Origin of the sequence: Pseudidiomarina terrestris, assembly GCF_030466375.1 — a bacterium.
Taxonomy (GTDB): domain Bacteria; phylum Pseudomonadota; class Gammaproteobacteria; order Enterobacterales; family Alteromonadaceae; genus Pseudidiomarina; species Pseudidiomarina terrestris.
On sequence record NZ_JAGGJE010000005.1, the window covers coordinates 115344 to 228969 of the forward strand.

Below are 113626 nucleotides of genomic sequence, written 5' to 3' on the forward strand. Positions count from 1 at the left end.
CAAAGCCTTTAATGAAGCACTCCCCCTGACCGGTGTCATACTGACCAAAACCGATGGTGATGCGCGTGGTGGTGCGGCGTTATCAATCCGTCATATTACCGGGAAGCCGATTAAATTCCTGGGGGTGGGCGAGAAGAACACAGCACTTGAGCCGTTCCATCCGGAACGTGTTGCGTCGCGCATACTGGGTATGGGCGATGTGATGTCGTTGATCGACGAACTGGAACAGAAAGTCGATCGTACCAAAGCTGAAAAAGTCGCGAAAAAAGTCATGAAAGAAGGGAAGTTTTCCCTCGAAGACTTTCGCGAACAGCTGGCGCAGATGCGCGACATGGGCGGCATGATGGGCTTAATGGATAAACTGCCTGGAATGGGCAAGATGAGCTCTCAGGTCAAAGGTCAGCTCGACGACAAAATGACGGTGCGCATGGAAGCTATTATCAGCTCGATGACGCCAAAAGAAAGAGAATTCCCAGACTTGATCAAGGGTTCACGGAAACGCCGCATCGCCGCCGGTTCGGGAACCCAGGTGCAGGATGTCAATAAGCTGCTCAAACAGTTTATGCAAATGCAGAAAATGATGAAGAAAATGAAAGGCGGCGGCATGGCTAAGATGATGCGTAGCATGGGCGGAATGGGTGGCAAAATGCCACCAGGCATGTTCCCTAAACGCTAGAGAATACTTGCATTCGACGGAAAAATCGGTAGAATTGCCGGGCTCTTCGACCCCGGTCGGAGGTTTTTCTATTTACTTAACATTATAAAACTGTATCGAGGAACGTAATGGTAACCATTCGTTTACAACGCGGCGGCGCTAAAAAGCGTCCATTCTACCAGATGGTAGTAACCGACAGTCGCAATGCCCGCGACGGTCGTTTCATTGAAAATGTAGGCTTCTTCAACCCGCTAGCGCGTGGTCAGGAAGAGAAATTACGTGTCGATTTAGAGCGTGTTGACCACTGGGTTGGTAACGGCGCAACTTTATCTGAGCGTGTTTCTAAGCTTTTAAAAGATGCGCGTAGCGCAGCTTAATTTGACGGTTTGAAGGGTAGCTATGAATCATCCTGCTGAATACGTTGTCGTTGGCCAGTTAGGCGCGGTGTACGGGGTAAAAGGCTGGATTAAAGTTCAAAGTTACACGGACGACGTTGAAGCCATATTTGATTATCACCCTTGGCAAATTCGTCAACAAGGGCAAGTGCGGGACGTTACTGTCGATGAATGGCGTCGACATAATAAAGGACTGATCGCCAAATTAGCCGGTGTCGATGATCGCGATGCTGCGCACTTGTTTACAGGTGCCGACATAGTGATTAGCGCCGAGCAATTGCCCGAATTGCCAGCGGATGAGTTTTACTGGCGCGATTTGATTGGTATGACGGTCGTAAACACCGACGGTTATAACATGGGAGTCGTTGACCAGTTGATGGCCACAGCATCGAATGATGTGATGGTGGTGAAAGCGAATAGTAACGATGCGTTTGGTCGCTCTGAGCGTTTGATTCCGTTTATTCAGAGTCAATACATTCAGAACGTCGACAAAGAAAACAAACGTATTGTTGTGGACTGGCCGTCGGACTTTTAATGGCTGCGAAACTACAGGTTGGCGTAATTACGCTATTTCCTGAAATGTTTCAGGCGATTTCCGACAACGGTGTTACGGGTAGAGCAGTTCGCGATGGTTTGTTAGACATAACGTTGACCAATCCCCGCGATTTTACTCAGGATAAGCATCGCACCGTAGATGACCGCCCTTATGGCGGTGGGCCTGGCATGTTGATGATGGTACAACCGCTCACTGATGCGATTGCTGCTGTCAAACAACAGTTAGGAGCCAGTACCAAGGTGATTTATTTATCACCTCAGGGTCGCAAACTTGATCATGAAGGTGTGCGTGAGCTTGCTGAGAATGACAAGTTGATCCTAATCGCCGGTCGCTATGAAGGCATTGATGAGCGCGTCATTATGCGCCACGTCGATGAAGAATGGTCGATTGGAGATTACGTGTTAAGTGGTGGCGAGTTGCCCGCAATGGTCATGATTGACAGTGTGGCGCGCTTGATTCCGGGGGTTCTCGGTCATCAGGACTCAGCAACAGAAGATTCTTTTGCGGCTGGATTACTCGATTGTCCACACTTTACACGGCCTGAAGTTTTAGATGGTGAGGCGGTGCCACCGGTATTACTGAGTGGTAACCACGAACAAATTAGACGCTGGCGTCTGCAGCAGGCTCTCGGTAGAACCTGGCTAAGACGTCCAGAATTATTAAATAACCTAGCTCTGACTGACGAGCAGCAGGCGTTACTGGAGGAATTTATTCACCAGTATCAAGCTGAATCTGATTCGGGTAGTTAATCTAGGCAAGTGAGGCTAACATGGCAAAAGTAAGTCACAATTTGATCAAAGCGATCGAAGACGAACAAATGAAATCAGACCTTCCGGACTACGCTCCGGGTGATACAGTGGTCGTTAATGTTAAGGTTGTTGAAGGTAACCGTGAGCGTGTTCAGGCATTTGAAGGCGTGGTTATCGCAAAGCGTAACCGTGGTTTGCACTCTGCATTCACGGTTCGTAAAGTGTCTAACGGTGAAGGCGTTGAGCGTACTTTCCAGGTACACAGCCCGATCATCGACAGCATTGTTGTGAAGCGTAAAGGTGCGGTACGTCGTGCTAAGCTTTACTATCTACGTGAGCGTTCAGGTAAATCTGCGCGTATCCGCGAGAAGCTGTCTTAAGCTCCGGCTTAACGAAAGCACTGAAAAAACCCGCCACTGGCGGGTTTTTTTATGCCCAGAATCAGGCACAATGTGAGCATGCGCTTAATTTAGGAGTCATTATCGTGTCTGAACCTTCCACAGCAACCCCTGAGGTACGTTTACAGCAGTTACGTGAAGCTATTGATGAGACCGATAATGCTTTGTTGAATCTGCTTTATCAGCGTAAACAGCTGGCTGCTGAAGTGGGTGTGGTCAAGCGTGCCATGGGCCAGCCTCTTTATGTGCCTGAGCGCGAGGCGAAATTGCTTGAAGCGAGACGCGAAGAAGCCGAAAAAATAGGGCTGTCACCGGATTTAATCGAAGATGTGCTGCGACGGATTATCCGCGAATCCTATCACCAGCAACAGGCGGCTGACGTACACCTGGAACAAAGAACCATTGTGGTGGTCGGTGGTGACGGTGCTTTAGGTAGGTTGTTTGTCGAGCGCTTCCGTGAAGCCGGGGCGACAGTCTATAGTCTGGATCAAGGCGATTGGCACCGCGCAGAAGAGTACTGCCATGCCGCAGATTTAGTGCTGGTAAGCGTTCCCATAGCGGCAACAGAGGAGGTGATTGCTAACCTGCCAACATTACCAGAGCAGTGTATTCTCGCCGATGTCACCAGTGTCAAACAAAAGCCTTTGCAGGCCATGCTGGCGCAGCATAACGGCCCCGTTGTTGGCTTGCACCCGATGTTTGGACCACAGGTGGCAACACTCGCCAAACAACTTATCGTAATTGCTGAAGGCCGCCAACCTGAAGCCTATCAGTGGTTGCTGGACACGCTTGCCCGTTGGGGGGCGCAACTCTATACGACCACCGCTGCGCGTCATGACGAAGCCATGGGCTTTATTCAGGTGATGCGACACCTCTCAACTTTTGTTTACGGCGCTCATCTGGCAGAGGAGCGCGCTGACTTGCAGCAGTTACTTGATTTGAGCTCTCCGATTTACCGGCTTGAACTGATGATGGTAGGGCGCTTGTTTGCCCAAAATGCAGATTTGTATGCTGATATTATTCTGGCTCATCCTGAGAATTTCGCCATGCTACGGCGTTACCTCAAAACCTTTGATGAGTACTTAGCTGCACTGGAAGCTGGAGATAAATCGAGGTTTGTCGAAAAATTTGCCGAAGTAAGCTCCTACTTCGGCGAGTTCTCGCAAAAATTTCTGGAAGATAGTCAGCGATTACTTGCCAGTGCCGGCGATGCGCATCAGCTCAGTCAAGTCGCTGGGCGCTAACGGCTTTTGTAGCAGCTTATTAATGCCTGCCGCTTCGCATTCGGCCTGAAATTGTTCGGGTTTGTGACCCGATACCATGGCGGCGACAGGTGTCGCATCACCCAGCTGGTCATGAACTTTGCAATACAGCTCGACCCCGTTAAAATCGGGTAGCTCGTGATCCAGCAAGACTAAGTCGGGGCGCTGCTCGATAATTAAATCGAAAGCTTCCTGACCGGTTAGAGCTGTTTTAACCTTAGCGTCCGGAAAGTGCGCGAGCATTGCTTTCATCACTTCGAGTGAAATAATATCGTCATCAACAATGACTACATTAACTTGGCTGGTCGTCATGGCTACCTCCTTAATGACTAGGTCTCTTACAGTAGCAAACTAACAGCAAAAACGGTATTCGCAAACGGAGCTTTGGGATGGTTAAGGTCTGGGATAGTTTTATACGTGGTTATCACTGGTTACTGGTCGTAGCTATAGGCGGCTTGTGGTGGACTGCTGAAAATGCCTACATGGAGTGGCACTTGCGTATTGCTATTGGTGTCGGCGCTTTAATGCTGGCGCGAATGATGTGGGGCGTGGCCGGAAGCCCTAACGCCCGCATCGCCACCTTTGTCAAAGGCCCCCGTGCATTTTGGCAACACCTGAAAGAGCTGCGCAGTGGCAACTATCAAGCGGGCAAAACCCATAACCCTGTCGGTGGTTGGGCCGTGCTGCTTTTATGGTCGTTGATTTTTGTGCAATTGGGAACCGGACTGTTCGCCACCGACGAAATCTTTTTCTCCGGTCCGTTGGCGAGTCTTGTCAGCAGTGAGACCCAGAGCCAGTTGACGGATATTCATAAGTTGAACTTCAACGTACTGCTCACTTTTATTGGCGTACATGTTGTCGCTATTCTGGTCTACCGTCTGCGCGGTGAGAATCTGCTTGGGTCTATGGTGCATGGCAGACGCAAGCTGGAGCAGGCGCCGCGCTTGTATGCCAGTGGTTGGGCCTGGCTAATGGCAGCCGTGCTGGCCACCATTGCCTGGTATTATTGGGGTTAGTCTTAGTCTTTGTACTGATCGTGACAACCTTTGCAGCTTTTCGCCGTGGTCATAAAGGCATCGCGCATCTGTTGTTGATCGCCAGTTCTTGCCGCGGCAAGCAGATTATCGGCGTCGGTTTGCAGTTGTTGGGCGCGCTCCTGAAAATCTTCCCAGTTGTCCCAGATGGCCGGCAGCGCATCAGTATTAGCGCCTGGCATGGCTCCTTCTTGCGCAAATCCCACCCAAGGTACCGAGGCCATTTTTGCGACCACTTCAGCGCGCTCGTTAAAAATGCTGAGATCAAATGGCATGTCGCCTTTGAGCATATCGCCCATATAGGCAAAGTTATTCTGCATCACTGAGAGTGCTTTTTGACGGTACTCTACGGCTTTATCGGCGTCGTTAAACGCGTGCTGTGCAACGACCGTGGCACTGGCCAGGGTGGCTGCGACGATTAATGAAGTGCGGATGGCTTTCGAGAACATCTGTGTTTTCCTTATTGTTGCTGTTCGAAGTGACTTCTTAACAGATACTACAACGCTTTACCGACTTAACTAAGCTGTTTATCCTTTAAAGGATTGCTTTCAGCTTATCCCTGCCGTTAATGTAAGCTAAGTAAGATGTCAGTAAAAACCATAACACAAACACAGACCAACCTTATAAAGGGGACGCCGATGATTAGCAGTAACCGCCTCAGCAAGTTGGCGGTTGCGATGTGTGCAGCGCTTCCAGCGCTGGTATCAGCATCGCAAACCACCACTGTGCAAGGGTTGCACGACAACTCATCTAGCTATGTCGCACTGCAAAATGCGACGATCGTGACCGAGCCCGGAACAACCATTGAAAACGCAACACTGGTTATTCGCAACGGCAAAATCGAACGCATCAATACTAACAACCGTGCACCCGAAGGTGCTCGTGTGGTCGATTTGTCAGGACATACAGTGTATCCAGGCTTTATCGACGCCTACAGTAATTACGGCGTTCCTCAACCGGAAAAACAGCAGCGCGGGCCGTGGTTCTCGACGCGACCTGAATATAACAATAAGCGTGAAGGTGGCAATGCCGCGAATGACGCTATTCACGCCCAGGTGCAGTGGGTCGATAACGCTGCGAGCGATAGTAAGAGCGCTCAAGATTACATTCAGCAAGGCTTCACCGCTGTCCAGAGTGCCCGTTTAGACGGTATCTTCCAGGGGCAGGCGGTCACCTTGTCGTTGGCAGATAAAATCGTCAACAACGTGGTGTATCAAGCCCAGGGACGTCACTTTGGTTCCTTCGATAAAGGCACATCACAACAGCAGTATCCGAACTCGCTGATGGGGTCGATTGCCTTGATTCGCCAAACGCTCTCTGACGCCAACTGGTACGAGCAAGCCTATGGCAAAGATGCCTACAACGGTCCTGTCGAATACAACGCGGCGTTAGCTGAGTTAGGGCCGGTCGAGCAAGAGGGCTTCGTTTTTACCGTTTCTGACGATAAGTCGCTATTGCGTGCGCACACTGTATTCAGTGAGTTCGACGTACCTGTAACCTATGTCGGCTCGAACTTTGAGTACGCGCGTCTGGACGCGATTAAAGCGACTAATTCGACGCTGATCCTGCCACTAAACTTTCCGGCTGCACCCGATGTATCGGGGGTTAACGATCACCTGGATGTTGAGTTGGCAGACTTACGTCACTGGGAGCGGGCACCAGGTAACGCGGCAGCCCTGTCGGCGGCCGATATCGACTTCTCTTTTACTTTACATCAGTTGAAAAAAGCGGATGAGTTCTGGCCCAATCTGCGCAAAGCCGTGCAGCATGGGCTAAGCAAAGATCGCGCTCTGGCCGCGCTGACAACAGTTCCGGCACGTATTGCTGGGGTTGCCGATAAGGCCGGTAAAATTGCCCCCGGCTACATGGCTGACTTCGTGGTTGCCGAAGGCGACTTGTTCACCTCGGGGACTATCAAGTCTGTTTGGTTGCAAGGTGAAGAGAAAGAACTGGCGCCATTACGTAAAGCCGACTTTAACGGTTCGATTGCAGCAACTATCGCCAATCAAGCGGTGACCTTTGAACTCAAAGGCGACGACAAAGTCGGTGGCGAGCTGGTGATCGGTGACACCCGTAGTAAGTTACGTTCCAGCCGCCGTGACGAAAGCAAGCTGTCCTTTGTTGTGGATACAGAGTTCGCTGGCGTTGCCGGCACCTGGCGCATGCAGTTGGAACAAACAGCTGAGCAAAACTACGCTGGCGTCGCAGTAGGCCCTGATGGCCGTGAGTTAACTTTCAGCGGTAGCCGTGACACTGCGGAGCAGATGACTGCCGAGAGTGAAAAGAGCGCTGATCAGGCCCATACCGACTATGTCAGCCGTTTGACCTATCCAAACGTTGCCTACGGACTCGATGGCCTGCCTGAGCGGCAAAACCTGCATATCAAAAACGCAACAGTATGGACTGCAGACGAGCAGGGCATTCTCGAGCAAGCTGATATTCTGGTTCGCGACGGTCAGTTCTACCGCGTCGGCAAAGATCTGCGTACGCCATCGGGCTATACCGTCATCGACGCAACTGGCATGCACGTCACGCCCGGTATCATTGATGAACACTCTCATATCGCCATTGATCGTGGCGTTAACGAAGCGTCTGAAGCTATCACTTCAGAAGTTCGCATCGGTGATGTTGTCAATCCTGATGATATTCACATCTACCGGTCCTTAGCTGGCGGTACTACTATGGCGCAGCTTTTGCACGGCTCGGCAAACCCTATCGGCGGTCAGGCACAAGTCATTAAACTGCGCTGGGGTGCAACCGCAGACCAGATGAAATTTGACGCCGCACCACCGTCGATTAAGTTCGCATTGGGTGAGAACGTCAAACAAAGCCGTTATCCATCGTGGTTGAGCACACGTTATCCGCAAACTCGCATGGGTGTTGAAACGCTGATGCGTGATGGCTTTACCGCCGCGCTGGATTATCGTGAGCGGATGCAGGCCTATGAAAAGTTAAGCCGCAGTGAGCGTGCCAAAACAGCACCACCTCGCCCGGATTATCGTCTGCAGACCTTGCTGGAAATCCTCGATCGCGAGCGCTTTGTGCATGCACATAGCTACGTGCAATCAGAAATCCTGATGTTACTGCGCCTGGCGGAAGACTTTAACTTTACCCTGACCACCTTCACGCACATTCTGGAAGGCTACAAAGTAGCGTCAGAAATGGCGAAACACGGTGCCGGTGGTTCCTCTTTCGCAGATTGGTGGGCGTATAAATTCGAGGTTTATGATGCGATTCCGCAAAATGCCTGCCTGATGTCTGAAAAAGGTGTCTTAACCAGTATCAACTCAGACAGCAACGACTTGCAGCGTCGTCTTAACACTGAAGCTGCCAAGTCAGTTACCTACTGTGGTATGTCTGAGCATGAAGCCTTAAAAATGGTCACTTTAAATCCAGCGAAGCAGCTCAAAGTCGACCAATATGTGGGTAGTATCACTGAAGGTAAGCATGCTGACTTCGTCATTTGGAACAACCATCCATTGAGTTCTTATGCACGGGTTGAACAGACCTGGATCAATGCGCGTAATTTCTTTGATCGTGAGCGTGACCAGGTATTGCGTGCCGAGTTGCAAGATGAGAAGCAAGCATTGATGCAGAAAGTATTGGCTGATCCTGCGGCAAGCAATGGCGCGGAAAATGGCTACAAGCGTGAGCAACCTAGCTGGCATTGCGATACTGAGCATGACACATGGCTACAAACCTTTACTGCGCATAGCCACGGAGGACACTAATAATGAAAAAACTAATGACAGCAGTTGCTGCTGCTAGCCTTACCCTGAGTGCTGCAGCGCATGACATTGTTCCTGGTGAGCCGCAGCAGCAACCGATTTTGTTGCAAGGTGGAACTCTTTACACCATTACCAATGGTATTAAGCAAGACACTGATTTATTGCTGGTTGACGGCAAAATTAGTGCCATGGGCAAAAACCTTGCGACTCCGGAAGGCGCGCAGGTGATCGATGTCACAGGGAAACATTTGTATCCTGGCGTCATTGCCATGGATACCACCCTGGGTCTGAAGGAAATTGAAGCAGTTCGTGCGACTGAAGACTCCGACGAAACCGGCGCCGTCACCCCTGAGGTGAGCGGTCATGTGGCTTACAATCCGGACTCCGAAGTTATACCGACCATTCGTTATAACGGTATTTCGCACGCGCAGATCGTTCCTCAGGGCGAGCTCATCACGGGTCGTTCAAGCCTGTTGCAGTTGGATGGCTGGACGTATGAGGATGCGGGCGAGCGCCTGGATATCGGTGTTCATGTGAACTGGCCACGAGTGGGTGTGAGTAACTCCTGGTGGGAGACGCGTTCACCCGAGGAGCAACGTAAAGCAAATGCGGAAGCGCGTAAGAACCTTAAACGTGCCTTTATCGAAGCAAAAGCCTATTACGATGCCAAGCAGGCCGGTGAGTTAAAAGGTACCGATTTGCGCTGGGAAGCTATGCTCGGACTGTTCGATGGCAGTGGCATGCTTTTCGTACACGCGGACGACCAACGTCAGATCCAGGAAGCTATGGAACTGACCAAAGAGTTTGGCTTTGACTGGGTACTTATGGGGGCTCGTGACGCCTGGCGTATGGCTGATGAGTTAGCTGCCGCCGAGATTCGTGTCGTGTATGGCGCGCCATTTGGCTTGCCAACGCGGCATGACGAAGCCTTCGATCAGGCCTTTTCGACGCCAGCAACACTGGCACAAGCAGGCGTAGACTTTGCCATCAGCTATCCGGGCTACTGGGATGTGCGTAACCTGGCGTTTGCCGCGGGCAATGCAGTTGCCTATGGTCTTGATAAAGAAGCTGCACTGCGGGCAATTACTTTGACGCCAGCTGAGTTTATGGGCGTTGCTGATCGTGTCGGCTCACTGGATGTGGGTAAACAAGCCACTGTGGTTATTTCTGATGGCGACTTGTTAGACCCGATCGGACAAAAGGTCGATATGTTATTTATTGAAGGGCGGCTGGTCGATTTAAACAATCGTCACTTGCAACTCTATAATAAATATCAGCAAAAACCTTAAGCAGAAAGTTAAGAAAAAAGCCGGTTCAGCGAAACCGGCTTTTTTTATGAATTTCTCCGTATAATTGGCGGCTGAGGCTTGTGTTTGCCGCTTCGTGTTGGCACTATTCACAACTGTCTAATCTAATAATAACAAGGTAAGTAGGTGACTAATGTCGATCACTCGTCATGTTTCAAATGATGGCAAAGAGCTCACTATTGCAGTGCACGGCAAATTCGACTTTGGCCTGGTCCAGGAGTTTCGTCGCGCTTACAGCTCAGTTGGCGACGAAAAGCCTACGGTCTACATCGACTTACGTGAAACGGAATACCTGGATAGCTCAGCTTTAGGGATGCTGCTTAATATGCGCAAAGCCTTGAGTGATGGGGTCAAAGGTATCCACATCATTAATAGCCGTCCCGAAGTAAAAAACATTCTCGATATTTCACGCTTCGACAAATTGTTTACCATCGAATAACAATCACCTTGCAGAGGCAACGCCGATGCTGAAGCCGTCCCAGCAAATTGTTATTGACATCTTTCAGGATGGTTCAGAATTTGCCATCTCAGTTGTTGAAAAACTTCAGCGTCTTCGCGTCGCTCGGCGCGTTCGAGTTAAAAACCTCTCTGACTGGCGCTCAGATCTTAACCACGTGCATCCCACGCTCGTGGTGACCAGTGAACTGGTACCACAACTTTTATCGCCCCTGCGCTGTCCTCAGCAATTGCTCATCCTTCCTCGTGCAAGTGATCTAGAGTCCAGCTTGAGGTGGCACGGCGACGTACTGTCATGGCCGGAAAAAACCGGCGTTCTATTGCAGCGTATCGACCTGATGGCAAATAGCTTTAATACCGCCCGGCAATTAAACGCTGTGCGTGAGAGTTTGATTTGGCACACGCAACGGGTCGAACGTGAACATGAGTTGATAGAACACATCTTTCGTAATGCTTTAAGTCGTAATTTTACGCACTACGAACATATTCGAACCTTGCTAACGCCGGCATCTAAGTTTAATGGCGACCTATGCTTAATCACCCCAGGTCCATTAGGTAACTTATATATTTTGATGGCCGATTTCACGGGTCATGGTCTAGCCCCTGCCACCGGGGCATTGCCTCTGTCACAAGCATTTTTTGCCATGGCCGATCGTGGCGTTTCTGTCTCAGAAATGGTGGTCGAGTTTAATTATCGGCTGCATCGGCTGTTACCCAGTGATATGTTCTGTGCCTGCTTTTTAATGGAACTGTCGGCGAGTGGCAAGCGCCTGACCTACTGGAACGGGGGGATGCCGCCGGCGTTAGTTTTTGGTCCCGATGGCATGGTGAAGCACCGACTGCGAGCTCAACATATGGCGCTTGGCGTATTAAGTGTTGATGACTTTGATAGCCAGGTGGCGACCATCAGTACTCGCACCGATGATACGATAGCGATGTATACCGATGGCGTCATCGAAATGCTCAGCCAGCGGGATGAGTTTCTGGGCATGGATGCATTTGAAGAAATTATCCAGACCTATCCCGGGACCGCTAATTTTGACAGATTAGTGGCTGAGCTTGAAAATTTTCGCGGTAGCCAACCGCTTCAGGATGACGTGTCGCTGGCCATACTTGAATGTTGCCCTACTGGCCTGGAACCGCCCGAAATTGGGCCTGAACTTCAGGCGTTGCCCTTTGTTTTTTCCACCGTTCTGGACGCTGAAGACCTGCAACAAATCGATGTGGTGGCCTCGATACTGGGAATTTTAGGTCGTTTGCCGGCACTGCATGCCCACCGTACCACTATCTACTTGCTGTTAGCCGAAGTTTTTAATAATGCACTGGAGCATGGTTTACTTGGCCTGGACTCACGCATGAAAAATGATCCCGAGGGCTTCGCGTATTACTATCAATTACGAGCAGATCGTCTGCAGGCGCTGACATCAGGCTCCATCAGTATTGAGGTGTGTTTTGAGCAGCGCCGGAACTACCTTAAGTTTACTGTCCGCAACACCGGCTTGCCCTGGGCCAGGGCTGAGTTAGCGAGTCTCGACAAAACCAGCCTGCCTTACGGACGTGGTCTGGATTTGTTGCAACAGCTGGCTTGTGACCTTAACTGGAGTGATGAAGGCCGGGAAGTTTCGTTCGGCTACTACTTAACCTCCAGCTAGTTTGACTTTAAAGCCTTGTTGTTCGAGAAAAGCCTTACTTGCCTCGCGCTGGTCACCCTGAAGCTCTATGGTTTCGTTTTTGACACTGCCACCTACGCCGCACTGTTTCCGTAGCTGTTTGGCATAATCGCTTAGGAGCTGAGGGTCTGTGGGTAGATCCATGATGACAGTCACCCCTTTTCCTTTACGGCCTTTAGTTTGTCGTTGAATCCGAACCGGGATACTGGTATCAATACTCGCTGCAGTGTTACTCTGCTCCTGAGGTGCTTCAGCGGAGGCCTCAAAGCCTAAATTTTTGAGTTGTTCAGACAAGCTAGACACAAAACCTCCTATATAAATCTTGGAATAAATAGCCAACGTGTTATATATTTTTAGAATAAGCAACGACACTGGGTCTTTCTATGAAATTACAGCAGCTGCGCTACATCGTCGAAGTATTAAATCATAACCTGAATGTTTCAGCGACCGCAGAAAGTCTGTTTACCTCACAACCCGGTATCAGTAAACAAGTCAGAATGCTGGAAGATGAGTTGGGCATTCAGATCTTTGAGCGTAGTGGCAAACACCTGACCCATGTCACCGCAGCCGGGCAGGAAGTTATCGAAATTGCTCGCTGCATACTTGCACAAGTCGATAGTATCAAAGCTGTAGCCAGCGAGCATACGTTACCCGACCAGGGCAAGCTCAATATTGCCACAACTCACACCCAGGCACGTTATGCTCTTCCGGCAAAAATAAAGCAATTCATGGAACGCTATCCGCGGGTATCCCTGCATATGCATCAGGGCTCCCCTGAGCAAATCAGCGAGGCAGCAGCGAAAGGCAAGGCCGACTTTGCGATAGCCACGGAAGCGCTGCATTTGTATCAGGATTTAATGATGTTGCCTTGCTACCACTGGAATCGTTCTATCATTGTACCCACGGATCATCCGCTGACCAGCGTCGGAAAGGTCTCCATCGAGCAACTTGGCGAACATCCAATCGTGACTTATGTGCACGGTTTTACCGGTCGCTCGGAATTAGACAGAGCCTTTAATGAGGCTGGCATTGAGCCCAATGTGGTCTTTACCGCAACGGATGCAGATGTAATTAAAACTTATGTGAGAGCGGGCTTAGGTGTCGGGGTAGTGGCGACCATGGCTTTTGATGAAAGCAATGATAAAGGATTGGTCGCGCTGCCTGCGGAGCATATTTTTGAGCCCAGCACGACGAAGATTGGTTTTCGGAAAGGCACGTTTTTACGCGGCTACATGTACGATTTTATTGAAACCTTCGCGCCGCACCTGACCAAGAGTGTGGTGGAAGAGGCGATGCAACAACGTACTCAAGAAGCTGTTGATCGCCTGTTTAATTCAGTGCAACTACCTACATTGTAATAGCATAGGTGGTGCCACCTAAGGTTCGTTAGCACTCGATAATATTCACCGCGAGACCACCGCGAGCGGTCTCTTTATATTTGGTTTTCATATCGTTGCCGGTGTCCCACATGGTTTTAATGACTTTATCCAGCGATACTTTGTGATCACCGCTACCACGCAGGGCAAGCCGGGCCGCATTGATGGCCTTAATAGCGCCCATGGCATTACGTTCAATGCAAGGAACCTGTACCAATCCACCAACTGGATCACAGGTCAAACCTAAATTATGCTCCATGCCAATTTCGGCGGCATTTTCAACGTTACTCACGCTCCCCCCCATAAGTTCGGCAAGGGCACCTGCTGCCATTGAGCAGGCCACGCCTACTTCACCCTGACAGCCAACTTCTGCGCCGGAAATCGAGGCATTTTTCTTGTACAGGATACCAATCGCAGCAGAGGTTAGCAGGAAGCGGACGACGGTCTCTTCATCTAATTCACCAATGAACTTATCGGCGTACTTCATCACCGCCGGAATAATGCCAGCGGCACCGTTGGTTGGCGCAGTAACGACACGGCCGCCAGCAGCGTTTTCTTCATTGACGGCAAGGGCGAATAAATCTACCCAGTCCATTGTTTGCATGGGATCAGCTGAGCGCTCATTGCGCAACCGCTGATACAGCCCAGGTGCACGGCGACGAACTTTGAGGCCTCCGGGTAAAATACCCTCGGTTTTAATGCCAGTGTCGATGCACTGGTCCATGGTTTTCCAGACATGCATTAAACCTTTACGGATATCAGCTTCACTGCGGAACACTTTTTCGTTAGCTAACATCAAAGAGCTGATGCGCAAGCCGTGCTCCTGGCATTGAGCAAGCAATTCGGCTGCTGAATCAAAAGGATAGGGGATGGGTTGACTGGACTGTTCAATTGCTTCTTCGAGCGTCTCGTCAAAGTCGGCATCACGAACAATAAAACCACCACCGATGGAATAGTAGAGGTCTTTGTAGATCACTTCATCGCCTTTATACAGGCGCAGCTCCATAGCGTTAGCATGGCGCGGCATGGTCTTGCGGCGGTGGAAAGTAATGGCGCCTTCGCGAGGGAACTTGATCTCATGTTCGCCCAATAGCTTAAGCTTTTGAGTTTTCTCGGTGTTAGCCAGAAACTCATCGACAGACGTGGTATCTACGGTCTCAGGTTCTTCGCCAGCCAAGCCAAGGATGACTGCTTTACCCGTGCCATGGCCTTTACCGGTTTGACCTAAAGAGCCGAATAATTCGACTTTTATAGTGGTTGCCTGATCAAGTCCGACAGCCTCGTCGGCCGCGCGCAGGAACTCTAACGCCGCTCGCATCGGGCCGACGGTATGGGAACTTGATGGGCCGATGCCCACTTTGTAGATATCAAAAACACTTATCATAACTGTTATCGTTAACCTATTAGTTGAGAGAACGAAAAAATGAATGCCTTTCAGGATACACGTGATCGGCCAATTCGCGCAAAATTCCGGCCGTCGCTCCCCAAATGTTTCTATGCTGATATGGAATAAAGTATACCTGATCGTACAAAAAACGCCTTAGGCGGTAGGCAAAATGTTCCTGTTGATGCAAAACATGCTTGAGCGGCACGGTAAAGATTTCGGCGACTTCACGGGGATCGGCCTGCAAGGGATGCTGCGGGTCAATGAAGGCAACGTAAGGGCGGATCAGAAAGTTACTGATGACCGGGTAGTCTTGTAATTGACCGACTAAGGTGACCGCGCTCGGCTCCAGTGCGATTTCTTCGTGGGCTTCACGTAACGCAGTTTCATAGAGCGAGCGGTCAGCAGGTTCCTGCCGACCACCGGGGAAACTGATTTGTCCGGCGTGATGACGTAAATTTGCTGCGCGCTGAGTTAGCACTAACTGTAGTTCCCCGTCGCGCTCCCATAGCGGAATTAAGACCGCTGCCGGACGTAACCGCTTACGCACAGGACGCTTTCCCTGGCGCGTTGGATGTAACTGAAAGCGATGCAGAAATTCGTCTTTGGTCATGCTGAGTCTGCCTCGAGCGTGCTGCTCAGAACCGGGAGGATTTTTGCCACTTTATCGAGGGTCTCCTGGTACTCCGCCGCGCCATCGGAGTCCACCACCAGGCCGCCTCCGGCCCAGCAGTAAATAGTATGATTGCAAGCGACCAGAGTGCGGATTGCGATATTGGTATCGGTCTCACCATGCTGCGAAATATAGCCAAGACTGCCACAGTAGAAGCTGCGGCGATGAGGCTCAAGCTCGTCAATGATCTCCATCGCCCGTATTTTTGGTGCGCCGGTAATCGACCCGCCCGGGAAGCAGGCGGCAACAAGCTCCAGTGCCTGTTGCGGGCTTTCCAGTTGCCCTTCAACGGTACTGACCAAATGGTGGACCGCAGGGTAACTCTCAATGGCAAATAATTTCGGTACCTGCACCGAGCCTGGCTGACAAACGCGGCTTAAATCATTACGTAACAGATCAACAATCATCACGTTTTCAGCTCGGTCTTTAGCGGCGTGCTGCAGTTCATGAGCAAGCGCTGAATCGGTTTGCGAGTCTTTACCACGAGGGCGCGTGCCCTTAATAGGTTTGGTTTGTACCAGCCCTGTTGCGGACACATGCAGGAAACGCTCGGGGGAGTGGCTGAGGATAGCCCCATCAGATAGGCGCATGAAACCAGAAAAGGGCGCCTGGTTAGCTGCGCGAAGTTGCAGGTACGCTGCCCAGGGGTCACCTGAAAAAGGTGCTGAGAAGCGCTGTGCGAGGTTAATCTGATAACAGTCCCCGGCATGCAGATAGTCCTGCACGCGGACAAACTTCTGCAGATAATCGGCGCGACTCATGTTGCTCTGCCAATCGGCGGTAAGTTGAAAGAGCTTGCTGCCCGGCGTGTTCTGCTCCAGTTGCTTACGCCAAAAGGCGCTCAGTTCTGTAATCTCGTCGCTGCGCCCGACCAGCCAGGTTGCGCCGCTTTTACGGCAGCGGATCAGCGCCTGGGAATACAGCCCTACAGCCACCTCAGGCAGCGCGATATCGCGTTCAGCCTGACTGGGCAAATGCTCAAGCGCGCGCCCTGCATCGTAACTGAAAGCACCGGCAAGCCCGCCTCGAAATGGCACCGTTGCAGGTCCATCATAAGCGGGCAACTGCGCTTGCAGCTGGCGCAGCTGTTCCGGCCAGTTATCATTGACCGTAAGGGTTTGCTCGGGCTGGCGGAAAATAAAATCGTATTCACTTTGTGGATGCTCACAGCTATCCAGCAAAAGCGCCCAGGGCTCGTCTGCAATGGCAGCAAAAAGCTCGGCAAATTCTACTTTCAAGTCAATAGAAACAGCAGTAATCGACACAGTGTAACGACTCCAGAACGATTTACGGATAGCTTAACATAAGCCAGGTGAAAACTGGTCAGCGTGCCATGAAAACGCTATGATAGCCGCCAATTATAACCCGATGATGTAGAGGTAGTCATGGCCACCATTCGGCAAGCCGATTTCGTAGCAAGCATTGCGGACGCGCTGCAGTATATTTCCTATTATCACCCGCTGGACTTTGTACAAGCGCTGGAAAAGGCGTATCACAAAGAAGAAAGCGAGGCAGCAAAGAATGCCATCGCGCAGGTACTGACCAATTCACGTATGGCAGCCCAGGGACATCGGCCGATTTGTCAGGATACAGGTATCGTGACCTGTTTTGTGAAAGTCGGCATGGGAGTGCAATGGGATAAGACGGATATGACGGTGCAGCAGATGGTGGACGAGGGCACTCGCCAAGCGTACACCAATCCCGAGAATCCGCTGCGTGCGTCTATTGTCGCTGACCCTGCTGGAAAGCGTAAGAATACCGGTGACAACACTCCTGCAGTGGTTCATATTGACATGGTCCCGGGCGCAAATGTTGAGGTCATGATTGCTGCGAAAGGGGGCGGTTCAGAAAACAAATCTAAGATGGTCATGCTCAACCCAAGCGATTCGATTGCCGATTGGGTGGTGGAGACGATGCCGAAACTGGGTGCCGGCTGGTGTCCGCCGGGCATGATTGGACTTGGTATTGGCGGTACCGCCGAAAAGTCGGCAGTGCTGGCCAAAGAGGCCTTGATGGATCCTGTGGATATTCAGGAATTACTGGAGCGCGGACCACAAAGTGCAGAAGAAGAGTTGCGCCTGGAAATTTACGAGCGGGTCAACAAACTAGGTATCGGCGCGCAGGGTCTTGGCGGCGTCACTACGGTCATGGATGTGAAAATCAAAACTGCGCCGACACACGCGGCGTCAAAGCCTGTGACTTTGATTCCGAACTGCGCAGCCACCCGCCATGCTCATTTCACCCTGGACGGGTCCGGCCCTGCTGACCTTCAGCCACCGAAGCTGGAAGACTGGCCGGATATCACCTTTGAGCTGGGTGATGACGCGCGTCGTGTCAATCTGGATGAGCTGACACAGGCTGACATTGAGACCTGGAAAACCGGTGAGACAGTATTGCTGTCGGGTAAAATGTTGACCGGTCGCGATGCTGCCCATAAACGTATCAAAGATATGCTCGATAATGGTGAGAGCCTGCCGGTGGACTTCACCAACAAGTTTATTTATTACGTAGGTCCCGTGGATCCGGTGGGTGATGAAGTTGTCGGCCCAGCGGGTCCAACGACGGCGACTCGAATGGATAAATTTACTGACCTTATGCTCGACAAAACCGGCATTCTTGGCATGATTGGTAAAGCGGAACGCGGACCGGCCACGGTTGAGAGCATTAAGCAACATAAAGCGGTGTACCTGATGGCAGTCGGCGGGGCTGCGTATCTGGTTGCGAAAGCCATTAAGCAGGCCAAAGTAGTTGCCTTCGAAGATTTAGGTATGGAAGCCATCTATGAGTTTGACGTGGAAGATATGCCTGTGACGGTAGCCGTTGACAGTACTGGCGAAAATGCCCACGAAACTGGCCCGGCCATCTGGCGGGTGAAATTGGAAGGTGCAAATGCTTAGTCTTTTGACATGGCAATGGTTAGCTGCCGGCGCGGTTGCGCTGGCAGTAGGCGCGGGTTTGAGCTGGTTGCTGCAACGACCAAAGCTGGCGCGGCTGGCGCAGGATAAGGCGCATCAGCACGAGGTCGCCTTGCAACGAGAGCAACAACTTCAACTTGAGGCAGAGCGGACGGAGCAGCGCAACCAGCAACAGCTACAACAGGCTCAGCAGCGTCAGCAGCAGCTTGAGCAGCAGGTGCAGCAGGCGCAGCAGCAGCTTGAGCAGCAGGTGCAGCAGGCGCAGCAGCAACGTAGTCAGTTGCAAGCTGATTTAGCTGCATCGCAGAGCAAACTGGAAAGTACGCTAAAACATGCCGAAGAAAAGCAAAAATTACTGGAAGCCAGCGAAGAGCGCATGAAAAAAGAGTTCGAACGTTTGGCCCAACAGATTTTTGAGCAAAAGTCAGAACGCTTACAGCAGCATAGCAAACTAACTCTGGAAACTACGCTGGCGCCTTTCAAACAACAGCTGGAAGCCTTTAAAAAGCAAGTTGAATCGCAGTACACTGAAGAGCTCAAGCAGCGAGCCTCATTGACTCAACAGATCACGTCACTGCAGGATCTGAACAAGCAAATGGCATCAGAGGCTGAGGCGTTAACTAAAGCCCTCAAAGGTGACACCAAAACTCAAGGCAATTGGGGTGAGGTGGTACTTGAGCGCATTCTGAACCAGTCAGGGTTGCGTGAAGGCAACGAATACGAAACCCAGAGTCATCACCGCGATGAAGACGGTCGTTCCTTTAAGCCTGACGTCGTGGTGCATTTACCGAACGACAAAGACGTGGTGATTGACTCAAAAGTATCCTTGGTTGCCTACGAGCGCTATTTCAACAGTGATGATGAGCAAGCCCGTGAAGCGGCTTTGAATGAACATGTGAATTCTTTGCGCGCGCATATTAAGGGGCTGGGTAAGAAGAATTATCAGCAACTTGAAAGTGTGCGAACGCTGGATTACGTGCTTATGTTCATCCCTATTGAGCCCGCATTTCTGCTGGCGGTTGACCGCGATCCTGAACTGATCCGGTTGGCGCTGGACAATAACATCATGTTAGTGAGCCCAACCAATTTGTTAGTTGCATTGCGGACAGTGAACAACATCTGGCAGTACGAGTATCAAAACCGTAACGCACAACAAATCGCGACGGACGCAGGTAAACTCTACGATAAGTTTGTCGGCTTCATTGAAGACATGCAAAAGATCGGCAACAGTCTGGATTCGGCGCGCCGGAACTACGACGGCGCCATGAATAAGCTCTCGACCGGACGCGGCAACTTAATTGGCCGCGTCGAGAAGTTTAAAGATATGGGCGTCCAGACCTCGAAGAAACTTGATAATAAGTTACTCGACGACGAAAGCGAGTCATGAGGCGGTGAGTCTGGTTACTGCTGCGTGGTTGCTTTTTGATAGTAGCCACGTGGTAACGCTAACAGGAATAATACGACTAAACCGCCAAAAGGCACCAAAGCAAGCAACTGCCACCAACCACTGACTCCCACATCACGTAAGCGGCGGGATCCAAACGCAATAAGTGGAACCACTACCAGTAGCCCTAGTGCTTCCGCAAGTATGGGATGCACCAGAGTCGCTAATCCCAAGCTTACCGCAGAAATTAAGAAAAATCGCCAATAGTCTGCCCGGTTAAGCGTACCTGAAAAATCAATGAGTTGAATCAAACGGTCTCGCCAGTCGGGTTTTTGTTGCGAAACTGCCTGCGGTATTGCCTCTGAGGTCTGCGCCTTACGTTCGTCGGCCAGTTCACTAATGGGAACCTCAAAGGCTGCAGCCAGAGCTTGTATTGATTCGAGTGATGCTGCACCTGACGCCTCTATGCGTTGGACGGTGCGTAAGGTTATCCCAGCGATATCGGCAAGTTGCTGTTGCGACCAACCGCGGAATTGGCGAAGTTGTAAGATCTTTGCTGTGTCGATTTTCATTAGTATTCCTCGCTGAACAATGACCTGAGCTTAGGCGAAATTTTCAGCGAGGACGACGTCAGTTTTACGACAGCAATACGTCATTTCAAGCTTACGCGAAACGCTTAACTGATTCTGGTTCCCCAGAGGTCGTATTCATCTGCGTGTTCGATACGCACGGCAACAATGTCACCAGGTTTGACGTCATATTCGCCATTGAGGAAGACCAGACCGTCGATTTCAGGGGCATCGGCGTAACTGCGGCCGACAGCGCCTTCGGCATCGACATCATCAATCAGCACCTGCAAGGTGCGGCCAATCTTCTGTTGCAAACGCGCGGCACTGATCTCTTGCTGCACTTCCATGAAACGCGCATAGCGCTCCTGCTTTACTGCTTCTGGCACTGGGTCAGGCAAATCATTGGCTTTTGCGCCTTCCACGTCAGAGTAGGTGAAGCAACCGACCCGATCGAGCTGAGCTTCGCGTAAAAATTGCAGCAACTCCTCGAACTCTTCCTCTGTTTCACCGGGGAAGCCGACGATAAAAGTACTGCGGATGGTCAATTCGGGACAAATCTTGCGCCAGTTTTGAATACGTTCAAGAGTACGGTCCGCAGAGCCGGGGCGTTTCATCAGACGCAGGATGCGTTTATTGGCATGCTGCAGAGGAATATCCAGATAAGGCAGCAGTTTACCTTCTGCCATCAGTGGAATAACCTCATCCACCGAGGGGTAAGGATAAACGTAATGCAAACGCACCCAGATACCGAGTTTGCCGAGGGCTTCACACAGTTCTAGCATGCGGGTTTTGACCGGTTGTCCGTCCCAGAAACCAGTTTTGTGTTTCACATCGACCCCATAAGCGCTGGTATCCTGAGAAATAACCAGTAACTCCTTTACGCCAGCATTCGCCAGCCGCTGCGCTTCAGCAAGTACATCCCCCACCGGGCGGCTGATCAGGTCGCCGCGCATGGATGGAATAATGCAGAATGTGCATCTGTGGTTGCAGCCTTCAGAGATTTTCAGGTAGGCGAAATGGCGCGGGGTCAGTTTCACACCAGTTTCAGGAACCAGATTTTCAAACGGAATGCGCTCCGGTTTGGGTACATAAGTATGGACATGCCCCATGACTTCTTCGTAGGCATGAGGACCTGTTATGGCCAGTACATTTGGGTGCACTTCACGGATTTCATCGTCTTTGGCACCTAAACACCCAGTGACAATAACTTTACCGTTTTCATGCAGTGCCTCGCCGATAGCATCCAGCGACTCCTGCACCGCGCTGTCGATAAAGCCACAGGTATTAACAATGACCATATCCGCACCGTCATAGGTATTGACGATGTTATAACCTTCGGTGCGAAGCTGGGTAAGAATTCGCTCTGAATCGACCAGGTTTTTCGGGCAGCCGAGGCTAACAAAGCCAATTTTGGGTTGCACGGCAGTCGGCGCTGTTTCCGGCACAAATGACTCGACACTCATATTAACTCTGACCTTTGGCAAAAACGTGATTCAGGTAAGCCGCAATGCGCACTCCACCTTGCTGCAGGCAGGTTTTCATTACTGGGGTGTAGTTGTAAACGTAATCCCAGCCCAGGTAGGGCTCATCGGTCTCCGGATAAACCTCATCACGAAGCTTTGAACTCTCGCTAATCCAGGTGTAGGGATCGGGTGTGGCCCAGGATGCGGCTTGCTGCACACTGATTTTCCGTTGCAGCCAGTGCGAGAATTCACTATAGGAAAGTTGCTGATGATCCACCAGGCCAGAGTCCCATACGCGGTGGAGATTACTCTGCTCGCCAAAAAAGACCACTTTGACATCATTGCCGCCGCGATCAGCAAGCGCGGCTGAACCCACGTGCAGGGGTTGATGTAAATCGCCAATGATATGCACAATAAAGCGTAAGGCCAGCTGTTTCTCGTCGCGGCTCGCCTGCGGATCCTGCAAGGTTGCTGTGAATTCAGTTAAAGCGCTCATAGCGTCGCCTTGCGGAGGACAGTCCTCAGCATGGTAATTATGGGGCTCATTCAGGGTGACGTAATGGAACGGGTTCGCCGTTTCCTGCCAGAATTCACTCGGGTTGGAGCGCATTTCGTCGGCATAAGTGGACGCCTCCGCCAGCGACTCAGGGCCTAACAATGCGGTTATGGCCGCCCGCGCATCCTCGCTAAGGTAGGATTCGGCAATTTTTCCGGTGATGCGGTGACCCGTTTTGCCCCATGCCTGAGCATCCGTGGCATACAAAGAGCTGGCACACGCCAGCGTTAGCGCGGTAACTGTCGCTAGAGAAGAAGAAAAAGGATTCATTGTATTAGACAAACCATAGTGTTGAGAGATACAAGTTTAGAGAGGTGCCAGATGCACAGTAATCCGTCTATTTTACGGGTTCTGCGGCAGAAGCCAACGATCTTTTGCACGAACAAACTTGGGATCTTGTATCACCTCAGGAATCGCGCTGTTAATCAACTCAATGGCGCGCTTACCCCAAGGCGTTGCAGGGCAGCCCACGGCGCCTTCAACTATCTCGCCATAGTTCTCTTTAATCGGCAGAAAAACCAATTCGATAGGAAGTATTTGGTTGTGATAGTTCAGCAGCATTGGGTAGTCGACGACGAAATCAATTCGCGATGCATTCACCATCGCCAGCATGTTGGCGTTTGCATCAGCGCCAGAGATCTCGCTAAAGCGCGAGGTATTATGCAAAAACCGTTCAATATAAGGTTGCAAGGTGCCGTAACGGCGTCCTAAGGGCTGCCCGAAACGATAGTCGCCAGTCTTAAGCAATTCGACAAAATCGACAGGATTGCCAAACCTTTCGGTGAAGGTTTGTGCCAGTTCGGGGCGAGTGATAATGCCATGCGCTGGATATTCCAAAATTGTGTCGGAGAAGTATGCTACGTCGGTATCCTGCTCGAGCCGAATCACGCAGGGATAGCAAATATCTCCCCCTTGCCGGATCAACGCGGCGATACGTCCGGCTGGATAACGGCTGATGCGCTGATCGGTATCAGGCAGAGCGCGCTGAAAAGCTTCGACCATGGCATCACAAACACCTTGTTTGGCGAAATACCCTTCAACGACGTGAAACGGAGGCGCACTGTTTACGCCCCAGATGATATCAGCATCACTGGCGTGAAGGCTTGGTCCGAGACCGCAAACCAAGAGCAATGTAACTGCGTAATGGCGAAGTTTACCCACCTTGAATAACCTGAGTAGCTAACAGAATGTTAACCATCATAACCATTGCCAGGCGGTTGCGCTAGGGTAAATTTTGGCCACGCATATGATCTACCCACATCGCGGTAGAGCCACAAACAGCAACCGGAATCATAATAAGGTTAACCACTGGAATGGAGGCCAGGAATGCGACAACAACACCAAAAGTCAGGCTCTTGCCCTGATGGGTGTGCAAGCTGGAGCGCATGGTCCGGAACGGAATTTTGTGGTTATCAAAAGCATAGTCTGCATATTGAATGGTCATCATCCATCCCCCCCAGAGCAGCCAGAGAATCTGGCCGATCACCGGCAAGAACAATAGCAACAGCAGGAAACCCAGCGTACGCGGAATAAAATAAACTAACTTTTGCATTTCGCGGCCAAAGGTACGTGGGATATCTTTTATCATGCCCGCCACACCGCCGCCTGGCGCGCGAATACCGGTAAGTCGTTCTTCCACCTTTTCAGCGAGCAGGCTGTTAAAAGGCGAAGCGATGATATTGGCGACACTGGTAAAGGTCAGTGCGAACAGTAGTAGTACGCCAATAATAATCAACGGCCAGACCACAACTTCTAGCCAGCGCAGCCACTCCGGCAACCAGGCGACTAAATCAGCAACCCAAATCGCGGTATAGTGAAAGATGAAATAAATCGCGATGCTAAAAAGTACAATATTAATACTCAACGGAATGATTGCATAGCGCCGCACGCCTTTTTGAAATGCGAGCTCAAAACCACGTGCAACGTAGCTTGCGCCAATGTCACTGTAGGCTGGTTGGGGCATTCTTTACTCCTCTGGATGTTGAGCAAGTCTGTATTTGCTAAAGCTTTACTTAGTATACGTGCTTATACTAGTTAACCTACCCTTGAAAATGTTACAAAATCTAGCATTATGAACGGACAACGATAACAATGCAGCTGCAGACCGAATGCGCCTAAAACACATCAAACTTGCTGGTTTTAAATCCTTTGTCGATGCGACCAAAGTGCCTTTCCCCCACCAGATGACCTGCGTGGTCGGGCCGAACGGCTGTGGCAAATCAAACGTGATAGATGCGGTGCGCTGGGTGCTTGGAGAAAGCTCGGCGAAAAACCTGCGTGGCGATGCCATGACTGACGTCATTTTTAACGGTTCTGGTGCCAGAAAGCCGGTTTCGCAAGCCAGCGTGGAACTGGTGTTTGATAATTCCGATGGTCGCATTCAGGGAGAGTACGCGAATTACGCTGAGATCTCCGTGAAACGCTTGGTCACCCGCGATGGCCGCTCGGACTACTTCCTGAATTCTAGTAAATGTCGTCGCCGCGACATTACGGATTTATTTTTGGGGACGGGGCTGGGTCCGCGCAGCTATGCCATCATCGAGCAAGGCATGATCTCACGCCTGATAGAGTCTAAGCCACAAGAGCTACGGGTGTTCATTGAGGAAGCTGCAGGTATTTCAAAATACAAAGAACGGCGCCGGGAAACCGAAAATCGTATGCAACATACGCGGGATAACCTTGAGCGCCTGAGCGATGTGCGTGATGAGCTCGGTTCGCAACTTGAAAAACTACAACGTCAGGCGGCCGCCGCGCGGCGTTACAAAGACCTCAAGCAGCAAGAGCGGAAGTATAAAGGCGAGCTGCAGGCTTTGAAATGGCTTGCGCATGAACAGCAGGCCGAGCGCCTGCGCCAGACTGTTCGCGAGCACGAAGCAGAGCTGGAACGCTGGATCGCTGAACAACGCGGCAGTGAGCGCGGCTCTCTGGAGTTACGTGAACAGGCTGCGGAAACCAAAGCTAAACTCGATGAGATTCAGCACCAGTTCTACCAGTTAGGTAACGAGATCACCCGCACCGAACACCAGCTACAGAGCGCCCGTCAGCAACTGCAGCAACGTCAGCAACGTCAGCAGCAATTACAGGTCGAGCTGGAGCAACTCAACGACACCTGCCAGCGTGACCTGGCTCAGCAGGAGGAGCTGCAATTGCAGCTTGAGCAGTTACAGCCGGAGCTCGACGAAGCGGCGGTTACGGCGGAGCAAGCACAGCAGCAATTTGATGCTCACGAAGAGGCTTGGCTGCAGTTACAAAATGATTATCAGGCGCATATCACGGCGCAACAGCATCAGCGGGAACGAGGGCAACAACTGCAACTGCAACAGGAGCGTGTGGCCGACCAGGTGCAGCGTAATCAGCAGCAGCAACAGGAGCTGCAGCAACAACAGACACAACTGCAGCAGGAACTGACTACGATTCAAGCTGATGCAGCTGAGAGCGGGCTGGAAGATGCTGCCGCCGCTCTGGCAAGCAGCGAACAGCACTTGCAGGAGCTCGCTCAACAGCAGCAGCAGTTGCGCGAAGAACGTCAGCAGACAGAACAGGATTTAACGCAGCAGCGACAACAGCAGCAGCAATTGATGGGACGTCAGAGCTCGCTGCAAACCCTGTTAGAGGCTTCTCAGGCGAGTGACTGGCCGCAGGCAGTAGGTGGCTGGCTCGCCGAGCAGCGGATCGAGCACCATGGCCAGGTTCGCGAGGCGATGATACTCGATGACACTTGGCGTTTTGCCGCAGAACAGTTGCTGGGAGCCTGGCTGGATGCTTATGTGGTGGCGACCAAGCCCTCGTCCTGGCCAGAGCAGCTAGGCACGAGATTGGTAGTATTAACGGCTGACGATGCTCCGGCAAGAAGCCTGGCGAGCTTGATGCAGGGACCTTTACGACACTGGCCGTGGTTGCAGCAGGTGGCCTTGGTCAAAGATGCCGCTGAGGCCCAACTCAAGCTCGCTGAACCGGGCTGGCAATGCGCTTTAACGGCGGCCGGGGAGATGTGGTCTGCAGCGGGATATCAAGCTTCTCAGATTGATGCGGCGGACAGTCAGCTGTTGCAGCAACAGGAACTGATGCAGCTTGATGAGACGCTGGCGCGAGTTGCGACAGAGTTAACGCAACTGGAACAAGCTTTAACCCTACAGAAAGGACAGCGGCAGGAACTGGAAGCTTCGTTGCAACAGCAGCGCGAGCATCATGGCCAATGTCAGGCAGAACTTTCCACCTGGCGCGAAAAACAGCAGTGGCAAGCGCGGCAGCAGCAGGAGCTCGAACAAAAACTTGGCGCACTGAAACAGCGCCAGTCTGAGCTGGCCGAACAGAGCGAAGAGTTGGCACTGCAGCAGGAAGAAATTGCTATGCAGGTGGTCGCTTTCGAAGCGCAGCAGCACGACACACAGGGTGACGTGCAGTGGCAGGAAAAGCGTGAACAATTGCAAGCTGAGCGGGGCCTGTTGCGAGATGCTCTGCAGCAGCAACAACAACGATTGCAGGATAAGAAACTGCAGTTCGAGCAAGTGCGCAGCCAGTTGCAGCATACGCAGACACTGTTGCAACGGCTGCAGCAACAACAGCATCAGGCACAGGAGCAGTTGCAGCTGCTGGCTGATCCCGATACTGAGCAACAGGAAGAGTTGGAAGTTCAGGCTTTGCAGCTTGAAGAGCTCCTGCTGCAACGTGAACGCGTGGATGAACAACGCCGCGAGTGGGCCAATAAACTTGCTGAGGTTGAACAGCAATTGCATGAGGTCAGCAGGGGCGCCAAAGGTGTTGAAAGCCGGATTGAAAAAGCCCGACAGCAACTGCAAAGTACGCAGATGGAGTTGGCTGCACTGCAAGAGCGCAGCCGCAACGTTCTTAATGTGCTAGACGAGATGCAGCAGCCCCTGAAACCGGTATTGGAGCAGTTGCCAGAAGATGCCAACGAACGCGCCTGGCAAGCGGAAGTTGACCGCCTGCAAAGTGCTATTTCACGTCTGGGCGCAATTAACCTGGCGGCTATCGAAGAGGCTGATACCTTAGGCGAGAGAAAAGCCTATTTAGATCAGCAGCATGAGGATTTAAGTTCGAGTCTGGAGACGTTAGATTCAGCCATACGCAAGATTGACCGGGAAACCCGGCAGCGCTTCAAAACCACCTTTGATGCAGTGAATAATGGTTTACAGGAGTTATTTCCAAAAGTATTTGGTGGTGGCAGTGCCTATTTGGAACTTACTGAAGATGACCTGCTCGAAACAGGTGTAGCCATTATGGCGCGCCCACCGGGCAAGAAAAATAGTACAATTCACTTGTTATCGGGTGGTGAAAAAGCGCTGACGGCTTTATCATTAGTCTTTGCGATCTTCAGGCTCAATCCAGCGCCATTTTGTTTGCTGGATGAGGTTGATGCGCCACTTGATGATGCCAACGTTGGACGATTTTGCCGATTGGTGGAAGAGATGTCACAAACGGTTCAGTTCATCTACATCAGTCATAATAAAGTAGCGATGGAAATGGCCTCTCACCTGGCGGGGGTAACCATGCAAGAGCCGGGCGTCTCGCGTTTGGTAGCGGTTGATGTTGACGAAGCCGTCGCACTAACAGAAGCCTCTTAAAAACAAGAACTATAGGGTAATCACAGATCATGGAAAGCCGGCAATGAGTACCATGCAAATTGTTTTTAGCGTAATCGGTCTGCTACTGATTGGCCTGATTATTGGCCACGGTATGTGGAATATACGTCGTAATGAACGTCGTGCCCAGGCACGCGAACTTGAGCTTGAGCGTAAACGCCAACAGCAGTCGCAGCCAGGTCAGGGCTTTGATGACGATGGCATCGGTGAAGTGCGCGTGATTAAGCGCGCCTCTGAGCGCGCGCAGGAGCGTCCGGCAGGAGCAGCAGCGCGTCGTTCGGCTGACGGTAGTCACGTTGCTCGAACCCAGCAATCAACAGAACCGCGAGAAGTGGTTGGACGCACGCAAAATGAAGCTGGTGCGCAAGCAGCGCAACAGCCCACGCAAGTGGACGCTGAAGAGTTAACACCACGGAGTAAGCCGATTCGGGCGATGGACGATGAAGGTGAACTTGATTTGCCATCGCTGGCGGCAGAGCCCGATGAGCTGAAACAGGCTGAACAGCAACAGCCCGCAAAACAAAAAGCTAAGCCAAAAGCGGCCTCAGTGCGGAATAAGCCGGAACCATCCCAGCCCGCGCAGCAAAGTATGGAACTCGAGTTAGAGCCAGGAGATGAACCCGCGTTGACACAAGCACCCGATCTGGTGATTGCTTTACATGTCATGGGTCATATCACCGGACCAGTGTTATTGCAGCAAATGACTGAACTTGGCTTTAAATACGGTGAGTTCGATATTTTTCATCGTCACGTTGATACCGCAGGTCAGGGACCTGTGCTGTTTAGTTTGGCGAACATGTTTAATCCTGGCACTTTTGATATTGATGCGATGGAGCAATTTGAAACCAAAGGGGTCGCATTATTTCTGGCATTACCCATAAAAAGTAATTCAACAAAAGCCTTTACCATGATGCAAAACGCGGCAGAGAAGCTCGCCGCAGCAGTTGATGGCGGCCAGGTGTTGGATGAGAATCGCAATCCGTTGACCCGTCAGGCAGTGCAACATATTCATCAGAACATTCGTGAATACGAACGTAAACGACTTATTCGGCAGTAACAAAACGCTATGACAGACACAGATGTTAGCCAGCGCGTAGAACGTCTACGCACGCTCATTACCCGTTATAATCAGGAATACTACGAACTCGATGAGCCTTCAGTGCCCGATGCTGAATACGATCGACTCTTTCGCGAATTGCAGGAACTGGAACGGCAACATCCCGAGCTCCAAAGTGAGTATTCGCCTACCCAAAAAGTCGGCAGCCGGCCGGTTTCAGCTTTTTCACAAGTGCGTCACGAAATGCCGATGTTGTCGCTGGACAACGCGTTTGAACAAAGTGAGTTTGAAGCATTTGCCAGCCGAGTGGAAGAGCGCCTGGACAGTGGCTCAGAGATTGCGTATTGCTGTGAGCCAAAGCTAGACGGTGCCGCTGTCAGCTTGTTGTACGAGAATGGTCAGTTGGTACAGGGGGCGACCCGGGGCGATGGGCAAACAGGCGAAGCCATTACTGCTAACGTGCGAACGATTCGCAACTTACCGCTGCAGCTACACGGTAATTTTCCCGAGCGTATGGAGGTGCGTGGCGAAGTTTTTATGCCCCTGCAAGCGTTTGCGGAGTTTAACGAAAAAGCGCTGGCTCGAGGCGAGAAAACCTTTGCCAATCCGCGCAATGCTGCGGCTGGCAGTCTGCGTCAACTGGATTCACGGATCACAGCGCAGCGGCCTTTACATTTTTATGCCTATAGCATGGGCGTGGTGAGCGCTGATGCAGAACTGGCGGACTCTCATTATGAGCGGTTGCAGCAATTGGCGGACTGGGGCTTGCCGGTCAGTGCAGAGGTTAAACAAGTTGAGAGCTCCGCAGGTTGTCTGACGTATTACGCTGACATCCTCGAACGCCGTCATGATTTGCGCTACGAAATCGACGGTATCGTATTAAAAGTGGATGCTATCAAGCAGCAACAGGATCTGGGATTTGTCTCCCGTGCGCCACGTTGGGCGATCGCCTGGAAATTTCCTGCACAAGAGGAAATGACGGTGATTCATGGTGTCGACTTCCAGGTCGGCAGAACCGGTGCTATTACACCAGTGGCGCGGCTTGAGCCGGTAGCAGTCGCTGGTGTGACCGTTTCCAATGCTACCTTGCATAATGCCGATGAGATTGCGCGACTGGATATTAAACTGGGCGACACGGTGATTATCCGCCGCGCCGGAGATGTCATCCCACAAGTCGTTAATGTCGTCACCGAGCGCCGTCCGGAAGATGCCCAAGCTATCGAATTTCCGAGCTGTTGCCCGGTGTGTGGGTCAAACATTGAACGGGCTGAAGGCGAGGCGGTGGCCCGTTGCACAGGCGGCCTTATCTGCGGCGCTCAACGTAAAGAAGCTCTCAAGCACTTTGCCTCACGTAAAGCCATGGATATTGATGGTCTCGGCGATAAATTGCTTGAATTACTGGTTGAGCGTGAATGGTTAAAATCACCGGCCGACCTTTATCGACTAAAGGCGCGCGAGCTAGCAATGTTACCGCGCATGGGTGAGAAGTCAGCCGAGAACATTGTTGCGGCGATCACTGCCAGCAAGGAAACAACCTTGCCTAAATTTCTCTACGCGCTGGGCATACGTGAAGTTGGCGAGGCGACAGCTGCGAATCTGGCCAGTCATTTCGGTTCTTTAGACGCGCTACAGGAGGCTTCTCAGGACCAGCTTGAGGAAGTTGATGACGTGGGTAAAGTTGTCGCCAGTCATATCTATCAGTTCTTTCGCGAAGCTCACAACCAGGACGTCGTGCGGGAGTTGCTCGAATTAGGTATTCATTGGCCGGCGATAGAAAAACTGGCTGCCAGTGAAGCAACGCTGGCCGGCAATACCTACGTGCTGACAGGTACACTCACGCAAATGACGCGTGATGAAGCCAAACAAGCACTGCAAGCACGGGGCGCTAAGGTCAGTGGCAGCGTATCGAAGAAGACCACAGCTGTCATCGCCGGTGAAAATGCCGGCTCTAAGCTTAGTAAAGCTGAGCAACTGGGTGTTCCAGTGCTCAGCGAAGACGATCTGCAAGCGCTGATTACAAGTTAAGAGTCAGCACCTAACCTGGTCACGTCGACAATAAGTTTGAGGCGCTGACCAGGTTGCAAGTACTTGGTTCTGGTAATCTGGTTCCACTTCTCAATGTCACCGATTCGCACGTTAAACTTCTGTGCAATTCGTGCTAGCGAATCTCCTGAGCGAACCCGATAGTGAATACTCCGGGTAACACCGCTTGGCTGACTGTCATCGGTCAGCCATACCACCAGCTCCCGGCCTGGTCGCAAAGGGTCTGTAGGAGCCATGCCATTCCATTTGGCAAGTTGGCGTAAGTTGACGTTATATTTGCGACTTAAATCCCAGAAGGTATCGCCTGTGGCGATTTCGTGCGTGATTTTGTAAGACCCACGTTGTTGCGATTGGGTCGCCGACAAGCGCTGATCTGCGGAGAGATTATACTCCTTCAGATCGCGTGAGGCAGCTGGAATTAATAAGTAATCCCCCGCACGGATCAGGTGGCCACGTATCGAATTGGCTTGCTGAATAGCTTGTGTGGTCGTCTGGTACTGCTTGGCGATGACAATCAGGCTCTCTCCTGACTGCACTTTGTGCCGGGTCCACCGGACCAGGTCTTTGCTGTCGGCAGTTGCTAACCAGTGCTTAAGTTGTTGCGCATTTTCCCGTGGCAGTAACAGGCGATGTGGCCCCTCGGGGTCAGTAGCCCAGCGATTGTAGCCAGAGTTGTAGTGGTGCAATTGATCAAGCTTAAGCCCGGATTTCTCTGCAGCCAGCGCTAAATCAATTTGGGCTTCGGTTTCAATCACTTCCAGGTAGGGTTGGTTTGGGATCGGTAACCAACTGACCTGATAGGTGTCCTGATTTTTCAGAATGTCCGCCAAAGCGAGAAGTTTTGGTACATAAGCACGGGTTTCCCGCGGCAAATCAAGGGACCAGAAGTCTGTGGCTTTACCTTGACGTTTATTTTTACGAATAGCTGAGTTGACCCGGCCACCGCCTGAGTTATAAGCAGCGAGCGCGTGCAACCAGTCATCAAAGCGACTATTTAAGTCGGTGAGATAGTCTAATGCAGCATGGGTTGAGGCATAAACATCGCGCCGACCGTCGTACCACCAGTTAATATCAAGGCCATACTGTCGCGCAGTTCCCGGAATAAACTGCCACACCCCTGCGGCTTGCCCATGGGAGTAAGCAAATGGGTCAAATGCGCTTTCAACGATGGGCAACAGAGCCAGCTCTAAAGGCAATCCACGGCGTTCTATCTCGGCCACGATGAGGTGCATAAAAGGTGCAGCACGCTCGGCCACCCGATTCATATAAGCGGGATGCTTGAGGTAATAATTCCGCTGCGCCGTAATCCGGGCTTCATCAGGAACGGGCATGCTCAGCTGGCGCCGGATACGTTCCCAGACGTCAGCTTCCTGCTGTGGTGTCAGCTCCTCGATAACAGGCTCGGCAGCGATCAGTTGTGGACTTAACAAAACTCGCTCGGGCGTGGTATCAATCTGGGGTGCTGGCGAGATTTTATCTTCCTGTTTTGTTTCTATTTTTGTTGTCTGCTGCTCGGTCGGTGTCGACTGACAGCCAGCCAGAGCCAACGCACTCATGGTCAGCACTACCCAATTCTTCATGTGAACCTGTTCCTATATATACAATCTCTGCGACGTTCTGCACAGCAGTGTACGGGTTTAAAACTTATCTTTCCACTGCCTTAATCGTGCGAACTCGTCAGGATCCCGGGCATGTAAAAAGGGGTTAATTTCGAGCTCCCGCGCTATGCTCGACGGCAAAGAGGGCTGGTCGTCCTCACGCCGGGCGGCGACGTCCCGTTGAGCTTGCTCGATAGCCTTGTTATCAGGTTCGGCAGCGGCTGCGAAACGCAAGTTGGCGGCAGTATACTCATGGGTACAGTAGACGGCGGTTGTTGCCGGAAGTTCTGCCAGTTTGCGTAAAGACGTGTAAAATTGTGGTGCTGTGCCCTCAAACATACGTCCGCAGCCAGCGCTGAACAGGGTATCGCCGCAAAACAGCAGGCCCGGGGTGTAAAAGCTGATATGGTCGAGGGTATGACCGGGCGTTTCAATCACCTCAAAGCGGCTTTGAAGACCCTCAGGTACGAAGGTATTGCCTTCGGCAACGGGATGAGTGATACCTTCTATTTTCGGATTCGCAGGGCCGTATACCGGCACCTGGTAGTGCTCCAGCAACGGCATCAGACCGTCGGTATGATCCCAATGATGGTGGGTGATCAGGATACTTGCCAGTTGCACATTGTGCTTTTCCAGCCACGCCAGCACAGGTTTTTCATCACCGGGGTCTACAATAACAGCAGGCTTCCCCTTGGCTGGCTGAATCGCCCAAATGTAGTTATCATCAAAGGCTCTGATCGGGGATATAAGCATAATTTACTCATTCATTTTGCATTCGCGTGCGAACAGTATACAGGTCAACGGAGCACATGTTAAAACCCGCATTTCGTGAACAGGCAGTGAAAGCGCCGAAGCATTGGCAGCAGTTAGCTTGCGGCCAATGGCTGAAGACGCAGACTGAGCAGGAGCTAGCGCCCCACTGTGAGCGGTTGTATGGGTACCATTTTGCCAGGGTGGGCTGTCTGACAGCTGAACTGGAACTGCCTAAATTTGCCGTTGCCCATCAGTTCAGCGTCGCGGAGCAACTGCATGAGCAAGTACAGGTACAAGCGAAAAGCACCGACTGGCCGTTCGCGGAGGACGCGCTGGATTCGATTTTGATGGTGGGGCAGCTTGAATTTGAAAGCGATCCCCATCAAGTATTAAGGGATGTAAGCCGCAGTTTGATTGCCGATGGTAAATTAATCTACGTGGGCTTTAATCCTTTTAGCCCAAACCTGTTAACGGGATTATGGCCGGGCAATATGAAGCGTTACCCTTGGTCGGGCCGTTACTTTAGTAAAGCCCGGTTGTTAGACTGGCTGTCATTACTGAATTTTGAGGTCACGGTACAGCAGTATTTCGCGCCGAGCCTGTTGCAGCAGCGCTGGGGAATCCTGCAAGCAGGGATGGAACGCATTTATAAATTTATTCCGCAAAGTGGGGCGCTTTATTTAGTTGTTGCTAAAAAACGAGAATTTCCGTTAACGTTAGTAAGCGAGCGCCATAAACACCGCCAGGTACGGCCAAATTTGCAGACTGCACCCCTGGCGAACCAAACACAACCGAAGGAGTACTGATGCTAACACCACAACAATTATGCGCAAAAGCCAAGAGCAATGTCGACGAGGTCGATGTCGATACCCTGCAACAACGAATCGCCGAGGGAGCCCGGGTGATAGATGTGCGGGAGCCCGGTGAGTATGCAGCAGGTCATATTCGCGGAGCGGTCAATATGCCCCGGGGCGTGCTGGAAATGCAGCTGAACCAACATCCGGATGTCGCTGGCTACGATGACGCACTGCAGCGTATTGCAGCGCAGCCATTGTATTTGATTTGTCGTTCAGGTGGGCGCTCAGCGCTGGCTGCCGAGTCACTGCAACGCATGGGATTTGATAAAGTGATCTCAGTTGATGGTGGCATGCAGGCATGGGACGAACGCAAATACCCGCAAGTGACCGGCGAATAATCGAGTATCCGCACTCAGCTAAGGCTGGTAGCCAGTGTCCTCGCTCAGCTTGGATCCGCTGGCTGCCTGTCGCGCTAATTCATCACAGCGTTCGTTCTGGGGGTGGCCGGCATGGCCTTTCACCCACTCCCAACTGACCTTGTGACGCTGGACCGCTTGGTCCAAGGCCTGCCAAAGATCCGCATTTTTCACCGGCTTACGATTGGATGTACGCCAGCCGTTACGTTTCCAGTTATGAATCCAGCTTTCGATGCCCTGTTTAAGGTACTGACTGTCTGAAGTAAGGGTGACCTGACAAGGATGCTTCAAGGCTTCAAGTGCCTTAATTGCGGCCAGCATCTCCATCCGGTTATTGGTCGTCAGACGATACCCCGCGGCAAGCTCCTTACGATGCTCACCATATTCAATGACCGCACCATAGCCGCCAGGCCCCGGGTTTCCCAGACAAGAACCATCGGTATAGATATGTACGTGCTTCATGAGGGCTGCTGCCAGAGTGGGGCGTCGATAAGCTGAAGTCGCTCCTGGTGCGCTTGTTCTTCCTCCGCCGAGGCCTTGATAACCCGCAGTGAGGGTTTATCCTGCACTGGCCGCCAGTCCACTTGCTGACCGTTTTGTTGATGGGACTGTTTTTGCGTGGCAAGCTCCAGTTTGGTCTGGCCACCTGTCATCATCAGGTAAACATCGGCCAGTAGTTCCGCATCGAGCAGCGCGCCGTGAAAGGTGCGATTAGAATTATCGATGCCAAAGGCCCGACAAAGCGCATCCAGATTGTTTTTCTGCCCTGGGCGCATTTCCCGCGCCAGCAACAGGGTATCCAGCACACCACAGTAATCGCGGGTGGCGCCGGTGCCATTGCGCAGGAGGGCGAACTCATGGTCCATAAAGCCGACATCGAAAGGCGCGTTGTGAATGACTAATTCAGCACCCTTAATAAACTCCAGAAACTCGTCTGCGATTTGAGCAAACACCGGTTTATCTTGCAGGAACTCATTGGTGATACCATGCACGCCAATGGCTTCCTGCTCGACCACGCGCTGCGGATTGATGTAGACATGGAAGGTATTGCCGGTAAGCTTACGACCAATAAGCTCAACCGCACCAATCTCGATGATGCGGTGTCCGCGCGCAGGGTCAAGGCCGGTGGTTTCAGTATCTAGTACGATTTGTCGCATGCCGCTGATAAAACCTTGTAGTGATTCGCTGTAGTGTTGAAGGAGATTACCTCAAGTCGTACCTAATTGCGATCGGTCTACAGGGGGAAAAGTAAGGAAAACAAGCCGATTTGATTGTTTTTCAGGCAAACAAAACAAAACTTCAAAAAAAAGGTTGACGAGGGGCGACCGCCCTCGTAATATTCGCTCCGCATTCAGGGGGACCCAGCCGGGGAGCCCAGAATCAGGAAGCTGGAGCGGTAGTTCAGTTGGTTAGAATACCGGCCTGTCACGCCGGGGGTCGCGGGTTCGAGTCCCGTCCGCTCCGCCACTTTCCTGAAAGCATTGACCGCTGCGGAGCGGTAGTTCAGTTGGTTAGAATACCGGCCTGTCACGCCGGGGGTCGCGGGTTCGAGTCCCGTCCGCTCCGCCATTTCAATAAGACTTTTCTTCTGGAGTGTTGCGCGATGAGTAAGGTTTCCGCCTGCTTGACGTGTGGGGCTTGCTGCGCGTTCTATCGCGTGTCTTTCTATTGGGGTGAAGCCACTGGCGCACCTGCCGGTTACGTTCCTTCAGAATTAACCGAAATTTTCCATCCTCATCTACTCTGCATGCAGGGCACGAATCAGGCTCAACCGCGTTGTGTCGCGCTGGAAGGCGAGATCGGCAAACACGTCGGATGTCGCATTTATCAAAATCGTCCTTCACCCTGTCGCGAGTTTGTGGCCGGTGATGAAATTGCTAATCCTTACTGTGACAAAGCTCGGGCAAATTATGGTCTGGCGGCGCTGATCCCTGTCAAAGAAGTCGCTTAAGCTCGTCAGAATAGGTTCAAACGCATGTTTGACGCTACGAAAAGCTCTTGAGTGCCCGGTAACCAAGGGTTACATTATTGTGCGTTAATAACCAACCCTATCTGTTAAGGTAGTAGGTCAACGAACCCACAGGGAGATTCTCCAATGCGTAAGAGCATCATTGCCGTAGCTATCGGCGCAGCACTCACAGTTGCTGCGTGTGGCGATAAAGAAGCAGCACAGACTGCGACAGAACAAGCCGCCGAGCAAACTCAACAAACAACCGAACAAGGCGCAGCCGCTGAGTTCAACCAAAGCAACCCATTCTATGCTGAGAGCAGCTTGCCGTTTCAGGCTCCAGATTTCACCAAAATTGAATTCGCTCATTACGAGCCAGCCTTACTTGCCGGTATTGAAGAGCATGCTAAGGAAATCGAAGCCATTGCTGCAAATTCTGAGCCAGCGACTTTTGAAAATACTATCGTAGCGATGGAAAAATCGGGTCAGTTACTGGGCCGTGTTGCGGCGGTATTTGGCAACGTTGCGGGTTCAGCGGGTAACGATGAGTTCCGTGCCTTACAAGTGAAGATGGCGCCTAAGTTTGCCGCGCATAGCGATAACATCAATCTGAACGCTGATTTGTTCGCACGGGTAAAAACCGTTTATGAAAATCGCGACCAGCTGGAAGGCGAAGCCTTGCGCTTAGTAGAAGATACCTATAAAGGCTTTGTTCGCGCTGGTGCTGAGCTGTCCGATGATCAGCAGGCGCGTATCCGCGAAATCAACTCTGAGATGTCTTCAGTTACCACCGAATTCCGTAACAACCTCATGAACTTAGTCGATGAGAACATGGTCGTGGTGGAAGATAAAGCGGAATTAGCAGGTTTGACTGAATCTCAAATTGCTCGCCTTGCCAGTACTGCAGAAAGCAAAGATATGCCAGGTAAGTACGTTATTACAGTAACCAACACAACTCGCCAGCCTATTTTGTCGTCACTGGAGAATCGTGAACTGCGCGAGAAAGTCTGGAAAGCGTCTGCGCTTCGTGGTTCTGGTAATACCGCGACGGATAACCGTCCACTGGTGAAAAAACTTGCTGAATTACGCGCTGAAAAAGCCGAATTATTAGGCTATGAAAACTGGGGTGCCTATGTGCTTGAGCGCAGCATGGCCTCAGCTCCGGAAGCTGCGCAAAGCATGCTCCGTGACCTCGTACCTGCAGTGGTGAGCAACGTTAAAGGCGAAATGGTCGCTATTCAGGATGTGATTAACGCTGAAGGCGGCGAGTTTGAAGTCGAGCCGTGGGACTGGGCATTTTATGCTGAAAAAGTCCGTGCAGAAAAATACGCAATGGACTCCAATGAAGTGAAGCAATACTTCGAGTTCAACCGCGTTGTTGAAGATGGCGTATTCTATGCCATGAACCAGCTCTTCGGTATCAGCTTTGAAAAGCGTGACGACATCCCGACTTACGCGGACGATATTGTCGTTTATGAAGTTAAAGATGTTGATGGTGAGAGCCTGGGATTGTTTTACGGTGACTGGTTCACCCGTGACGGTAAACGTGGCGGTGCCTGGATGAGCTCGTTCGTTTCACAGTCACACTTAATGGACACCAAGCCGGTTATCCTGAACAACATGAACATCACTAAAGCCGCTGACGGTGAGCCAACGCTGTTAAGCTTTGACGAAGTGAGCACAATGTTCCATGAGATGGGCCACGCTTTGCATGGTATGTTCTCTGACGTTATGTACCCGTCACTGGCTGGCACCTCAGTGTCACGTGACTATGTTGAGTTCCCATCGACGTTCCAGGAAGATTGGACGCTGAACCCGAAAGTTCTTGCGAACATGGCCAAACACCATGAAACAGGTGAGCAAATTCCACAGGAATTGCTGGACAAAGTCATGGCTGCGAAAAACTTCAACATGGGTTATGACACGCTCGAGTACATTGCCGCAGCATTACTTGATCTTGAGTATCACACTCTGACCAAGGAAGCTGCAGCAAGCATCGAAGATGTGAATCAGTTTGAAGAAGGCGCACTGGTACGTAACGGTGTTGACGTTGATGCGGTACCACCACGTTATCGCTCGAACTTCTTCGCCCACGTGTTCGCTGGCGGTTACTCAGCGGGTTACTACGCGTATATGTGGTCAGAAGTACTTGCTGCTGATGCGTTTAAGTACGTGCAGGAGAACGGTGGTCTTACCCTTGAAAACGGTCAGGCATTCCGTGATGCCATTCTGTCCAAAGGTAACAGTAAAGATCCGATGCAACAGTACATCGACTTCCGTGGCCAAAAGCCAACGGTTGACGCCTTGCTGGAACGTCGTGGTCTGACTGCGCCAAAAATTGACTAAAACTAAAACGCCAAGCGTTTAGGTTCACAAAGCAGGCACTTGGTGCCTGCTTTTTTTTTTAGTCTTCGTGCAGATTGACGAAAAAGGTGATCAGCAATATTGAAGCGAAATAAGTAAAGGAGCCTTTAAAGGCACTATCGCCGAGAGGTGTTTGCCACATTTGGAAGAAGGCACCGCCGAGCACATGAAACAAGCCAAACCAGACTAAGGTCGCAACACCCGCTGCGATAAAGGTCATGGATTTGGTTTTTTGAAAGACAATGGCGGGGGAGTTGATTTGCTTGATCAGTAGCCAGGCCGCGAACAGAAACAATAAGCCGGCCAGCGCCTCGAGTAAAATAATAATCCAGGAAGCGACCTGGATGAGCCCATTCCCCTCAACAGCAAAAGCGAACGTATTGGGATAGTATTCGTGATCAGCCATGGTAAGCACTGAGCCGACAAAATAGTAGACTGCATCCAGATTTGCTATGTTTTGCAAAGCATAGAACAGGCACATCAGCCCCATGCTGAGTACCAGAAGAACTTTGATCCATCGCAATGTCATTTCTCATTCCTTAATTATTATGCGCCTTCACGCGGTTACTTATTCCTAGTTTGCAAACGGGTAACTGTCAATTTACAAGAAGAGTAATAAACGCCATGAATAGTGGAATTTAAGTTAGGCTGACTGGTCTATATTGCCCATCCTTGCTATACTTCGCGCCACTTTTCTAATCCTTTCCGAACCTAGTAAGGAACGACTATGGCGATTGATAGTTCAAAGATTATTTATACGGAAACTGATGAAGCGCCGCGCTTGGCAACCTACTCCTTCTTGCCGATTATCCGCGCATTTACCGAAGCTGCAGGCGTCTCAGTTGAAACTCGTGATATCTCGCTGGCGGGTCGTGTGATCGCCCTGTTCCCTGAGTACCTGAGCGAAGACCAACGCATCAATGATGCCCTGGCTGAGCTGGGTGAACTGGCCAAAACACCAGAAGCGAACATCATCAAGCTACCTAATATCAGTGCCTCGATCCCGCAGCTGGTCGCTTGTATTAAGGAACTGCAAAGTCAGGGATATAAACTTCCGGATTACCCGTTTGAGCCGGCATCGGATGAAGAGCGTGAGATCAAGTCGCGCTATGACAAAGTGAAAGGCTCTGCCGTAAATCCGGTCTTGCGTGAAGGTAACTCAGACCGCCGGGCTCCTGCATCAGTGAAAAACTATGCGAAGAAGCACCCGCACCGCATGGGTAAGTGGAGCAAAGACTCGCAAACCCGCGTCGCACACATGGACGAAGGTGATTTTTACGGTAGTGAGCAGTCCACCACCTTTGCCGCTGCCGATGACCTGAAAATTGTTTTAAACACGCCTGCTGGCCAGACTGTACTGAAAGACTCGGTCAAAGTACTGGCGGGTGAAGTGGTTGACGCTGCACGTATGGACGTCGCTAAACTGCAGGACTTCTTCGCTCGTGAAACCGCAAAAGCGAAAGAAGAGGGCGTACTGCTGTCGTTACATTTAAAAGCGACCATGATGAAGGTTTCAGACCCCATCATGTTTGGTCATGCGGTGAAGGTTTACTTCAAAGACCTATTCAATAAGCATGCTGACCTGTTCGATGATTTAGGTGTTGACCCGACCAATGGATTCGGTGACGTGCTGGCTAAAATCGCAGAACTGCCTGCCGACAAACGTGCTGAAGTTGAAGCGGACATTCAGGCGGTTTACGACGATCAGCCAGACCTGGCGATGGTCAACTCGCACAAAGGTATTACTAACCTGCATGTACCTAGTGATGTCATCATCGATGCTTCTATGCCAGCGATGATTCGTGACTCAGGTAAAATGTGGAATCGTAACGACGAACGTCAGGATACCCGTGCAATGATTCCTGATCGTTCTTACGCCGGTGTTTATGATGAAACTATTACCTTTTGTCGTGAGAACGGTGCGTTCGATCCGGCGACCATGGGGACCTGCCCGAACGTTGGCCTGATGGCGCAAAAAGCCGAAGAATATGGTTCACATGATAAGACCTTTGAAATTCCAGCTGACGGTATGGTCAAAGTACTGAACCAAGCTGGCGAGGAAGTATTCTCGCACGAGGTTACTAAAGGTGATATCTGGCGCATGTGTCAGGTCAAAGACGAGCCTATCCGTGATTGGGTCAAATTGGCTGTTAACCGCTCACGCCTGAGTGGTATGCCTGCGGTATTCTGGCTGGATGCCAACCGTGCCCATGACGCTGAATTGATCAAAAAGGTGAACACTTATCTGCAGGATCACGATACCGATGGTCTTGATCTGCAAATCATGTCACCGGTTGACGCGACCCGTCATACCTTGCAGCGACTGAAAGCAGGTGAAGACACGATTTCGGTCACCGGTAACGTACTGCGTGATTACCTGACTGATTTGTTCCCGATTCTTGAACTGGGTACCTCAGCAAAAATGCTGTCTATCGTGCCGCTGATGAACGGTGGTGGTTTATTCGAAACGGGTGCTGGTGGTTCTGCACCGAAACACGTGCAACAGTTTGTCGAAGAGAACTACCTGCGTTGGGATTCATTAGGTGAATTCCTGGCCCTGGCGGCATCGTTAGAGCACCTGGCGCAACGTACAGACAATCAGCGTGCTCAGATCCTTGCTGATGCACTGGACAAGGCCACAGCCAAATTCCTGGAAAACGATAAGTCACCCGCACGTAAATTAGGTGAAATTGACAACCGCGGCAGCCACTTTTATTTGGGGCTGTACTGGGCAGAAGCGCTAGCTGAGCAGACCAAAGACAAAGACCTGGCAGCTCGTATGAACAAGCTGGCAACCTTTATGAGCGAAAATGAAGGTACTATTGTTAATGAGCTGAACGCAGTGCAGGGCAACAGTGTCGAGATTGGTGGTTACTATCAGCCAGATGGTAAATTAGTTTCGGCAGCCATGCGTCCATCAGCAACCCTGAACGCAGCTTTAGAAAACCTTTAAAAATAGGTCGATGAAACCTTATAAAAAACCGCGCCGAGGTAACTCGCGCGGTTTTTTTTATGGGCGCAAATAAATAGTTTCACGGGGGCCGGAATCAGGTTGATAGCGGATTCGATTACGCCCTTCATTCTTGGCTTGATAAAGCAGCTCGTCAACGAGTCGAACCGTGTCATCCCAGTTCGGAGGCATCTGCTCTTTGGCACTGGTCATGACGGTGCAGCCACCACTTAGCGTGATATGCAGCCGCCCGGCGCTGGTATGGAATGGTTTTTCACCGATCTCAGTCAATAGCTTACGCGCCACCTGCATCACCTGCTCGGTTTGCACATTTTCGAGGATAAGCAGGAATTCTTCGCCGCCCCAGCGAATTGCCATATCACTGCTACGTGTCGCCTGTTTGAGTCGACGCCCAAACTCTATTAACACTTCGTCACCGATCGAATGTCCGTATTTATCGTTAATGGTTTTAAAGTGATCGATATCAAGGATAAACACTGCGTGGTTTCCCGTATAGATACGTTGCTCGTCCCGTAACAGGCGATCGTAAATAGCACGCCGGTTATGTAAACCTGTCAAAGGATCACGTAATGATTGCTCTTGCAGCTCCGCGTTGGCTTCGTTAAGCAGTAAGTTTAGCTTTCTGGTCTTACGATAAACACCGGCGAAAACTATCAGCAAAACCAACATAAAAGCCCCGGCAAGGACAACGAAATCCTGCTTGCGTTCCTGGCTGGCGAGCTCCTGACGTTGCAGCTCGGCCTGTTGTTCCAGTAACTTGATCTCGTAGGACTTTTCGGCAGCTTCGTAACGAACTTGTAACTCATTAATCTGCTGTTCACGCTGAGTTTCGGCGACTTCTTGACGAAGTGCCGCTTGTTTTTTCAGCGTTTCCGCCTGTTCCTGATAGCGCCCGGCCAGTTCGTAGGCTCTGGCTATATGGGTGAGCAGTATCGCTTGCTCACGCTTTAACGCGAATCCATTAAACACTTCAGCGGCAGCCAACATCTCAGTAATGCCTGCATCATACTGTTCCTGCAAGACCTTGATGTAGCCTAAATTAAACTCGGTTACTGAGCGCTCATTGATATTGCCAATGCGCCTTGCGATGACCAGGCCTTGCTGCAGATACTGTGTTGCATCGTTGAGTTCATTCAGATGCAGCTTGGTGGCACCCGCATTGTTGTACGACAGCATCTCGACCCGGGCATTACCCATGTCACGGGCTACCTGCGCGGCTTCCAGAAAAGCGTCGACAATACTTTGGGATGGACCGTTCTGATATTGTTTCGAGTACGCCCGGACCAGGTAAAGGTCAGGCAGGTGGGTGCGGATACCGGTACGTCTGGTGTCTTCAATCGCGTTCTCAGCAGTTGCCATAGAAGCCGCCCAGCGGCCGAGATTGGCCTGTATACGCGCAAGGTGGAGGCTAAGGAAGTGGCGCCGGCGTTGTTGTCCCTGAGCTTCAGTTAATGGCAAAAGGGCCTGTGCAGCGAGCAAATATTCGAGAGCATCAGAGGTGTCATTGTTGTTTTGTAAAATACGAGCAACTAAATGATTGGCATGAAACCTTATCCGGACATTGCTGACCCTGGGCAGCAACTCAAGAATGCGCTCGACGCGAGTCGATGCTTTATCGAACTTCTCGTTTGCGACATGAGCCTCGGCGATGATCACATTAATTTCGGCGATCGCGTTAAGATTGTCAGCGGCCGTGGCCAGTTGTTCAACTTCTTCGGCAACAACCAACGCGGCCGTTAAATTGTCTTGCATGGCAAGCCGAAGAATCTGATAGCCCTGAGCACGGACAAAGGTTTCAATGGGCGTGTTTACATCTACGTCGCGTAGCAGCTCATCTAGCGCCTGAGTGTCTGAGGGCACGAAATCAGTGTCCATTAACGCATCCAATTGGACTTCTAATGCCAGATCACGGGCCGGCGTCTGTGCGCGCGCATTTTTTTCACTAAAATCGAAAAAGCTAGGCAGGTTCGAGGCCGACAATGGCAACGAAAAGGCGACCATTAGCAGGCTGGAAATGGCAATACTGGACTTTGCGTAAATCGAACGGCGATTCATAAGGGCTTACTGTCTAAGGCTTTAGTCTGAACAATAACGGGAAAAACTGAGGGTGTCTAGAATTTGCACAGCTCAGGTAGATGTAATTGCGTACCTGAAAAAAGATACGATTTCAGGGATGTGACTGGCAAAGCCCTGGAAGCCATGGTCGCCACCGGGCTCAATCGTATGTTTTGCTTGTGGGAGAGCTTGTACTGCTTCACGGTAATCGAGTAGCTCATCGCCGGTTTGCGCCAGTAACCAGCATTGCTCTTTGCTGAAAGACAAAGGATAGGAAGGTTCAAGTTTATCCAGCATGTCGACATAACTTTCCCGCCACTGGTAAGGGCTGTCATCATAATAATTGATGGCTGTTCCCAGTGCCCGTCGCAACGAGCGACCGGCATGCATAGATGGATTGATAAGTACCACCGGTAATGCATACTCAAGCGCCAGCACCTGAGCATAAAAGCCACCCAGTGATGAGCCCATCAGGCACAGGCTCCGTTCACCGGAGACCCGCTGCAATTGCTCGATAAGCTCACGCAAGGTTTGTAACGCCAGGTCGGGAATATGCGAGAGCGATGGCGCACTGTAAGGGATAGAGTGCTGCTGGCAGTACTCGCGCATCGCCTGTGCTTTACTACCGTAGCCATTGGACCCAAAGCCGTGAATAAATATAATGACCGGTGTTGTCATGATTGCTGGTCCATGAAATAGGCAGCATCGCCCCATAGGTCATTACCATTAAACATCATCAACTGAATAATCATGGGCAGCAAATGAGCTAAAATGCCGCAGCCATCACGCAACTGATCCCGGTTCAGCTGCCCATTCCAGGTCGCTCCCCCATGCACGAGCTGATTGCGCAAGGTGTACAGGCGATCCATGATAATACTTAGACTAGTGACCACATCACGTTCCGCTAAGGCCTTGTGTCCAGCACGCTTGGCAGAATCAAATGAAGCTTTCCAGGCATCGGGCTCATTACGGCCGGTGGCGCTGTCCCAGAACGGCTGGAACACATAGGGATTGTTCATCAGGGTACGAATTTTATTGGGATAGTGTTCCCAAATCATGGCATACAGCTGCTGGCTTTGATCATAGGTAAGGATGCGTTCGAAAAAAGCGGCGTAGGCATCACGCTGATTGAGCCGGCTGTCCTGGCTGTACTCACTGGCGTAAGCTGCATTAAAACCAATCCAAAGAAACAAAAACTCCGCGTCTAAATCCTTGCTGTGGCGCTCCTGCTCGGCGCGGTCCAACCAGCTTAAGGCACGATGCACTCGCAAGGAGAGACCTTTAGACCAGGTCTCCCTTTGTTTGCGTTGAAATGCTTTAAGCATCGTGTGAGTCAGCTGGTTCGGAACCTTCCACTCATCCATGCTGAACTCCTTGTTACTGAGCCGTTTTAGTTGCTAATGCACGAAGTACGTCGCGGGTGAAATCGTGTTCGTTAAATCCAGCTTGTCCTGCGAAATCGTAACCACGGCGAACCACAATCAGATTCCGACTTGGGATAATGACCAGAAACTGGCCGCGATTCCCGCGCGCTGCAATAGTATCATCAGGCAGCTCGGGAAAACGTTCGTTGTATAACCACCACTGCGCGCCATAGCCTGGGCTTCCTGTGGGCGGTTGTGCTGGAGCTTCACTACTGATGTAAGCCAGCCAGTCTTCCGGTAGCAATTGCTCACCATGCCAGACACCGTTATTCAGATGAAGTACACCAAGACGAGCTAAATCACGCGCCGTGGTCCAGACTTGCGAGGAGAGAATAAAGTCACCTTGCCAATCCGTTTCAAGGTAGGTGTGCTGCATACCGATTTTGTCCAGCAGCGCAACAAATGGAAAGCGCAGATAATCGTCAAGGGTTGCAAAGCGTTCGCGCAGGGTACGCAGTGCTAGCATAGTGTCGTTATTGGCGTATTTCCAGCGCTCTCCGGGGGTGACCTCAAGCGCGGTCTCAGTGGCGGTATCACTGACCAGACCGCCGCCCATATAGACTCGGTCGGTGCGATTTCCCGCTTGATTGCTATCCAGGCCCGAGGCCATATGCAGTAAATTCTCTAGTGTAATTGCAGCGCGTGGATCGGCTGGATGAGACCAGTTCGCTAATGCTGCGGGCTCGCTAACTTCCAGTAAGCGTTGATAGGCCGCGGCACCGATAACACTGGCGCCAATACTTTTGGCAACGGACCAGGTTCGCTGTGCTGTCTCTGGTGTAAACCCTTCTAAATAGCGCTCCGCGAGCAGATGTTCAGGAGTGGCAACAATGACTGCTGAGGTGCGGGCGCCGGCGCCGTAATACTTGCTAAAAGCTTGCTCAACCACAGCGGCAAGAGCTTGCTGCTGCGCTTCCGTTAATGGAGTTTCATCCAGCTGCCAGGGCGCGCCGCTATCCGGTGCTGGCGTAGGCGATGTGGCAAACGGGTTCGCCAAATGGCGCTCTGCCTCAAGAGTTGCGCCGACGGGAAGGTCAACACAACCCAGCTTAGGCCGCCACACTGAAATGCGTTCACGGGCGCCATTATCGTATTTAACCCGGACCCATTTATGTTGCTGGTTTACCTCAGCCGTCAACTGTTCTACCCGCTCTGCAATCAGTGGATATATGCCACCTAACTCATGTTCCCGGATTTGCTCAGCATTCTTATTGCCATTAAAGGTCGCGCTACAGGTAAAGCCTGCAACGTAGCCAGCAGCATAGGCATTGAGGGTGGCTTCTGTTTCTTCCGCGGCCTGCGCAAAAACACTGATCAATGCCAGTGGCAGCACGGCAAGACGATTGAATAAAGCTGACTTTCGCATAGACTTTCCTGTTAGGTTACTGAACCTTGGTTGTTTACTTGTTGAGTTTAATTCTAAGCACCTCAGTCTGATTGGTCACGTAGAGAACACGGCTGTCGGTCTCAACCACAGCAACGTTCGACGTAAAATCAGGTAACTCAATGATTTCCAATAGTTCACCGTCGGCTGCGTAGGTGTAAATTCCCTCTGGGCCGGCAACATAGAGCGTACCGTCGCTGGCCACGCTGATGCCATCCATACCCTGATCATACGTGCCTTCAAGCCGGGCAAAAGTGCGTTTGTTGGATACTCCGTTGGGCCCCAGGTCGTAGGCATAAATTATCCATTGATAGGCATCGTTAACATAGAGCGTGGTTTGATCGGGGCTTAAGGCAATCCCATTGGGCAATTCCAGCGCATCATCTAACAAGCTGAGTTCGCCTGTTGCGGAGATTTTGAAGACGCCAGCGAAGCCAAGCTCGTTGTCTTCTTCGGCAATGGCAAAGGGCGGATCGGTAAAGTAAATACTGCCATCGGCGGCAACGGTAAGATCATTGGGACTATTCAGCCGATTGCCCTGATAGGAGCTGGCTAATGCAGTTTGGCTGCCATCGTCATTCAGCCGTGCGATGCGCCGAGTGCTATGTTGCGCCATGAGTAAACGCTGGTCGTTATCTAAAGCCAGACCGTTGGCTTGGCCTGAGGGGCGGACGGCAACTTCTGTAGTGCCGTCGGGACTCCATGTATAAACGGTAGTATTTGGAATATCGGAGAACCAGAGTTGGTTATTATACCAAAGCGGGCCCTCGGTAAAGCGGTGGCCAGTACTGATGGTTTCGATTTCATGCGCATCATCTGCCGCAACAGAAACCCCGGGAATAAGCAGACTGAACACCAACAAAGACGAGTAAATCGGGCGTTTTAACATGACGTTTGCTCCAATTGAGACCTTCAACAGGTAAATTTCATGTTTCCTATAAGCTCATTTTTCCAGCAATAAATCAAGGCTTGGAGGTTTTTCCGGGGAATCAGAATCTGAAGAATGACATAGCGCAACGCATACGGCACAATAGGAGTTGATGTTCGACTTTCCGACAATGATAAAGGCGCATGACAGAACCAGTGCAAACTTCAGCTCCCCAGTTTATTCATTTACGCGTTCACAGCGACTTCTCGATGATCGATGGCCTGGCAAAAGTCGGACCGATTTGCGAGGCCACAGCTGCAAAAGGCATGCCAGCACTGGCGGTGACGGACCAAATGAATATGTGTGGTCTGGTCCGGTTTTACCGAACCACCCACAGTAAAGGACTCAAGCCCATCGTCGGCTGTGATCTCTGGGTGCTACCCGAAGGGTGGACTGCCGACAGTCAGGAGCAGCCTTTTCGGCTGACGGCATTAGCCATGAACAATGCCGGTTATCAGCAACTGACCCAGTTGATTAGCCGCGGTTATCTGGCGGGGCATCGGCAGGGCCGTCCCTGTGTGAACAAAGAATGGTTAGCGGAACACGCGGAAGGCTTACTGTTATTAAGTGGCGGCAGGGAAGGGGATGTCGGTCGTAAGTTACTGCAGAACCGCTTTGCTGAAGCTGAAACCGAGCTGGCTTTTTATCAACAGCATTTTCCTGATCGCTTTTATCTTGAGCTACTACGTACTGGCCGTCCCCAGGAAGATGATTACCTGCATGCTGCAGTAGCCTTGGCCGCCGCGCAGAACGTGCCCGTTGTCGCCACTAATGAAGTGGTCTTTTTAAAGCAGGAAGATTTTCACGCGCACGAAGTCAGGGTCGCTGTGGCCGATGGCTATACCCTTGATGACAAGCGCCGCCCTAAAAAATACACTCAGGAACAATACCTTAAGAGCCCGGAAGAAATGGCCGAGTTGTTCGCCGATCTGCCGGAGGCGCTTGCCAATACTGTCGAAATTGCTAAGCGCTGCAATGTCACCATTACTCTGGACGAATATGTGCTGCCGGAATTTCCGACCGGCGGTATGACGCCGGAAGACTTCCTGGTGAAGAAATCACAAGAGGGTCTTGAGCAGCGCTTAGTGCAGCTGTTTCCCGACGAAAGCGAACGTCTGGAACAGCGCAAATCTTATGATGAACGCTTAAAAATAGAACTCGACGTGATTAATCAGATGGGCTTTCCCGGCTACTTCCTGATTGTCATGGAGTTTATTCAGTGGTCGAAAGACAATAATATTCCGGTCGGGCCGGGGCGCGGTTCAGGTGCGGGCTCGTTGGTCGCTTACGCGCTGAAGATCACGGACCTGGATCCGTTAGAGCTCGATTTGCTCTTCGAACGTTTCCTTAACCCGGAACGGGTCTCAATGCCCGACTTTGACATCGACTTTTGTATGGACCGTCGCGATGAGGTGATCGATCACGTCGCCGATTTGTATGGGCGCGAGGCCGTATCGCAAATCATTACCTTCGGTACCATGGCGGCGAAAGCTTCGATCCGGGACGTGGGGCGGGTGCTGGGTCATCCTTATGGCTTCGTCGATAAAATTACCAAGCTGGTTCCCGGCGATCCGGGCATGACGCTGGCCAAGGCCTTTGACGTCGAGCCGCGCCTGGTCGAGGTTTACGATCAGGACGAAGATGTCCGCGATCTCATCGATATGGCCCGCATTCTGGAAGGCGTCACCCGTAACGCTGGCAAGCACGCTGGTGGCGTGGTGATTGCACCAAAGAAAATTACTGATTTCTCGCCTTTGTATTGCGACGAAGAGGGCAAGCAACCGGTCACGCAGTTTGATAAGAACGACGTTGAAGCTGCGGGGCTGGTGAAATTCGACTTTCTTGGCTTGCGTACGCTGACCATCATTCAGTGGGCACTCGACATGGTCAATGCTCAGCGTGCGAAGCGTGGCGAGCACGCCATCGTCATCGATAAGATACCGCTTGACGATCCGGCCTGCTTTAAGCTGCTGAAAAAGGCCCAGACCACAGCAGTGTTTCAGCTTGAATCAAGCGGCATGAAACAGTTGATCAAGAAAATGCTGCCCGACAGCTTTGAAGACATTATCGCATTAGTGGCGCTGTTTCGCCCGGGACCACTGCAGTCCGGAATGGTCGACAACTTCATCGACCGCAAGCACGGTCGCGAGCCAATTTCCTACCCGGACAAAGATTATCAGCACGAGTGGCTGGAACCGATCCTGGAGCCTACTTACGGGGTTATTCTCTACCAGGAGCAGGTCATGCAGATTGCGCAGGTTCTGGCTGGTTACTCCCTCGGTGGCGCTGATTTGTTGCGGCGCGCCATGGGTAAGAAAAAACCGGAAGAAATGGCCAAGCAACGGGCGGTATTTGCCGAAGGTGCCAAGAACACCGGCATCGACCCTGATCTGGCGATGAAGATCTTTGACCTGGTAGAGAAGTTTGCGGGCTACGGCTTTAACAAGTCACACTCTGCGGCCTATGCCCTGGTGTCCTATCAGACCCTGTGGATGAAAACCCATTACCCGGCAGAATTCATGGCGGCAGTGATGTCCGCGGATATGGACAACACTGACAAAATTGTGACTCTGGTCGATGAGTGCGAGCAGCTGGGGCTGAAGTTGTTGCCGCCAGATGTGAATGTTGGTCAATATAAATTTACCGTCGATGAGCAAGGTCATGTGGTTTATGGCATTGGCGCCATTAAAGGTGTCGGGGAAGCGCCGATCGAAGCTATTCTGGCAGCTCGTAACGAGGGTGGCGCTTTTACCGACTTATTTGATTTCTGCTGTCGGGTCGATCTGAAGCGTCTGAATCGCCGGGTTATGGAGAAACTTATCCGTGCTGGCGCAATGGATTCATTGGGACCGCATCGCGCAGCTTTGATGGCAACTCTGGAAAAGGCCATGCGCCAGGCCGAGCAGCACGCCCGTGCCGAAGCCATTGGCCAGTCCGACCTGTTCGGTGTGTTAACCACCGCTGCTGAAACGGATGCCATCGAGCATGAGTTTGAACAAGTGGCCGAATGGCCGGAAGCGATATGGCTTGACGGCGAACGGGAGACGCTTGGACTATACTTAACCGGACACCCGATCAACAGATTTCGTAAAGAGCTGCGTAATTATGTGCCCTGCAATCTGGCCGATGTAAGACCTACGGGCCGCGATCAGATGACCACCATCGCGGGGCTGGTGATAGATATGCGGGTGATGGTGAATAAAAAAGGCGCGCGCTGGGCTATTGTGACCTTAGATGACAAAACAGCACGTTTTGATGTACGCTTTTTCGCACAAGATTACGAATCCTATGAAGAATTTCTGGCCAAAGACAGAATTTTGGTCATAAAAGGAGAGGTCAGCTTTGATGATTACTCTGGTGGCAATACAATGACCGCCAGAGAAGTTATGACAATTACCGGCATGCGCGAACAGTACGCTAAGGGATTGCGCTTAAGGTTACGCCCAGAGCACCTGGAAGGGCCCGGGTTTAAGCGCCTGGTTGCAACTCTGGAAGCGTATCGCGGCGGCGCTTGCCCATTGGTATTTGATTATCAGCGCCCAGACGTAAGTGCGAGCTATCAGGCCGCGACAGAATGGTATATTACACCGGAAGACGAGCTGTTATACGAACTGGAACAGCAGCTAGGTGCGAAACATATTGCGCTAGAATTTTGATTTGCAACACGCATCGAGGCGATGTTGCTCACGGGAGTCCAAATGAATTTGCAATTTTTAGAGTTCGAAAAACCCATTGCAGAACTGCAAGCACAAATCGAAGAACTAAAAGCCGTTGGTGCAAAGGGTGACTTTGATATTTCTATTGAAGAAGAGATTGCCAAGCTACAGGAAAAGCGCGAGCAATTAATCGAGAAAATTTTCGGCGATCTCGGCGCCTGGCAGGTTGCCCAGATGGCGCGTCATCCGATGCGCCCTTACACGCTTGATTATATCCAGTCCATCTTTACGGACTTTGATGAGCTGGCCGGTGACCGCGCGTTTGCGAACGACCGCGCCATTGTCGGCGGGACTGCCCGCCTTGATGGTCAGCCGGTAATGATTATCGGCCATCAGAAAGGTCGTGAGACGAAAGAAAAGATTCGTCGTAACTTTGGTATGCCCAAGCCTGAAGGTTATCGCAAAGCCATGCGCCTGATGGAAATGGCTGAACGCTTCAAAATGCCTATCATCACCTTTATCGACACCCCCGGGGCCTATCCGGGAATTGGTGCAGAAGAGCGTGGGCAATCTGAAGCTATTGCACGAAACTTGAAAGTGATGGCGCGTTTGAATGTGCCGATCGTCTGTACCGTTATTGGTGAAGGTGGTTCAGGTGGAGCTCTGGCCATTGGCGTTGGCGACCGGGTGAACATGTTGCAGTACTCAACGTACTCAGTGATCTCGCCAGAAGGCTGCGCCTCTATTCTCTGGAAAAGCGCGGACAAAGCCCCGATTGCTGCTGAAGCTATGGGGGTGACTGCTGGTCGCAGCCTCGAGCTGGGCCTGATCGATGCGATCATCGAAGAGCCTCTGGGTGGCGCGCATCGCGACGCTGAGGAAATGGCGCAACGGCTGAAACAACGCTTGCTCAAAGATTTAGGTGAACTGAAAGGCCTGGATCGCACTGCTTTACTTGAGCAACGCTATCAGAAGCTCATGTCATTTGGTTATTGTTAGTCCCTTGTGAGTGCTGAGGCAAACGACTTATATCGGCAATTTTGTGCAGCTCTGCAAGAGGTAGAGCTGCACCCTCAGCAACAGCTGATCGCTTGCTTAGGCGGTGGCGCAGATTCGCAGACCATTCTCGATTTACTTGATCGCTGGCGCACTGAACACCCTGAGTTCAGTTATTTAGCCATTCATCTTGATCATCAATTTCACCCTTCATCAGGGGCCTGGGCGCAAAGTCTGGTGGAGGATTGCCAGCGGCGAAATTTCCCCATGTATTGTGAACAGCTTCGGGTCAGCCAGGGCTCACGTATCAGTAAAGAGGCTGCAGGGCGGGACGCTCGCTACCAGCGTCTGAGCGAGCTGGCCAGTGATGATGCGGTATTTCTGCTGGGTCAGCATCGCAATGATCAAATTGAGACGTTTTTACTCCAGCTTAAACGAGGCGCTGGTCCAAAAGGTCTGGCAGCAATGGCACAGCTGAGCTCGCGGCCAGGAACGCAGCAAAAAGCTCAGCAACGCTGGCTAAGGCCGCTACTGGGGGTTAGTAAAGCGCAAATCTATGCCTACGCCAGGCAGCATCAGCTGCATTGGATCGAGGATGAGACCAATTTCGATACTGCTATTGATCGCAACTACTTACGTCATGAGGTCGTACCGAAACTGGAACAGCGCTGGCCGCAGTTCGGCGATGCAGTGCTGCGCAGCGCGCGCCTATGTGCTGAACAGCAACAGGTACTGGATGAGTTATTACAAGACCAGTTAACGGCCTATATGGATGTTGCTGGCGCCTTAGCCGTTGATCCTTTGCAGAGTCACTCTGCTGCCAGCCAGCGAGCACTGCTGCGGGCATGGCTGGAGCAACAGGGCGCAGGCATGCCATCTTACGCGCAGCTGGAACAACTGCGGCTGCAGATGATTCATACGCAAAATGACAAACGCCCGCAAGTTGCCTGGGGCGACTTCATCGTGAAGCGTACACCGTCACGCCACCTTGTCCTGGAACAACGCCCGGCCGTTTAACGAGGAGCTCACTATGACAGCTGGTTCAGCTCCGCTTGTAAAAAATCAAAAGCGTGCCTTGGCCTTTGGGATAGCTGCGGTAGGGCTATGGTCAACGGTGGCGACCGCCTTTAAAATTGCGCTGACCTATTTATCCCCTCTGCATTTGCTGTTCTTAGCAGCCCTGATCAGTACCCTGATTTTTTTCCTGTTACTCATGTGGCAGGGCCGCTTTCGGGAGACCATGGCGCTGGGGCGGCAGCGTTGGCTGTTTTATTGTCTGCAAGGGCTGCTCAATCCTTTTATCTACTACTGGGTGCTTTTCGCAGCCTATGATCAATTACCGGCGCAGCAGGCGCAGGCGATCAATTATACCTGGGCGATTACCATGGCATTGCTAGCCGTGCCTATGTTGCAGCAACGGCTGAGCTTACGGGAGTTGGTAGCTATGGTGGTGGCTTATGCCGGTGTGGTGCTGATCGCAACTGGCGGGCACTGGGACTTTTCCCAAACCAATTGGCTGGGAATTGGCTTAGCGCTGTTAAGTACGCTACTTTGGGCAAGCTACTGGCTGATCAACACTAAAAATACTGATGCCCCCATTCCAGCGATGTTCTGGTGTTTTGCTTTCGGTACCATCGCCCTGGCGGTAGCAGTGGCGCTCGACCCACGGCCGTTGCCCTGGACCGAGTGGCGGGCATGGTTGGCGGCGGGCTATGTGGGCATGTTTGAGATGGGCGTGACCTTTCTGCTGTGGTTAACGGCAATGCGCACGGCCGAGAAAACTTCGCAGCTGTCAATGTTGATTTTTCTTAGCCCATTCATCAGTCTGTTACTTATTTACTCTATACTTGGCGAAGTTATCCAAGTGAGCACGGTTATCGGCTTAAGCTTGATTTGTTTAGGTCTCTATCTTCAGAGGAAATCAACGTGAACGGAGCTTTCGCAGACGTCTTATTATTACTCGCCATTGCCGTAGTTTTAGTCTGGGCCTTTCGGCGGATCAAATTACCGGCAATTTTAGCCTACCTGGTCGCCGGGATTGTCGCCGGTCCTGATGTTACCGCCTGGATTAAAGATCCTGATGAATACCACTTTATCGCCGAACTGGGTGTGGTGCTGCTACTGTTCTCACTGGGGCTTGAGTTCTCATTGCCAAAAATGATTGCTATGCGGCGCCTGGTATTTGGTCTTGGCGCCGGGCAAGTGGTGATCTGTTCCTTGCTCTTTGCCGGCTTGGCCTATCTGTTCACTGCTGACTGGATCGCGGCGATGGTGATCGGTGGTACCTTAGCGCTGAGTTCTACGGCTGTCGTCATCAAACAACTTGGCGAGTCTTCTCAGTTAACGACCCGTAAAGGCCAGGCCACGGTTGCTGTCCTATTGTTCCAGGATATTGCCGTGGTCCCGATGCTGATTATTATCCCGTTATTGGCCAGCACTTCGGTTGAAGTAAGTATTTGGGAGAGTCTTGGTATTGCGCTCCTGAAAGGCGCTGGCGTAGTGGTGCTGTTGATGGCGGTCGGAAAATGGGTACTGCCACATATCTTCCGCGAGATCGCTCGACTGCGCACCGATGAACTTTTTGTTCTCGCCACCTTGCTGGTGGCGCTGGTGGCAGGGGGCATGACCCATTTATTCGGACTGTCGATGGCCTTAGGCGCATTTCTGGCGGGAATGATGCTAGGCGAGAGTAAGTATAAACACCAGCTCGAGGCGGATATTCGCCCGTTTCGTGACATTTTGATGGGCTTGTTTTTTATTACCGTCGGCATGCAGCTTAATCTGATGGTGTTTTTAAACAACCTGCACTGGATTGCGCTGGGTGTGGTCCTCATTGGCTTAATCAAAATGCTGGTCATCCGCGCTCTGGCAGGCTTTATGGATGAACGCGAAGAAGATGCCTGGGGCGCCGGCCTGATGCTGTTCCAAATGGGCGAGTTTGGTTTTGTATTGGTCTCGCTCGCACTTTCTTTTGCGCTCCTGCCGCAGGATATCGCCTCGCTCCTGGTCGGGGTTGGTGTGCTGGGTATGGCAGTAACACCGGTTATTATTCAACGCTGCCGTGAGCTGGTTAAACCCTTGCTGAGAAAAGTTAAAACGACCGCCGCTGACGATATTCAACAACCTGACGTCTCTGAGCCGAAGCGGGTACTGGTGCTTGGCTTTGGGCGGGTAGGACAAACCGTCAGTCGCTTCCTGACCAACGAACAAATTCCGCATCTGGCTATTGATCACGATAGTAAGCGAGTGCAGGAGGCTATTGCCGGTGGTGCCAATGTATTTTTTGGTGATGGCGCCCGCCGCGATATTCTGAAAGCGGTGCATGCCGACCAGGTAGAGCTGATTATCATCACCTTTGCTGAAGATCAAAAAGCTCTGGACGTACTGAAAGCTATTCGTGAGATCAACGAACACGCCGAGGTCATTGTGCGCTCGCGGGATGATTTGCGCCTGGAAGACATGATGAACGCCGGGGCGACCCAGGTGGTTCCGGACACCTTAGAGGCAAGCCTCATGTTAGTGTCTCAGATCTTAAGCCGTACTGGCATTCCAATCCGCCGTATTCTGGCCCGGCTGGATCAGGCGCGGCGTTCCCATTACGGCGATATGCATGGCTTCTATCCGGGCGAAACCACGGATATGGATCCGGAAAAAATCGATCGGTTGCAGTTCTTACACGCTGTGCAGTTGTCCGACAACGCCTATGCCTGTGGCAAGGAGCTTGCCCAACTTGGCCTGGATGAGCTAGCCATTCAGGTGAAATCTGTGCGTCGTGGCAGTGATGAGTTCAGCGAAGTGCACGGCGATTTTAAACTGCAAAAAGGCGACGTCGTGCTGCTAGCTGGCGGACCACGGGCGATTGAGGCCGGTGAAAGTTACTTACTGAACGGTTAATGTTTCAGTTGTTACAACTCGCAACATAATCTGTCTTAATAATCCCTCATAGATGGCGCATACTATGCGCCATCTTCATGTTAAACCGGAATGATCTCGATGACTTTCAAAAAACGTGCGCTCTTGCCTCCTATTATAATTCTTGTCGCTGTAGCCTTAGTTATGGCGTTGAGCATGCTGCGACCCCAACTGCCGATGCGGGCAAAGGAACGTCCTGCGGTGCTGGTGGAGGTACAACAGGCGGAACCAGAGAGCATCAACCTGCTGGTAAGTGGGCAGGGGAATGTGATGCCCAAGCAGACCACCAACCTGATTGCTCAGGTCAGTGGGCAGGTGATTGAAACGGCAACGAACTTCCACAACGGTGGCTTTTTCAAAAAAGGCGACATGTTGTTAAAAATTGACAGTCGCGACTATGAAGTTGCGCTGCAAAATGCTAAAGCCAATCTGGCTCAGGCAAAGGCGGCTTTAGCGGAAGAAAGTGCACGTGCGGAAGTGGCTCGGGAAGAATGGGAGTCTCTGCAATTAGGCGAGATTCCAGACTTAGGTTTACGTAAACCTCAGGTCGCCAGCGCTGTAGCCGCCATGCAATCCGCGGAAGCCGCTGTTGCTAAAGCGCAACGGGATCTGGATCGCACTATCGTACGTGCGCCTTTCGATGGTGTTTTACAAAGCAAAGGCGTTGATTTAGGGCAGTACGTGAATGTCGGTAGTCAGATTGCCCAGATGATGGGGACTGAAGTCGCCGAAGTACGGGTGCCACTGAGCGACCGCGATCTGGCCTATCTTAACCTTCCGGAAGCAGGGCAGACCGCAGATTTTCCTGAGGTGCGTTTGACCTCGCAAGTGGCAGGACAGAACTATTTCTGGCAAGGGAAACTGGTGCGCAGTGAAGGCGTACTCGATAGTTCAAGCCGCGTTATCTACGGTGTGGTTGAGGTGCGCGACCCTTATAATCGCAACGGCCAGAGTCATGAGCATATCTTGCGCTTCGGTCGGTTTGTGGCGCTTGAGATCGAAGGGATTTTCGTCGAGAACGTCTACCGGATCCCGCGTTACGCACTCACCGCAGATGGCAATGTCTGGTTAGTCGGCGAGGACCGTCGCTTGCAGCGTACTCATGTTGAGGTGCTGCGTGCTGAAGAGAATCAGGTCATCGTGAGCGAGGGACTGAACCCAGGCGATACCGTAGTATTGACGCAGCTCAGTAATGCACTGCCGAGTATGAAAGTACGTTTACCCGGCGACCCCTTACCCGAGCAAATGGAAGGTTCAGGTGACTCCAATGAGTCGAACGCAGTGAACAGTGCGTCTTCTGATAGCTCAGCTGACGAGTAAGGACGAAAACCATGCCAATGCCAAATCAAGCTCCTGAGCCGAACAAAGAGACGGGTCTTATCGCCTGGTGGGCGAATAACCGTGTCGCCGCTAACCTGCTGATGTTGTTAATCATCATCACGGGTATTTTTATGGTGTCGCAAGTTCGCAAACAGATGTTTCCTGAAATCGAACTGAATAACATCAGTATTCAGGTTCCGTTCCCTGGCGCTGCGCCACAAGAAGTGGAGCAGGGTGTTCTGGTGCTCATTGAAGACGCACTCGAAGACGTCGATGGCGTTGAGCGTATTGTGTCAACAGCGCGGGAAGGCGGAGGCTCTGTTTCCGTTGAAGTAGAAAGTGGCTATGACCCGCAGGTGGTCATGGACGAAGTGAAAATGCTCGTGGACGCGATCCCGAACTTCCCACAGCAAATTGAGAACCCAAATATTTATCGGGTGCGCCCGCAACGTGAAGTCATTTGGATAAGTGTTTACGGTGATATGACTGAGCGCAGCCAGAAGGAACTGGCGAAGTCGATCCGAGACGACCTGAAATCGATAGGTGGGGTAACCAAAGTAGAGGTTGTCGGTGCCCGGGACTATCAGATCTCAATCGAGATCTCAGAGCAGGATCTGCAGCGCTATAACCTGACCTTCCAGCAGGTTGTAAATGCGGTTCGCGGGACCTCCATCGACGTTGCCGGCGGCTCTATCCGGACGCCTAACGGCGACATTTTGTTGCGTGCCAATAATCAGGCTTACTTTGGTGAGGAATACGAGAATATTGTTCTCATTAACCGACCCGATGGTACCCGCCTGACCCTTGGCGACATCGCTCAGGTGAAAGATGAATTTATTGAGCGTCGACGGTTTACGCGCTTTGATGGCAAGCCCGCGACCTTTGTTAAAGTGAATTCTGTGGGCGATCAGAATGACCTGGCCGTGGCTGAAGTGGTGCGTAATTATATCGATCGCAAACAGAAAGAATTGCCGCCGGAAATTAAAGTCGCCCATTGGGGAGACTCCTCATATTACCTGCAGGGCCGTCTGGATCTGATGACGGACAATATGATCTACGGTGGTTTGCTGGTATTTCTGATGCTGTCACTCTTTTTGCAGCTGCGCTTGGCATTTTGGGTCATGATCGGTATTCCTATCTGCTTCCTGGGAACCATTGCCCTGATGCCACTGCCGATGTTTGATATTTCCATCAACATGATCAGTCTGTTTGGCTTCATACTGGTACTCGGTATTGTGGTCGATGACGCCATCGTCATCGGGGAAAGTGCCTACTCTGAAATTGAGAAATACGGCAAAACCACTGATAACGTGGTGCGGGGCGCCAAAAAAGTTGCCATCCCAGCAACCTTCGGGGTACTGACCACTATGGTTGCGTTCATCCCCATGCTGATGGTGGATGGTGGTATGGGGGCAATTTGGGAGTCGATTGCGATAGTGGTTATTCTCTGTCTTGCCTTCTCACTGGTGGAGTCGAAATTAATTCTTCCAGCGCACATTGCGGCGATGAAATTCAGTAAATCCGGCAATGAAAAACAGAATGCTTTTCAACGTGTCCGGAATAAAATATCGGATAGTCTGCGGGTATTTGTTGAGCGTTACTATCGTCCTTTCCTGAAAAAGTGTCTGCACTATCGCTATACCACTTTGGCGTCGTTCATCGCCATGTTTATTTTGATGATCGGCTTAATCAGCGGCGGCGTTGTGCGCTGGGTATTTTTCCCCAATATCCCAAGCGACTTCATTCGTACCAGCATCGAAATGCAGCCAGGCTCGTCGGAAGAAGCGACCATCAATGCGCTGGAGACATTGACGGCCTCGTTGATGAAAGTAAATGAGGACGTTAAAGAGGAACAGGGTGAAGACGTCGTTCGTCATACCACGACATGGTTAAGTGGCACCACCAATGGCATGGTGATGAGCGAGTTAGCCAAAGGTGAGGAGCGCGACATTGATGGCTTTGCCATTATTAATCGTTGGCGCGAAGCCACACCTGAAATTGCCGGCGTGAAAGCTATTAACTTCCAGGGTAGCATCGGCGGTGGAGGCGGCTTTGATGTCGAGTTCCAGTTGGCCGGCGATGATCTTGGCCAACTTTCAGCAGCCGCGAAACAGATTAAGGAAGCCTTAGGCCAATTCGATGGTGTGTTCGATATTGAGGATACCTTTGGCGCAGGTAATGATGAGATCATCCTGGAGCTGAAGCCTCTGGCTACGGCCATGGGCATTACCTTAAGTGATCTTGCTAATCAGGTTCGCTACGCCTTCTACGGTGCTGAGGCACAGCGTATACAACGCGGTGATGAAGAAGTTCGGGTCATGGTGCGTTACCCGCTGGAAGAGCGTCAGTCCGTGGGTAACCTTGAAGATATGAAACTGCGCACGGCAAACGGCGATCTCATTCCCTTTACTGAATTGGCAGAGATTCGGTTCGCCAAAGGCTACAACACCATCACCCGTATTGACCGCGAGCGGTCAGTAAATGTGCGGGCGCGGGTGGATAAGGACCGGATTGAACCGTTTGAAGTCGTGCAGCAGGTTCGCGAGAACCACATTCAGCCGATATTGGACCAATACCCGTCAGTGAGTTTCCAGCTCGAGGGCGCGTCTCAGGATGAGGCGGAAGCGACCAGCTCATTGGCGATCGGTTTTATGCTGGCGTTGTTTGCGATTTATGCGCTAATGGCAATTCCATTGAAGTCTTACAGCCAACCGCTGATCATTATGTCGGTGATTCCGTTCGGAATGATAGGTGCAGTCGTCGGCCACTGGATATTGGGGATGCCAATTTCGATCCTGAGTTTGTTTGGTATCATCGCCCTGGCCGGTGTTGTGGTAAATGACTCTCTGGTCATGGTGGACTACGTCAACCAGGCACGCAAAGAAGGGGTCGCGTTACGGACCGCGGTACAGGATGCCGGGGCGGCGCGTTTCCGGGCGATTATCCTGACCAGCTTAACCACTTTCTTTGGCCTGTTACCGATCGTGTTAGAGAAGAGTCTGCAAGCGAAGATGGTTATACCGATGGCGATATCGCTGGCGTTTGGTATTTTATTTGCGACCGTCATCACCTTGTTGCTGATTCCATGTTTGTATCTCATCCTCGATGATACCAAGCGTGGCGTGAAAACCATGCTGTCCTGGTACGGTCTGGCTGAAAAGCCAGCACCAAAATCCGACTCGGACAATGCCGTCACATAATGGTAAACTAGAGACCTTACAATGATGAACGAAGTCGCAGCGTTGCTTTGCAGGCCGTTGCGACTTCCACTAATGCTGTCAGCGCAAGGTCAATAGCATGAGTTTAACGACACTCGATATTGTAACTCTGGCATTTTTTGTTTCAGTTTGGGTTTTCTACACCCAATTTGCCAGAATTCGTGCCCGCACCACCTATAGCTTGTCCCATATTTTACGCCAGTTACGAATTGACTGGATGATGACCTTGACGCGCAAAGAGCACCAGATCGCTGATGCGGCGCTTTTGGGTAATGTCGAGCGAGTGGTGACCTTTTTTGCCTCATCAACCGTGCTGGTGTTAGCGGGTGTGCTCACCTTATTAGCGTCAGCGGATAAGGTGGTCATTGTGCTGGAGTCTTTGCCCTTCACTGCAGCAACCTCTTCGGACAAAGTGCAATTTAAACTTGCGTGTCTGGCGCTTATCTTTGTTTTCGCATTTTTCAAATTCACCTGGGCGATACGCCAGTTTGGTTTTGTTTCGGTATTGCTAGGCGCTGCACCGCAGTATCGCAGCACCGATTTTTCTGACGAGCAGCGTGATACCTTTGCCCGGCAGGCGGCGAAGGTATTTGATCAGGCCGGACATGAATACAATAATGGTTTACGGGCCTATTACTTTGCGCTGGCATTTCTATGCTGGTTTCTGCATCCGGTGTTGTTTGTTGCTTCGACGGTGGTGGTCGTATCGGTACTGTATCGACGGGAATACCGCTCAAGAGTGCTGCGGGCACTGCTAGCGACCAAAGGGCTGGAACCAGGACGGATAAAACAACAGGAGTTGGAACGTGAAGTTGAATGATGTTGATGTACTCGAGTGGACGGTTTCAGGCTACGGCGGTGAGCAGTTGACCGATGACGTGCAGCTACTGAATCAAACCTTAGCCTATGACGGCGGCCAGATTATCTTTCAGGATTACGGCGTGGTGGTGATTGAACCGAGCGAACCTGGCAGCAAAGATGTGGTGTATTCCTGTGCTGTACACGGTGACGAAACCGCACCCATTGAGATCGTTCGCGATATGATCCATGGCATCATGCGTGGCTCGATTAAACCCGTGCAACGCACCCTGTTTTTGATTGCTAACCCAGCAGCCATTGCCATCAACAAACGCTTTGTTGATATGAACATGAACCGCTTATTTAGCGGTGCTCATGAAAAAGGGCACAGTCCTGAACATAAGCGCGCGGCGAACATTGAGCATTACGTCAGTGCGTTCTTTGACGATGCTCCAAGCGGCGAGCGGCGTCGCTACCATTACGATTTGCATACTGCCATTCGCGATTCTCAGTACGAGAAGTTTGGCGTCTACCCATTTACCCATGGCGGCCCTTATAAAAAAGACCAGCTTACCTTTTTGGCTGAATGTGGGGTCACTACCATCCTGTTAAATCAGGCACCGACGACAACCTTTAGTTATTACAGTGTCCGTACCCACCGGGCCGATGCCTTTACGGTTGAGCTGGGTAAAGTAAAACCCTTTGGCGAGAACGATCGTAGTAAGTTTGCAGCAGCCGAGAAAATGTTCACTAAGCTGATTTGTGAAGCTGAGCTGGACCTGCCCGAGTTTGATCCGCAACGCACCAAAGTTTTTGATGTATGCCGTACAATTAACCGTACAGTTGAGGATTTCAAATTATATTTCCCGGATGATGTGGCGAATTTCACGCCATTCAAGCAGGGGCAGTTGCTTGCCACTGATGGCAGCAAAGAGTATCGGGTCGAGCAGGCTGGCGAGCGTATTATTTTCCCCAACGCTAATGTAGCGCTGGGCCAGAGGGCACTGTTAACGGTCGTTGATATTCCGCTGGAACGGCTGCAACTGGTCTGATTTTATACTATGAGCACGCTCACCTATTTGCATGTCAGTTGACGTAAAGGTAAAGTGAGCGCAATTTTTCTGAGAACGAGAAAGTTATGGCAAAGGATAAACAACACCAGCTTGAAATCGTGACCGAACCGAAGTTTATCGACGGTTCAGCGTTAAAGATTCCAATGCTTCAAATCCTCAAAGAGGACGGCACTGTGCAAAAGGGTGCTCAGGTACCTGAGCTCGATAAAGAGCTGGCACTGAAGATGTTCGATACCATGCAGTTCATTCGTATCCTCGATGAGCGCATGATCGCTGCACAACGACAGGGCCGCATCAGTTTCTATTTGTCTTCGCTTGGTGAAGAGGCCGCAAGTATAGGTTCAGCGGCGGCGCTTGATGACGGTGACATGATCATGGGTCAATACCGTGAACAAGGCGCTTTAGCTTATCGCGGTTTTACTGTTGAGCAGTTCATGGACCAGTTGTTCTCAAACGAGCGCGACCTGGGCAAAGGTCGTCAGATGCCAGTGCACTACGGCTCCGCAGAACTTAACTTTATGACCATTGCCTCGCCATTGGCGACGCAAATCCCACAAGCTACCGGCTATGCCTTTGGCCAGAAAATGGACAAGTCGGGCACCTGTACGATTTGTTACTTTGGTGAAGGCGCAGCCTCGGAAGGTGACTTCCACGCGGCACTGAATATGGCTGCGGTCTACAAAGTACCGGCGATATTCTTCTGTCGTAACAATGGTTACGCTATCTCGACCCCGTCACAGGGTGAACAGTATGCCGGCGATGGTATTGCTCCGCGCGGTGTGGCTTATGGTATGAAGACCATTCGTGTTGACGGCAACGACATTCTCGCTGTCTACCAGGCGACGCAAATGGCGCGCAAGCTTGCTGTGGAAGACAACGAGCCGGTGCTGATTGAGGGCATGTCGTATCGTATGGCGGGTCATTCAACTTCGGATGATCCAACCGGGTACCGTACTCGTGACGAAGAAGATGCATGGCGTGCTAAAGACCCGCTGGCACGCTTCCAGACCTACTTGATTAAGAAGAAATGGCTCACGGAAAAAGACGCCGAAGAGATCTTTGCCGAAAAGAAAGCGGCAGTACTCGCGGCACTGAAAAAGGCCGAGAAAGTGCCTGCGCCACATATTGATGAGCTTATCAATGACGTTTATGACACCCCGCCTCAGCAGCTCAAAGAGCAGCTCGAGCAATTGAAAGCGCATATTCGTAAGTACCCTGAAGCGTACCCGAAAACAGCGTCACGCATTGATGGGGGAGAGAAGTAATGGCGAAGATGAATTTATTACAGGCCATCAATAGCGCACTTGATATCGCGATGGCAAAAAGTGAGAAAGTCTATAGTTTTGGTGAAGACACCGGCTCTTTTGGTGGCGTGTTCCGGGCAACCTCCGGACTGACAGAAAAATACGGGCGTCATCGTAACTTTAATACGCCACTGGTCGAGCAGGGTATTCTGGGTTTTGCTAACGGTCTGGCCTCACAAGGCAGTTATGCGATTGCTGAGATTCAGTTCGGTGATTACATTTTTCCTGCGTTTGACCAAATCGTAAACGAGTCCGCTAAATTCCGCTACCGTTCCGGTAACGAGTTTAATGTTGGCGGTCTGACGATTCGCACACCTTATGGCGGTGGCATCGCAGGCGGACATTATCATTCGCAGTCCCCGGAAGCTTATTTTGCGCATACCCCGGGTCTGAAAATTGTCATGCCGCGCAACCCGTATATGGCCAAAGGCCTGTTGCTGAGCGCAATCTTTGATCCAAACCCAGTATTATTTATGGAGCCTAAGCGCCTGTACCGTGCCTCTACCGGTGAGGTGCCTGAGGAAGAGTACAGTCTTGAGCTTGGTAAGGCAGACGTTGTGCGTGAAGGTAAGGATCTGACCATTGTTGCCTGGGGCGCGCAGGTCGAAATGGCCGAAAAAGCTGCCGATAAAGCGGCCGAAGACGGCATCGATTGCGAGATTATTGACCTCGTAAGCCTGCTGCCGTGGGATGCCGAAACCGTGGCAAAATCAGTGATGAAGACGGGCCGCCTCGTGGTGACCCAGGAAGCGCCTCTGACCAGCGGTTTCGCAAGCGAAGTAGCTGCTACAGTGCAGGACAAATGTTTCTTGTACCTGGAGTCGCCAATTGCCCGTGTATGTGGCCTGGATACACCTTATCCACTGTGTCACGAAAAAGAATATTTCGTCGATCACCTGAAAGTCTACGAAGCCATTAAAGCTTCGATGACCTATTAAGAGGGCCGGGACTTATGAGTAAAGATTTTATTTTACCGGATATCGGCGAAGGTATCGTTGAGTGTGAAATCGTCGAGTGGTTGGTCAAAGAAGGCGACACCATCAAAGAAGATCAGCCCGTTGTCGATGTTATGACAGACAAGGCGCTGGTACAGATCCCAGCCAAAGACGATGGGGTCGTGACCAAGCTTTATCACCAACAGGGTGACATCGCCAAAGTACATGAGCCGCTGTTTGCGGTCGAATCGGCAGATGACAGCGACGAAGAAGCCGCTGCACCTGCTGCTAAGGCCGAGGAACAGCCGGAATCCACTGCAACAGCCGAGTCATCGAGTGCCGGCTCTTCAGTGACTGATTTCATTCTGCCGGATATCGGTGAAGGCATTGTTGAATGTGAAATCGTCGAGTGGCAAGTCCAGGAAGGCGATACCATTGAAGAAGACCAGCCCGTTGTCGATGTCATGACGGACAAAGCTCTGGTGCAGATTCCAGCGAAAGAACATGGCGTGGTGGAAAAGCTTTATTACAAGCAGGGCGACATTGCCAAAGTGCACGAGCCTCTTTTTGCGGTGCGCGTTGCCGGCGATGGGTCGTCAGAGTCAGACTCTTCTGCTCAGCCAGCTGCCGCCGCGTCAACCGCAACCAGCACCGCTCAACAAGGACAGGCAGAAGCTCCGGTTGCTGCTCGTCAGGGTAAGGCTATTGCCAGCCCTGCGGTGCGTCGTCGCGCCCGTGAGCTTGATGTGGACATCAGTAAGGTTTCAGGTTCCGGTGCGAAAGGCCGCGTCATGAAAGAAGACGTGGAACAGCACGTCAGCGGTGCAGCCGCAGCGCAGAGCCAAGCCGCAGACGCTCAGGCCGCAACGACCTCTACCAGCAAGCCTGCAGGTGGTAAGCGAACTGAGGCAATTCGGGGCGTAAAAGCTGCGATGGCCAAAGCCATGACGGAATCGGTCAGCACCATTCCGCACTTTACCTATGCAGATGAATTTGATCTGACTGCGGTGATGGCGCTGCAGAAACAGCTGAAAGAGCGCTACAAAGATGAAGGTGTTCGCATCACCATGATGCCGTTCTTCATCAAGGCGCTGTCGCTGGCCCTGAAGGAATTCCCGATCATGAATGCGCAGGTCAACGATGACTGCACCGAGATCACTTATTTTGATGATCACAATATTGGCATGGCGGTTGATACTAAGATCGGGCTGCTGGTGCCAAATGTGAAGCAAGTGCAGAATAAGAGCCTGATCGACGTGGCCAATGAAGTCACACGTCTGACGCAATCTGCTCGCGAAGGCCGTGTTGCGCAGGAAGACATGAAAGGTGGCACCATTTCTATCTCGAACATTGGGGTAATTGGCGGCACAGTAGCGACCCCGATCATCAACAAACCTGAGGCTGCGATTGTCGCCTTAGGCAAAGTGCAGGAGCTGCCGCGGTTTGACGCTAATGGCAACGTGGTTGCACGCAAACTGATGACGGTGAGCTGGTCTGGAGATCATCGCATTATTGATGGCGGCACTATTGCCCGCTTCAACAAGCGCTGGCAGGAATTTCTTGAGGATCCAACCTCAATGCTGGTGCACATGGTCTAGTTTTCTGAGCTGCAAGAACTGACTAAAAAACCCGCATTCGTGCGGGTTTTTTTGATCCCGGACGAGTCTCGGGTTAGTATCCTTTAAACATAACAATAACAAGAGTATCAAGGTGTATGTCTGATAGCCGTTTAATCCCAGCCCATCGCAAAGTCTCTCGTCTTCGTCCTTTGCTTTCGGCAACACTTCTTGGCCTTGCAGTAATGAGTGCCTCGGTCAGTTCAGCAGTCCATGCTGCACCTGTAGTGCAGGAATCAGCTAAACAAAATTTTCAGGAAGTGTACCAAGCCTTCCAGCAGGCTGAGGCAGACCCAAACACTCCGAAAAGCGAGTTACAACAGTTAGCATTTGCGTCTTACATGCGTGGACGTGAGTATTTCGGCGCGGACCATATTAATACCGCCAATCTGGCGCTGAACCACTTATTGCTGTTGGATGCCGCACAACGGGTAGGTGAACAGCAACATGCGCTGGCAGCCTTGGTGGTAAGAGTTTTTGAGGATGAGTACGGGTCGTCGGCGATTGAGCTGTTAGATCCTTTATTGCTGGCATTGGAGACCATGCCAGAGGTGAACGAAGAAAGAATTTCTGACTATGAGCTGAAGTTTGCCGAAATTTTTAGTGCGCGTAAAACCGAGAATCCGACCTTTGTCCTGGCAGTGAAGACAGCCATGGCCGAGCAGTTATTAAGACTGAACCAAAGTCGACCGAACCTCTGGACGTCACTTTACCAGGACAGTAGAGAGCAACTTGGTGAAGATCACCCAAGTACCATTAAAACCGCCTTTTACGCCGCGATGGAAGACGCTGGCAATGATCGGCTTAAAGCAGCGATCGATAAGCTTGAACGAGTGGTTTCTGCTGATGCTGCAGGTAAGTCGGCAGTGATTCAGTTGCAGTTGGCGGCCTATTACCGTCTGGTAAGCTTCTACGGACGCTTGGATGAATACGAGAAAGTGACCGCAGCGCTGACCCGACTGGGTCAAATGAATAATGAACTCGGTGGCGGTTTGGTTGAGGAAGCTTTGTTTCGGGTCACCCCAGAGTTTCCTGCAGCAGAAGCGCAGGCGGGTCGTGAAGGCTCCGTTGAGCTGATTTACGATGTCGGCCGCAACGGGCGGCCGCAGAATATTCGCATCGTATCAGAAACCAGTGCCGCGTTCGGTCAGTCCGCCCGCGATGCTGTTGCTGGCTGGCTGTATGTGCCGGCATACGAAAATGGGAATCCGGTGGTACGCAAGAATGTTGAAGTGCAGCTCGATTTCGCCCTGCAAAAAGACTAACGCTTAGCTATCATCCGCCTTACCAGACCTGGAGCGAAGCGCTGTAAAAACGGCGCTAGCTTAGATAGGCCCGAGCCGACCACGACCTCAGCTTTTTGCGCGGCTATCGCTTGCAGTGAACGTCGCGCACATTGTTCCGCACTGATGCCTCCGGCATTATCCGGATCGGCTTCACCTAAAGCTGAGCCATCACCGGTCAGCGAGTTGTGCGCAACCTGAGTATTGATAAAACCGGGTAGGATAGAGGTGACACTAAGCCCATATTCGGCGGTTTCTGCCCGTAATGAATCCATAAAGCCAATGACACCGAATTTGGCGCCATTGTAGCCACTCCGCAATTTGGTACCTACCTTACCCGCCACCGAGGATACCGTCACAATATGGCCGCTGCGTCGTTCGACCATGCGTGGCAGTACCAGCTTGGTCAGCGCAACCACACCAAAGTAGTCGATTTCCATCAGTTGCCGGTACACCTGCATGTCGGTTTCGAGAATCAGTGAACGTTGCGAAATGCCGGCGTTATTGATCAAAACATTAATGACCTGGTCACCGAGTTGCTGCTGCGCTTCGCTGGCAGCAGCTTCAGGTTGACTCAAATCGAGTGCCAGCACCCGATGCCGATCAGGATGAGCGAGCGCTGTGCGCACCTGCTCCAGGACTTCAGCGCGGCGCGAGGTCAGGATAAGATGAGCTCCCGCCTCAGCCAGTTGTTGCGCCATGGCTAAACCGATGCCTGAAGAGGCACCGGTGAGCCAGACAGTTTTGCCCTGAAAGTAAGTCATGGCTTAACCCGCCGCTGGGTACATGTAATTCGCCTGAATACCAAGCGGAATACCGAGCATCCAGTAAACGATCAAAAATGCTGACCAAAGTACCAGCAGACTCACAGTAAAGGGCAGCATTAAGGCAACCAGAGAGCCGATACCGGTATCTTTCACATAACGCTGACAGTAGAGCACAACCAGCGGGAAGTAGGGCAGCAAAGGCGTAATGATGTTACTGGTGGAGTCACCGACACGGTAGGCCGCCTGAGTTAAGTCAGGTGAATAACCAAGTTGCATCAGCATCGGCACGAAAATCGGTGAAATCAACGCCCACTTGGCGGACGCTGAGCCGACAAACAAGTTAATAAAGGCGACCAGGAAAATAATACCGACCATGGTCACACCGCCGGAAAGTTCGAGCGAGCTAAGGAAGGTTGCACCTTTGATGGACAATAAAATACCCAGGTTAGAATCGCCAAAGGCTTTAATAAATAAGGCACAGAAGAACGCCATAACCATGTAATAGGCCATGCCTTCCATCGACTTCGTCATCGCACCGATGACATCCTGGGAGTTGCTGAAGTTTCCGGAGATATAGCCGTGTACGATACCGGGCAGAATGAACAGCAGGAAAATTAACGGCACAATCATCTGCATCAGCGGTGCTGCAAAGGAGGCCAGCTCACCTGTAGGATCGGCAAGCGGCGTATTTTCAGCGGTTGCAGCGAAGTACAGTGCAGCGAGGCCAACGACCATGGTCAGAACACCGGCATAAAACGCTTTACGATCGCGTGGTGTGACATCGTCAAGCGCTGGCATGTCTTCCTGATCACCATCAATCGGAGTCTTGCTCAGGCGCGGTTCAATCACACGGTCGGTCAGATACCAGCCGACGGCGACCACAATAATTGACGACATCGCGGTGAAGTAATAGTTGTTCAAGGGGTTTAACTGTATCGCTGGATCGAGAATTTTGGCAGCAGACTCGGTAAAACCTTGTAACAGCGGATCAACGGCCGAGGGTACAAAGTTAGCACTGAAACCACCCGAGACCCCGGCAAAGGCAGCGGCAATACCCGCCAGCGGGTGACGGCCTGCAGCATAGAAAATCACGCCGCCCAGCGGAATCACCAGAACATAGCCGGCATCGACCGCAGTATGGCTGACAATGGCAATTAGAATCAGCACGGGCGTCAGCAGTACCTTCGGCGTCACGTTAAGCATCAGCTTGATGGCAACATTGATAAAGCCGCTACGTTCGGCGACACCAACACCAAGCATAGCGACCAGCACCACGCCTAAGGGCGCAAAGCCCATAAAGGTGCCGACCATATTGGCAAGAAAGTCTGCCATCGCCGCTCCGCTTAATAGGTTTGTGACTTCAACGTTTTCACCTGTTAAGGGATGCACCGCATCAAATTGTACGCCGGAAAGCAGGAAGCTGAAGACCCAAACAATGATCAGCAAGCCAAAAAACATAACGGCTGGATCAGGAAGTTTGTTGCCGACCTTCTCGACTTTGTCGAGCATGCGGTTGAGCAACGAGGATGATTCAGACATGAGAAACCCCTTTAAGTATTGTTATTATTCGTCGGACGAAAGTATCATACCCCATCACCGAAGAAGCACAAGAGACACTATGATTTGCGGAACAGATGAAGCAGGGCGGGGACCTATCGCGGGCCCTGTAGTTGCAGCGGCCGTTATCCTTGACCCGAGACGCCCGATCCTGGGTATCAATGACTCGAAAAAGCTATCGGAAAAGAAACGCGAAGCATTGAGCCAGGAAATTAAAGAGAAGGCATTGTACTGGTCGATCGCGCAATGCGATGCCGATGAGATAGATGCCATTAATATTTTGCAAGCGTCGTTACTGGCGATGCAACGCGCCGTTGAAGGGCTGGGGGTGACACCGGAAAAGGTCTTGGTTGATGGCAATCGGTTGCCGAAGTTAATCGTGCCAGGTGCAGCTATCATCGGTGGTGATGGGCTGCATGAGTGTATCGGTGCAGCCTCCATTCTTGCCAAGGTGGAACGTGATCGACAGATGCTGCTTTGGCATGCACACTATCCTGATTACGACTTTGCCAAACACAAAGCCTATCCCACCCCCGGGCATCTGGAGCTACTGCAACGCTTCGGTGCATGCCCCATCCACCGGCGTAGCTTTAAGCCGGTGCGCCGCGTACTGGGCGAGATTGACTAAGCGGTGTTCTTAGCGCCATTCAGGCAGACGCGGCTGATAATGGTACGTAACTGCTGTTGTGCCGGAGCAATTTCATCAAGCCGGATAAACTCGTCAGGTTGATGTGCCTGAGCAATGGAACCGGGCCCCATGACTATGGTCTGGCAGCCCAGCTCCTGCACGAAAGGCGCTTCGGTACAGTAGTTGGCCGGTTCGGCGCAGTTACCGGTGATCTCTTGCACGAGTTGCACAATGGCAGAGTCCGGATCGCAGCGATAGCCAGGAATAGCTTCATGCAGATGCTCGAGGCAAATAGCCTGTGGGAACTGCTGTTGCAAAGGCTTCAGTTTGTCATCGATGAGGCCGTACAGTTCGTCCATCTGCATTCCCGGCAATGGGCGTAGATCAACGTGCATTTCACAGCAGGCGCAGATGCGATTCGCGGCGTCACCACCGTGGATATTGCCAAAGTTAAGGGTTGGATAAGGGACGGCGAAATGCTGGTCATGGTAGCGTTTTTGGAAGTCGCGCTGCAGTTCCCGCAAACCGGAAATAACATCGTGCATTACCTCAATAGCGTTGAGTCCCGCCCCCGGATTTGAACTGTGGCCACTTTTACCCGTTACCCGAATGCCTTCGGTCAGGTGACCTTTGTGCATGGTCACCGGGGTCATCGAAGTCGGTTCACCGATAATGGCGTAGTCCGGGCTTAGCTCGCCGAACGCGGCCAGCTCCCGGGCACCGGCCATGGTGGTTTCTTCGTCTGCGGTGGCTAGTACATAAACAGGTTTGGCGAGGTTGCCCAGATCTAATCCGCGCAGGGCTTCAAGCACAAAGGCAAAGAAGCCTTTCATATCGGCACTGCCAAGTCCGTAAAGCTTGCCATCGGCTTCGGTAAGTTGGAAGGGATCCCGAGTCCAGCGCCCTTCGTCCCAAGGCACGGTGTCGGTGTGGCCGGCCAGCAGCAGACCGCCGCGGCCATCACTGCCGGCCGGAACGAATTTGGCCAGCAGATTAAACTTGCCGCGCTGGCGCGTTAGCTCGTTGATACTGACAGAAAAACCTAAGCTCGATAACCAGCCGGCAAGCTTATCGATAACGGCTTTATTGCTGGTATCCCAATGTGGGTCCAGACAGGACACGCTAGGGGTCGCAACAAGTTCGCGGTAAAGCGTAAGAAAGGCAGGCAGCTGTGACATAAGAAGAACTCCGATAACGATAGCTTATGCAGCACAGCATACCTGATTTTGTTAGAAGTGATAACTTACATCGATGCGCAGACCATCGCCAAATTCGCTATCCTGATAGCGCGCTCCTACGGCAAACTCCGGGGTAAGATAAAAGCGGCTACCGAACTGGTACTGACTGTCACTGCCGGCATCCATGTAATCAACCCAGCCGAGGCCAGCGTAGAGTTCAAAACGGTCAATGCGGGTGCGCAGGTTACCTTCAACGCCCCAGTAAGCGCTGTCTTCCGGGCCAAAATCAACCTGTCCCAGACGACCTGAGAAATCAGCGACCAGATTATGGTTAAGCCACAAATAACGACCAAACTTCAACCCTTGCGCGTCGCGGCCGTCACCAAACGGACCCTCGTCACCGTCACGCAAGTAACCACTAACAAACCATGGTGCATTAAATTCATAACTGCCTTCCAGGATGATACTGTTATCGTCCGCGTCATGGTCAGCCACACCGAGACTGATAAAGTTAAACGCTTGTCGGGTTTGGGGAGCTTTGAAGGGACTGCTGTCCTGAGACTGGGCCAGCGTCGGCGCAGTCAGCATCGCGAATGCGCTGACAATGGCACTACAACCTACAAGTTTAGTTAAGGTTTTCATATTCAACACCTTCGTTAGGTGAATGTCTCTTTAAGTGTGGTCATAGGATGGCAGTTTAGAAAGGTCCCTTACACAAGATTTACCTCTAGGTTTTCGCCGGTTTTCATTGTCTTTGGCGGGTAAAAAAATTACTATAAACCGTTGTTTTTAACTGTTTCCAAAGGGTACCGATGAAATCTATTCCACACATTGATATGAGCCTCTACGACCAGAACTTTGAGGCCTTTGCGCAGCACGTTGGCGAAGGGTATGAAACTAATGGTTTTGTTGCCTTAACTAAGCATGGCGTTGACCAACAGTTGATTGAAGAGGCACTGGATGCCTGTCGCGATCTGTTTGCCTTACCTGAAGCTGTTAAAAAGCAATATCATATCCCTGGTGGTGGCGGTGCACGAGGTTACACACCCTTCGGTACTGAGATTGCAAAAGATGCGAAGCACGTGGATTTAAAAGAATTCTGGCATGTAGGTCGTGAGATCGAAGGTGAACCACCGTTCAAACAGTTAACTCCAAATGTCTGGCCTGCTGAACTCCCTGAGTTCAAAACCAAGCTGCTGCGTCTTTACAGTGCGCTCGATGCATTGGGCCTGCGTGTGTTAGAAGCGTTGGCGGTTTATCTGAAGCAACCGCGCGATTTCTTTAATGATAAAGTGAATCTGGGAAATTCAATTCTACGGCCGTTGCACTACCCGCCGATTGTGGATGAAGGAACCCCATCGGTGCGTGCCGGAGCTCATGAAGATATCAATGTACTCACCCTGCTGGTCGGCTCCCGTGAGCCAGGCTTGGAAGTATTGGCAAAAGATGGCAGCTGGATTCCGGTGACGATCATTGAAGGTGCTATTATCTGTAACGTTGGCGACATGCTGCAACGCATGACCAATGGTGTGCTGCCTTCCACGACTCACCGTGTGGTCAACCCGCCGGCACCCTATAGCCACAAATCGCGTTACTCAATTCCGTTCTTCCTGCACTTTAATCCGGATGTGGTGATTGATCCCCTGGCCAGTTGTATCAGCGATGAAAATCCAAAACGCTGGGAGGCAATTTCGTCAGATGATTATCTGATGGAACGTCTGCGTGAAATTGGTTTGGTGAAGTAATATGAATCAATGGCAACGGTGGGTCTTAGGTGGTGCACTGCTGACAACATCTCTGCTAGTGGCAGGTTGTGCGCAGTCGCCGGCAGCGCAAGCCCCCGAATTTGAACTCACTGTTGCTCATATTAACGACCATCATTCGAATTTATTACCGCACCAGAGCACGGCTCTGCAAGTTGAAGGCAAAGAGTACAGCATAGAAACCGGCGGTTTTGCGCGCGTGGTGACGCAAATCAATGCGATCCGCGCAGCACAGCCCAATGTGCTGGCGTTGCACGCTGGCGATGCCATCACCGGTACCTTGTTCTACACCGTCTATAACGGTGCCGCTGACGCGGCCTTGATGAACGAGGTATGTTTTGATGCCTTTGCCCTAGGTAATCATGAGTTTGATAACGGTGATGCGGGTTTCAAGTCGTTCCTGGATGCACTGGCAATGACGGCGAACTGCCGTACCGAAGTACTGGCTGCTAATGTTCAACCGCAAGTCGGTAAATCGCCGTTAACGCCCAAGACGCGTTGGGACAGCTTCAAGCCCTATGCGATTTTCCAGTTGGCCGGTGAAAAAGTCGGCATTATCGGTCTGGATATCGCCATAAAAACAAAAAACTCCTCGCAACCTGATGCCAGCACGCGCTTTGCCGATGAACTGGCCACCGCAAAGTTTTATATTGCCGAGCTGCAGCGGCAAGGCATTGAGAAGATCGGATTGTTGACTCACATTCAACTGCAAAACGATCTGCGTATTGCTCAGCAACTCCCCGGTGTTGATTTTATCGTTGGCGGCGATTCGCATACTTTAATGGGTGACTTTGCCGGCTATGGTCTGCCGACCGTGGGACCTTATCCCATGCAGGTCACAAATCTAGACGGTGATCCGGTTTGTGTCGCTCATGCCTGGCAATACAGCCAGGTAGTGGGCGAGCTACGGGTAGCATTTACCGGTGACCGCGTGGCAGCATGCGGCGGACAGGCGCATGTGCTGGTTGCAGAGAATGCACCGCAAGCGATTAAAACATTACCTCAGTTTACTGCAGTTGCTGAAAATCCGGCGGCAAAAGAGCTGCTGACAGGCTACCAGGCGAGCCTTGATGAGCTCACTGAGACGGTAGTTGCGGATGTCAAGGCGCGACTGTGTATGAAGCGAATGGGGCCGACAACTGTGCCCGGTTGCGGCACTGGCCGCCAATCGGACGCCCATGCGGTGGTCGCTAAAGCTTTTCTTGCCAGCTCTCCGCAAGCCGACTTTGCGCTGCAAAATGCCGGTGGTGTGCGGGCTGATATCAATGCAGGCCCCTTTACGATTGCCGACGCTTATCGGTTGTTGCCCTTTGCCAATACCCTGGTGGAAGTGCAGATCACGGGTGCTGAGTTGAAGCAGGTACTCGAGCAGGCCTTAAGTTACGCGCTGTCCGACACCGGCTCTGATGGCGGGTACCCCCATGGCGCGGGCATTCGCTTTGATGTCGATTTACAAGCCAAAGACGGGCAAAGAATCAGCCAGTTGCAGGTTCGTAGAGGGCAGGGCTGGCAAGCGCTGGATCCGGCTCAAACCTATACCATGATTACCAATAGCTTCTTAGCCGGTGGAGCCGATGGCTGGCGTTTACTGAGTAAGCTCAAAGCTGACGGGCGGGTACAGGATACTTACATCAACTATGCCCAGTCGTTCGTCGACTGGGCAAGCAAAACCAAGACGATCAAACGTCCGACTGAACACAGCACGCAAAGCTATCGGTCGTTGGACGAATGACGCAGCTGACGGTATCTGATAAAGCACGCTTTGATTTAACCGTTGTGGTGTTGGCCCTGCTCACGATGTTCGGGCCATTATCCATCGATATGTATTTGCCCGCCTTTGGCGATATCGCCGCAAGTTACAGCACTGAGTCCAACCGCGTTGAGCTATCGCTGACTTCATTTTTTCTGGGACTTTTCATTGGTCAGCTGTTGTACGGCACCGCATCTGACAAATGGGGGCGTAAACCGCCACTTTATTTTGGTCTGGTGATTTATATCGTTTCCTCACTGGCCTGTGCCTATGCGCCTAACCTCGAAAGTCTTATCGTATTGCGCTTCTTCCAGGCCATCGGTTCCTGTGCTGGCTTAGTGATTGCCCGGGCAATGGTGCGCGATCTCTATACGCCTCAGGCCTCGGCGCAAGTTTTCTCGTTTCTTATTCTGGTTATGGGCATCGCCCCGATCCTCGCGCCGCTGGCGGGCGCGTACGTGACTAAAGCCTTTGGTTGGCAAGCCATTTTCGTCATCGTCGCTGCGCTGGCCGTCGCCTGTATGGCGATTGTACATGTGCGTCTGCCGGAAACGCGCAGCTTTAACGGTGCGGTGCGGATGCGGCGCAGCCTGCCGATTTACTGGGACGTACTTAAAGATCGCGGTTTTTTGCGCTACTCCCTCGCCGGGGGCATCGCACAGTCAGGTCTGTTTGCTTATATCACCGGTTCACCGCTGGTGTTTATCGACCACTTTGGGCTGGATCCGACGCACTATAGCTGGCTGTTTGGCCTCAATGCTATCGGCATCATTGGTATGGCGCAGTTTAATGCCTGGCTGTTGCGGCGTCGCGACGCCCGCAAAATCCTCAATAAATCACTACCAGTGCTGGCGCTTATTTCGCTGCTGACCATTGTTTTTGCCAGCCTCAATGCCAACTTCTGGCTGGTCCTGATGATTGTATTTGCCTATGTCAGCACATTGGGAATGGTGTTTCCCAATGCCATGGCTGGTGCTTTAGCAGAACAGCAGGAAAGGGCCGGCTCCGCCTCAGCGGTCACCGGCAGTTTGCAGTTTCTTATCGCGGGTATTATTTCTGCGGTGGTGAATGTGGTGGGTCACATCACCCCGCTTGGTATGCTCTACGTGATCGGTGCCTGCGGTCTTACCGCAACCCTCTTGTATCGCGTCCTGCGCACCCCATCCTAAGACGGGGTGTAGAAGGTCGGTGTGGCAACGCCAACCGGCATGTCGAGGGCAAAAACCCAAATAAAGAACAAGATGGTCCAACCGACCAGGAAGAAAATACTGTACGGCAACATGGTGGCGATAAGCGTGCCGATCCCCACATCTTTTTTATAGCGCGCCGCGACCGCTAAAATCAGGCCAAAGTAGCTCATCATTGGGGTGATGATATTGGTCACTGAGTCGCCAATACGGTAGGCCGCCTGAATGACTTCCGGTGCATAGCCAATCAGCATCAACATGGGCACAAAAATAGGGGCGGTGATGGCCCACTGCGCGGACGCCGAGCCCAGCATCAGATTGACGAAAGCACACATCAAAATAAACAGGAGGAACACTGACGGGCCAGTGAGACCAACCTCCTGCAGGAATTGCGCGCCTTTGATGGCAAAAATGCTGCCGAAGTTAGTCCAGCCAAAAAACGCAACGAATTGCGCGGCAAAAAAGACCAATACGATATACATCCCCAGAGTGCTCATTGAGTCCGACATGGCATCGATGACATCGCGATCGCTGCGCATGACCTTGGTGATGCGACCATAAACGTAGCCGGGTATAGCAAAGGTAATGAAGATAAAGGCCACAATTCCCCGCAGGAAAGGTGAGCCTGCGACTGCGCCGGTTTCCGGATGGCGCAGGATGCCCCATTCGGGAACTATGGTCAGGGCCAGCAATATGCCAAGCAGTAAGAAGCTTAAGCCAGCGCCTTTCAGACCTTTTTTCTCGACCGGAGTCAGCGCTTCTACTTTCTGATCGCTTAGGTCAATACTGGCTTCATCTGGGTTGTATTTGCCAAGTTTGGGCTCAACTATTTTTTCTGTAACAAAGGTACCCATCGCGGCAATCAGAAACGTGGAGACGATCATAAACCACCAGTTCGCCTCGGGACCAACATAGTATTCAGGATCGATGAGGTTGGCTGCTTTCGTGGTGATACCAGCAAGCAAAGGGTCAACGGTACCAATCAGCAGGTTGGCGCTGTAACCGGCAGATACGCCCGAGAACGCTGCAGCAAGCCCCGCCAGAGGATGCCGACCCAGAGAGTGGAATATCATTGCCGCCAACGGCACCAGTACCACATAGCCAAGCTCAGAAGCTGTATTGGAGATGACGCCCGCAAACACCACAGCTAAAGTCACCACACGCGGATGCGCATTCATGACCAGGCCGCGCATGGCGGCGGAAAGTAACCCGGAGCGCTCAGCAATACCTACACCAAGCAGTGCAACCAGTACGGTTCCCAGTGGCGTGAAGCCGGTGAAGTTAGTGACCAGTCCGGTGACCACGCGTTGCAAGCCTTCGGCATTGAGCAAGCTCACGACTTCGATGACCTCACCACCTGGACGCGGATCCTGTGCACTTAAACCAAGATAACTGGCAAGCCCACTAAGGAAGATAATCGCGACTGCGAATAAAGCAAACAGGGTGATCGGGTGGGGAAGTAAGTTGCCGAGCCATTCAACCGTATCGAGAAATCGAGTGAATGCGCCACGTTTTGCGGTCGTGGAATTGGCCTGCGTCATGCCATGCTGCTCCTCTGGATGTTTTCTAAATTTTTTGAAGCGGTGATTGTACATGAAAACCGACGCAGGCTCATGCCTGAGTGTATCCCTTGAACAATGCCGGCAGATCTACTATTTTAGTAAAGTACGAAATAAAGGAGGTGGTATGAAAAATTGTGTTCGCAAGAGTGCCTCGACAGGTGTAGGTTCACCGAACGTGTGGGGGATTTATGAAGCTGATACAGGTTCCATCCAATACCTGGTGGCTGATCCGAGCAGTGGCGAAGCCGCAGTCATTGACGCTGTGCAGAATTTTGACCCGCGTGCCGCCCGCACCGACTTTAAAAGTGCTGATCAGATTTTAGCATTAGCCAAAGAGCATGATCTCAAGATCACCTGGGTGTTGGATACACATCCTCACGCCGATCATTTCATGGCCTCCTGGTACTTGAAAGAGCAGACGAACGCCCCGAATGCTATAGGTGAGAAGGTTACTGATATCGCCGAGCTGTGGCGTGACTACTACCATTTGCCGGAAGCTTTCAACCCAAAGGCTGATTTTGACTATTTATTTGCGGAAGGTGACACCTTCAAGCTAGGAGAGCTGGACGTTTCGGTATGGCTGTCGCCAGGCCATACGCTGGGCTCTATTACTTATATCGTAGGCGATGCTGCCTTTGTCCATGATACTCTGATGTACCCTGACAGCGGCACCTCACGCGCCGATTTCCCTGGCGGGTCGACGCAGGACTTATGGCAGTCGTTACAGCGTATTTTAAGTTTACCCGACACGACCAGACTCTTTGTTGGCCATGACTACGGTAAGGATGGCCGCGAACCGCAATGGGAAGCGACGGTCGCGGAGCACCGGCAAAACAATATTCATTTGGCTGGCGATGTCAGCGAAGCTGACTATTGCCAACTACGTGAGGAACGTGACGCCACTTTGGCTTTGCCGGATCGCATGTTGCACGCGTTGCAAGTGAACTTGCGCGCGGGGAAATTGCCTGAACCAGAAGCTGACGGTCATCGTTATTTTAAGATTCCGGCAAATAAGTTTTAAGGCATTGAAGTTCGCACACTTAAGTTCACATAGAAGAGGTAAAGATAATGGGATTACGAATTGGTGATATCGCACCGAATTTCGATATTGAAACCACCGATGGCAAGATTAACTTCCATGACTGGGCTAAGGGTTCCTGGGTATTTTTCTTCAGTCACCCGGCCGACTACACGCCAGTATGTACCACTGAAATGGGCCGTACGGCGCAGCTATCTGAAGAGTTTGCCAAGCGTGGTGTAAAGCCTTTAGGTTTGTCGACGGACACAGTGGAAGAGCACAAGGGCTGGATTAATGATGTGAATGAAACCCAGAACACGTCACTGACCTTCCCGATTGTGGCTGACAAAGACAAAAAGGTCGCAGAGTTATACGAGATGATTCATGCGGGGGAGAGTGAGACCGCGGCGGTACGCTCGGTCTTTATTATCGATCCGAATCAAAAAATCCGTTTAACCATGACCTACCCAATGAGTGTTGGTCGCAACTTTGCAGAGATCCTGCGGGTCATTGATGCGCTGCAAACGGGTGATAAACACGGCGTAGCGACTCCGGCTGATTGGGAGCTGGGCGGTGACGTTATTATTCCACCGAGTGTATCCATGGAAGAAGCGGAGAAGAAATTCCCGCAGGGCTTTAAAACCGTGAAGCCTTACTTACGCTATACCAGCGTGAAGTGATGGTCTAAAGGGCATAAAAAAACCGCAGCGGACTATCGCTGCGGTTTTTTATTAGCCTCAGTTACTGCTTAGATCAAGCAGCGTCCGAGTCTTTTTGCTGATTTTTCAAAGCCCATTCCCGGGCAGCTTTACCTGCCATCAGATCTTCATGGGCAAAGTCGTCAACGTTGATGACCCGCAGACGGCCTTCTTCAGCACGCTTCAGCAGGGCGACTTCGTCGTCGCTTAACACGCCCAGTTCTTTGCCTTTGGCAGCCACTGTGTCAAGGAAGATAAAGGGAATGCGCTCATCCGCAGCACGCTGAACACGATCGTGCAGTGCTTCTGCTTCGATAATGTCACGTAAGGTTTGCTCCAGATAACCGAACTGACCTTCCGGCGCCAGGAATTGGCCCTTGCCAAGACGTTCGCGGCTTGCATTAGGCTGCAACAGGATCCGTGCAACTTTGGTGTCTAAGCGGTCCGAAGGACGTTTCACAAAGCGGCCGAACGGATACATGATGACACGCATGGTTTTACCAATGAAACCAAAGTTATCCAGTAGTTCCAGCTGTGACTCCTGCAGCTTGTACAGGGTGTCTTGCATCGCCCAATGCAGCAACGGTAGATCATCGTGCTGACGGCCTTCATCAGCAAAGCGCTTCAAGGTCGCAGAGCCAATGTATAGGTAACTCAGCATATCGCCTAAACGGGCAGAAATACGCTGCTTGCGCTTCAGCGAGCCACCAAGAACGCCCATAGCAACGTCTGACAAGAGTGCCAGGTTGGCGCTAAAGCGGTTCATTTGTTTGTAGTACTGCTTGGTACTGTCGGTGTAAGGGGTGCTGCTCAGGTGATGACCACCCAGGCCTAATGCCAGTGAGCGCACGAAATTGCTCATAGCGAAACCGATGTGACCAAAGATAGCCTTATCGAAACGCTTCAGGCCTTCTGCGTTGTGTTCAGCAGACGCCAGCATCTCTTCCAGTACGTAAGGATGGCAGCGAATCGCGCCCTGACCGTAGATCATCAAGCTCCGGGTAAGAATATTGGCACCTTCCACGGTAATCGCTACAGGCACACCTTGGTAACCGCGGCCGAGGTAGTTGTTCGGCCCCAGACAGATGCCTTTACCGCCATGGATATCCATGGCATCGTCCATGCATGAACGAAGTTTTTCGGTCATATGGTACTTAGCAATGGCAGAAATAACCGATGGTTTCTCACCAAGGTCTATACCTTTGGTCGAGAGCGTGGTGACCGCGTCCATCAGGTACGCGTTACCACCGATCCGCGCCATAGCTTCCTGTACGCCTTCCATTTTACCCACCGGCAGTTTGAACTGACGACGGATGTAAGCATAGGCGCCAGTAGCCAGGGCAATAGACTTCACGCCACCTGCGCTGTTTGATGGCAGGGTGATCGCACGGCCAACCGATAGACATTCGACCAGCATACGCCAGCCTTTACCGGCCATTTCAGCACCACCGATGATGAAATCCAGCGGTACGAATACATCTTCACCACGAATCGGACCATTCTGGAATGGCACGTTTAATGGGAAGTGACGACGACCGATCTCCACACCTTTGGTATCACGCGGGATAAGTGCCGCGGTGATACCCAGCGATTCGCGGTCGCCTAACAGGTGATCCGGGTCATACATTTTAAAGGCCAGCCCCAATACTGTTGCTACTGGCGCAAGGGTAATGTAACGCTTGTTAAAGTTGAGTCGGATACCGACAACTTCTTTACCTTCCCATTCGCCTTTACAAACCACCCCTGTATCTGGGATCGAACCTGCATCAGAACCCGCCTCGGGGCTAGTCAACGCAAAGCAGGGGACTTCTTCGCCTGTGGCTAAGCGCGGTAGGTAATAATCTTTCTGCTCTTCAGTACCATAATGCTGCAATAGCTCACCTGGACCTAAAGAGTTAGGCACACCAACGGTACTAGCCAATACTGTGCTGACGCCAGAAAGTTTTTGCAGTACGCGGGACTGAGCATAGGCTGAGAACTCAAGACCGCCATATTGTTTCTTGATGATCATGGCGAAGAATTTGTTGTCTTTCAGATACTGCCAAACTTCTTCTGGCATATCTGCCAGCTCATGAGTCGCTTCCCAATCGTCGAGCATTTTACAGACTTCTTCAACGGGTCCGTCAAGGAAGGCTTGCTCTTCAGCAGTTAGCTCGGCCTTTTGAATGCTGTGCAGGTTTTTCCAGTTTGGAGCGCCACGGAAAAGCTCGCCTTCGAACCAGGTCGTTCCGGCGTCAATCGCGTCTTTTTCTGTCTCAGAAATCTCCGGCATCACTTTGCGGTACATTGTGAGCATGGTTTTACTCAAAACGCTGCGGCGGAACAGGGTAATATTCAGAGGCAACAATACGATAGCCAGCAGCACCCAAAGCACTGGGCCAACGATGTCAAACAGGCTGCCGATGGCAAACATGCCCACCAGGCCGAGGCTTGTCACCAGCAGCGAGGTGCGGTAATACAGTAGGCCACCGAACACTAGCAAGGTGGCGATAATCCATAAGGCGACACTCATAATGATACTCCGTCGTTGTGGTTAGAGGTCTGACCAGTAAGTTATCCCCCGAGATTAGACAATTTGTGGCAGACTTTCAAGGGATATTGCACTTTTTCAGTAGTATAAGGTCAGAGTGGTGAATGCGATCAGTTTTTCGCCCGGGATGATTCGTCAGGAGATACCATGAATGCAGTAGTAAAGTGGCTTGCAGCGCCTCTCGCTGGCTTGCTAATGACGCCGGTTTTTAGTGCCGAATTAGCGGTTTACGATGCTCGCTACGAGGTTGAGCGGGGTGGTTCCAACTACGGTGAAGCCACGCGTAAACTCTCTCAGCGTGACGATGGCACCTATGTGTTGCAGAACGAGACTGAAATTTCATTTTTGTTCCTGTCCGATGTGCGCCGTTATGACTCGACATTTACTTTCGTTGACGGTTGGATCGAGCCTCTTACCTTTAGGTTCAAACGCAGTGGCACAGGTAGCAATAAAAGCATGAATGTGCGTTTTGACAGCCAGAATGAGCAAGTGCTTGAAGCTGAATCCGGCACGCCGTTACCGGTCGACTGGCACGCGAACTTACTGGATGAAGCCAGCATGCTCGAGCAGCTGCGTTACGATTTGCAACAAAGTTCGAACACCGATTTTAGTTATCGTATCGTCGATGACAAAGGTGAGTATGACGAGCAGCGCTTCCGCCGCGGCGAGCTGGAAGTTTTGTCGCTACCCTTTGGCACGGTGGAAGCACTTAAAGTTTCGCGGGTGCGCAAGTCGAGCACACGGGAAACGCATTACTGGTTTGCGCCAGAACTTGGCTATGTGATGGTAAAAATGGAGCAACTCAAAGAAGGTGACGAAGTCGCCACCTTAGTCCTGGAAACGCTGAATTAATCGACTGCGTAACCTTGCGCGCCGAGCAGGGCGCCGTCGAGCATCGCGCCTTTTTCGGTCAGTTTTAAGCGTTCGGAACACAGCCATTGCACCACTAGCGGGTAAATACGGTGTTCCTGGCTATGCACCCGCTGTTGCAGGTCAAGCGCGGTGTCTTCCGGGAAAACTGGCACGACGGCCTGCAAGATCACGGGCCCACCATCAAGTTCTTCAGTCACGAAATGCACCGACACACCATGTTCTTTATCACCGTTATCCAGTGCTCGCTGATGAGTATTGATGCCGCGGTATTTAGGCAGTAATGATGGATGAATATTGAGCATGCGTCCCTGAAAGTGCTGCGCGAAGGCCGGTGTCAAAATGCGCATAAAACCGGCCAGCACCACTACGTCAGGGGCAAAACTATCGACAAGTTTGAGTAACTCCTCATCGTAGGCTTCGCGGCTGTCGAATTCACGATGTGACAAGACTGCCGTCGGAATACCTGCTTTCGCGGCCTTCTCGAGTCCGCCCACGTCTGCCTTGTTGCTGATGACAGCAACAACTTCGCCGTCAATACGATCGGCCTGGCAGGCATCAACGATGGCCTGCATGTTGGTGCCTGAACCGCTAATCAGTACGACAATTCGTTTCATTCTACGATTTCAACCTGTGCTTCATCACCTTCACGTGCGGCAACCTGACCGATAACCCAGGCGTCTTCGCCATGCTCGCGCAATAATTCAACTACAGCGTCGGCTTGTGATTGTGGCAGGGCCATAATCAAACCCACACCACAGTTAAAGGTACGGTACATTTCTTTGGTGGTCACATTGCCGTTGTGCTGCAACCAGTTAAACACCACTGGCCACTCCCAGCTGCTATCGTCGATAACGGCTTTGGCATCGTCCGGTAGTACCCGTGGAATATTCTCCCAGAAACCGCCGCCGGTGATGTGAGAGATAGCGTGCACACTATGGGATTCAAGCACTTTAAGAACTGACTTCACGTAAATGCGGGTAGGCGCCATCAGATGATCCGCGAGCAGCTTACCGTCGAGCTCTTCGCTGCGAACATCGGCTTCGCTGACTTCAATAATCTTACGGATCAACGAGTAACCATTTGAATGTGGACCGCTTGAGGCGAGGGCGATAAGAGCATCACCTGGCGCGACTTTGCTGCCATCGATAATCTCTTCTTTTTCAACCACACCGACACAGAAGCCAGCAATATCGTAATCGCCTTGCTCATACATTCCGGGCATTTCTGCGGTTTCACCACCAATCAGCGCACAACCGGCCTGCACACAGCCCTCACCAATTCCGGTGACAACGTCTGCAGCGACATCAACGTCTAGCTTGCCAGTGGCGTAATAATCGAGGAAGAACAGCGGTTCAGCACCCTGTACAATCAGGTCATTAACGCACATGGCGACCAGGTCGATGCCCACGGTGTCATGTTTGCCCAGGTCGATGGCCAGGCGCAGCTTGGTGCCTACACCGTCGGTACCGGAGACTAAAACGGGTTGTTTGTACTTGCCAGGCAACTCACAGAGCGCGCCAAAACCACCGATGGAGCCCATGACTTCAGGGCGTTTCGTACGTTTAGTGACACCTTTAATACGGTCCACAAGTGCATTACCTGCATCAATATCAACGCCGGCGTCTTTGTAACTCAAAGAAGGTTTTTGATCGCTCACGAGAAAGGTCCTCAGCTGGTGCTAAAAATTTGCGCGACAGTTTACCACTTTCAAGGCAATACTGCGATATAATAAGCGCGCAATTCGCCCACATCAGCGTTAGGACGCTACTGTCATGGTTACTTCTCAAGGCGCGGCACAAGGATTATCCCTGGTGCGGGCCAATCGGCATCATCTCGACGCACTCGAGCGTATCGAGCAGGCCAGCTTCACGACCGATCGCATTAGTCGCCGCAGTTTCAAACGTTTTATCGATCAGGCGATAGGTGACTTTCAGGTGGCGCTGTTCGATGGACAGGTGGTGGGCTATTACATTGTCCTTTACCGGCAAGCCACACAGCTGGCCCGTTTGTATTCGCTGGCAGTTTTGCCGGAGTTTCGCAACCGTGGCTTCGGTAAAGCATTACTCGCCGCTGCTGAAGATGACGCCGATGACCGCCATTGTCTGTTTATGCGCCTGGAAGTGAAGGTCGACAACCAGCCGGCGCTGGCGCTTTATCATGGTGTTGGCTATTACGACATGGAGATCCGTCCGGAATACTATGAAGACGATAGCGATGCCGTGGTTCTGCAAAAGCTGTTACCGCGTTTTGAGCCGTCCGCCGGACCTAACGGCGGCCAGCGGTTGGTGCCGTATCGTACGCAAACCACAGATTTTACCTGTGGCCCTGCCAGTTTACTGATGGCTATGGCATTTTATGATATTCCGTCAGCGGACCCACACCATGAAGAGCTTGAAATCTGGCGCGAAGCGACGACCATCTTCATGACCTCAGGACACGGTGGCTGCGGCCCTCACGGCCTGGCGCGCGCCGCGTTGCGGCGGGGCTTGCAGGTGGTGCTGCATGTGAGTCACAGCGGACCACTGCTGATGGACTCGGTGCGTAGCGCCGAGAAAAAGCAAATAATGGCGCGCATTCAGGAAACCGATATTGCCGCGCTGAAAGCGGCTCAGGTGCCGATTTTGGTGGGGGACTACAGCCTCACGCAACTGGCCGCGGATCTTGCCGCCGGGCACGTGGTGGTCGCACTCATCAGCACTTACGTATTTGATGAAAGTAAAGCGCCCCATTGGGTCGTCATTTGTGCAGCGGATGAAAATTACGTCTACATCAACGACCCTGATCAGGACGCTTTACCCTGGCAATCCGCAGCCGAGCGACAGTACCTGCCGATCCCGTTAGCAACCTTTAAGCGCGCCTTCGGTTTCGGTCGCCGCAAGCAAAAAGCAGCCTTGGTGTTGTCACGTGCGACTTGATCAAAAGCGCTAACTCCCTTAGCGTAAACCCGTAATTGTTAGAAAACACGCGTTGCGGTAGTCGTCATTCAAACCAGAAATAGTAGCTATTTCGATCTACAAGGACAGACCGCTCGTATCCCTGACATCATTTTTCCCTAATTTGAGGATGCTATGTTTGATTCAGAGTTTTCGAGTATAGAATTTGCTGGCATGAAGCTAGCCAATCGTTTTGCAGTGGCCCCGATGACGCGGGTCAGTGCACAATCCAATGGCCGCGCCAACGAGCTGATGCTGAAACACTATCGGCGCTACGCTGAGGGTGGTTTTGCGCTGATTATTACCGAGGGGATCTTTCCCGATCAGAATGCCAGCCAAGGCTATGAGAACCAGCCAGGTCTGGCCGATGCTCTGCAGGGCGAATCCTGGCGGCCGATTATCCGCGAAGTCCATGAGCAAGGCGCGAAAATCATTGCCCAGCTGATGCATGCTGGGGCACAGCAACAGTACAATAGTTTTGGTAAAGCTCCGCTTGGAATCACTGAACAAAAGCCGGTGGGGAAACCCCTTGGTCTGTATGGCGACCAAGATTCATGGCAGGACGTTAAGGCCATGGATGAGAGCGATTTTGAGCGTGTTCTGAATGGCTTTTTACACGGTCTCCGTAACGCTAAAGAAGCAGGCTTTGATGGTGCTGAGCTGCATGGTGCCAATGGTTATCTGCTGCATGAAATTCTCAGTACTCACTTCAATACCCGCGATGATAAGTGGGGCGGCGACATGCAACGTCGCGCGCAGTTCGTGCTGGAAGTGGTCAAAGCCGCCCGTGAGATGGCGGGGAAAGACTTTGTGCTGGGTATCCGCCTATCACAAATCACCATTACCGATCCGGACTACCAATGGCCCGAGGGCGAAGAGGGCTTTGCCTGGCTGGTACAGGCACTGGCTGACGCCGGTATTGATTACATTCATACCACTGACAATCACGCTAACCGGCCAGCTTTGAAAGATGGCACGCGTTCACTGGCAGAAGTGGTGCGCGACGCTGGCGTGCCACTGGTTGTGAATGGCGGTATCGATGACACCAACTACGCCAAAATGGCTGCCCATTACCCAGGTGCAGTACTTGCTCTTGGTAAAGCGGCGTTGGCCGACCCGCAGTTTGTTGAAAAAGTAAAAGATGGCGATAAGCCAGATGAACTGGATTTTGCCATGCTGCAACCGTTGGCCAACCTTGAAAATGAGTTCCGCTGGCGCGAAGAGCAGGACAGCTGATGCAAGCTGCGATTAGCTACATCACCCTGGGAGTTGACGATCTGGAGCGAGCGGTGGCGTTTTACCGTGATGTGCTGGGTCTGCCGACTGAGGGCATCGTCGGTGCTGAATTCGAACAGGGTGCTGTGGCGTTCTTTAAAATGGCCGGGGGGCTGACCTTTGCCCTCTGGGAGCGTGATAGTATTGCGCACGACTGCGGTGTCACCAAAGGCATTCCGGATCCGACAGCACTGATGCTGGCTCATAATGTTGCCAGTGCTGAAGAAGTCGATACTATCATGTCGGACTTACCTGCTGAAGCGGTGGTTAAGCCGCCGCGGAAGCTATTCTGGGGCGGTTATGGAGGCGTATTCTCAGACCCGGACGGTCACCTGTGGGAAGTGGTCTATAATCCTAAACACGGGGCTTGAAAATCGATCGTGGCGCCGCCATATCGTCAGGTAGCAAAGCAACAAAGGATAAGTCATGAAAAAAGTAGCAGTTTTACTTTCAGGTTCAGGTGTATTCGATGGTGCTGAGATTAATGAGGCCGTCCTGACCTTGCTGCACATCAGCAAACACGGAGCGGATTATCAGTGTTTCGCGCCTGACATGGAACAGATCCAGGTCGTGAACCATCTCAACGGCGAGCAAACCGGTGAGAAGCGCAACGTATTGGCAGAAGCGGCGCGGATCGCGCGCGGCGAAGTTAAGCCACTCAGCGAGCTGGATGCTGCAGAGTTTGACGCGCTGATTCTACCCGGCGGTTTTGGCGTCGCGAAAAACTTCTGTGATTTTGCTGAGAACGGCGCAGACATGCGAGTCAACGGCGAGGTTCTGGCGATTGGTAAAGCGTTTGCCGAGGCCAACAAACCGGCAGGCTATTTATGCATCGCGCCAGTACTACTGCCACATATTTACGGTGAGGGTGTGCGTGTCACCGTCGGCAATGATAAGGAAGTGGCTAACGCCATTGAGAAAATGGGCGGAATTCACGTAGAATGTCCGGTTGATGACATTGTCGCGGATGACTCACGTCGCTTGGTCACCACGCCAGCATACATGCTGGCCGAGAACTTAGTCGATGCCGAGCAGGGCATCAGCAAGTTAGTGGAGAAAGTGCTTTATATGGCCACCTGAGGCGCGCGAAATTTACTTGTTCAGGCAGGGAACTTCTAGCGCTTAAGCGGTGTCTGATGTATAGTAAGCACGATTTTGAAAGAAAACCCTGGGGCTGATCTGGATTCGACGGGATACACGAAACCCAAGGTGCATGCCGAGGTGAGGCTGGCCTCGTAAAAAGCCTCAAACTAATAGTTGCAAACGACGACAACTACGCACTAGCGGCTTAATAACCCGCTACGCCCGACCCCTAGCGCTTTGTCTGCGAGACTAGGATCAGTCGGTTCACCCCAAAGTAGACTCGCGTGGAGGCTTCGCCCGTAGCCAAAGCGTTAAAACCAATCGGGATCGTCACCTTAAGTAGCCTGTCTGTCGGCGACTTGGTGATTAACTAAATGACAGACTAAGCATGTAGTACCGAGGATGTAGGTATTGCGGACGCGGGTTCAACTCCCGCCAGCTCCACCAAATCCAAAACCATATCGTCTGATATGGTCTCTAAACCCAGCTAAATGCTGGGTTTTTTATTGTCTGTCGTTCCATATTGTCCTATTCTGTCTCTGGGGGTACTCCCTATTTTGGGGGTTCTTGTAGGGGTATATGACCACCTCTAATAGAAGATACCCCCATATATACCTAAGAAACCACGAGACACCACTATGAAACTCACAGCAAAGCAAGTAGACGCAGCTAAACCAAAGGACAAAGACTATAAGCTCTTTGACGGTCAGGGTCTTTATCTACTGGTTAAGAAAGCTAAGTACACAGATAAACCAATGAAGAAAGCTGATGAGCAGAAGTATTGGAGGCTTAAGTATCGTATAAATGGAAAAGAGAAGATGTTTGCTATTGGTGTCTATCCCCAAGTATCGCTATCTCAGGCTCGAGAAGCGACACGTATAGCTAAAGAGAAGATGGCTCAAGGGATTGATCCTTCTCAAGAAAAGAAACTCAATAAACTTCAGTCTGTTCTATCAAATGACAATACTTTCGGAAGTATTGCTGATGAGTATGTAGAGCAAAAGATGCAAGGGATGAGCAAAGTTCACCTTGATCGTACAACAAGAGCTATTGATAGAGACTTAAAGCCATATTTAGGCAAACGTCCTGTAGGTGACATCACTCCAGTAGAGCTACTCAGCGTCTTAAGAAAGGTTGAAGACCGTGGAGCTGTGGAAACGGCGCATAGAATCAAACAACTTGTAGGACAAATCTATCGTTACGCCATTGCAACTGGCAGAGCTGAGCGAGATATAGCAGCAGATCTAAAAGGAGCTTTACGTCCACCCGAGAAAAATCACCTTGCGGCAATAGTTGAGCCAAAAGAGGTAGGTAAACTGATGTTGGCGATCGATGAGTATAGGGGAACCCCTGTTGTAATGGCTGCATTGAAGCTTTCACCTTTGCTATTTTGTAGACCGGGAGAGTTAAGGCATCTTGAATGGAGTGAAGTCAACTTTGAAGCCAAGAGAATCGAGCTACCAGCTGAGAAAATGAAGATTAAAGAACCTTTGATTATCCCGTTGTCCAGCCAAGCTCTAGAGATACTTCAAGATCTAAAGCCATTAACCTCTAATAGTAAGTATGTTTTCCCGTCAGCTAGGGGAAGAACACGCCCAATGTCAGATAATGCAGTTAGAACAGCTTTGAGAAGTCTTGGTTACGATAACGATACGATGACCGCTCATGGTTTTCGTGCAATGGCTAGAACTCTCCTAGATGAAGAGCTCGATTATCGAATTGAGTATATCGAGCAGCAGTTAGGTCATGCGGTAAGAGACCATAATGGCCGAGCTTATAACAGAACTAAGCACTTGAATCAAAGAACTGAAATGATGCAAGCTTGGGCCGACTATCTTGAAAAATTAAGGGAGAATTCGTGTAATGGCGAATAGGAAACTCAGTTCGTTAAGAGATGTCATTGAACTGGAACTTAATCACGCTATAACAAGCCAAACTGTTTGGCTTATTCTTCGCTTACTTGATAAGGAAGGCTATGAGCTCTTTCTTGCTTCAGGCTTTTCCCTTGTACCCACAGATGAAAGGGATTATCTGCACCGAGACTATCAAAGGGAAATGTTTTGCTTGTTTAATGAACCTGAAGTCATTGGAGAGGGGGCTAAAATCAAGGGAGTTGAGAACATTAGCTCAGACGGCTCAATTCTCTTTTGTAGATTTGCCTCTTGGAAGAAGCGTAAATATCGCGGTTATGTTGACCATCATTATTGTCTTGAATCAAAACCTCTTCAGGTAGGCATTGATTATGCGCTTGTCGAAAAACGTGCGGTTGACTGGCTAAAATCCAATTTCCAACAAACTAAAGCTAAACCGTCCAATCTTCAGAGTTCGCCTAGTAAACAAAAGCAAAGAGAAGAAGCCCTGATATCCTACCTTAAGGCGAGAACATTTAACTTGGAACGTAAGACTCCGCTTCAGATTCGATACCAAGAAATAGGTGAACCACATAAAGATGAATTGTGGTCAGATTTGCAGTTTGTTTTCCCGCAGCTTTTTGCTGCTGGAGAGGACGATTTTTTTAAAGCCCCTTTTTTCAAACCTGACCATCCCGAGCATAAGCTTACCATGAAGCCAAAAGAACCAGGACGCCCGAAAAGGTCCTAAACTCAGAGTATTTGTTGGTTTTGGTTACTCATAAAAATATCCATATAAAACAGTAACTAAATCCTCTTTTTCAAAATGTCAGAGACTCTCTCCTAATTTTTTCGCCTCATTTGTTCTCCTAAGATTCACCTCGTTCACTTTTGAACTTTAATTAGGAATCTTATTTATGAACAAATACGCAACTAAGACCGCTTATGAAGAGCATCAACATAAACGCCTCTTAAGACTTAGAGATGTTATGGCGTTGGTGAAACTTTCTAAATCACAGATATACAAGCTTTCATCAGATGGGCGCTTTCCTAGAGCTATCAAGCTAGTAGAGGGAGGTACAACAGTAGCATGGTTGGAAGAGGAGGTATTAGCTTGGATTGACTCTCGTGTTGCCGCAAGAGGAGAAAAGTCATGATAAGTCAAAGAAGTCTCGAATTGCGGGGGATTATTAACCAAGAACTCGAATATCAAGGAGGAATTCTCTCCGGGGGAAGAAAAAGTAAAATACATAATAATCAACCGCAATGGTCAATTCCCGACGATGACGATCCTTTCGCTTGGACCGCGAGAGGTAAAATGACCCTTGAACACCGAGCAAAGCTGAAGTCACCCACTTGGTTTTATCCAAATTTCATAATGGCTTCAAATCTTATCGTGATTGCAGCTAAACCAAACTCAGGTAAAACTACGTTGGCCATCCACTTGGCTGCGGAAATGGTCAGGAAAGCAAAGCGTGTATTTTATATCAATGCTGATGTTGGTGCGTCAGGCATCGAATTTTACCAAGAGCATGCCGATACTTATGGATACCATCTGATCGCTCCCGACTTCGTAAACGGGTTAACGCCAACGAAAATACTTGTACACTTTGAGAGTGCTGTCAAAAGTAATCAAGATCTATTCGGCGAAGTGATCATTCTTGATACGTTAAAGAAATTTGCCGATATGATGAATAAGGCTGACCTCAAAGATAAATTAGATCGGTTTCGAAAACTTACAGCTCGAGGTGCGACAGTAATTTTACTCGCGCATACAAATAAAAACGATAATGAGAATGGAGAGCAAGTTTACGAGGGGACTGGAGATCTGAGATCTGAGGTGGATGAGCTTTTTTATCTCGAATCAAACAAGCGAGATGACGGTTCGTTAATCGTCACAACTCGGATCGATAAGTCTAGGTCTAAAGTGAAAGAGTTAAGCTTCCTGATCAATTCAGAGCGTGAGGTTACGCTCAGTGAAGACTCCCAAAAATTACAAGAGCAACTGCGAATAGCGAAAGAAATTGAAACGGATAAAGAAGCCATCGATTGTTTAACGTCTTTGTTGTCACAAGGAGACTCAAACCAAAAGGACTTGATTGACGGATGCTTTCATAATGGTATTCCAGTTCGCACGGCAAAAAGAGTATTGAATAAATACAACGACAACCAGAGAGAGTTACCTACCCTATGGAGCATCACCCAAGGGGATCGAAAAACTAAAATTTACCGATTGGTTTCATAAACATCATGGGGTTCTAGAGCGGGCTTGTACTTTATGTTTTTTTTGTGTTTTTTACCTGAACCCATAAAAAACAAAAAAAACAAAAAAGACAGACCTCTCGACTATGACCCGTTTTTAATGAAAGTCTCTGTAAGATAAATCCTAAACAATGCAGTGCTGCTAAACCAGACGATAGCATCAGAGGTAGATTCAGGTTCGATTGAAGTTTATCCAGTCGAACTTGGCTCTCGTTGGCCTTCCAATGGGAATGTCTGTAAATTCCTGTATGCATGAGTTATCCGCTTTTGACCGTTAACCCCTTCAAGTTGCCCCTAATCTTAATTTTTGTCAAAAGCCCTACAAAAATATTTTATATAACCTATTGTGGCATACCCAGTTTTGGTTAAAAAAGGTATGCTGTAACGACGAACGGTTACCTTGTTCTCTTCGTTTGTGACAGTTATAACTAGACGAAATACCAAAGAGGTAACGTGATGATGAAAAGGAGAAAATATGTCACGTCTTACTGACTTGATAGCGCAAGCTAAAGCCAGAGACCCTCAGATGGGCGCTGACTTAGAGAGCGAGTTCAAGGCTTTATCTTCTCGCCGTTCATTTGGTCTAAATTTTGAACGGCATCGACCGGAAACTGTTGAACTTGCAAGTCGTCCGGTAAGAAAGGGAGATAAGGTTCGTATTCTCCCAGCTAGAGGTGAAACTACAAAGGCTGATCAGCGCCTTTGGCAAGTGAAAAGCATTCACAAGAAAGCTGAACAATGGCTCGCTAAACTAGCCGAGCTATACGCTGACGTGCCAGAACTAAAAGAAGTTCTTATTGATGACCTTGTGGTTGTGGCTGAGTTTAAGGATAAAATTTACCCCGGTCTTGTCAGTACCGGAAAAGTAGAGCGGGGGGGAGATAAGCCGTTTCACTCTGTTATTAACGGTGAGAATTTTCATGCCTTGAAGGCGCTCACTTACACCCATCGAGGAAAAGTTGATGCGATATATATTGACCCTCCGTATAACACCGGAGCTAAAGATTGGAAGTATAATAATCATTATGTAGAAAGCGAAGATCTCTACCGCCACTCAAAATGGCTTGCTTTTATGGAGCGGAGACTAAGACTAGCCAAAGATTTGCTGAATCCTCAATCCTCGATGCTGATAGTAACTATAGATGAAAAAGAGTATTTAAGATTGGGGCTTTTACTGGAGCAATTGTTTCCTAGTTCCAAGATTCAGATGATTACGTCTGTGATAAACCCCAAAGGTGTCGCTCGAGGCCAAGAGTTTTATCGAGTCGAGGAATACTTATTCTTTGTTTTTATAGGTGATATGAAAATTGCAAAGAGCCAAGATCCAATGATATTAACTGGCACAAAGGCGCAAAAGCAAGAATCTGAAGGTGATATTGACGCGGGTTCAAGTAAAAGCAAGAAAGTTAGATGGGGGAATTTGTTAAGGAGTGGGACAGACGCTCGACGAGTAGACAGGAAAAATCAGTTCTATCCTATCTTTCTATTTAAAGATTCTGGAAAGTTACATAGTGTTGGCGAAAGCTTGCTACCGATTTCAAAAAGTAGAGACGAAATCCAACCCCCTGAAGGAACGATTGCAGTCTGGCCGATTCGTAAAGACGGGTCAGAGGGGAGATGGCAAGTTAGCCGAGAAAGGTTCATTGAGTTATTTAACTTAGGATATGCCACGATTGGGAAACTCAACAAAAAAGGAAGGGCATCCTTTAGTTATCTAACAGAAAAACTAATTAAGCAAATTGAAGACGGTGAAATTGAAATCATTGATAAAGATGAAGATGGAGGGGTGATAGTTGAGTTTTGCGATGAAGCAGATTTAACAGAAAACCCGAAGACAATGTGGAACAAGCCATCACATAGTGGTAGTGATTATGGTTCATCACTCATTAGAGAAATCCTGCCTGGTCGACATTTTCCATTTCCAAAGTCACTTTATGCGGTTGAAGATACACTTAGATTCGTTTTGAAAGAGAATAAACGGGCTACTGTCTTGGATTTCTTTTCTGGATCGGGAACAACTGCGCATGCCGTATTTAGATTAAATCGAGAGGATGGAGGTTCACGGCAAGCAATATGCATAACAAACAATGAAGTAGCTGCGAATGAGCAAACTTCTCTTAGGAAAATTGGACTCCGTCCAGGTGATGCTGAATGGGAAAAATATGGAATCTGCGACTTTATTACAAAGCCACGTCTTAAATCATCAATCACCGGATTGACACCTGAAGGGAAGAAAATAAAGGGTGATTATAGGTTTAATTGCGAGTTTCCAATTAGCGATGGTTTTAAGGAAAATGCCGAGTTTTTCACTCTAACGTATGAGTCACCATTGGCTGTCACTCATAATCTTGCCTTCGAACGAATTGCTCCGCTACTTTGGTTGAAAGCTGGAAGTGTTGGAAAAAGAATTGATACGGTTCCAGTTAATGGGTGGGAAGTTGTTGAAGCATACGGTGTTTTAGTTGATCTCGATAAATCCAGAGCATTTTCTCAGCAATTAACTGACACTCCGACATGTAAGTTGGCTTACATAGTGACAAACGATGACAGACGGTTTCAGGCTGTTGTTCGCATTTTACCTGAGGGAGTGGAACCAGTTCGTCTTTATGAATCCTATTTAAACAACTTTCAGTTTGCTAACGGAGACTAAAAAGTGAAATTTACATTAAAGGACTACCAAACTGAGGCTGTAGCAGACGTAATGAAAAATCTGCAAAAAGCCAGAAAACGTTGGCACGAAGATTCTGATAGCCACGCGTTTTCCTTAACGGCTACAACTGGAGCAGGTAAAACTGTTATGGCAGCGGCAGTGTTTGAGGCACTTTTTTATGGTGAGGATGACCTAGATTTCGACCCAGATCCGACAGCAACCGTTATATGGTTTAGTGATGATCCTTCTCTTAATGAGCAAACGCGTTTCAGGCTGTTAGAGGCATCAGATAAGCTCAATTACGGAAATCTAGTGGTTGTAGAAAACACGTTTAGTTTTGAAAAGTTCGAACCGGGTAAAATTTACTTTCTAAATACTCAAAAGTTAAGCAGGAACAGTCTGCTTGTTCGTGGATATGATCCAGATGCGGAAGAGTCAAAAAGTGGACAAGGAGATCTGTTGACTCAGGCAAGACCTGATTTTCGCTCTCATACGATCTGGGAAGTACTGAAGAATACTATCGATGATTCTCAGTTAACTCTTTACCTTGTGCTAGATGAAGCACACCGAGGAATGGGTTCAACGAATTCGGATATGAGTAAAAAGTCAACTATTGTTAAGCGATTAATAAACGGTGCTGGTTCTGTGCCAGCCATTCCAATTGTATGGGGGATTTCAGCAACAGTTGAACGTTTCAATCAGGCCATGAAAGTCGCTCAAGGAAGAGCGCTGCTTCCGAACGTAGAAGTTGACTCAAAACGTGTTCAAGACTCTGGCTTACTTAAAGACACTATTGTACTAGATATACCCAGTGATACGGGTCAGTTCGATACAGTACTCCTTCGACGAGGTGCAGATAAATTACGCGAGTCGACAGATGCTTGGAAAACGTACTGCGACGCGGAAGGATTAAAAGCGATTGTGCCTCTCATGGTTTTGCAGGTACCAAATAAGCCAAATTTAGATGACCTTGGTAAAGCACTGGATACGCTTTTCGAGCACTCGCCTGACCTAAAAAGTAAGAACATTGCTCATGTATTTGGTGAGCGAGCAAATTTAAAACTTGGTAATCACACCGTTTTTTATATAGAACCGCAGCGAGTTCAAGATGAGCAAGATATAAAGGTTCTTCTTGCAAAAGATGCGATTTCGACTGGTTGGGACTGTCCAAGAGCAGAGGTGATGGTTTCATTTCGACCGGCTAAGGATAAAACACATATCACACAATTGCTGGGAAGAATGGTTCGCACTCCACTAGCTAGGAGAATTCCTGGTAATGAGAGATTGAATGCCGTTGATTGCTTACTCCCTTTCTATGATAAAGATAATGTAAAGGCTGTCGCTGAAGCGCTAATGCATGGTGGTGGGTCGGAATCAGAGCCAGCAGTTGATGGTCGTCGAGTGTTGATTAATCCATTCAACTTTGAGCCAAATGTTTCAGTCAAAGATGATGTATGGACTTCTTTTACTAATTTACCATCGCAATTATTACCTCAAAGTTTTGCTAAACCGGTAAAGCGGTTAACATCCCTAGCGCACGAACTTGCTCAAGATAGTATTTTAACTGACGCGGGTAAAAAGGCGCATGCCGAAATGCATAAGGTACTTGATGCCGCTTCGATACGTTTTAAGGAAGAGATATCTTCTGCGCGCAAAGAAGTACTTACTGTTGGGGGGCTTAGTTTGCGAGCTAATCTAGGCAATAAAAAAATGTCCTTTGATCAATTCGTCGAAGAAGCAGATTTTGCGGTCATCGAGGATGCGTATAGAAGGGCTGCGAGATTACTAAGCCCTGATTTATCACGTACATATGCGGAACATCTTGCCGACCTCAATAACGAAGCTTATAACCGAGAAGAAGCGCTGTTAGAAGCTCATACTGACATTGCTGCATTAGGCCTTGTTCGTCAGGTCGTCGAGTACTTGGATAAAGAAGCTGATACTTTAACTTTAAAGTGGCTAAATGACTACCGAGTTGAGGTTAAAAACCTGAGTGACGAACGTCAGGATGTGTATCTACACATAAGAGAAATGAGTAAAGAGCCCCAAGATATTGAAATTCTGAAGCCTAGGACTTGGATACTTCCTACGATGGTGTTGGAGGTTGATGGTAGTGAAACGCCTTTACCTACCGTTTCAAATCATTTAATGAGTGACGATAAAGGTTTAATCCCCGTTGAATTAAATCAATGGGAACTGAAAGTACTTGAAACTGAAATGGGTCGTTCTGGATTTGAATGTTGGTATAGAAATCCTGATAGGGCAAGCCAAGACAGTTTAGCTGTTGCATATATTGAGGCAGAGGATTACAAGCTACTCCGTCCTGACTTTCTATTTTTTGCGCGCAAGTCAGACGGAAGCGTTGTCATAGATATTGTTGATCCACATGGTATTCATTTAAGCGACGCTTTGCCTAAATTGCGAGGATTAGCTGAATATGCGGAGAAACACAAAAATATTTATAGGCGTATTGAGTCTATTGCGGATCCGAGTAATAAAGGGCAATTTAGATTATTGGATTTAACTAACAAAAAAGTGCGAGAAGCTATATTTGTTGCAACTGACGCTAAAGGACTGTTCACTAGTAACTTAGCTGAGGACTATCAAACGGTATAATCGGGAACTTGGTATATACTCGGTCGGTGACAATGGGTGAGCGCTTTTGGAAACCATGGGCTAATTGATTGGGCAATACGTGTGGCTACAAGTTGCAAATTGCTCACCTCTTTGACATACAGTAAGATTAAAAACTATCACACTATTTTAACGACTATAGCTATGGCGATTTTTGATAAATTAAGAAAAGCGCGACTGTCTCATCGTAAAACCGATGAAGCGTTGTATTCTCTGGTGGCAGATGAAATGCAGAGAGGTTATACCCACGATGGTTTATGGTTGAAAGCTCTTGAGTTGGCGAAGGGTGACAAGAAAGAACAGCTTGCAAAGTACATCAAGCTTAGAGTCCGGTCTTTACAAGATGATTTGAGTGTAGCCACTGAGGGCTCTCAGTTAGATTTACCCCCAGAAATTGAGTTAACTATTGACGAATTTACGTCGGCTATAGCAGATGGAGAAGTATTTGAGGTAATCGAGTCATGCTTCTCGAATGCTACTCCGGAACAGGTTCGTCGTTTCATCAATCAGAGGGATGCTTGTGATGACTATCCTATTCATGTTGCTATCAAAGAGAACAATCTCGCTATGATCAAATGGTTGTTAGAAAATGGCGCTGATTTGACGGTTAAGAACTTTTGGGAGCGAATGCCTGTAGAGTTGGCTGAACAAACGCAAGCATACGAAGCACTAGAGCTTCTCAAGACTTACTCAACATAGCAATTCAGAGAAGCAAAGGAATGTAAATATCAACGATGACCCAGATATAAAGTTGTATCGTAGGTTAAATCGTCCACCCACGACACTGGCTGTTCGCTTCGCTCACTACTCAGAGATATCGTGGTTGGGCTTGAGTTCTTGATGTTAGCCTGGTTCACCAGTCGTACGCCGGAATTTCTTCGCTGCATAAGATATAGCCAATGAAAGAATGTAGGTAACTACGAATACAGATATAAGTTCCTCGCTATCCGAAGTCAGGTGGTACACGCTATGCTGATCTGGGTCGAACCACCATTGTTGGTATGCATAAAGCTCTTCCTTCATATATACGTATGCCAGTGTCAATGGGAAAACTAACCAAAATAGAACGTTGTAAAGCCTTGCAACATAAACGACCAACCTTGTAGCAATCAACAAAAGAGCCAATGCCAACACCGGGATGTTAGTTAGCTCAAAATCACCTATCGCTTTTACCAAATCACGTACTTTCATAATTTTTAACCTTATGACCTTATTAGTTAAGTTGAAAAAATTAGTGTTTTTGTTGTTGTTCAGTTACTGCTTCAGCTTTATTTACTCGGCCATGTAGTATCAACTTTACTCTGACCATAACAGTTATACTCATATGCAAACTGTCCATTTGATTTATCTCGGCAAGCCCAAACCAACTGGTAATGTTCGTTGTAAAACGCATCCCATGCATAACCATAGCTTGTCGTTTCGATAGGTCTATAAGGCGAATAATCGTATTGGTCCGCATCTCGATAAGCATCAGCTTGGCCTTCATAATATGCGGCAGAGGCAGCGGCAGCTGCACCTAAAATGATAAGGGCGGTTTTCCAGTTTTCGGTGTTTGCTTGAGAGACTAATGTTTCACAGGATAAAACATTCAGTTGTCTTTTGCTCATTTGGTTGGACAATGCGAAGAAGTATGCGCGCTCGTTTGGGGTAAGATCCTTTGATGCAAAGCCATTAAACTTTTCTTGATCTGCCAAGAAATTTCGACAAACGTCCAAGTTGCTTAAATCGTTTTGACTTTCCACGAACTGTTTAGGTGATGTCGTGCACCCGATTAAAACCAATGTACTTGTAAAAAATGTTACCCGGCGCTTTATTTTAGCCATTAGAAACTCACTGTTTCAACTAGTTACCCGTATTACATTAAAGTAACAATATCGATATTTATGTGAGCAGTAAAGTCCTAAGGACGTAAGACCTCAAAATCTCGCTTGTCTGATTGTTGAATAGCAATCAATATCTTCTCATGTAAGCTAGCAAGCTGTGTAATGAGGTGTTCAAGTTTATGGGTCTTAGCCATTCGCATTAAGTTCATAGTGTGTTTGTAAAATGGTTCTGTTGCTTGCATCAAAGGTTGTAAGAGTTCTTGAATATGCCTAAGGCTGCCACCACATTCGTGATACCTTATCAGATCGATACCAAACGAACGTATGCTTTTAAGATGCCTCTTAAGTTTCCCGTTATGGTCAAACTGTAACGCCTCTGAAAAACGTTTAGAATCACCCTTTGGATCGAATAGAGCATTGAATTGCTTCAGTACTTCGAAGCTTTCTCTCCCGTTAAAAGTTCCGGTAACAGGATCATACGACTCATCTGATATAGCGAACATTTCTGAGTTAAGTGAGCTAATATAATCCGAATTTGAAAGTAGGTTTTGTTGAAGTAAACGAAGCTCAAACAAGTCTTTTTCTTGTTTGACAAGACTCTCAGAGCTTTCAACCGTTTTCTGCAAACTTTCATTGCTCTTCCTAAGTTCCTCCATTTGTACTTTCAGCGTCATCCATAGTAACAGTACTGAAGAAAGAGCTATGATCGGAGTCAGTAAAGCGCCAATGAGTAAACCAAAGTTAAGGTAGGCATCAGGGTTTTCCGAAAAGTGCCAACCCAGTCTGGACGACTGAATGACAAATACTGATATGAAGCCGATAACGACAAAAAGACCAATCAGACTAACCCAGAAGATAAAATTCTTTACTGATTCGAGTTGTTGACCATTTAGTGACATTTGCTTAAACCTTAATGCTGAGGAGATTGAAGAGTAACCTTAACTTCCCCTAAACCAATAGGATTAATGTGAACTGTATATGATGCAAAAATTTGAGTTTACGTAACACTAAGAGGCTCTAAAAGCGCATGAAGCTACTCAGTCTAGCCTTGATCCTAACAAATACAAACTAACGTCGTAGAAGCTCTTTAAGCTCTTCCTTTTTAGCTTTGTAGCTTTTGCTGGTTTTATATGTTTTGGCGAAGCTTTCGTCATAAAGGTTAGGAAATACCTCATGAATCGGTCGATCTAAAATACGACTAATACAATCTGCGATAAGAAGCGAGGTCGCTGAGCCGTTCACCACCTTTGAAACCATGCTAGGGGACTTACCAAGCACATCGGCAATCATGGTTAAAGAAAAACCTTTTTTGATGATTTCCGCTTTTATTTCATCAGGAGTCATTGTCATTCCTTTGGTATTGGTTTCGCTTATGCAAAATCATCTCACATGAGTATGAGTGTCGTACTGTGCGCGTCAAAGACAAACTCGGATCCCCCCCCCGGTTGGCTAACCAAGTCATCTTTATTTGATGGGTCCCCGTGTTGTGGCCTTGACGTTTTCCTTCTCGGGTCTGCAATGTAAGAACGATATTGAGAACGAATTGTGTGTTCCATTAATTGACTTTCGCTTCGTCAACTATGGTGAGTCTTAGACCGGTTAACTATCTTTTTCGTTATCTCTGGTGCATCGTACCAATACTTACTTATAAATATGAATATACGAGAAAGAGATTCCTCAGAGTTTACAGCATCACATTTTTCGTCTATGCAGACTAAAACACCGACCTGGCGGCATAGGTTATCGATATAACTTATATATTTATCGTTATTAAATTCACCAGAAATGCTTTGTTGAGAGAACAGATTGACTTCGTCAACAAACCTATCAACTTTAGCCTTGAAGTCAGTGGAGTCTCTGTATAGTAACTTATCGCGCTTTGAGGTCGAGATGAACTCGAGTAGCCTTCGGTAAAAAATTATTGTTCGTAGTTCCGAAATATCCTCATGAGTTTGAGAATCAAGTTCAAAAAACTCTTGAAGAAGTCTAATTTCGTTTTGGAAAATACTTTGTCTATAAGCTTCTCTTTGCAACTGGAACTGATTTACTGCATTGATAACAGTAACCAAACTAAGGGACGCAAAAAGCCACTTTATTGGAAGTTCATACCATTCGTAAAAGAAAGAGAGGCCCTCTTGAGACATGTCAATAGCTAAGCCGTCAGAAGGGTAACTTATAAAGAATAGGGCTATAGTTACGGCTAAAACTAATGCCCACTGATACCTTTTAAAGACAAATAGCACAAGGTTACGGAGCAATTTCATTAAGTCTCTTCCTTAACCTCTGGGCTTCAGTAGGGTAACTTCTTCCCAATATTCCAAGTTCGTACATCAGCTTCTGATGTGATTTTACAAACCATGGTTCTGAGCGAAGTTCTGCGTCTTTACTTTCCAAGCTTCCGGTGCGAGAAACTATTGAGTTATAGAATACCTTGGATGGAAGAGGTTTGACTCTCTTTAGCTTTGCACGTAGCTTTTTATATGCTGGATGCTCAACACGCTTAAGAATACTTAGTAGTCCAGATGCTTTGTGGTAGTTTTTATAAAAAATATGAGTTTGTCTGAAGCTGTTCTGACTCGCATCATTAACGACGTTAAGAACAAACGCTTTTATCTCTCGATACCTTTTTTTGGTCAATTTAGGGCTTGTACCCGTGACAACCATCCCATGAACTGAAAGTCGACCTCCGGATACAGTCTCCGTTTTTGATTTCTCTTCGTTAACCGTGAACCCCTCATCCTTGATCATTCTTCTTACACGCTGCTCGATTTGGCTCGAGGTTCGAAATTTCTTAGGGGTAGATATTGTTATATCGTCAAGAAGCCGGGTATATCTGAAGCCTGATGATTGTGCAAATTGTGCGATGCGAAACTCATCCTTGTAAAACACCAGATTAGCAATAAAGCTGCTTGTCGGCGCTCCTTGGGGCACGGTTCCATTGTAAGTGCATATTTCAGTTAAAATATGAGAGACATCATCGGGGAAACTCATGAAGTCATTAAAGATCATATTGACTTTATCTGCCATGATCTCATCAAAAAAGTTCTTGATATCTATACTCGTGACCAGGACAGAAGGGCAATGGATACTGGCGCAACGAAGGTAGTCTCGCTTATTATCAGGGTCTGAGATTGAGCCCTGCAGGTAAAGTGGGAATATGAGTTGGCTAAATATCCTAGAGTTAATCAAGCTTTGGAGCTTTTTTAGCTTTCGGTCTACCGAATAAACGACTCGATGTCCTCTGCTATTTTTCTTTGGTACACGAAGTACTTTGTAAAGCTTGTCTTTACTTGCGATTAGGCCATTGACGTAATCTTCATCAACTCCTAGTAAATTGAATAGGCTATCTGCGTTAGAGATCCGTTCAGTGCTTTTATATTTTATATTTTCCATATAATTAAACTTTTGAGAAAGCCACCAGTACCCACACTCGGGATAAATCATTTCGCACTCCATCCAACAGTGCGTAAGTAAAAGTAAAATTTTCGAAATGATTTACTGGCGGCAATCATTGAAGCAAGTGTAGCGCTATTTCTTTGCTGCGCAGCTTGCCCCAAGAGGTCAAAAAGACCGATGCCCTAAGCACCAACCAGATACCGTTTAGCACTATTTTCAGAAGTCAGGGACTTAGCCCTTAACAGGAATGTATCATGATATTTGCTCCGTTCAAACTTTTGGTCGGTAAAATATACAAGCCTTATAAGGTTAAAGCTTTTAAGAATGGAAAAGTGCATGATCTAATTCCGGGGGTCTTTATGGGGGTTTATATTTTGGTTTTAAATTAAGATTTCAATCAATACAAATAGTTAATGGCGCATTTAAAGTGACGCCAGCTCCACCAATTCCATAAAAAGGGGATGTCTCACGACATCCCCTTTTTTCTTTATAAGCCACGTAAAATAAGGTTTTCATAGGCGTTTGCTTTCCCAGCTTATCCCAAGAAAACCAGCCCCAGCCTGAGTTTTTAGTATTCCAATTTGTATTCCAAGCGATTTTGGGTAAACTCTTTGGAATACATCGAAGGGAGATATGCTTATGGCGCGCTCTACTATTGGGCTCACGGATACAGCCGTCAGACAACTCAAACCTAAAGACAAGGACTACGTTAAGTCCGATGGGAAAGGCTTACAGCTGCGAGTGAGAGTGAATGGTTCTAAGCTTTGGAACTTCAATTACATTCACCCGACGACAAAGAAGCGCGTGAATATGGGGCTGGGTAGCTACCCCGATATGAGCCTTAAAAAAGCCCGTGAGCTCACAGAAGCTGCTAGAAGCCAAGTTGCTGAAGGGGTAGACCCTAAGCTTGCCAGAGAGGAAGAAAGAGCGGCACAACGCTACTCAGAGAACGCGACTTTGAGAAAAGTTGCTGAAGAATGGTTCGAGGTCAAAAAAAGTGAGGTGACTGCTGACTACGCTGATGATATTTGGCGATCGTTAGAGCTACATGTATTTAACCGTTTAGGTGAAACGCCGGTTAGCCAGATAAGTGCTCAAACGGTCATTGATGTATTACGACCGGTTGAGAAAACAGGGCGGTTGGAAACCGTTAAACGTGTAATTCAGCGGTTAAACGAGATAATGAATTACGCTGTCATTAAAAAATTAATTACTGGAAATCCAATCGCTGCCATCAAATCTGCTTTCAAGAAGCCCAAGAAGCAGCATTTACCGACAATTACCGCAAAAGAGCTCCCTGACTTCCTAAGAAAGCTCCATGAAACCAACGTTACGTATATTACTCGGCAGGTTATTAAATGGCAGTTACTAACAATGACCAGGCCATCTGAGGCTGCTGGCGCTAAATGGAGTGAGATCCAATGGCTTGATGACGGCCAAGCTAATTGGTTGATTCCGGCTGAACGGATGAAAAAGCGTCACCAGCACACAGTTCCACTGTGTGAACAGGCATTGAGGGTGCTGGAGGACATGAAGAGCGTAAGCGATCAATACGAACATATATTTATCTCACTGCGAAAGCCACAAACGTCCATTAACAGCCAAACAGCCAATATGGCGTTAAGACGTATGGGTTACCAGGATAAACTCGTTAGCCATGGTTTGAGGGCTTTAGCCAGCACCATTATGAACGAGGAGGGCAAAGATCCTGACCTGATCGAATCAGCGCTGGCGCATGGTGATCCTAACCAAGTGCGAAGTGCTTATAACCGTGCGGATTACCTTGAGCGTCGCCGTGAATTGATGCAGTGGTGGGGGGGGGTATTTGGATGAGGCTTTTAGAAAAGATGCCGGCAGCTTTTAACTTAGAAGGTGTCTGCTGTTTTTTAGCTGCCGGAGGCGGAATCGATAAGATCTAATAACTTATTGTTTTATAGTGGATAAAAAATATTAAGATTCAAGCGTGTTACTTACCTTGTTACTAAAACTTCAGCTTTAGTTTTTTGATTGAAAGCTTTTTCACAAATGAATCTTTTAACTTTTTGGCTATGCCCAATACTCGCTTAACATGTTGAACATAGCTATAGTGGTCTGCAACTTGTGAACGTGTAGTGGCAAATAAATTCGTGCTTCTGATCAGAGATGAAAAGCTATACTTGTTGCTTTGGTTAAAGTGAATTAGCTATTTATCAACATTTTTCCATGGGCCGAACGCTATAAAGTAAAGAAGAATGATATTTGCGATAGGGATAACAATCAGAAGACCCAATGGACCAGGGTAGCCAACTCGTTGGCAGATACGCCATGCGGGAACAATAAAAATAGCTCCCACGATCAGCATCCATAGGAACCCCATACCTGCGAACATTTCGTGATTCATCATTATCTGCTCCTTATTTGACATGCGTTTAAATGACGTTAAACTGAAATTTATTAAATTGCAAAAAAGCAGGGTGCTCGTGCAGATTCGAATTCTGTTAGTAATGGCAGTGATATTAGTGTCGATGTCGTTTTCGCAAACGGCAGACGCTCACGCTTGCCATGATGACGGGCAGATGCAGCACAGCATGATGCAAGAAGCGAGCGCAAGCGACTGCGAGCATGAGAAGCAAAAGCACAATTCGTGCTGCGCTGACATGACAATGCGGCATTGTTCCGGCAGTCCAGTTTTATTTGTCGGGCAGTCTTCTTCAGTTAATGCCGCTGTGATCAATTTTTCTTCTAAAGTCGATTCCCCGATTGACACTTCAATTCGCGCTAAACACGCGTCTAATCTATTTCGTCCTCCAATAATTATCGTTTAATAAGTTTCTAGAAATTTAGTACACGCCCGACGTGTCCCTTTAATACTTATTAGTCGGTGGATAATTATGTCTATCAAACGCAATAGCGCTATTTTAGCGATGCTTTTTTCTGTGTCTATGTCAGTTGCTGGCGCAGAAGAGCAACTGAGAGTTCTAAAAGACCCCAACTGTGGCTGCTGCGAAAAGTGGTTGAAAGCTTTACCCGAAAGCTTAAATGTTTCTGTTGAGCACCCAATAGACTTGACGCAGCAAAAGCGTCAAGCAGGTATCAGTGCTGACATCCAGTCCTGTCATACTGCCATCTCCGATAGCGGCTTTGTCTTCGAGGGGCATGTTCCCCCTGCACTCGTTTCCCGCTATTTGGAGGGAGACAAGTCAACTAACGGAATCGGTTTAACTGTTCCGGGAATGCCTGTCGGTTCTGTCGGTATGGAAATGGGAAGTCGATTCCAGCCCTATACCGTTTATGAAGTGAAAAAGGATGGTTCTATAGCACCTTATCAGCAGGTAGCAAGTATTAAGCAGCAAAAGAAACTATCAGGTGGAGGCGATTAATTATGGGCTTCGGTGGTATGAGTCTGGTTCAACTGGGAATTCTGTTAGCTATCGTCATTCTTCTTTTTGGCAGCCGAAAGTTAAGGACTTTCGGCTCTGATCTTGGAAGTGCGATTAAAGGGTTTAAATCGTCAATATCAGATGGTGGTGCTGAAAATAATTACGATAGTTGTGACGGACAAAAATCAACCTCAAAAGAGGAGAATGAAAATGAGCACCGAGTTTAATAAAGGGCGTCGAAAATTCATTAAATCTGCATTTACTGTGGCGTCCGCGTTGGCAATTGCCAAAGTAGCCCCAACATGGGCAACACCTCAAGGGCGTAAATTTAAAGATCAAGTTTTGACGAAAGATGAAATTGATTTAACCATCGCGAAGTCTCCTTTGTTAGTAGGGAATAAGGTTGGCACACCTATAACGATTAACGGTCAAATGCCTGGTCCTCTAATTCGTTTGAAAGAAGGTCAACGAGCCAAGCTAAATGTGACCAATAGACTATCTGAAGACACGTCAATCCACTGGCATGGGATTATTTTGCCTGAAAATATGGATGGCGTACCCGGGGTTTCATTTGAAGGTATAAAGCCGGGGCGAACTTATAAGTATCGCTACGACGTTGAGCAAAATGGCACTTATTGGTATCACAGCCACTCGGGTTTACAGGAGCAACTGGGGCACTTAGGTCCGCTGATTATCGACCCAAAAGACGGAGATATAGGCGCTGATCGTGAACACACAATTATTCTAAGTGACTGGACATTCGAAGATCCAAATGAGGTTTTTCGTAATTTGAAAGTAGCGGAAGGCTACTATAACTACCAAAAGCGTACGATATTTGAGACGTTCGAGGACGTGCGCCAGCATGGGTTAGAGAAAACCTGGAAGCAAAGAGAAATGTGGGGACAAATGCGGATGAGTCCTCGCGATATCGCTGATGTGACAGGGAGTACATACACCTACCTGATGAATGGTCGCGATTCAGCAATGAACTGGTCAGCATTATTTAAACCAGGTGAGAAAGTGCGACTTCGTATTATCAACGGCTCTGCGATGAGCTTTTTCGATGTACGTATTCCTGGTCTAGAGATGACTGTAGTGGCGGCAGATGGTCAACCGGTGAAGCCTGTGTCTATTGATGAGTTTCGTATCGGAGTGGCTGAAACCTATGATGTCATTGTTCAGCCAAAGCATAACAAGGCTTATACGATTTTTGCGGAGAGCTTTGACCGTAGTGGCTATGTCAGAGGCACATTAACACCAGAAATTGGCCTTGAAGCAGAAGTTCCTGAGTTACGCGCGGTGCCTGAACGTGGTATGGCCGCGATGGGAATGGGGGCCATGGCGATGTCAGGAAATAAGGAAGAGAAAGGTATGATGAATATGAGCGGCACAGACGGTCATATGAATCATGAAATGATGCATAAAAAAGAGCTTCCTGTGGAAAACATTAAAATTGAGCACAGTGAAGGTGGTCACGGAGCTGCTGCCGCCATGATAGCTATGAATCCGACCAGTCGTCTCCATGAACCGGGCATAGGTTTGGATAATGTTGACCATAGAGTCTTAGTGTATAGCGATCTTATTGGCGCCCAAGAATGGCCAGATAAGCGGGAACCAGAGCGCCAGATTGAACTGCATTTGACCGGTAATATGGAACGGTATATGTGGTCGTTTGACGGGAAGAAATACACCGAAGTTGACGGCCCTGTGCAGTTCCGTCACGGCGAGCGCTTAAGGTTGGTGATGGTTAATGACACCATGATGGATCATCCAATCCACTTACACGGTATGTGGATGGAACTTGAAAATGGACAGTATCCTCGTCCTCGTAAGCACACCATTAGTTTAAAACCAAGCGAGAAAGTATCACTACTGATATCCGCTGATGCACCGGGAAGCTGGGCATTTCATTGTCATCTGCTTTATCACATGAAAGCGGGCATGTTTCGTGTGGTAAATGTGGCATAAGGAGGAAGGCTATGTACGCTAAATCATTGTTGTTCACTACAGCACTTTTACCCGCAGTGGCAATGGCGGGACATGCAGAGGAAGGCTGGCCAGAGCCCGTTAAAGAATATTACACCGGGCAGGTATTATTTGACCGGCTGGAATTAACGCGAACAGACGAGGAAGAGAACGTTGCCGTTTGGGACATGATGGCTTGGTACGGTGGTGATTATCATCGGTTTGTCTTCAAAAGTGAGGGGGAAAATATTCAAGATGACGGAGAGCCCACTGACTTGGAAAGTGCTGAGTTGTTATACGGCTACCTGATGTCTCCGTTTTGGTCGTTTCAGGCCGGTGTCGGTACGCGAGGCTCCTTATCGTCCGATGCCTCTATGGAAAATTATGCCGTTGTTAGCTTCATGGGGCTGGCTCCGTATTGGTTTGAAATGGACAACTCGTTGATGGTGAACGAAGAAGGTGATGTCCAGTTTGTCAGCGAAACTGAATATGAGTGGCAGTTAACGCAAACATCGTACTTGCAGCCTCGTATTGAGTTTACAGCCAACCTGACAGATTCAGACAAATATGAACGGCAAAGTGGCTTGAGCAACTTGCGTGTGGGGTTGCGTTATCGTCACGAAATCAGTCGTGAGTTTGCACCCTACATTGGTGTTTATTGGAACGGCGCGTTAGGCAACACGGCAGATGAAATGAAACGAATGGGTGAGGACACCACAGAAACAGGCGTGGTCCTTGGGGCCAGAGTTTGGTTTTAATTGATAATAAACAAAGAGGAAACAACATGAAAAACATACTTAAGTTAGCCTTCGGTAGCACGTTATTTTTTAGTGCATGGGCCAGCGCTCACGTCGGCCTAACATCCAGTAGCCCGGAGGACGGTGCGACTTTTTCCGAGTCACCAACGGAAATTACGATGAATTTTTCCGGTGATGTTCGTCTGGCTAAAATTATGCTGCACTCAGATGACGGTAAAATGCATCCGCTGGACTTTTCGATGAGCATGACTCCCAAAGCAGCGTACGAAATTGCTGTTAAAAACAATTTGGCGTCAGGTGGTTATACGGTTTATTGGACGGCAATGGGTGGGGACAGTCATAAAATATCGGGTGATTTTAGCTTTGAGGTGAAATGATGACCCTTTGGAGTGTGGCCAGCGTTTTAACGTTGGCCTTTATATTCTGGCTTAACGCGGTGATGACCGCCTCGCCTTATATCGTTTATTTGTCCGGTTTAAAAAAGCAGTCTGAACGAAAGAATAGCCTTGTTGCGTTGCTTCTATTACTGGCAAGCCTTCTGTATTTTTTTCTGAAAGTCGGTAGTTTTGCTGCTGAAGGCTTTGCCGGCATGATTGACACGACCTACATGCAGTTTATATGGACCGGCCCTGTTGGGTTGTTCATCCAACTTCAGATAGCGGTTGCTATTGCTTGGATTGTTTACTCCGTTGTTAAGCTAAAACGTATAAAGTGGGTGCTATATGTTGTCGCCATTGGACTCATGGGATGGAGCTTTTTAAGTATTGGTCACGGCAGTGACGCCGTCTGGTGGGGAAAGCTAGCGCTTTTAACACACTTGTTAGTCGCTTGGGTTTGGTTCGGCAGTCTTAACTCATTGCGAAAGCTGGCAACGTCGGTACCGCTTGCTAAAGCGAAAGCCATTATGGAGCGTTTTGGTGTGCATATGTCTGCAGCGGTTCCAATACTCCTTATTGCGGGCTTGGTTATGTATCGTAGTGCAACAGGGCGATGGATGCCAGAGCTGCCGCTTACGTCGTATGACACGGTACTACTAGCGAAACTTGTGTTTGTGGCGCTGATTCTCCTTGTTGCCGCATTGCATAAATTAAAGTTCGTACCGCAATTAAATGATAACGCGGCCGCCAAGCGACTCAAAAACTCCATAACGGCGGAAATGGTATTGGCTGTCACTATTTTTACCCTGGCCTCTGCGCTAAGCAGCGCGTTTTCCCCTAGTTAATGTAAGGAATAATAAGAATGAAATTATTCATGAGTGTTTTTATGGTTTCGGTGCTGTTTATTTCAGCGCCTAGTAGTGCCGAGGAAGTATCTGAACCGACAGTTGTGCTTGATAGGTTTCGAACGGCTTTGACTGAAGGTGACACGGAAGTCGTTAAAGATGTGCTTTCCAATGATGTGTTTATCTTTGAAGGTGGTGGTGTTGAACGATCCTTGGCCGAGTACAGTGCTCATCACCTTAAGTCAGATATTAAGTTTAGCCAGGCGGTTCCTTCACAGTTGCTTGAAAGGACAGTACAAGAAGCCGATGGCCTTGCTGTGATCACTTCTCGGTATAGCGTTTCCGGGGAGTATAACGGGCGTGAGGTTGATTTAACGATGAATGAAACCGTAACCGTATCAAATACGACTGAGTCTGGCTGGAAAATTATCCGGATCCATTGGTCCAACTGAGTTCAATCACAGGAGCTGATTATGGCAGAACACGATCATGAACACGGACATCAGGATTATCAGAAAAGCAGCCTGAGTCTTTGGGGGGCGGTGTCGCTGGGGACTGGTGTGATGATTGGCGCTGGTATTTTTGCACTGACCGGACAAGTTGCTCAGCTGGCAAGAGAGTGGTTTGTCCTGGCGTTTGTGTGCGGCGGTATCATTGCCGGCTTTAGCGCTTACTCTTACGTTAAGTTGGCGAAAGCCTATCCGTCAGCGGGCGGTATTGCGATGTTCCTCAGTAAAGCTTATGGAAAAGGAAGTGTGACGGCGATATTCGCACTCTTGATGTACTTTTCTATGGTCATTAATGAAAGTCTAGTCGCTCGCACATTTGCGTCCTATACAAGCCAGTTAATTTCTTTTGAAGCGCAGTGGCTTATTCCGTTGTTGGCGGTTGGGTTGCTGCTCTTCGCATTTTCTATCAATATTTTGAGTAATCAGTTTATTCAAACGTTCTCGTTTTTTATGGCCTTTGTGAAGGCTTTAGGATTGGTGATTTTAGCCGCTGGTGGTTTGTGGGCTTCAGGCATTCAGTTTGAATCGATATCTGCTATTCCAGAAGAAGCTTCGGGTGGCGGTATTTTAGCGGGTATTGCTTTAAGCATACTTGCATACAAAGGGTTTACAACAATAACGAATAGTGGCGGTGAAATTGTTGAGCCTAAGAAGAACGTCGGGCGTGCCATTATTATTTCGCTGGTTATCTGCGCGCTAATATATGTGCTAGTCACCCTGGCCGTTGGTTCGAGCTTGTCGATTGATGAGATTGTGACAGCGAAAGACTATGCGCTTGCTGAAGCAGCCAGACCCGTCTACGGTGAAACTGGACTCTGGGTGACGGTTGCGTTTGCAATTGTAGCAACGGTATCAGGAGTGATTGCCAGCGCGTTTGCCGTTTCAAGAATGTTAGCCATGTTGACCAATATGAAGCTTGTTCCACACAGTCATTTTGGCATGCCAGGTTCCATTCAGAAGCATACGCTGGTTTACACCATTGTTATGGCTATGATCTTAGCGGCATTCTTCGATTTGAGTCGAATTGCGTCACTGGGCGCTATTTTTTATATCGTGATGGACATTGCGATCCACTGGGGCGTATTACGGCATCTAAGGCAAAAGGTGAATGCCAATATTTACATACTTGTCAGCGCAATCACGCTAGACGTCATCGTTTTAGTCGCTTTTATATGGGTGAAATGGACGAGCGATCCGCTGGTGATTTGGGCGTCTCTTATCGGTATGGCATTGATTGCCGCTGGTGAGATTTTGTTTTTACGTAAAAAGCGTTAAGAAAAAGAGCGCATAGCGCTCTTTTTCTAGTTCATTGTAAAAAACATCCAGACAGCCATAGCGACCATCATGAGGTTTTCAGTGAGCGAAATGAAGCCTAACGGCACATTACTGGAGCCACCGACACAGGCACATTTTAGCTCGCGTTTGTCGACATAAACGGCTTTAAACACCGATATAGAGCCTACGATGCCGATGAATAATGCGACGGGTATGGATATGACATGGGCGAATTCGGCTGCCATTAACAGACCCGCCAAGCCTTCGGCATAGGGATAAATACGGCCATAAGGCACCCATTTTTTGGCGAGAAGATCGTAATTGAGAAACATGGTAGAGAACTTCTCTACGTCCTGGAGTTTGAGCAAGGCCAGAACCACCATAGAGAAACTGATGAACCACTCGATGGTTTGTACGGTAAATACGCGACCAAAAGACAACCACGACGTGGCTACAGAGAGGAGTGCCGTCATAGTAAATAATGCAATAACGGGTCGGTAACTGGTTGCGTCAGGGTCAGGAAGAGGCTTTCCAAGAAAGGCTCGAACCTCCTCGTACCCACCGATACGTTTATCACCAATAAACACTTGTGGAGTGGTATCGACGTCGTGCTTTTCCTTGAATTTGTCGGTTTTTTGACGACTCTCTAACAGATTGTCGTCTACTTCGAAGCCATTGGCTTTAAGTAAGTGCCGGGTTTTTAGCCCAAAAGGGCACTGGTGATCAGGCGTTGACATTCTGTAAAGCGTAGCTTTTTGAGTTGACTGACTCATAGCCAAGTTCCTTACGTAAAAGTTATGTATTCATGTACGCATTATAGTCGGCAAAAGATTAAAAGCATCAATAATCAGAAGAGGGTAAAAATTCATTAAAAATGAAAAATTATTTTTATTTTGAAAAAAGTGGACAACTTTTTTTATTGCTTTTCTAGTGACCTTTCCCCTGAACTAACACCATCTTATCGATGAAATTTCAGTTTTATGACAGGCCCCCATTATTAGAACCACTCCCTGAATGAATTGAGCTGTTCAATTTTCAATGGATGCCACGAACTGCAAGGGTGGCAGGTTATTTAAAGCCCGATGAGGTCGACTCTTGTTATAGTCATCCCGCCAAGCTTCGATTTTTAATTTAGCATC

General features: G+C 49.8%; 100 protein-coding genes, 2 tRNA genes and 1 other RNA gene (1 of these 103 running past the window's edge). 65 read left to right on the forward strand and 38 right to left on the reverse strand.

All coding sequences use genetic code 11. The features are described from left to right. The 6 genes from ffh to tyrA form a co-directional block, all read left to right on the forward strand. Window positions 1–676 carry the final stretch of a signal recognition particle protein gene (gene ffh, locus J6J28_RS11195; protein ID WP_301721792.1) on the forward strand. It extends 698 nt beyond the left edge of the window, so only the last 676 of its 1374 coding nucleotides appear in the window; the start codon falls outside the window, past its left edge; its stop codon occupies window positions 674–676. A gap of 107 nt (window positions 677–783) precedes the next feature. Next, the gene (gene rpsP / locus J6J28_RS11200) at window positions 784–1032 is read left to right on the forward strand and encodes a 30S ribosomal protein S16 (protein WP_301721794.1); all 249 of its coding nucleotides are present in this window, start codon (window positions 784–786) and stop codon (window positions 1030–1032) included. 22 nt (window positions 1033–1054) lie between these two features. After that, window positions 1055–1585 carry a ribosome maturation factor RimM gene (gene rimM, locus J6J28_RS11205; protein ID WP_301721795.1) on the forward strand — a complete coding sequence of 177 codons (531 nt, stop codon included), beginning with the start codon at window positions 1055–1057 and terminating at the stop codon, window positions 1583–1585. Further along, on the forward strand, window positions 1585–2355 hold the full coding sequence (gene trmD / locus J6J28_RS11210) for a tRNA (guanosine(37)-N1)-methyltransferase TrmD (protein ID WP_301721796.1): 771 nt from the start codon (window positions 1585–1587) through the stop codon (window positions 2353–2355). The genes rimM and trmD overlap by 1 nt, the downstream gene beginning before the upstream one ends. A 20-nt stretch (window positions 2356–2375) precedes the next feature. Further along, window positions 2376–2735 (forward strand): 50S ribosomal protein L19, encoded by a 360-nt coding sequence (gene rplS, locus J6J28_RS11215; RefSeq protein ID WP_301721798.1) that lies wholly within the window; start codon window positions 2376–2378, stop codon window positions 2733–2735. A 104-nt stretch (window positions 2736–2839) separates the two neighbouring features. Continuing rightward, on the forward strand, window positions 2840–3997 hold the full coding sequence (gene tyrA / locus J6J28_RS11220; RefSeq protein WP_301721799.1) for a bifunctional chorismate mutase/prephenate dehydrogenase: 1158 nt from the start codon (window positions 2840–2842) through the stop codon (window positions 3995–3997). On the opposite strand, the gene J6J28_RS11225 is transcribed toward tyrA, so the two are convergent. Further along, a complete protein-coding gene (locus J6J28_RS11225; RefSeq protein ID WP_301721800.1) occupies window positions 3944–4327 on the reverse strand; it encodes a response regulator in 384 nt (127 codons plus the stop codon). The two genes, tyrA and J6J28_RS11225, sit on opposite strands and share 54 nt — an antisense overlap. 77 nt (window positions 4328–4404) lie before the next feature. Between J6J28_RS11225 and J6J28_RS11230 the strand changes: the two genes are divergently transcribed. Further along, window positions 4405–5031: a cytochrome b/b6 domain-containing protein gene (locus tag J6J28_RS11230; protein ID WP_301721802.1), complete on the forward strand. Its 627-nt coding sequence runs from the start codon at window positions 4405–4407 to the stop codon at window positions 5029–5031. 2 nt (window positions 5032–5033) lie between these two features. Here the strand turns inward: J6J28_RS11230 and J6J28_RS11235 are convergent, their stop codons facing one another. Then, window positions 5034–5498, reverse strand: a complete 465-nt coding sequence (locus tag J6J28_RS11235; RefSeq protein WP_301721805.1) for a c-type cytochrome — start codon at window positions 5496–5498, stop codon at window positions 5034–5036. A 189-nt stretch (window positions 5499–5687) separates the two neighbouring features. On the opposite strand from J6J28_RS11235, the gene J6J28_RS11240 reads away from it, so the two are divergent. The 4 genes from J6J28_RS11240 to J6J28_RS11255 all read left to right on the forward strand — a co-directional run bounded on the left by J6J28_RS11240 (window position 5688) and on the right by J6J28_RS11255 (window position 12192). Next, window positions 5688–8780 carry an amidohydrolase family protein gene (locus J6J28_RS11240; RefSeq protein ID WP_301721806.1) on the forward strand — a complete coding sequence of 1031 codons (3093 nt, stop codon included), beginning with the start codon at window positions 5688–5690 and terminating at the stop codon, window positions 8778–8780. 2 nt (window positions 8781–8782) lie between these two features. Further along, entirely contained in the window at window positions 8783–10066 is a 1284-nt protein-coding gene (locus J6J28_RS11245; protein WP_301721808.1) for an amidohydrolase family protein, read from the forward strand. Window positions 10067–10217: 151 nt separating this feature from the next. Further along, on the forward strand, window positions 10218–10523 hold the full coding sequence (locus J6J28_RS11250) for an STAS domain-containing protein (protein WP_301721810.1): 306 nt from the start codon (window positions 10218–10220) through the stop codon (window positions 10521–10523). A 25-nt stretch (window positions 10524–10548) separates the two neighbouring features. Then, complete coding sequence (locus J6J28_RS11255; protein WP_301721816.1) at window positions 10549–12192, forward strand: ATP-binding SpoIIE family protein phosphatase; 1644 nt, start codon at window positions 10549–10551, stop codon at window positions 12190–12192. Here the strand turns inward: J6J28_RS11255 and J6J28_RS11260 are convergent. After that, window positions 12178–12513 (reverse strand): translation initiation factor, encoded by a 336-nt coding sequence (locus tag J6J28_RS11260; RefSeq protein WP_301721818.1) that lies wholly within the window; start codon window positions 12511–12513, stop codon window positions 12178–12180. The two genes, J6J28_RS11255 and J6J28_RS11260, sit on opposite strands and share 15 nt — an antisense overlap. An 80-nt stretch (window positions 12514–12593) precedes the next feature. On the opposite strand from J6J28_RS11260, the gene cysB reads away from it, so the two are divergent. Then, a complete protein-coding gene (cysB, locus tag J6J28_RS11265; RefSeq protein WP_301721819.1) occupies window positions 12594–13568 on the forward strand; it encodes an HTH-type transcriptional regulator CysB in 975 nt (324 codons plus the stop codon). Window positions 13569–13596: 28 nt separating this feature from the next. On the opposite strand, the gene J6J28_RS11270 is transcribed toward cysB, so the two are convergent. From J6J28_RS11270 to pabB, 3 genes are read right to left on the reverse strand one after another with little or no spacing between them, the layout of a single operon-like run. Next, window positions 13597–14970 (reverse strand): L-serine ammonia-lyase, encoded by a 1374-nt coding sequence (locus J6J28_RS11270; RefSeq protein WP_301721821.1) that lies wholly within the window; start codon window positions 14968–14970, stop codon window positions 13597–13599. Between the two features lie 19 nt (window positions 14971–14989). Beyond that, window positions 14990–15583 (reverse strand): CoA pyrophosphatase, encoded by a 594-nt coding sequence (locus J6J28_RS11275; RefSeq protein ID WP_301721823.1) that lies wholly within the window; start codon window positions 15581–15583, stop codon window positions 14990–14992. Next, entirely contained in the window at window positions 15580–16908 is a 1329-nt protein-coding gene (pabB, locus tag J6J28_RS11280; protein ID WP_301721824.1) for an aminodeoxychorismate synthase component I, read from the reverse strand. The genes J6J28_RS11275 and pabB overlap by 4 nt, the downstream gene beginning before the upstream one ends. Window positions 16909–17028: 120 nt before the next feature. Between pabB and J6J28_RS11285 the strand changes: the two genes are divergently transcribed. Beyond that, the gene (locus tag J6J28_RS11285) at window positions 17029–18540 is read left to right on the forward strand and encodes a fumarate hydratase (protein ID WP_301721825.1); all 1512 of its coding nucleotides are present in this window, start codon (window positions 17029–17031) and stop codon (window positions 18538–18540) included. Next, window positions 18533–19945: a DNA recombination protein RmuC gene (locus tag J6J28_RS11290; protein WP_301721826.1), complete on the forward strand. Its 1413-nt coding sequence runs from the start codon at window positions 18533–18535 to the stop codon at window positions 19943–19945. The genes J6J28_RS11285 and J6J28_RS11290 overlap by 8 nt, the downstream gene beginning before the upstream one ends. Window positions 19946–19959: 14 nt before the next feature. Here J6J28_RS11290 and J6J28_RS11295 read toward each other — a convergent pair whose 3' ends face one another. From J6J28_RS11295 to cysZ, 5 genes are all read right to left on the reverse strand, one after another. Next, window positions 19960–20514: a DUF805 domain-containing protein gene (locus J6J28_RS11295; protein WP_301721827.1), complete on the reverse strand. Its 555-nt coding sequence runs from the start codon at window positions 20512–20514 to the stop codon at window positions 19960–19962. Between the two features lie 104 nt (window positions 20515–20618). Then, complete coding sequence (gene rimO, locus J6J28_RS11300) at window positions 20619–21974, reverse strand: 30S ribosomal protein S12 methylthiotransferase RimO (RefSeq protein ID WP_301721829.1); 1356 nt, start codon at window positions 21972–21974, stop codon at window positions 20619–20621. A 1-nt stretch (window position 21975) separates the two neighbouring features. Beyond that, complete coding sequence (locus J6J28_RS11305) at window positions 21976–22800, reverse strand: S1/P1 nuclease (RefSeq protein ID WP_301721831.1); 825 nt, start codon at window positions 22798–22800, stop codon at window positions 21976–21978. A 72-nt stretch (window positions 22801–22872) separates the two neighbouring features. Continuing rightward, window positions 22873–23691, reverse strand: coding sequence for a hypothetical protein (locus J6J28_RS11310; protein ID WP_301721834.1), 819 nt, complete (start codon window positions 23689–23691; stop codon window positions 22873–22875). Window positions 23692–23752: 61 nt separating this feature from the next. Further along, window positions 23753–24493, reverse strand: a complete 741-nt coding sequence (gene cysZ / locus J6J28_RS11315; RefSeq protein WP_301721835.1) for a sulfate transporter CysZ — start codon at window positions 24491–24493, stop codon at window positions 23753–23755. Window positions 24494–24638: 145 nt separating this feature from the next. Here cysZ and smc point away from each other — a divergent pair, with 145 nt between their 5' ends. From smc to ligA, 3 genes are read left to right on the forward strand one after another with little or no spacing between them, the layout of a single operon-like run. Continuing rightward, entirely contained in the window at window positions 24639–28115 is a 3477-nt protein-coding gene (gene smc / locus J6J28_RS11320; protein ID WP_301721836.1) for a chromosome segregation protein SMC, read from the forward strand. 43 nt (window positions 28116–28158) lie between these two features. Then, on the forward strand, window positions 28159–29190 hold the full coding sequence (gene zipA, locus J6J28_RS11325) for a cell division protein ZipA (RefSeq protein ID WP_301721839.1): 1032 nt from the start codon (window positions 28159–28161) through the stop codon (window positions 29188–29190). Between the two features lie 9 nt (window positions 29191–29199). Continuing rightward, window positions 29200–31215 carry an NAD-dependent DNA ligase LigA gene (gene ligA / locus J6J28_RS11330; RefSeq protein WP_301721840.1) on the forward strand — a complete coding sequence of 672 codons (2016 nt, stop codon included), beginning with the start codon at window positions 29200–29202 and terminating at the stop codon, window positions 31213–31215. On the opposite strand, the gene J6J28_RS11335 is transcribed toward ligA, so the two are convergent. Further along, window positions 31212–32813, reverse strand: a complete 1602-nt coding sequence (locus J6J28_RS11335; RefSeq protein WP_301721841.1) for a lytic transglycosylase — start codon at window positions 32811–32813, stop codon at window positions 31212–31214. The genes ligA and J6J28_RS11335 overlap by 4 nt on opposite strands. 57 nt (window positions 32814–32870) lie before the next feature. Continuing rightward, on the reverse strand, window positions 32871–33584 hold the full coding sequence (gloB, locus tag J6J28_RS11340; protein WP_301721851.1) for a hydroxyacylglutathione hydrolase: 714 nt from the start codon (window positions 33582–33584) through the stop codon (window positions 32871–32873). A 56-nt stretch (window positions 33585–33640) separates the two neighbouring features. Between gloB and J6J28_RS11345 the strand changes: the two genes are divergently transcribed. Further along, window positions 33641–34390: a methyltransferase domain-containing protein gene (locus J6J28_RS11345; protein ID WP_301721852.1), complete on the forward strand. Its 750-nt coding sequence runs from the start codon at window positions 33641–33643 to the stop codon at window positions 34388–34390. Beyond that, window positions 34390–34779: a rhodanese-like domain-containing protein gene (locus J6J28_RS11350; protein WP_301721854.1), complete on the forward strand. Its 390-nt coding sequence runs from the start codon at window positions 34390–34392 to the stop codon at window positions 34777–34779. The genes J6J28_RS11345 and J6J28_RS11350 overlap by 1 nt, the downstream gene beginning before the upstream one ends. A gap of 18 nt (window positions 34780–34797) precedes the next feature. Here the strand turns inward: J6J28_RS11350 and rnhA are convergent, their stop codons facing one another. Both rnhA and dnaQ read right to left on the reverse strand, forming a co-directional pair. Then, complete coding sequence (gene rnhA / locus J6J28_RS11355) at window positions 34798–35259, reverse strand: ribonuclease HI (RefSeq protein WP_301721856.1); 462 nt, start codon at window positions 35257–35259, stop codon at window positions 34798–34800. Then, window positions 35256–35954, reverse strand: coding sequence for a DNA polymerase III subunit epsilon (gene dnaQ, locus J6J28_RS11360; RefSeq protein ID WP_301721858.1), 699 nt, complete (start codon window positions 35952–35954; stop codon window positions 35256–35258). Before dnaQ ends, rnhA begins: the two co-directional genes overlap by 4 nt. 233 nt (window positions 35955–36187) lie before the next feature. Between dnaQ and J6J28_RS11365 the strand changes: the two genes are divergently transcribed. The 4 genes from J6J28_RS11365 to J6J28_RS11380 all read left to right on the forward strand — a co-directional run bounded on the left by J6J28_RS11365 (window position 36188) and on the right by J6J28_RS11380 (window position 39091). Then, window positions 36188–36264 (forward strand) — tRNA-Asp (locus J6J28_RS11365). Between the two features lie 25 nt (window positions 36265–36289). Further along, window positions 36290–36366, forward strand: a tRNA-Asp gene (locus J6J28_RS11370). Between the two features lie 34 nt (window positions 36367–36400). Further along, entirely contained in the window at window positions 36401–36748 is a 348-nt protein-coding gene (locus tag J6J28_RS11375) for a YkgJ family cysteine cluster protein (RefSeq protein WP_301721861.1), read from the forward strand. Window positions 36749–36892: 144 nt separating this feature from the next. After that, on the forward strand, window positions 36893–39091 hold the full coding sequence (locus J6J28_RS11380; RefSeq protein WP_301721862.1) for a M3 family metallopeptidase: 2199 nt from the start codon (window positions 36893–36895) through the stop codon (window positions 39089–39091). A gap of 58 nt (window positions 39092–39149) precedes the next feature. Here the strand turns inward: J6J28_RS11380 and J6J28_RS11385 are convergent, their stop codons facing one another. Beyond that, window positions 39150–39638, reverse strand: a complete 489-nt coding sequence (locus tag J6J28_RS11385) for a DUF2165 family protein (RefSeq protein ID WP_301721863.1) — start codon at window positions 39636–39638, stop codon at window positions 39150–39152. Between the two features lie 198 nt (window positions 39639–39836). On the opposite strand from J6J28_RS11385, the gene J6J28_RS11390 reads away from it, so the two are divergent. Next, window positions 39837–42062 (forward strand): NADP-dependent isocitrate dehydrogenase, encoded by a 2226-nt coding sequence (locus tag J6J28_RS11390; protein ID WP_301721864.1) that lies wholly within the window; start codon window positions 39837–39839, stop codon window positions 42060–42062. 57 nt (window positions 42063–42119) lie between these two features. Here J6J28_RS11390 and J6J28_RS11395 read toward each other — a convergent pair whose 3' ends face one another. The 5 genes from J6J28_RS11395 to J6J28_RS11415 form a co-directional block, all read right to left on the reverse strand. After that, entirely contained in the window at window positions 42120–44135 is a 2016-nt protein-coding gene (locus J6J28_RS11395) for a GGDEF domain-containing protein (protein WP_301721865.1), read from the reverse strand. Window positions 44136–44207: 72 nt separating this feature from the next. Continuing rightward, window positions 44208–44813, reverse strand: a complete 606-nt coding sequence (locus J6J28_RS11400; RefSeq protein ID WP_301721867.1) for a YqiA/YcfP family alpha/beta fold hydrolase — start codon at window positions 44811–44813, stop codon at window positions 44208–44210. Continuing rightward, window positions 44810–45499, reverse strand: a complete 690-nt coding sequence (locus J6J28_RS11405; protein ID WP_301721868.1) for a HEPN domain-containing protein — start codon at window positions 45497–45499, stop codon at window positions 44810–44812. The genes J6J28_RS11400 and J6J28_RS11405 overlap by 4 nt, the downstream gene beginning before the upstream one ends. 13 nt (window positions 45500–45512) lie before the next feature. Next, complete coding sequence (locus tag J6J28_RS11410) at window positions 45513–46925, reverse strand: serine hydrolase domain-containing protein (RefSeq protein ID WP_301721870.1); 1413 nt, start codon at window positions 46923–46925, stop codon at window positions 45513–45515. A 34-nt stretch (window positions 46926–46959) separates the two neighbouring features. Further along, window positions 46960–47832, reverse strand: coding sequence for an SMP-30/gluconolactonase/LRE family protein (locus J6J28_RS11415; protein ID WP_301721872.1), 873 nt, complete (start codon window positions 47830–47832; stop codon window positions 46960–46962). A gap of 182 nt (window positions 47833–48014) precedes the next feature. Here J6J28_RS11415 and dnaE point away from each other — a divergent pair, with 182 nt between their 5' ends. The 13 genes from dnaE (at window position 48015) to J6J28_RS11480 (ending at window position 67964) form a co-directional block, all read left to right on the forward strand. Beyond that, window positions 48015–51527 carry a DNA polymerase III subunit alpha gene (gene dnaE, locus J6J28_RS11420; protein ID WP_301721873.1) on the forward strand — a complete coding sequence of 1171 codons (3513 nt, stop codon included), beginning with the start codon at window positions 48015–48017 and terminating at the stop codon, window positions 51525–51527. A 42-nt stretch (window positions 51528–51569) separates the two neighbouring features. Further along, window positions 51570–52526 carry an acetyl-CoA carboxylase carboxyl transferase subunit alpha gene (gene accA / locus J6J28_RS11425; protein ID WP_301721874.1) on the forward strand — a complete coding sequence of 319 codons (957 nt, stop codon included), beginning with the start codon at window positions 51570–51572 and terminating at the stop codon, window positions 52524–52526. A 6-nt stretch (window positions 52527–52532) separates the two neighbouring features. Continuing rightward, window positions 52533–53540 (forward strand): tRNA lysidine(34) synthetase TilS, encoded by a 1008-nt coding sequence (tilS, locus tag J6J28_RS11430; RefSeq protein ID WP_301721876.1) that lies wholly within the window; start codon window positions 52533–52535, stop codon window positions 53538–53540. A gap of 13 nt (window positions 53541–53553) precedes the next feature. Next, window positions 53554–54453 (forward strand): DMT family transporter, encoded by a 900-nt coding sequence (locus J6J28_RS11435; RefSeq protein ID WP_301721878.1) that lies wholly within the window; start codon window positions 53554–53556, stop codon window positions 54451–54453. Continuing rightward, on the forward strand, window positions 54450–56417 hold the full coding sequence (locus J6J28_RS11440) for a monovalent cation:proton antiporter-2 (CPA2) family protein (protein WP_301721880.1): 1968 nt from the start codon (window positions 54450–54452) through the stop codon (window positions 56415–56417). The genes J6J28_RS11435 and J6J28_RS11440 overlap by 4 nt, the downstream gene beginning before the upstream one ends. Before the next feature lie 174 nt (window positions 56418–56591). After that, the gene (locus J6J28_RS11445) at window positions 56592–57755 is read left to right on the forward strand and encodes an efflux RND transporter periplasmic adaptor subunit (protein ID WP_301721881.1); all 1164 of its coding nucleotides are present in this window, start codon (window positions 56592–56594) and stop codon (window positions 57753–57755) included. A 17-nt stretch (window positions 57756–57772) separates the two neighbouring features. Further along, a complete protein-coding gene (locus J6J28_RS11450; RefSeq protein WP_418055182.1) occupies window positions 57773–60955 on the forward strand; it encodes an efflux RND transporter permease subunit in 3183 nt (1060 codons plus the stop codon). A gap of 97 nt (window positions 60956–61052) precedes the next feature. Continuing rightward, on the forward strand, window positions 61053–61793 hold the full coding sequence (locus J6J28_RS11455; RefSeq protein ID WP_301721883.1) for a DUF599 domain-containing protein: 741 nt from the start codon (window positions 61053–61055) through the stop codon (window positions 61791–61793). Then, window positions 61786–62823, forward strand: coding sequence for a succinylglutamate desuccinylase (gene astE, locus J6J28_RS11460; protein WP_418055183.1), 1038 nt, complete (start codon window positions 61786–61788; stop codon window positions 62821–62823). Before J6J28_RS11455 ends, astE begins: the two co-directional genes overlap by 8 nt. Window positions 62824–62909: 86 nt before the next feature. After that, a complete protein-coding gene (locus J6J28_RS11465) occupies window positions 62910–64109 on the forward strand; it encodes a thiamine pyrophosphate-dependent dehydrogenase E1 component subunit alpha (RefSeq protein WP_301721887.1) in 1200 nt (399 codons plus the stop codon). Further along, a complete protein-coding gene (locus J6J28_RS11470; protein ID WP_301721889.1) occupies window positions 64109–65086 on the forward strand; it encodes an alpha-ketoacid dehydrogenase subunit beta in 978 nt (325 codons plus the stop codon). Before J6J28_RS11465 ends, J6J28_RS11470 begins: the two co-directional genes overlap by 1 nt. A gap of 14 nt (window positions 65087–65100) precedes the next feature. Then, window positions 65101–66681: a dihydrolipoyllysine-residue acetyltransferase gene (locus J6J28_RS11475; protein ID WP_301721890.1), complete on the forward strand. Its 1581-nt coding sequence runs from the start codon at window positions 65101–65103 to the stop codon at window positions 66679–66681. A 116-nt stretch (window positions 66682–66797) separates the two neighbouring features. Continuing rightward, window positions 66798–67964 (forward strand): energy transducer TonB, encoded by a 1167-nt coding sequence (locus J6J28_RS11480; RefSeq protein ID WP_301721892.1) that lies wholly within the window; start codon window positions 66798–66800, stop codon window positions 67962–67964. Here the strand turns inward: J6J28_RS11480 and J6J28_RS11485 are convergent. Both J6J28_RS11485 and J6J28_RS11490 read right to left on the reverse strand, forming a co-directional pair. Further along, a complete protein-coding gene (locus J6J28_RS11485; protein WP_301721894.1) occupies window positions 67961–68746 on the reverse strand; it encodes an SDR family oxidoreductase in 786 nt (261 codons plus the stop codon). The genes J6J28_RS11480 and J6J28_RS11485 overlap by 4 nt on opposite strands. 3 nt (window positions 68747–68749) lie before the next feature. Further along, window positions 68750–70288 carry an AbgT family transporter gene (locus J6J28_RS11490; RefSeq protein WP_301721895.1) on the reverse strand — a complete coding sequence of 513 codons (1539 nt, stop codon included), beginning with the start codon at window positions 70286–70288 and terminating at the stop codon, window positions 68750–68752. A gap of 79 nt (window positions 70289–70367) precedes the next feature. Here J6J28_RS11490 and rnhB point away from each other — a divergent pair, with 79 nt between their 5' ends. Continuing rightward, complete coding sequence (gene rnhB, locus J6J28_RS11495) at window positions 70368–70934, forward strand: ribonuclease HII (protein ID WP_301721896.1); 567 nt, start codon at window positions 70368–70370, stop codon at window positions 70932–70934. Here rnhB and argE read toward each other — a convergent pair. Together argE and J6J28_RS11505 are read right to left on the reverse strand one after the other, a co-directional pair. Further along, window positions 70931–72112, reverse strand: coding sequence for an acetylornithine deacetylase (gene argE / locus J6J28_RS11500; protein WP_301721897.1), 1182 nt, complete (start codon window positions 72110–72112; stop codon window positions 70931–70933). The two genes, rnhB and argE, sit on opposite strands and share 4 nt — an antisense overlap. Window positions 72113–72163: 51 nt before the next feature. Beyond that, window positions 72164–72754, reverse strand: a complete 591-nt coding sequence (locus J6J28_RS11505) for a hypothetical protein (RefSeq protein ID WP_301721898.1) — start codon at window positions 72752–72754, stop codon at window positions 72164–72166. A gap of 170 nt (window positions 72755–72924) precedes the next feature. Between J6J28_RS11505 and J6J28_RS11510 the strand changes: the two genes are divergently transcribed. Genes J6J28_RS11510 through J6J28_RS11520 form a run of 3 tightly spaced genes read left to right on the forward strand, consistent with a single transcriptional unit; the run spans window position 72925 to window position 76794 of the window. After that, entirely contained in the window at window positions 72925–73857 is a 933-nt protein-coding gene (locus tag J6J28_RS11510; protein ID WP_301721899.1) for an isopenicillin N synthase family dioxygenase, read from the forward strand. A 1-nt stretch (window position 73858) separates the two neighbouring features. Further along, entirely contained in the window at window positions 73859–75607 is a 1749-nt protein-coding gene (locus tag J6J28_RS11515; RefSeq protein ID WP_301721900.1) for a bifunctional metallophosphatase/5'-nucleotidase, read from the forward strand. Beyond that, the gene (locus tag J6J28_RS11520) at window positions 75604–76794 is read left to right on the forward strand and encodes a multidrug effflux MFS transporter (protein ID WP_301721902.1); all 1191 of its coding nucleotides are present in this window, start codon (window positions 75604–75606) and stop codon (window positions 76792–76794) included. The genes J6J28_RS11515 and J6J28_RS11520 overlap by 4 nt, the downstream gene beginning before the upstream one ends. Here J6J28_RS11520 and J6J28_RS11525 read toward each other — a convergent pair. Next, a complete protein-coding gene (locus J6J28_RS11525) occupies window positions 76791–78353 on the reverse strand; it encodes an AbgT family transporter (RefSeq protein ID WP_301721903.1) in 1563 nt (520 codons plus the stop codon). The two genes, J6J28_RS11520 and J6J28_RS11525, sit on opposite strands and share 4 nt — an antisense overlap. Before the next feature lie 145 nt (window positions 78354–78498). Between J6J28_RS11525 and J6J28_RS11530 the strand changes: the two genes are divergently transcribed. After that, window positions 78499–79395 (forward strand): MBL fold metallo-hydrolase, encoded by an 897-nt coding sequence (locus tag J6J28_RS11530; RefSeq protein WP_301721904.1) that lies wholly within the window; start codon window positions 78499–78501, stop codon window positions 79393–79395. 47 nt (window positions 79396–79442) lie between these two features. Next, a complete protein-coding gene (locus J6J28_RS11535) occupies window positions 79443–80072 on the forward strand; it encodes a peroxiredoxin (RefSeq protein WP_301721905.1) in 630 nt (209 codons plus the stop codon). Between the two features lie 73 nt (window positions 80073–80145). Here J6J28_RS11535 and fadE read toward each other — a convergent pair whose 3' ends face one another. Further along, a complete protein-coding gene (fadE, locus tag J6J28_RS11540) occupies window positions 80146–82602 on the reverse strand; it encodes an acyl-CoA dehydrogenase FadE (protein WP_301721906.1) in 2457 nt (818 codons plus the stop codon). Between the two features lie 165 nt (window positions 82603–82767). On the opposite strand from fadE, the gene J6J28_RS11545 reads away from it, so the two are divergent. Next, entirely contained in the window at window positions 82768–83472 is a 705-nt protein-coding gene (locus tag J6J28_RS11545) for a DUF3108 domain-containing protein (RefSeq protein WP_301721907.1), read from the forward strand. On the opposite strand, the gene purN is transcribed toward J6J28_RS11545, so the two are convergent. Beyond that, window positions 83469–84107 carry a phosphoribosylglycinamide formyltransferase gene (gene purN / locus J6J28_RS11550; protein ID WP_301721908.1) on the reverse strand — a complete coding sequence of 213 codons (639 nt, stop codon included), beginning with the start codon at window positions 84105–84107 and terminating at the stop codon, window positions 83469–83471. The genes J6J28_RS11545 and purN overlap by 4 nt on opposite strands. Beyond that, window positions 84104–85150: a phosphoribosylformylglycinamidine cyclo-ligase gene (gene purM, locus J6J28_RS11555; protein WP_301721909.1), complete on the reverse strand. Its 1047-nt coding sequence runs from the start codon at window positions 85148–85150 to the stop codon at window positions 84104–84106. The genes purN and purM overlap by 4 nt, the downstream gene beginning before the upstream one ends. A 115-nt stretch (window positions 85151–85265) precedes the next feature. Here purM and rimI point away from each other — a divergent pair, with 115 nt between their 5' ends. The 12 genes from rimI to J6J28_RS11615 all read left to right on the forward strand — a co-directional run bounded on the left by rimI (window position 85266) and on the right by J6J28_RS11615 (window position 98879). Next, window positions 85266–86408, forward strand: coding sequence for a ribosomal protein S18-alanine N-acetyltransferase (rimI, locus tag J6J28_RS11560; RefSeq protein ID WP_301721910.1), 1143 nt, complete (start codon window positions 85266–85268; stop codon window positions 86406–86408). Window positions 86409–86561: 153 nt separating this feature from the next. Then, on the forward strand, window positions 86562–87662 hold the full coding sequence (locus tag J6J28_RS11565) for an oxidoreductase (protein ID WP_301721915.1): 1101 nt from the start codon (window positions 86562–86564) through the stop codon (window positions 87660–87662). Continuing rightward, window positions 87662–88072: a VOC family protein gene (locus tag J6J28_RS11570; RefSeq protein ID WP_301721916.1), complete on the forward strand. Its 411-nt coding sequence runs from the start codon at window positions 87662–87664 to the stop codon at window positions 88070–88072. The genes J6J28_RS11565 and J6J28_RS11570 overlap by 1 nt, the downstream gene beginning before the upstream one ends. Before the next feature lie 55 nt (window positions 88073–88127). After that, window positions 88128–88781: an isoprenoid biosynthesis glyoxalase ElbB gene (gene elbB / locus J6J28_RS11575; protein ID WP_301721917.1), complete on the forward strand. Its 654-nt coding sequence runs from the start codon at window positions 88128–88130 to the stop codon at window positions 88779–88781. A 90-nt stretch (window positions 88782–88871) separates the two neighbouring features. Continuing rightward, window positions 88872–89231, forward strand: a transfer-messenger RNA (tmRNA) gene (ssrA, locus tag J6J28_RS11580). A gap of 191 nt (window positions 89232–89422) precedes the next feature. Next, window positions 89423–90658 carry a tyrosine-type recombinase/integrase gene (locus J6J28_RS11585; protein WP_301721920.1) on the forward strand — a complete coding sequence of 412 codons (1236 nt, stop codon included), beginning with the start codon at window positions 89423–89425 and terminating at the stop codon, window positions 90656–90658. After that, window positions 90648–91385 carry a hypothetical protein gene (locus J6J28_RS11590; RefSeq protein WP_301721921.1) on the forward strand — a complete coding sequence of 246 codons (738 nt, stop codon included), beginning with the start codon at window positions 90648–90650 and terminating at the stop codon, window positions 91383–91385. The genes J6J28_RS11585 and J6J28_RS11590 overlap by 11 nt, the downstream gene beginning before the upstream one ends. A 166-nt stretch (window positions 91386–91551) precedes the next feature. Further along, on the forward strand, window positions 91552–91791 hold the full coding sequence (locus J6J28_RS11595) for a helix-turn-helix transcriptional regulator (RefSeq protein ID WP_301721923.1): 240 nt from the start codon (window positions 91552–91554) through the stop codon (window positions 91789–91791). After that, window positions 91788–92879 carry an AAA family ATPase gene (locus J6J28_RS11600; protein ID WP_301721925.1) on the forward strand — a complete coding sequence of 364 codons (1092 nt, stop codon included), beginning with the start codon at window positions 91788–91790 and terminating at the stop codon, window positions 92877–92879. The genes J6J28_RS11595 and J6J28_RS11600 overlap by 4 nt, the downstream gene beginning before the upstream one ends. A 492-nt stretch (window positions 92880–93371) precedes the next feature. Then, window positions 93372–95546, forward strand: coding sequence for a site-specific DNA-methyltransferase (locus J6J28_RS11605; protein ID WP_301721927.1), 2175 nt, complete (start codon window positions 93372–93374; stop codon window positions 95544–95546). 3 nt (window positions 95547–95549) lie between these two features. Then, complete coding sequence (locus J6J28_RS11610) at window positions 95550–98162, forward strand: DEAD/DEAH box helicase family protein (RefSeq protein WP_301721930.1); 2613 nt, start codon at window positions 95550–95552, stop codon at window positions 98160–98162. Window positions 98163–98324: 162 nt separating this feature from the next. Continuing rightward, the gene (locus J6J28_RS11615; protein ID WP_301721932.1) at window positions 98325–98879 is read left to right on the forward strand and encodes an ankyrin repeat domain-containing protein; all 555 of its coding nucleotides are present in this window, start codon (window positions 98325–98327) and stop codon (window positions 98877–98879) included. 144 nt (window positions 98880–99023) lie between these two features. Here J6J28_RS11615 and J6J28_RS11620 read toward each other — a convergent pair whose 3' ends face one another. The 6 genes from J6J28_RS11620 to J6J28_RS11645 all read right to left on the reverse strand — a co-directional run bounded on the left by J6J28_RS11620 (window position 99024) and on the right by J6J28_RS11645 (window position 103447). Continuing rightward, window positions 99024–99371: a hypothetical protein gene (locus J6J28_RS11620; protein WP_301721933.1), complete on the reverse strand. Its 348-nt coding sequence runs from the start codon at window positions 99369–99371 to the stop codon at window positions 99024–99026. 77 nt (window positions 99372–99448) lie between these two features. Beyond that, window positions 99449–100003 (reverse strand): hypothetical protein, encoded by a 555-nt coding sequence (locus tag J6J28_RS11625; RefSeq protein ID WP_301721934.1) that lies wholly within the window; start codon window positions 100001–100003, stop codon window positions 99449–99451. A gap of 77 nt (window positions 100004–100080) precedes the next feature. Further along, window positions 100081–100902: a hypothetical protein gene (locus J6J28_RS11630; protein WP_301721935.1), complete on the reverse strand. Its 822-nt coding sequence runs from the start codon at window positions 100900–100902 to the stop codon at window positions 100081–100083. A gap of 169 nt (window positions 100903–101071) precedes the next feature. Further along, entirely contained in the window at window positions 101072–101347 is a 276-nt protein-coding gene (locus tag J6J28_RS11635) for a helix-turn-helix domain-containing protein (RefSeq protein ID WP_301721936.1), read from the reverse strand. A 230-nt stretch (window positions 101348–101577) separates the two neighbouring features. Next, complete coding sequence (locus tag J6J28_RS11640) at window positions 101578–102267, reverse strand: hypothetical protein (protein WP_301721937.1); 690 nt, start codon at window positions 102265–102267, stop codon at window positions 101578–101580. Continuing rightward, window positions 102251–103447, reverse strand: coding sequence for a reverse transcriptase family protein (locus tag J6J28_RS11645; RefSeq protein WP_301721939.1), 1197 nt, complete (start codon window positions 103445–103447; stop codon window positions 102251–102253). The genes J6J28_RS11640 and J6J28_RS11645 overlap by 17 nt, the downstream gene beginning before the upstream one ends. Window positions 103448–104038: 591 nt before the next feature. On the opposite strand from J6J28_RS11645, the gene J6J28_RS11650 reads away from it, so the two are divergent. After that, complete coding sequence (locus J6J28_RS11650) at window positions 104039–105232, forward strand: phage integrase central domain-containing protein (protein WP_301721940.1); 1194 nt, start codon at window positions 104039–104041, stop codon at window positions 105230–105232. Between the two features lie 349 nt (window positions 105233–105581). Here the strand turns inward: J6J28_RS11650 and J6J28_RS11655 are convergent, their stop codons facing one another. After that, window positions 105582–105782: a hypothetical protein gene (locus tag J6J28_RS11655; protein ID WP_006956255.1), complete on the reverse strand. Its 201-nt coding sequence runs from the start codon at window positions 105780–105782 to the stop codon at window positions 105582–105584. Window positions 105783–106269: 487 nt separating this feature from the next. Here J6J28_RS11655 and J6J28_RS11660 point away from each other — a divergent pair, with 487 nt between their 5' ends. Genes J6J28_RS11660 through J6J28_RS11695 form a run of 8 tightly spaced genes read left to right on the forward strand, consistent with a single transcriptional unit; the run spans window position 106270 to window position 112487 of the window. Further along, window positions 106270–106758, forward strand: coding sequence for a DUF411 domain-containing protein (locus tag J6J28_RS11660; protein WP_301721945.1), 489 nt, complete (start codon window positions 106270–106272; stop codon window positions 106756–106758). A 2-nt stretch (window positions 106759–106760) separates the two neighbouring features. After that, window positions 106761–106985, forward strand: a complete 225-nt coding sequence (locus tag J6J28_RS12760; protein WP_414653609.1) for a twin-arginine translocase TatA/TatE family subunit — start codon at window positions 106761–106763, stop codon at window positions 106983–106985. Then, window positions 106969–108726 carry a copper resistance system multicopper oxidase gene (locus tag J6J28_RS11670; RefSeq protein ID WP_271331970.1) on the forward strand — a complete coding sequence of 586 codons (1758 nt, stop codon included), beginning with the start codon at window positions 106969–106971 and terminating at the stop codon, window positions 108724–108726. Before J6J28_RS12760 ends, J6J28_RS11670 begins: the two co-directional genes overlap by 17 nt. An 11-nt stretch (window positions 108727–108737) precedes the next feature. Continuing rightward, window positions 108738–109481 carry a copper resistance protein B gene (locus J6J28_RS11675; protein ID WP_126772057.1) on the forward strand — a complete coding sequence of 248 codons (744 nt, stop codon included), beginning with the start codon at window positions 108738–108740 and terminating at the stop codon, window positions 109479–109481. Window positions 109482–109507: 26 nt separating this feature from the next. Continuing rightward, window positions 109508–109858 carry a copper resistance CopC family protein gene (locus tag J6J28_RS11680; RefSeq protein WP_301721947.1) on the forward strand — a complete coding sequence of 117 codons (351 nt, stop codon included), beginning with the start codon at window positions 109508–109510 and terminating at the stop codon, window positions 109856–109858. Beyond that, window positions 109855–110703 carry a copper resistance D family protein gene (locus tag J6J28_RS11685; protein WP_227016391.1) on the forward strand — a complete coding sequence of 283 codons (849 nt, stop codon included), beginning with the start codon at window positions 109855–109857 and terminating at the stop codon, window positions 110701–110703. The genes J6J28_RS11680 and J6J28_RS11685 overlap by 4 nt, the downstream gene beginning before the upstream one ends. A 17-nt stretch (window positions 110704–110720) precedes the next feature. Continuing rightward, the gene (locus tag J6J28_RS11690) at window positions 110721–111155 is read left to right on the forward strand and encodes a YybH family protein (protein WP_006956244.1); all 435 of its coding nucleotides are present in this window, start codon (window positions 110721–110723) and stop codon (window positions 111153–111155) included. Window positions 111156–111176: 21 nt separating this feature from the next. Then, window positions 111177–112487 (forward strand): APC family permease, encoded by a 1311-nt coding sequence (locus tag J6J28_RS11695; RefSeq protein WP_301721949.1) that lies wholly within the window; start codon window positions 111177–111179, stop codon window positions 112485–112487. A gap of 26 nt (window positions 112488–112513) precedes the next feature. Here the strand turns inward: J6J28_RS11695 and J6J28_RS11700 are convergent, their stop codons facing one another. Both J6J28_RS11700 and J6J28_RS12765 read right to left on the reverse strand, forming a co-directional pair. After that, window positions 112514–113260: a MauE/DoxX family redox-associated membrane protein gene (locus J6J28_RS11700; RefSeq protein ID WP_126785264.1), complete on the reverse strand. Its 747-nt coding sequence runs from the start codon at window positions 113258–113260 to the stop codon at window positions 112514–112516. 255 nt (window positions 113261–113515) lie between these two features. Continuing rightward, on the reverse strand, window positions 113516–113626 hold a 111-nt coding region (locus tag J6J28_RS12765), incomplete at its 5' end, for an integrase core domain-containing protein (protein ID WP_418055168.1).

Coding starts and splice junctions, on each gene's coding strand:
- J6J28_RS11655 (WP_006956255.1), bottom strand. CDS start 105,782: ATGATGAATCACGAAATGTTCGCAGGTATGGGGTTCCTATGGATGCTG.
- J6J28_RS12760 (WP_414653609.1), top strand. CDS start 106,761: ATGGGCTTCGGTGGTATGAGTCTGGTTCAACTGGGAATTCTGTTAGCT.
- J6J28_RS11650 (WP_301721940.1), top strand. CDS start 104,039: ATGGCGCGCTCTACTATTGGGCTCACGGATACAGCCGTCAGACAACTC.
- rimI (WP_301721910.1), top strand. CDS start 85,266: ATGGTTACTTCTCAAGGCGCGGCACAAGGATTATCCCTGGTGCGGGCC.
- J6J28_RS11640 (WP_301721937.1), bottom strand. CDS start 102,267: ATGAAATTGCTCCGTAACCTTGTGCTATTTGTCTTTAAAAGGTATCAG.
- cysZ (WP_301721835.1), bottom strand. CDS start 24,493: ATGCCCCAACCAGCCTACAGTGACATTGGCGCAAGCTACGTTGCACGT.
- J6J28_RS11225 (WP_301721800.1), bottom strand. CDS start 4,327: ATGACGACCAGCCAAGTTAATGTAGTCATTGTTGATGACGATATTATT.
- rpsP (WP_301721794.1), top strand. CDS start 784: ATGGTAACCATTCGTTTACAACGCGGCGGCGCTAAAAAGCGTCCATTC.
- J6J28_RS11670 (WP_271331970.1), top strand. CDS start 106,969: ATGAGCACCGAGTTTAATAAAGGGCGTCGAAAATTCATTAAATCTGCA.
- J6J28_RS11700 (WP_126785264.1), bottom strand. CDS start 113,260: ATGAGTCAGTCAACTCAAAAAGCTACGCTTTACAGAATGTCAACGCCT.
- J6J28_RS11405 (WP_301721868.1), bottom strand. CDS start 45,499: ATGGATGAGTGGAAGGTTCCGAACCAGCTGACTCACACGATGCTTAAA.
- J6J28_RS11475 (WP_301721890.1), top strand. CDS start 65,101: ATGAGTAAAGATTTTATTTTACCGGATATCGGCGAAGGTATCGTTGAG.
- J6J28_RS11620 (WP_301721933.1), bottom strand. CDS start 99,371: ATGAAAGTACGTGATTTGGTAAAAGCGATAGGTGATTTTGAGCTAACT.
- J6J28_RS11595 (WP_301721923.1), top strand. CDS start 91,552: ATGAACAAATACGCAACTAAGACCGCTTATGAAGAGCATCAACATAAA.
- J6J28_RS11435 (WP_301721878.1), top strand. CDS start 53,554: ATGACAGCTGGTTCAGCTCCGCTTGTAAAAAATCAAAAGCGTGCCTTG.
- J6J28_RS11590 (WP_301721921.1), top strand. CDS start 90,648: ATGGCGAATAGGAAACTCAGTTCGTTAAGAGATGTCATTGAACTGGAA.
- J6J28_RS11350 (WP_301721854.1), top strand. CDS start 34,390: ATGCTAACACCACAACAATTATGCGCAAAAGCCAAGAGCAATGTCGAC.
- J6J28_RS11400 (WP_301721867.1), bottom strand. CDS start 44,813: ATGACAACACCGGTCATTATATTTATTCACGGCTTTGGGTCCAATGGC.
- J6J28_RS11335 (WP_301721841.1), bottom strand. CDS start 32,813: ATGAAGAATTGGGTAGTGCTGACCATGAGTGCGTTGGCTCTGGCTGGC.
- J6J28_RS11455 (WP_301721883.1), top strand. CDS start 61,053: ATGAGTTTAACGACACTCGATATTGTAACTCTGGCATTTTTTGTTTCA.
- J6J28_RS11410 (WP_301721870.1), bottom strand. CDS start 46,925: ATGCGAAAGTCAGCTTTATTCAATCGTCTTGCCGTGCTGCCACTGGCA.
- J6J28_RS11615 (WP_301721932.1), top strand. CDS start 98,325: ATGGCGATTTTTGATAAATTAAGAAAAGCGCGACTGTCTCATCGTAAA.
- rimM (WP_301721795.1), top strand. CDS start 1,055: ATGAATCATCCTGCTGAATACGTTGTCGTTGGCCAGTTAGGCGCGGTG.
- J6J28_RS11660 (WP_301721945.1), top strand. CDS start 106,270: ATGTCTATCAAACGCAATAGCGCTATTTTAGCGATGCTTTTTTCTGTG.
- J6J28_RS11635 (WP_301721936.1), bottom strand. CDS start 101,347: ATGACTCCTGATGAAATAAAAGCGGAAATCATCAAAAAAGGTTTTTCT.
- J6J28_RS11525 (WP_301721903.1), bottom strand. CDS start 78,353: ATGACGCAGGCCAATTCCACGACCGCAAAACGTGGCGCATTCACTCGA.
- J6J28_RS11295 (WP_301721827.1), bottom strand. CDS start 20,514: ATGAAAATCGACACAGCAAAGATCTTACAACTTCGCCAATTCCGCGGT.
- J6J28_RS11375 (WP_301721861.1), top strand. CDS start 36,401: ATGAGTAAGGTTTCCGCCTGCTTGACGTGTGGGGCTTGCTGCGCGTTC.
- fadE (WP_301721906.1), bottom strand. CDS start 82,602: ATGAGTGTCGCCTTATGGATTATCGCCACCTTGCTAGTGTTCGGTGGC.
- J6J28_RS11490 (WP_301721895.1), bottom strand. CDS start 70,288: ATGTCTGAATCATCCTCGTTGCTCAACCGCATGCTCGACAAAGTCGAG.
- rnhB (WP_301721896.1), top strand. CDS start 70,368: ATGATTTGCGGAACAGATGAAGCAGGGCGGGGACCTATCGCGGGCCCT.
- J6J28_RS11485 (WP_301721894.1), bottom strand. CDS start 68,746: ATGACTTACTTTCAGGGCAAAACTGTCTGGCTCACCGGTGCCTCTTCA.
- elbB (WP_301721917.1), top strand. CDS start 88,128: ATGAAAAAAGTAGCAGTTTTACTTTCAGGTTCAGGTGTATTCGATGGT.
- ligA (WP_301721840.1), top strand. CDS start 29,200: ATGACAGACACAGATGTTAGCCAGCGCGTAGAACGTCTACGCACGCTC.
- J6J28_RS11270 (WP_301721821.1), bottom strand. CDS start 14,970: ATGATAAGTGTTTTTGATATCTACAAAGTGGGCATCGGCCCATCAAGT.
- J6J28_RS11535 (WP_301721905.1), top strand. CDS start 79,443: ATGGGATTACGAATTGGTGATATCGCACCGAATTTCGATATTGAAACC.
- rimO (WP_301721829.1), bottom strand. CDS start 21,974: ATGAGTGTCGAGTCATTTGTGCCGGAAACAGCGCCGACTGCCGTGCAA.
- J6J28_RS11545 (WP_301721907.1), top strand. CDS start 82,768: ATGAATGCAGTAGTAAAGTGGCTTGCAGCGCCTCTCGCTGGCTTGCTA.
- J6J28_RS11305 (WP_301721831.1), bottom strand. CDS start 22,800: ATGAATCCTTTTTCTTCTTCTCTAGCGACAGTTACCGCGCTAACGCTG.
- dnaQ (WP_301721858.1), bottom strand. CDS start 35,954: ATGCGACAAATCGTACTAGATACTGAAACCACCGGCCTTGACCCTGCG.
- J6J28_RS11345 (WP_301721852.1), top strand. CDS start 33,641: ATGTTAAAACCCGCATTTCGTGAACAGGCAGTGAAAGCGCCGAAGCAT.
- trmD (WP_301721796.1), top strand. CDS start 1,585: ATGGCTGCGAAACTACAGGTTGGCGTAATTACGCTATTTCCTGAAATG.
- J6J28_RS11275 (WP_301721823.1), bottom strand. CDS start 15,583: ATGACCAAAGACGAATTTCTGCATCGCTTTCAGTTACATCCAACGCGC.
- J6J28_RS11445 (WP_301721881.1), top strand. CDS start 56,592: ATGCTGCGACCCCAACTGCCGATGCGGGCAAAGGAACGTCCTGCGGTG.
- J6J28_RS11285 (WP_301721825.1), top strand. CDS start 17,029: ATGGCCACCATTCGGCAAGCCGATTTCGTAGCAAGCATTGCGGACGCG.
- J6J28_RS11645 (WP_301721939.1), bottom strand. CDS start 103,447: ATGATTTATCCCGAGTGTGGGTACTGGTGGCTTTCTCAAAAGTTTAAT.
- zipA (WP_301721839.1), top strand. CDS start 28,159: ATGAGTACCATGCAAATTGTTTTTAGCGTAATCGGTCTGCTACTGATT.
- J6J28_RS11230 (WP_301721802.1), top strand. CDS start 4,405: ATGGTTAAGGTCTGGGATAGTTTTATACGTGGTTATCACTGGTTACTG.
- J6J28_RS11675 (WP_126772057.1), top strand. CDS start 108,738: ATGTACGCTAAATCATTGTTGTTCACTACAGCACTTTTACCCGCAGTG.
- J6J28_RS11510 (WP_301721899.1), top strand. CDS start 72,925: ATGAAATCTATTCCACACATTGATATGAGCCTCTACGACCAGAACTTT.
- J6J28_RS11680 (WP_301721947.1), top strand. CDS start 109,508: ATGAAAAACATACTTAAGTTAGCCTTCGGTAGCACGTTATTTTTTAGT.
- J6J28_RS11385 (WP_301721863.1), bottom strand. CDS start 39,638: ATGACATTGCGATGGATCAAAGTTCTTCTGGTACTCAGCATGGGGCTG.
- J6J28_RS11565 (WP_301721915.1), top strand. CDS start 86,562: ATGTTTGATTCAGAGTTTTCGAGTATAGAATTTGCTGGCATGAAGCTA.
- J6J28_RS11465 (WP_301721887.1), top strand. CDS start 62,910: ATGGCAAAGGATAAACAACACCAGCTTGAAATCGTGACCGAACCGAAG.
- J6J28_RS11415 (WP_301721872.1), bottom strand. CDS start 47,832: ATGTTAAAACGCCCGATTTACTCGTCTTTGTTGGTGTTCAGTCTGCTT.
- J6J28_RS11450 (WP_418055182.1), top strand. CDS start 57,773: ATGCCAAATCAAGCTCCTGAGCCGAACAAAGAGACGGGTCTTATCGCC.
- J6J28_RS11625 (WP_301721934.1), bottom strand. CDS start 100,003: ATGGCTAAAATAAAGCGCCGGGTAACATTTTTTACAAGTACATTGGTT.
- J6J28_RS11470 (WP_301721889.1), top strand. CDS start 64,109: ATGGCGAAGATGAATTTATTACAGGCCATCAATAGCGCACTTGATATC.
- J6J28_RS11235 (WP_301721805.1), bottom strand. CDS start 5,498: ATGTTCTCGAAAGCCATCCGCACTTCATTAATCGTCGCAGCCACCCTG.
- J6J28_RS11690 (WP_006956244.1), top strand. CDS start 110,721: ATGAAATTATTCATGAGTGTTTTTATGGTTTCGGTGCTGTTTATTTCA.
- J6J28_RS11240 (WP_301721806.1), top strand. CDS start 5,688: ATGATTAGCAGTAACCGCCTCAGCAAGTTGGCGGTTGCGATGTGTGCA.
- accA (WP_301721874.1), top strand. CDS start 51,570: ATGAATTTGCAATTTTTAGAGTTCGAAAAACCCATTGCAGAACTGCAA.
- J6J28_RS11695 (WP_301721949.1), top strand. CDS start 111,177: ATGGCAGAACACGATCATGAACACGGACATCAGGATTATCAGAAAAGC.
- purN (WP_301721908.1), bottom strand. CDS start 84,107: ATGAAACGAATTGTCGTACTGATTAGCGGTTCAGGCACCAACATGCAG.
- J6J28_RS11290 (WP_301721826.1), top strand. CDS start 18,533: ATGCTTAGTCTTTTGACATGGCAATGGTTAGCTGCCGGCGCGGTTGCG.
- J6J28_RS11515 (WP_301721900.1), top strand. CDS start 73,859: ATGAATCAATGGCAACGGTGGGTCTTAGGTGGTGCACTGCTGACAACA.
- dnaE (WP_301721873.1), top strand. CDS start 48,015: ATGACAGAACCAGTGCAAACTTCAGCTCCCCAGTTTATTCATTTACGC.
- argE (WP_301721897.1), bottom strand. CDS start 72,112: ATGTCACAGCTGCCTGCCTTTCTTACGCTTTACCGCGAACTTGTTGCG.
- J6J28_RS11255 (WP_301721816.1), top strand. CDS start 10,549: ATGCTGAAGCCGTCCCAGCAAATTGTTATTGACATCTTTCAGGATGGT.
- J6J28_RS11630 (WP_301721935.1), bottom strand. CDS start 100,902: ATGTCACTAAATGGTCAACAACTCGAATCAGTAAAGAATTTTATCTTC.
- J6J28_RS11245 (WP_301721808.1), top strand. CDS start 8,783: ATGAAAAAACTAATGACAGCAGTTGCTGCTGCTAGCCTTACCCTGAGT.
- rnhA (WP_301721856.1), bottom strand. CDS start 35,259: ATGAAGCACGTACATATCTATACCGATGGTTCTTGTCTGGGAAACCCG.
- J6J28_RS11380 (WP_301721862.1), top strand. CDS start 36,893: ATGCGTAAGAGCATCATTGCCGTAGCTATCGGCGCAGCACTCACAGTT.
- J6J28_RS11250 (WP_301721810.1), top strand. CDS start 10,218: ATGTCGATCACTCGTCATGTTTCAAATGATGGCAAAGAGCTCACTATT.
- smc (WP_301721836.1), top strand. CDS start 24,639: ATGCGCCTAAAACACATCAAACTTGCTGGTTTTAAATCCTTTGTCGAT.
- cysB (WP_301721819.1), top strand. CDS start 12,594: ATGAAATTACAGCAGCTGCGCTACATCGTCGAAGTATTAAATCATAAC.
- J6J28_RS11505 (WP_301721898.1), bottom strand. CDS start 72,754: ATGAAAACCTTAACTAAACTTGTAGGTTGTAGTGCCATTGTCAGCGCA.
- J6J28_RS11530 (WP_301721904.1), top strand. CDS start 78,499: ATGAAAAATTGTGTTCGCAAGAGTGCCTCGACAGGTGTAGGTTCACCG.
- J6J28_RS11605 (WP_301721927.1), top strand. CDS start 93,372: ATGTCACGTCTTACTGACTTGATAGCGCAAGCTAAAGCCAGAGACCCT.
- J6J28_RS11520 (WP_301721902.1), top strand. CDS start 75,604: ATGACGCAGCTGACGGTATCTGATAAAGCACGCTTTGATTTAACCGTT.
- J6J28_RS11685 (WP_227016391.1), top strand. CDS start 109,855: ATGATGACCCTTTGGAGTGTGGCCAGCGTTTTAACGTTGGCCTTTATA.
- J6J28_RS11585 (WP_301721920.1), top strand. CDS start 89,423: ATGAAACTCACAGCAAAGCAAGTAGACGCAGCTAAACCAAAGGACAAA.
- J6J28_RS11390 (WP_301721864.1), top strand. CDS start 39,837: ATGGCGATTGATAGTTCAAAGATTATTTATACGGAAACTGATGAAGCG.
- gloB (WP_301721851.1), bottom strand. CDS start 33,584: ATGCTTATATCCCCGATCAGAGCCTTTGATGATAACTACATTTGGGCG.
- rplS (WP_301721798.1), top strand. CDS start 2,376: ATGGCAAAAGTAAGTCACAATTTGATCAAAGCGATCGAAGACGAACAA.
- J6J28_RS11600 (WP_301721925.1), top strand. CDS start 91,788: ATGATAAGTCAAAGAAGTCTCGAATTGCGGGGGATTATTAACCAAGAA.
- J6J28_RS11570 (WP_301721916.1), top strand. CDS start 87,662: ATGCAAGCTGCGATTAGCTACATCACCCTGGGAGTTGACGATCTGGAG.
- J6J28_RS11395 (WP_301721865.1), bottom strand. CDS start 44,135: ATGAATCGCCGTTCGATTTACGCAAAGTCCAGTATTGCCATTTCCAGC.
- J6J28_RS11480 (WP_301721892.1), top strand. CDS start 66,798: ATGTCTGATAGCCGTTTAATCCCAGCCCATCGCAAAGTCTCTCGTCTT.